Source organism: Candidatus Epulonipiscium sp., assembly GCA_012519205.1.
Lineage (GTDB): Bacteria > Bacillota > Clostridia > Lachnospirales > Defluviitaleaceae > JAAYQR01.
In genome coordinates this window covers 1-115343 of record JAAYQR010000011.1, presented here as the reverse complement: position 1 = coordinate 115343, position 115343 = coordinate 1, and the positions used below count along the sequence as shown (strand labels likewise).

Sequence of the window (115343 nt, the reverse complement as noted above, 5' to 3'; positions counted from 1 at the left end):
TCAACCAAGTTTTTGCTCGGAAAATACAGTAGCAGTACACATCAGAAAAATTCGTGAAAAAATAGAAATTAATTCGAAAGAACCAAGATATTTAAAGGTGGTGTGGGGGATTGGATATAAAATTGAAAAATAATTTTAAGAAAGCAGTCATGGCAATTACATTTATAATATTATTTTCTTATAGTTTTGGGATATTACAAACAAATTTTAATTGGCTTCCATATAGGTTGAAAGGTAGTTACTTTAAAACGGAAGAATTTACATCAGAAGTTGAACGATTTCTTAATTTGTTTTCTGAAATCTACTTAGATAAGAATGAAAGCATAAAAATAGAATCAGATGATATAATGGAGCTGAAAAATCACTATGATAATATAGTGGATAATAAAATATCCAAGATTGAAGTTGAATATGAAAGTAAAATAGCAGAAGCCAGTAATAATAATGCCTTTGACTATGCACAAGAATTACTAAGAGAACGAAATGAAAAGATGGAAGAAATAAGAAAAAAATATGAAAAACCAGAAGAAGAGTTAGAGAAAGAATTAATAAATACAAAAACAGCCGAACTAGAAAAGAATCTAGAAAATACCAAGTCTAGATTTTGGCATATGCAAAACTATATTAAATATTATATAGAGGAAGGCAATGGAAAGGTTTATTCTAATGTTCCTGAGAATGTTCTTTATGCTGATATAAGAGCTAATAGTCTATATATGCGGGAGTTTCCTTGTTATACAAAAGCTAACGATAATATGATTAGTATCAATAGATTTTTCATTACTAGGAATTTAAAAGGATTTATAGCCATACCCAAGGATGAACACAGTTTAATAGCAGAAAATGCCTATGATTATAAAAATAGTACAATTAGATTTCTGGTATATTTACTACTTTCCTTAAGTATTCTAGTATTTTCTTTAATACTAGGATTTAAAAAGAGAAAGGACATATTAGAAGTTGTAGAACCCTTAAGAAAATATTATAATTCCCTCCCTATTGATATTAGGCTTCTAGGACTAATCATGGTACTATTTTTTAGTAACACCATAACCATACGATTTTATTTAACTACTATATATAAGGATATTATAATGCTTATAATATATTCCTTATTTTTAGGAATGGTTTTTTTGCAGATATATTTCTTATTACCTATGTTTAAATCCACAGAAATACTAAAATCTCTATGGAAAGAAAGTATTCTTTGGAGAATAAAGGGGAAATTAGAAAACAGTCTTCTATTTAAAAGCGTAGTATTTAAACTTTTATTTATTATGGGAAGCATATTTGCGCTGGGAATGGGAGCTATTGTAGTACTAAAGAGGTTTGAATTTATCATTTTATACTTTCCAGTAGCCCTAATTTTAGGAGGAGGAATTTTATATTATGTCTTTAGCAAATTAGGATATTTTAATATTATTTTAAAATCCACCGAGGAAGTCTTAAATGGAAACCTTAATAATCAAATAGAATTAAAAGGAAAGGGACCTTTAAGAAAACTTGCAGTAAATATAAATAAAATGCAAGAGGGAGTAGATAATTCAAAGAAATCCCAAATTAAAAGTGAAAGACTGAAGACGGAGCTTATTTCTAATGTAAGCCATGATCTTAGAACCCCCCTTACCTCTATCATGAATTATACAGAACTACTAAAAAGTAAAGATATAACAGAAGAAGATAGGAAAAAATATATAGGAATAATAGATAAAAAGTCAAAAAGGTTAAAGGTGCTTATTGATGATCTATTTGAAGTTTCTAAAATGGCTACAGGAAATATAGAGTTATTTAGAGAAAAGATAGATATCGTCCAGCTTACCAAACAAGCCTTAGGAGAACATGATGAAAAAATCAAAAAGTCTTCCTTAGATTTTAGGGTTACCTCTTTAAGTCCCCATGTTTATGCATGGGTTGATGGCCGTAAGATGTGGAGAGTATTTGATAATATTATAAGTAATATTTTAAAATATTCTTTAGATAATACTAGGGTTTATATAAATAGCACCGAGACTGATAAAGATATAACTATTACCTTTAAAAACATTTCAAATTACGAACTAGAAGAAAACATAGAAGAACTCTTTGAAAGATTTAAAAGGGGAGATACCTCAAGAAATACAGAAGGTTCAGGGCTTGGTCTTGCCATAGCAAAATCCATAGTAGATTGCCATGGAGGAGAACTCAATATAGAGTTAGACGGAGATTTATTTAAAACTATAATAAAGTTAAACAAGTAGATGCGTACCAATGGATTTGTAATTATCTGATTTATGTATTAGAATAAGGTCGGGGTGATATTATAGGAACAAATAGATTGAAGGCTTTGATAAATAAGTCGTCAACACAATACGATAATAGAGCAAAATTGATAGTAAACGATAAAATAGGAGAAACCTTAAAAAAGTCTAAATAGATATTTACTAAAACATATTCTATGTTATAATAAATGTATACAATATACCATGTTGCAAATTGTAGGTTTGTGTTATGCACAAGCCTATTTAAGAGAACTGATTTATAATAAGTACATAATTTGGTTTCATAGGGGTTCTCTATATTGTATTTAAACAAATACTAAAATCTACTTATTATTACAAGGGGGTAAAAAGATGTCAAAAGTTATGAAAACGATGGATGGAAATACGGCTGCAGCTCATGTTTCATATGCATTCACTGAAGTTGCCGGAATCTATCCAATTACACCATCATCACCTATGGCTGAGCATGTTGATGAATGGGCTGCTAATGGGAGGAAAAATATTTTCGGACAAGAAGTAAATGTGGTTGAATTACAATCAGAAGCAGGGGCTGCGGGTACCTTTCACGGATCCTTAGCAGCAGGGGCATTAACAACAACATTTACAGCTTCCCAAGGGTTACTTCTTATGATTCCTAACATGTACAAGGTAGCAGGGGAACTTTTACCTGGAGTTATTCATGTAAGTGCCCGTGCTGTAGCTAGCCATGCCCTATCCATCTTTGGGGATCACTCAGACGTTATGGCATGCCGTCAAACAGGATTTGCACTTCTTGCATCTACTAATGTGCAGGAAGTAATCGATTTAGCTTCTGTAGCTCATCTTAGTGCCATTAAGTCAAGAGTTCCTTTTCTTCATTTCTTTGATGGATTTAGAACATCCCATGAAATCCAGAAGGTTGAAGTAATTGATTATGAAGAATACAAAAGACTCATTGATATGGATGCTGTAAAAGCATTTAGAAAAAATGCTCTGAATCCAGAACATCCTGTTCTAAGAGGAACAGCACAAAATCCAGATATCTTCTTCCAAGCTAGGGAAGCATCTAATCCTTTTTATGATAGACTTCCGGCAATCGTAGAAGATTACATGAAAGAAATTAATAAAATTACAGGACGAAATTATGGGTTGTTTAACTATTACGGAGCATCAGATGCAGATAGAGTAATTATTGCTATGGGCTCAGTGGTAGATACAATAGAAGAAACAGTGGATTATTTAAATAGTAAAGGGGAAAAAGTAGGTCTTCTTAAAGTACGTTTGTATAGGCCATTCTCCATAGAACATTTCTTAAAAGAAATTCCAAGCTCAGTTAAAAAGATAGCTGTATTAGATAGAACTAAAGAACCAGGAGCAACCGGAGATCCACTTTACCTTGATGTATGTTCTGCATTTATAGATAAAGCAGATCGCCCTGTTATTGTGGGGGGGCGCTATGGATTAGGTTCAAAAGATACAACCCCAGCACAAATTGTAGCGGTATACGAAAACCTTAATGCAGATGCTCCAAAAAATCAATTTACAATCGGTATTGTTGATGATGTTACCTTTAAATCCCTACCATTAGGAGAGGAATTAGACGTATCAGGTTCAAGCACAATCAGCTGTAAATTTTGGGGACTTGGTTCCGATGGAACAGTAGGAGCTAATAAAAACTCCATTAAAATTATCGGAGACCATACGGATATGTATGCTCAAGCATATTTTGATTATGACTCTAAGAAATCTGGTGGGGTGACGATTTCCCATCTTCGTTTTGGTAAAGAGCCAATCAGATCTACATATTTAATAAATAAGGCAAACTTTGTTGCATGTCATAACCCATCTTATTTAGATAGATATGACATGGTGTCCGATCTAAAAGAAGGGGGAACCTTTTTACTTAACTGCGGTTGGAATGCGGAAGAATTAGAAGAAAAACTTCCAGCACAGATGAAAAAAATTATTGCAGATAGAAAAATTAATTTTTATACTATAGATGGGGTAAGTATTGCAAAGGAAATCGGACTTGGAAACCGTATCAATACAGTATTACAGTCTGCATTCTTTAAATTAGCTAATATTATTCCTATAGAAGATGCTGTTAAGTATATGAAACAAGCTATCGTAGATTCCTACGGCAGAAAAGGCGAAAAGATTGTTAATATGAACTATGCTGCTGTAGATAGAGGGGTAGATGGATTTATGAAAGTAGAAGTTCCTGCTCACTGGACTAATGCCAATGCATTTGAAGAAGTAGCAGCAACGATGGAACTACCAGAATTTGTTACAACAATCCAAGACCCTGTAAATAGACAACAAGGAAACAAACTTCCTGTTAGTGCATTTGTTGGCAGAGAAGATGGTACATTCCCACAAGGTACTTCTAAATTCGAAAAAAGAGGAATCGCTGTGGAGGTTCCAGAGTGGCAAATTGATAACTGTATCCAATGTAATCAATGTTCATATGTATGTCCTCATGCTGCAATCCGTCCGTTTTTGGTAAGTGAAGAAGAGGCAAAGAATACACCAGAAGGATTTGAAACAAAGAAAGCCATCGGTAAAGGTTTAGAAAACTATACCTATAAAATACAAGTATCTGCTCTAGATTGTACTGGATGTGGAAGTTGTGCTGAGGTTTGTCCTTCCAAACAAAAGGCATTGGTTATGAAACCAATTGAAACACAGACAAAAGAAATCGAAAACTGGGAATATGCAATGACCTTAAGCAAAAAGGAAAATCCTCTAAATACTGCAACAGTAAAAGGAAGCCAATTTGAACAGCCATTACTCGAATTCTCGGGGGCTTGTGCAGGATGCGGAGAAACCCCATATGCTAAATTAATTACTCAGCTATTCGGAGATAGGATGTATATTGCCAATGCTACAGGATGTTCCTCTATTTGGGCAGGCAGTGCTCCATCTACTCCATATACAACCAATGAAAACGGATATGGACCAGCTTGGGCAAACTCCTTATTCGAAGATAATGCAGAGTACGGATTTGGTATGTATACAGCTGTAAAACAAATACGAAGCAGATTAAAAGATATAGCAGAAGAAGCAGTATCATTAGATATTTCTGAAGATATTAAGGCTACTCTTAAGGATTGGGTAGAAAATGTTAATAATGCAGCAGGTTCTAAGAAAGCTACATTAACATTATTACCTATGTTAGAAGCTTATAACGGCAGTGGAAGAGCTAAAGAAATATTCGAAGAAATCCTAGAAAAGAGAGAATTCTTAGTTAAGAAATCTCAGTGGATTCTAGGAGGAGATGGATGGGCATATGATATCGGATTTGGTGGTTTAGACCATGTATTGGCTTCTGGAGAAGATATAAATGTTCTTGTATTTGATACAGAGGTTTATTCTAATACAGGGGGACAGGCTTCTAAGTCTACACCAACAGGTTCCGTTGCAAAATTTGCAGCTTCTGGTAAACCAATCAAGAAAAAAGATCTTGGAAGAATGATGATGTCCTATGGGTATGTATATGTAGCACAGGTAGCTATGGGTGCAAATCAAAATCAGCTCATTAAAGCTTTAATTGAAGCAGAAAGTTATCCTGGACCATCCCTAGTTATTGCTTATTCACCATGTATTAATCATGGTATTAGAATAGGAATGGGATGCACACAAGAACAAACTAAAAAAGCTGTAGAAGCAGGATACTGGCACCTATATAGATATAATCCACTTCTAAAAGAAGATGGAAAGAATCCATTTACTTTAGATTCTAAGGCACCAAAGGAAGACTATAAAGAATTTATTATGGGAGAAGTAAGGTATTCATCACTTACTAGAACATTCCCAGAAATAGCAGAAAAGCTATTTGAACAAGCAGAAAAAGATGCTAAAGAAAGACTTGAAGCTTATCAAAGCTTAGCAAATATGGAATAAAAATAAAAGCTTCTGTGGATATCCGCAGAAGCTTTTATTTAATAATTTAGGAAATTATTTTAGGGTAATAAAATTATTATCCTTTAAACTTTTCATGTATACTAATAGTCTTTCTAAAACTGGATTAACCCTTTCACCGAATTTGTCCTCTAGGTTTTGAGAAATATCATAAATGGTTTTAATTCCATCGCATTGCTGCCATATAAATGAACCAAATTCCTCCAACTCTACATTGGTCCTTAGGGGTATTTTAAAAAGTTTATGCATGAGCCTATCAAAGGGGGTGCTCCTATTTATAGTTAGGATCACCCTGCCTTTTTTAATTTTCCAGAGTATCCTCTTGTTTTTTGTAGGTATCATAGTTAATATATTTTTATTTTTTTTCATTTCTATATGTTTTCTTTTGTTTTTTTAATAAATACATAGTATATCAAGGATAATGTTACCAATGCAAATATTATCAAGGCTCCTATCTGTCCTAAGGGGAAAGTCTCAAATGCAAAATCTATGTTGGCTGCAGCAAACCCTGCTAGAATTATTCCCATTAATCCTTCCCCTGCAATTAGACCTGAACTAAACAGGATACCATTTTCTGTTTTAGCCTTATTATCCTTTTCATCTTTAACAAACATATCTAGGGCACCCTTTATAAGTCCTCCTGCCATTATAGGAGTTGATAAATGAATCGGTAGGTATATTCCTATAGCAACGGGTAGGGAAGATATGCCCAAAACCTCAAATACTATAGAAGAGGATACACCAATAAATACAAGATTCCAAGGTAGATTACCCTCCATAATACCTTCTATAACAAGCTTCATAAGAGTTGCTTGGGGTGCTCCTAATCCTTTTGAACCAAAAGTATAGGCATTATTTAGTAAAATCATGATGAAGCCTATGGCTACAGCAGATGCCACGACCCCAATAATTTCACCCAATTGCTGTTTCCAAGGGGTAGCACCGATGAGATAGCCGGTTTTTAAATCTTGGGAAGCATCTCCTGCTATGGCAGCTGCTGTACAGATTACTGCACCAACGCAAAGGGTTGCAATCATTCCCGGTTTTCCGGTAGCACCAGTTGCCTTCATTATTATCGTAGTAAATAGTAGGGTTGCTATGGTCATACCTGAAACAGGATTTGATGAACTGCCAAGAAGCCCTACAATTCTTGAGGAAACGGTTACAAATAAGAAACCAAAAATAGCAATCAAGATAGCTCCCATTATACCCACGGGGATAATGGGTAGTATACCCATAAGAACAATTAAAGCAATCACAGTAATGGTAACGAATTTTCCTTTTAAATCTGTATCAGTTCTTTCAGTAAAGGCATCACCCCTAGAGCCATAACCTTTAATAGCATCCTTAAAGGATGATACCATAACCGGGAGAGATTTTATCATGCTGATAACCCCACCGGTAGCAACAGCACCAGCACCTATATATCGGATATAATCAGACCATATTCCCCAGTAGCCTATATCTTTAATTAAATCAACTGAGGGAGCCACTGCCGAGGTTAGGTTATTCCCGATAAAGGAAATCATTGGAATGAATCCAAGCCATGCTAAAATGGCTCCAGCAAGCATGTAGGCTGAAATCTTAGGACCAATTATAAACCCAACTCCAAGAAGAGCAGGGAGAACATCCATACCGATAGCGGCACCTTTAAAGCCCCTTATTTTAGTTTCGATTTCTGTTGGAAAGAGTTTTAACCCATCTCCTAGAAATTTATAAATAAGTCCTAACCCACCGCCGCTAAATATTAAACCTGCACTGCTTCCGCCTTCTTCCCCAGCAATAAGAACCTCGGCACAGGCAGTTCCCTCGGGATAAGGTAATTTGCCGTGTTCTTGCACAATTAAGTATCTTCTTATAGGTATCATGAACAACACTCCAAGAACACCACCGACTAAAGTGATAAGGGTCATAGTTAATGCGCTTGGGGTTTCACCCCAAAGAAATAGGGCAGGTAGAGTGAAAATTGCTCCTGCAGCTAAAGATTCTCCAGCTGATGCTATGGTTTGTACCATATTATTTTCCAAGATAGATTTTCTTTTTAAAATAACCCTAACAATAGCCATAGAAATAACTGCAGCTGGTATTGATGCCGAAACAGTCATACCCACCTTTAAGCCTAAATAAGCATTTGCAGCCCCAAATATAACAGATAATAGAATGCCTAATATTACTGATAGAACAGTAAATTCCGGTATTATAGTATTAGATGGGATATATGGCGTATATTTTTCCCCCTCCTTAAGCCCATAGGCCCCCGAAGACAATCCTTTTTGTGGCATAAGTAAACAACCTCCTTTAAGTAATTTTCTTCCACTATTATTAATTCGACAAATTATTAGCATATCCTTTTAAATAGTATATTTTTTTAACAAAATTTTTACACCAACTTTTATATTATGTATTTAGGATAACCATAAAAACAAAAAGCATTAAATTAATAATAAACATGTAGAAAAGAGAACCTTATGATAAGGGCCAGAAAGTCCTATTTGCTTGTAAAAGTTTAAAATTTAGTATAAAGAAAGAATGTAGGGGGCTACATTCTTTCTTAGTGTGGGGGAAAATCCAACATTTATATAAATTTAGAAGTATCTTTTTAGAAGTCCGGCAAATACTTGACCATGTCTAGCCTCGTCTTTACACATTTCATGGACCGTATCATGGATAGCATCATAATTAAGTTGTTTTGCCTTTGTTGCAATATCTTTCTTTCCTTGGCATGCGCCATATTCCGCATCGACTCTCATTTGTAGGTTTTTCTTTGTATCGGCTGCAACCACTTCACCTAAAAGTTCAGCAAATTTAGCGGCATGTTCAGCTTCTTCCCAAGCAATTCTCTTATAGGCTTCGGCAACTTCTGGGTATCCCTCCCTATCAGCTTGACGGGCCATAGCTAAGTACATTCCTACTTCAGTACATTCCCCTAGATAGTTTTGTCTTAAACCTTCTAAGATTTCTGTATCCACATCCTTGGCAATGCCTATTCTATGTTCATCAGCCCAAGCAAGTTCCTTAGAAGACTGCTCCATAAATTTTTCCTTAGGGGCTTTACATTGCGGACAAGATTCTGGTGCCTCTTCTCCTTCATAAATATAACCACAGATTGTGCATATAAATTTTTTCATTTCATACCTCCATATGTAATAATTATTATTTAGTAATAAATGTTATTAAATAAGATATTACCATAATTTTTTAATTTGTCAATAGGATTTTGAAAAAAATAAAAGACTGGATTTAGAATATATTCTAAATCCAGTCTTTTTATCCTATCGCATTGTGGCTAAGGTAATGCCCATGACCATAAGAAGAATAAAAATAAGAAGGTACACGCCCATTATTATTGCTGCAAGAAGCAGTTGAGCTCTAAAGAAATTCCTTTTATTAATATTTGTACCGGAGCCAAATGCCCAAACAAACATTAAGACAAAATTAGCAAATGGAATAAGTAAAAGAGCTAGGGTGCCAAGCCATTGTTTTACAGTCATAGGTTCAGTCAAATCATTTTGATAAGGTATTGGTTGATGTTGTTGTTCCATAAAATAATTTCCCCCTTTGAAGTTTTAATAAATACATCTATATTAAATACTATGAGTGAATAAAAGTCAATTATATTTGGTTTTAAAGGTATTCTGAAAGATTATATCATGTTATTTATTAGAAGAATCAATAAAAGTTAAATTTCTAGGAGTAAATTTATTCATGGACCTTAGCACTAGAAACTTTTAAAATACCTCTTTGAACTGCGTCTTTTGAATTTTTCCAAGGTTCATCTTTGAAACGATAATCAAATTTTTGAATAAACCAATGGAGATCCTCCTCAATTTTTTTCAAGTTTTCAAGTTGGATGGGAATTATGGTTTTTGCAAAAAGAGAACATTGCTCTTTATTTAATAAGGAGTTAGACTTATCAAGTAACAAAGAGAAATGATTTAAACAAAATCCTTTTCCTTTTGAAACTAAGGAAACAAAATCCTTATCCTTTTTCCATAGGTAAAAGAAAGTGTCCACATAACGGTCGAAAGTATTTTCGATTTTATTACAAATATAGCAATCGGAATAAATTTTGTTTAGATAAGAGGAAATTGGATTAATATTTTCATTATAGGTATCTTTTTTTGACGCTTTAATAATACTAGTGAGAATAGAAGGGACTTTGGGAGTTAAAACACTGTTAGAGGATGCAATTTTAGAAAGCCTTTCATTTAATTCCTCTAGGTGGGTATGGAGCATCAAGGCAAGGCCTAGGCGGTTTTTCTCATAAAACATCTTTTCATAGTGGGTAGGGCAAAAGCCCATTTTATTTGTGTCCATGCGAATATCGTCTTCCATGTAAGAGGCCCCTAACATAAAATCAATGCCTTCTTTTTCTAATTTTGCATGAAGGCTACAAAAGGGGCATTCTGTATCTTCTTTAAAGGCATCAATAAGGGGTATAGTGTAGATTTGCTCTTTCATATTTACCACTCCATTAATTATCTTATTTATATCGAGTTAGATATATGCTTTGTTTTTTAATATACCATGAATTCTTTTTGAAAGGAAGATGAATGTGCAATATAAAGAAATTGAAGGTAGGGTAGTATTAGAACCTATAAACAGTTTTGATATTGAACAAATCCTAGAATGTGGACAATGCTTTAGGTTCCATAAGATTCATAATTATACCTATACAATCGTTGCAAAGGGGCGAATCTTAACTATAACTCAAAGTAAAGAGGGCATTATTTATTATCCGACTTCAGCTAAAGAATTTGAGAAATTGTGGATTCCATACTTTGATTTGAATAAGGACTATGATATAATAAAGCAATATTTGGCAAAGAAGGATATTCACCTACATAATGCAATTGAATTTGCCCCGGGGATTCGTATTTTAAATCAGGACCCTTGGGAGTGCCTTATATCCTTTATTATTTCGCAAAACAAACAGATACCTCATATTAAGCAGGTAGTCGAAAATATAAGCAAGATGTTTGGAAAATATATTGACACCATAGATGGAAACGATTATTATGCTTTTCCAACTGTAGAGGAATTATCGGTTGCTTCAGAAGAAGATATAAGACAGTGTAAGGCAGGATTTCGCGCTCCTTACATCATTGATGCATGTAAAAAAGTAAGGACAAAAGAGGTGAATTTAGAAAATCTTATGACCTCATCCTATGATAAAGCCAAGGAGGAACTACTTAAAATCAAAGGGGTGGGCCCTAAAATAGCAGATTGTGTACTTTTGTTTAGCCTTGGTAAAAAAGAAGCTTTTCCCGTAGATGTTTGGGTCAAGAGAGTGATGGAACATTTTTACTTTAATAAAGGCTCAAGTATGAAAGAAATCCAAAACTTTGCAAAAGAATATTTTGGAGATTTGGCAGGTATATCGCAGCAGTATTTATTTTACTATGCAAGACAGTTAAGGATTGGCAAGTAGGAGGTTTTTTAATGTTCGGAACTATTGTAAATACCTTAGCAATCATTGGTGGAGCGACCTTAGGTATATTTATAAAAAATGGTTTAAAAGAAGAATATAAGGATATTGTACTTCATGGGATAGCCTTATCAGTATTATTTATAGGGATAACGGGGGCAGTTGGAAGGATGCTAGAGCCTGGAAGCCATCCTATTTTATTTATAATAAGCCTTATTATCGGAGGACTTTTAGGACAGTGGTGGGATATTGAGGGAAGGCTTGAAAGCCTGGGTAACCTCATTCAGGATAAAATGAAAAAAGGGAATAAACAGGGAAATATCTCGGAAGGGTTTGTATCGGCTAGTTTACTTTTTTGTGTTGGGACCATGGCAATTATGGGTTCTTTAGAAAGCGGGCTTCAGGGAGTACATAAGACTTTATTTGCAAAATCCATATTAGACGGGGTCACTTCTATTATATTATCCTCCACTTTAGGCATTGGGGTAGCTCTTTCGGGAATTTCAGTATTAGTATATCAAGGTATAATAACAATTCTTGCCCAATGGGTTGAGCCTTATATGACTGCAGATATGATTCGAGAGTTATCTATTGTAGGAGGAATTTTGATTTTCGCCATTGGCTTAAATATGATGAAGATTAAAAAGATTAAAGTAGGGAATCTACTACCGGCAATTTTTATTCCTGTTATTTACTATTTGCCCTTCATTCAGGGGATTTTTCAGAAAATAAGATTATTAGTGGAGTTAGTTTTTTAAGGCCTTTAGAAAATATTAGCAATTAGGAGAAAAACAGAGTATAATCCTCATAACTCATGGTAACAATACCTAAAGGAGTATTATAGACAAAAGTTATCCTTGCATTACCTAAGGTATTTTATTAATATTATTTTTGTAGTTAGCACTCAACTTAAGTGAGTGCTAGTAAGATGAAAAATGATTTGAACTACATAATTAAAAGGAGGTTTATTTATGAACTTAAGACCATTAGGTGACAGAGTAGTTGTTAAACAATTAGAAGCTGAGGAAAAGACCAAATCAGGTATTGTTCTTCCTAATCAGGCTAAAGAAAAACCACAGGAAGCAGAAGTAGTAGCAGTAGGCCCCGGTGGACAGGTTGACGGAAAAGAAATAAAAATGGAAGTCAAAGTTGGAGACAAGGTTATTTACTCTAAATATGCTGGAACAGAAGTGAAAATCCAAGAAAAAGAATATATTATTTTAAAACAAAGTGATATTTTAGCGGTAGTAGAATAAAAGAATTTATAAACCGAAAACTTAAAGGAGGAAACAAACATGGCAAAAGAAATCAAATTTGGTGCTGAAGCTATAGCGGCATTAGAAGCTGGTGTAGATAAATTAGCCAATACAGTAAAAATTACCCTAGGACCAAAGGGGCGTAACGTAGTTTTAGATAAGAAATACGGTACACCTCTAATCACTAATGATGGTGTTACCATTGCAAAAGAAATTGAACTAGAGGATCAATTCGAAAACATGGGGGCACAACTGGTAAAAGAAGTTGCAACCAAGACTAATGATGTGGCGGGAGATGGAACAACAACAGCTACATTACTTGCCCAGGCAATGATCAAGGAAGGTATTAAAAATGTAGCTGCAGGAGCAAACCCGATTATTGTAAGAAAAGGTATGCAAAAAGCAACTGAAAAAGCTGTAGAAGTAATAAAAGGCATGAGCCAAGTGATTAATGGAAAACAGCATATTGCAAGGGTTGCTGCTATTTCTGCAGGGGATGATGAAATCGGTAATCTTATTGCAGATGCTATGGAAAAGGTATCTAATGATGGGGTAATTACCGTAGAAGAATCCAAAACGATGAATACTGAACTTGAAGTTGTAGAAGGAATGCAATTTGATAGAGGATATTTATCCCCTTATATGGCAACAGATATGGATAAAATGGAAGCAGTTCTTGATGAACCATATATCTTGATTACAGATAAGAAAATTTCAAGTATCCAGGACATTCTCCCACTTCTTGAACAAATTGTGCAACAAGGGGCAAGACTTCTTATTATTGCAGAAGAAGTAGAAGGAGAAGCTCTAGCTACCCTAGTGGTTAATAAACTAAGAGGAACATTTAACTGTGTGGCAGTGAAGGCACCAGGATTTGGAGATAGAAGAAAAGAAATGCTTCAAGATATTGCTATATTAACAGGCGGTCAGGTGATTTCTGAAGAACTTGGTTTGGATTTAAAAGAAACCACTATCGATATGTTAGGTAGGGCAGCTACAATAAAGGTTCAAAAGGAAAATACTATCATTATTGATGGCTCAGGAAATAAAGAAGACATCAATGCAAGGGTAAAACAAATTAAAAATCAAATCGAAGAAACAACTTCTGATTTTGATAAGGAAAAATTGCAAGAAAGATTGGCTAAATTAGTAGGTGGTGTAGCTGTAATCCAAGTAGGAGCTGCAACAGAAACCGAAATGAAAGAAAAGAAACTTCGTATAGAAGATGCCCTAGCAGCAACAAGAGCTGCTGTGGAAGAAGGAATCGTTGCGGGAGGCGGAGCATCTTATATCCATGCAACCAAAGAAATTTCCTCCTTATTAGATGAAACATCAGGAGATGAAAAAACAGGGGTAAAAATCGTGCTTAAAGCTTTAGAAGCACCCCTTCGTCAAATTGTAACCAATGCAGGACTAGAAGGTTCTATAATAGTAAATAAAGTATTTGAATCTGGTAAAAATACAGGATTTAATGCTCTTACAGAAGCATACGTAAATATGATAGATGAAGGAATTCTTGATCCAACTAAGGTAACAAGGAGTGCTCTTCAAAATGCAACTTCTATAGCTTCAACATTATTAACAACAGAGTCAGTTGTAGTTGATATTCCTGAACCTGAACCAGCTATGCCAGCAGGGGCGCCGGGAATGGGAATGATGTAAAAACAGCTTGCCGAAAGGCAGGCTGTTTTCTTGATATTTGAAAATTTATATGATAGGATATAAAAAAGAAATAGGTAGCTAAAAATAAAGGAGGACGAATATGGGAGATATATTTAAGGAACACCTAGTTAACAGAAAACGTACTGTTAAAGATAATATAATAACTACATTAATTATTATTGCTGCACTGATATTAATTATTTTAATAGCACCTTTTTTAGGCACGTTTTTTGTATTTGGAGCTGCGGCTATTATTTATGGGGCATATTGGATTATTCAGCGACAGGATATTGAGTTTGAATATATACTTACCAATGCAGATTTAGATATTGATAAGATTATAAACAAAAGCAAAAGAAAAAAGGCATTGACTGTTTCTGTCAGGGATTTTGAAGTAATGGCCCATGTAGAAGATAATAATCATACCCATGAGTTCGATGGTTTTGAAAAAACTTTAGATTATAGCAGCGGTGAAGCAGGAGAAAATACCTATGCTGCCCTATTTAATTACAATAATCAAAAAGTAAAAATGATATTTGAACCAAATGAAGCAATATTAAAAGGCATCTTTTATTATATTCCGAGGAAACTGTACATTAAAAAATAATAAAAGAACGAACAGCATTCGTTTAAAATTAATAGTTGGTATATTTAATTCACAAGTGCAAATCATAAAGATAAAATCTAAAAGGTGGTTGACAATCCTATCATATTTTGATAAACTGTAGCGAAAAATCAAGGAGAGGTTGAGAAATGCACAAGATTATTAAACAAGGAATTACATTCGATGATGTATTATTAATACCCGCTTATTCACAGGTTTTACCCAAGGATATAGACCTAGCAACACAACTTACAAAGACTATTAAGTTAAGTATTCCTGTAATGAGTGCCGGCATGGATACCGTTACAGAAGCTAGGATGGCAATAGCCATGGCTCGCCAAGGTGGCATAGGTATTATACACAAAAACATGTCTATTGATGCCCAGGCAGATGAAGTTGATAAAGTTAAACGTTCTGAACATGGAGTAATTACCGATCCATTTTATTTGTCCCCTGATAGATATGTATATGAAGCTAATGAACTTATGGCAAAATACCGCATATCGGGGGTTCCGATTACTGAGGGTACAAAGTTAGTGGGTATTCTTACCAATAGGGATTTGCGTTTTGAAACCAATCATAATCGCAAAATTAGTGAAGTGATGACCAAAGAAGACCTAATTACGGCACCGGAAGGCACAACCTTAGAAGAGGCGAAAGAAATACTAGCAAAGTACAGGATAGAAAAGCTTCCTATTGTTGATAAGCAAGGAAATCTAAAAGGCCTTATTACCATAAAGGATATCGAAAAAACAATCCTATATCCTAATTCTGCAAAAGATGAAAATGGAAGATTACTAGTAGGGGCAGCAGTAGGAGTGACAGCAGATGTCCTCGATAGAGTAGAAAAATTAGTCAATGCGAAAGTTGATGTGATTGTAATAGATACAGCCCATGGGCATTCCCAAGGAGTTCTTGATACGGTTAAAAAGGTAAAATCAGCTTATCCTGATCTTCAGATTGTAGCGGGAAATGTGGCTACAGGTGATGCGACTAAGGCTCTTATTGAGGCAGGGGCAGATGCAATAAAGGTAGGAATTGGACCTGGTTCAATCTGCACAACCAGAGTAGTTGCTGGTGTTGGGGTTCCCCAAATTACATCTATCTATGACTGTGCCGAAGTGGCAAAGCCATATGGAGTACCAGTTATAGCTGATGGAGGAATAAAATTCTCCGGTGACATCGTAAAGGCAATTGCAGCGGGAGCTAGTGTAGTCATGATGGGAGGCTTATTTGCAGGTTGCGAAGAAAGCCCAGGAGATACAGAACTTTACCAAGGAAGAAAATATAAAGTGTATAGGGGTATGGGCTCCTTAGCTGCTATGGAAAAGGGTAGCAAGGACAGGTATTTCCAACAAGATGCGAAAAAATTGGTGCCAGAAGGGGTAGAAGGACGTTTAGCCTATAAGGGACCTGTTGAAGACACTATATTCCAGCTTATGGGTGGATTAAGGGCAGGTATGGGATACTGTGGGGCAGGAACAATTAAAGGTTTAATAGAAAATGGCCAATTTGTGCAAATAACAGGAGCAGGTTTAAGAGAAAGCCATCCTCATGATATACAAATAACAAAAGAAGCCCCTAATTACAGCGTGGAATACTAGTAAAATAATCCGGATTGACGATTGGTCTTTCCGGATTTAAATCTTGTCTGAAAATCTCAAATGGCCAATGTCCATTTAAAATATAAATCTAGGAGGAAAATTATGAGCCACGAGTTAGTCATCATTTTAGACTTTGGCGGCCAATATAATCAACTTATTGCCCGTAGAATCAGAGAAGCAAATGTATATTGTGAAGTACTTCCCTATGACACTCCTATGGATGAACTAAGAAAGAAAAATCCTAAAGGAATAATATTTACAGGGGGCCCTAATGTTGTTTATGAAAAAGAAGCTCCAATGATAGAGGAAAAGATATTTGAGCTTGGGATACCCATACTTGGAATTTGTTATGGATTCCAACTGATGGGACATCTTTTAGGAGGCAAGATATCCAAAGCAGAACAAAGGGAATATGGTAAAACAGATTTAAATATTTCCATGGATAGCCCCCTGTTTAAAGGAATAGAAGAACAAACTGTATGTTGGATGAGCCATACATATCATATAAGTGAACTCCCCAAAGGGTTTGAAATAATAGCCCATACTGCATCATGTCCCGTAGCTGCTATAGCAGATAATAATAGAAAACTGTACGGTGTTCAATTCCACCCTGAAGCAAATCACACGACTAAAGGAACAGATATAATTAGAAACTTTTTATTTGGTATATGCGGATGCAGGGGTGACTGGAAGATGAATGATTTTGCAAAAGAATCCATAGCGAAACTAAAAGAAAAAATAGGAGACAAAAAAGTACTCTGTGCCCTATCGGGTGGTGTTGATTCCTCGGTTGCAGCAGTGCTTATTCATAAAGCTATAGGAAAACAATTAACCTGTATTTTCGTAGATCATGGCCTACTTAGAAAAAATGAGGGGGAAGAAGTAGAAACTGTATTTAGGCAGCAATTCGATATGAATCTTATCCGCGTAAATGCCCAAGATAGGTTCCTAGATAAATTAAAGGGGGTAACAGACCCCGAAACAAAAAGAAAAATAATTGGAGAAGAATTTATTAGGGTATTTGAAGCTGAAGCTAAGAAAATAGGTGCAGTAGACTTTTTAGTTCAAGGAACAATATATCCAGATGTTATAGAAAGCGGTACTAAAGATGCAGCAGTAATAAAAAGCCATCATAATGTAGGAGGTCTTCCTGATTATGTTGATTTCAAAGAAATTATCGAACCTTTAAGAGAACTTTTTAAAGATGAGGTAAGAAACTTAGGGCGGGCTTTAGACATTCCGGAATTTTTAGTAGCAAGGCAACCCTTCCCGGGTCCGGGACTTGCCATCCGTATTATAGGTGATATAACCAGGGAAAAAATATCACTTCTACAAGAGGTAGATTATATATACCGTGATGAAATAGCTAAAGCCGGTCTAGATAAAGAAATCGGACAATATTTCGCAGTGCTAACAAATATCCGCTCCGTGGGTGTAATGGGGGATGAGAGAACATATAGTTATACTATAGCCTTAAGAGCAGTAGAAACCACAGACTTCATGACCGCAGACTGGTCTAGGATACCTCATGAAGTACTAGCCAAAATATCTAATAGAATTGTAAATGAAGTAGATCAGGTAAATAGGATAGTTTATGATATAACAAGTAAACCCCCAGCGACTATTGAGTGGGAGTGAATAGTAACGAAAATGTTACTGCCGTCAAACCCTTATAAATAGCATTTGTAGAAGATTAGTTCATTAAAAAATACAATAGTGATGCTATTTTGAAGCTATTTTACTAGAAATGATGAGAAAATGTGAGTAGTAGATTTTATGCTTATTTTTTATAAAGTTAAATAATAGAAAAAAAGAAAGCACTTAGAGCTAGATTGATTATCTAAACTCTAGGTGCTTTTTTATTTACTAAAATAGACATGAAAGTGAGCTACTAAAAGCATTTGTTTTTATCTTATGTCACATAAAATAAATGATGCGCAACTAAACCAAATAATATATTTGCTTTATAAATCTTAAGGTAATACCGGAAGCTGTCAAGCAAGTTGTCGTATAAAGTTTATGAAGGCAGTGCAAGGTTGCATGCTACCATGCTTGCCCTCCATGCCAATAGTTCATTTCATCAAATCTATGTTATCCATGAGCCACTAGTACTTGGCTATGTTCATCTTCATTTGCAGGGTTTAATGCTACTGTTTCAGAAAGAGAGCAGTCCCTAATCTGTCCACTCCAGCGCTCGGGATGTACTATTTTTGCCTGATTATATACTTCTATATGCTTTTGCATAATCTCTTCGCCATTCCCGTTGTGCCAATCATTTGGAGTCATGTAATTAATTCCACTATGGTAATGAACATAATTATACCAATGAACGAATTCCTTCACCCATTCTCTAGCATGCTTTAATGATTCAAATCCGCTTTCGGGGTATGTGGGAATATACTTCAATGTCTTAAACAATGCCTCTGAATAGGGATTATCATTGCTCACCCGGGGTCTTGAAAAGGAACTTTGAACCCCCAGCCTTTCCAAGGTTGCTAGGAATGTTGCCCCCTTCATCGGTGCACCATTATCAGAATGGAGTACAATCGGTCTTCCACAAATACGTTCAGATAGTAATGCTTTTCTTACAAGAACTTCTGAATGTGCACTATTTTCTTCTTCCCATACTTCAAAACCTACAATTTTCCTGCTGAAAATATCCACAATCATATATAGCTTATAGTACAGTCCTTTCACATCACGGTGTAACCACGTAATATCCCATGTCCATATTTCATTTGGTTTTACAGCAATATGCGTAGAAAGTGGTCTAGGTGCACCAGGTTTAGCTTTCCCACGATGAGTAAGCATTTTTTGTTCACGTAACACTCTGTAGAAACTGGATTCTGATGCAATATATTTATCTTCATCAGCTAATTTGGGAACAATTTGTGTAGGTGGTAAGCTAGCATATTCTTTGGAGTTTACTATTTCCAAGATTTCTTCTTTTTCCTCTGTGAATAACTTATTTTTTGGTTCTGGTCTGGTAGCGTGTGCTCTTTGATCTTCGTTGATGTGATCCCCTTGTGTCCACCGTTGATATGTCCTGCTGGTAATACCAAGTATTTTACATGCTGGTTCTAGCCTTGCTCCCTGCGCTCTTGCTCCATCAATAAGTTCAACCGCTGCCTTGCAATCTGGGAGGCTAATTAATCTTCCTCGTTTTCCCCCCAGATCACTTGAGCCTTTTTTTGAGCACTAATAAAGCCGCTGTTTCAGCAAGTGCTTTTTCCTTATGTGTGAGTTCTTTAGCGAGCTGCTTTGAACGATTTTTTTCTTCCACTAATTCGCTTTCTCTATTTGAGTATATTAACCTTCTATTCTATAATATATATAGGTTTATATTATAATAAATCTGACTTAAAACAATTAAGTAAATTAGCAATTAAATGGGGGAGTTATGTCAATGTTTAGGAAATATAATCCAAAAGAAAAGGAATCTATTTATAAATATGCACAAAAATTGAAAGGTAAAACATTTAAAGATGTTTGTGATGAAGACAAATATTTTTTAACAGAGGTTATAAAAGAGGTTACAGAGGAAGAATATAGGACATCTTATGAAAACAAAAGTCGTAAAGGTGGTTTAGGAGAAATAATAGAGGAAAGATATTTTCACTACAAAGCAGATAATATATCTGAGGCAGATTTTCCAGAAGCTGAGGTAGAATTAAAAGTAACACCTTATAAAATCAATAAAAATGAATCTATCTCTGCAAAAGAAAGATTAATAATTTCAATGATAAATTACATGGCTATTATAGATATGGATTTTTATAATAGTAATGCTTGGGAAAAAATAAAAAATATACTGTTATTATACTATCTGTGGGAACCGCATATAGAGGATAGGTTGGATTATATGATAAACTATATCTATATGCTTAGCCCGAAAGGAGAAGACTTACGAATTATAGAAAGTGATTTTTATAAAATTAAACAAAAGGTAGTAGATGGTAAAGCTCATGAGTTATCAGAAAGCGATACCTTGTATTTGGGTGCTGCAACTAAATCATCAAGTTCTAAAGATAGAACCCCTCAACCCAATTCAGAAATACTAGCTAAGCCTAGGGCATTTTCTTTAAAAGCATCTTATATGACATATGTGCTACGAAATTATATTTTAGGAGATAGTGAAAAAGAAGATAGAATATTAAAAGATGATGAGAAAGTAGAGTTTGAAGCCTTTGTCTTAGATAAAATTAATAAGTATAGAAACAAAAAAGATATAGATTTATTCGAAAAATTTTTTGGTGATAAAAATATAAAAAGTAAAGATAGGTATAGTCGTTTAGCATTGGAAATATTGGGAGTTAAAACAAAAAATGCTGAGGAATTTGAGAAAGCAAATATAAAAGTTAAAGCAGTCAGATTAGAATCCAATAAAAAAATTAGAGAATCGATGTCATTTCCAACTTTTAAAATTATGGATCTTATAAACCAAAGTTGGGAAGAATCAGACGTTTATAACTATTTTTTAGAAACAAAAATTTTATTTGTAATTTATAAGAAGAAAGAAAATAATTATTATTTAACTGGTGCAAAATTTTGGAATATGGCTGTAAGTGATATAGAAGGGACATTACAGGAAGAGTGGGAGAGAGCTGTAAAAATTTTTAAAGATGGCATTAAATTTACAATAGAAAAAGGCAAACCGATAAGAAATAATTTACCTAAGAAATCAAATACAAAGATATTGCATGTAAGACCTCATGCACAAAAAGGAGCACATTTGGTAGATGGTATAAAATATGGTAATGGAGAAATAAGTAGGGATACGGATATATTGCCAGATGGTAATAGGATGACAAAACAGTGCTTTTGGTTAAATAATGATTATGTACTTAAACAAATTGAAAACAAATTAAAATAGAGTTTGATCTTTTATACAAAATAAGTTACAATAGAAGTATCAAACGGAGGGATAATAATGGGATTGAAAGTTGTTGAACTTTTTGCTGGTGTAGGTGGATTTCGAGTAGGTTTAAATCATATAAAAGAGTTTAATAAAGAAACAGGACTTGCTATAGAAAATGGAGAATGGGATTTTGTTTGGGCAAATCAATGGGAGCCATCTACTAAGACGCAGCCTGCTTATGACTGCTATACAAAAAGATTTGGACATAAAAATCATAGCAATATAGATATAAATAAGGTTCATAAAAAGGAAATACCAGAACATACACTTTTGGTAGGGGGATTTCCTTGTCAGGACTATTCTGTAGCAAGGAGCTTATCAAATGAGATGGGTATTCAAGGGAAAAAAGGAGTACTATGGTGGGATATAGTTGATGTATTATATGAGAAAAGATCACCTTTTGTTTTGCTTGAAAATGTAGATAGATTACTTCAGTCTCCTGCAAATCAAAGAGGCAGAGATTTTGCAGTGATGTTGAAAACTTTAGATGATCTCGGATATATGACTCAATGGAGAATGATAAATGCTGGGGAATATGGAATGCCCCAAAGGAGACGAAGGGTTTTCATATTTGCATCATTAAAAGTTACAAAGTATTCAAAAGCAATAATTTCGAGAAAAAATAGGGAAAAATATCTTATAGAGGATGGTTTCTTTAATGATATTTTTCCCATAAAAACTACTGATGTAAAGCCAGAATATAAGTCAATAAAAGAATTTAAAGATTCAGTAGATATATCAAAAAATTATAAGGATGGGAAGTTTTTGACGACAGGGATGTGTATTAATGGAGAGATAATAAATTTTAATCAAATTGAACAAATTTCAGAAAAGCTTTATACTTTGGGAGATATAGTTAAAGAAGCTAGAAAATATCAGGATACAAACTTGGAGTACTATGTAATAGAAGGTAAAGAATTAGAAAAATGGAGTTATTTGAAAGGCTCAAAAAGGATTAAAAGAATAAGTAAATCTGGGCATGAATATGTATTTTCTGAAGGAAATATGTCCTTCCCAGATCCTTTAGACCTGCCCAGTAGAACGATGTTAACAAGTGAAAGTACTGTAAATAGATCATCACATATAATTTATGATGAGATTTTAGGGGAAAATAGAAAAATCACAGAAATAGAGGCAGAATTATTACAGATGTTTCCTGCTAATTGGACAAATACGGGTATGACGAGGAGACAAAGATATTTTATGATGGGTAATGCCTTGGTGACTGGAATTATAAGTAAGTTGGAGGGGAAGCTGAAGAAAATAATAATCGAAGAAGATGGTATTTAAATAAGAACTAAAATAGAAATTTTCTGTTTTAACATACAAAAGAATTTGACTAATTTTACCTTTGTTCTAGTCAAGCAAAATTGTAACACCTATGTATAAAATTTATGATTTCAAATATGATGGGAGGACAGTAATTGCGATTTCGGTGAAATCTAATGGAAGAACATATGCAACTACAGATGGAAGATGCCTGAAGAGATTAGGAAGAAATTCTAAACCATTTTATCCGGATGAAATGAGCAATAAGTATTCCTATATACATAATCCTGATTTTTCTGGACAAATTGTGGATAAGAGTACAGAAACTGATATCAACAAGCTGGAAATATATAAGTTAAAAGAGAAAATAAAACTTAGGGACTCAAAATCAACGTTACCCGAATTGGATGATATGGCATTTCTTCGTGATCTTGGACTTATAAAATCAGATGGGGAAAAGGAGAAACTTACAATTGCAGGATTATTTTTTGTTGGAAAAGAAGATGCGATCAAGCAATTATTGCCGCAAGCAGAAGTGATTTATCTTCATTATTCACCCGATAATCTTGAAGAATACGATGCAAGGTTGGATCTGAAACAGCCTATTATTAGTGTTATTGATAGATTGACTGTAAAGTTGTAATCGAAAATCCAGGAGGATTCTTGGGTGGGATTACGGAGAAAAATATAATTACACACCCGTCTATACCAAGAAATAAGCTAATTGCAGAAACATTACAACGATTAAAGTATGTTCAGAGAACAGGACAAGGTGTTGATATTATTTTTAAGGAAATGGTCTCAATGGGAAAACCATACCCTAAGTATCGTTCTTATAATGATGCTGTCTCTTTGACAATATATAGCTCTATTGATAATATTGACTTTGTAAAATTTGTCATTAAAGAACAAGAAATGCAGCAATATACTTTTTCTTTAGCAGAGCTTATGATTTTACAATACTTAACAGATGATAAAACAATCTTGTTATCAGAAGCATCAGATATAACGCAGACACTAGTAGATGATGTAAGAAAAAGTTGCAATAATTTAATAAGACTTGGTCTTCTTGAGGTGGTTGGTAAAGAATATATGCTTACAGCAAAGATGTATGAGGCTATTAAGTCAGATGTTGAATATACAAGAGACAGGACAGTTCACTATATTAAAGCTAAAAATATGGTTCTAGAGTATTTAGAAAAAAATGAGGCAATTACTAATTCAACAATCAGGGAACTTTGTGGCTTTACGAAGCAACAGGCACGGACTGTAATTGATAAAATGCGTAAAGAAGAAATTATCACTATTACAGGACAAGGTAGGATACGATATTCAATTGGTAACAATTACTAGGCCCTCAGCATATGGAGAATATGAGCCATATGAATTTGTAGAAAGCTATGAAGACTTTGAAGAAATGGTTAAAATGATCTAAATCAAAGTAATTACAGCATCACTATTGAAGCTGTTTTGATGCTAAAGAATGTGAAAAATAGAAAAATTGGATATAAAACATGATAAAATAGAATATGAAAAGGAATTTCATTAGATGGGTTGTTCTTTTTTGGGCACGATTATACTCCCTTCTTAATAAACCGTTTTATTATTTTAACAGTCTACCCAGAAGGGAGTATATCATAAATCAGATGCTTATTTTCTAATTATAATTTTATATTATGTTAGCGAATCCCTTGATTATTCTGTGCTATCTTTTCTGTTGCCCGATCTAAAACTATAGCTAATAAGACTATTCCTAATCCACCTTCAATACCCATACCAATATCTACGGTTTGCATTGCTGTAAGGACACTTCTTCCTAATCCACCAGCCCCTATCATTGCCGCTATTACTGACATAGATAGAGCCATCATAATACATTGGTTAATACCTGTCATAATAGTTTTGAGTGCTAGAGGTAGTTGAATACCAAAAAGTATTTGGAATTTAGTAGCCCCAAAAGCTTTTGAAGCTTCGATTTTATCTTCCGGTACTTCCCTAATACCTAAATTAGTTAGTCTAATAGCCGGTGGCATAGAGAATATCAAAATAGCTACGAGAGCTGATACTTTACCTAGGCTAAAAAACATAACTGCGGGAATAAGATATACAAAGCTTGGTAAGGTCTGCATAAAATCAAGTATAGGTCTTATGATTTTTTCTATTGTATTATCAAGGGCTGCTGCAATACCTATAGGTATGCCCATTAGTAGGGAGATAACAGTTCCTATCATTACTAATGATAATGTCCCCATGGCATCTTTCCATAATCCTAGGCCTAGGATAACTGAAAGTAGTATCATAAGAATTACACTTAGTTTTTTATCCTTTAATAAAAACCATATCAAAATACCAATAATTAATATTAGGACAATGGGGTTTATAGCAATTAAGTTTTTTTCAAACCCTTTTATAAACCATTCCAATCTCTTACTAATTGCTCTTGTTATAGGGGTAATTTTTTCTATATTTTTGTCAAGAAATGTATTTATTATATCTGCCAAGGGTATAATGGGTAATTTATTCACTCTTTACACCTCCTGTAATAGCTTCGAATATATAGCTTCTTATTACAATTCCTAAAAGTTTATTTTTGGAAGATACTATAGCAATTGGTTCATTGGAATTAGCAAGAGGTGCTAATAAAGATTCTAGGGATCTATGTTTTCTTACTTTAGTAAAATTAAAGTCTAGGTATTTCGTTATATTAGTATCTTTATTTTTGATAGCTCTTTCTAGTTCCTTACGCCTTATAAGTCCTTTTAAGTTATTATCCTTATCAACTACAAAAATAGAATCTATCTTTTTTTCGATAATTTTATCCATAATATCCTGAGGGTTATCTGTAATATTTGCTAGGGCAGTGGGTTCTCTCATTATTTGCTCGGCAGTAAATACTTTGTTTTTGTCTACATTTTCTGTGAATTTACTTACATATTCATCAGCAGGATTTATGAGTATATCTTGGGCTGTTCCAACTTGGATCACTTGCCCATCTTTCATTAATGCTATTCTATCACCGATTTTTATAGCTTCATCCAAGTCATGGGTAATAAATATAATTGTTTTTTTCATAATTTTTTGTAGGTCTACTAATTCATCTTGCATATCAGCACGGATTAGAGGGTCTAACGCACTAAAAGCTTCATCCATAATCAAAATGTCAGGATCATTGGCTAGGGCTCTAGCAAGGCCCACTCTTTGCTGCATACCACCACTTAATTCTTCGGGATATTTCATTTCCCAACCTTTTAGACCAACTTGGTCGATGGCCGCGCCTGCCTGTTCATATCTTTTAGATTTTTCGACTCCCTGAATTTTTAATCCATAAGCCACGTTATCTAATATATTCAAGTGTGGAAATAACCCAAAATTTTGGAATACCATACCCATTTTTTTACGCCTTGTTTCCCTTAATTGTGTACTATTCATTTTAGTAATATCTTTGCCATCTATTAAGACTTTTCCTGAAGTTGGTCTTATTAATCTATTAATACATCTTGCAAGAGTTGATTTACCACTTCCGGATAGCCCCATTATAACGAATACTTCCCCTGGCATAATGTCAAGGGAAATATTATTAAGAGCAATGACCTGTTTTGTTTCTTCTAAAATAGTTTCTTTATCTTTTCCATTTTTGAGATCTTCTAAAGCTTTTGTAGTCCTTTTTCCAAATATCTTGTATACTTTTTGAATGCTTACTTTTGGGTTGTTCATATTATTTAGATGCCACCCCTTGTTCTAATATTTCATCAAGAAATCCCCTATTATTTGCTAACCACTCAGCAGATAATTCTTCTAAGGAGTTTTCACCTTGTTCTAGTTTAAATAATATGTCTTCTATATCATCTATACTAATTTTGAAATTTTGTATAAGTTCATATGCCTCTGGTGATTTTTCTTTTAGTTCTGGGTTCATAACGGAACGAACATCATCAAAATCCCAAATATCCATATCATCTTCTAATACCTTAAGGTCATATTCAGAAAACATAATATGGGGTCTCCAACCCAAAAATGCTATAGGTTCTTCTGCTCTAACAGCATTATCTACTTCTGCTAGCATAGCAGGGGTACTTCCTTCTAATAATTCGATATTATCCATTCCATAAGCATCTATTGTTTCTGAAGCTGTTAACATGATACCAGCGCTAGGTTCGATACCAACTATTTTATTATCAAATATTTCTGCATTATCCTTAAGTTCTTGGATGGAGTTAATATCCACATAGGTAGGAACAACTATTCCCATGGTAACTTGTTCATATATCGTGTTACCGACTTCTAGTCTATCGCCGTATTTATCGATATAGTTACCGTGTAAAATTGGTAACCATCCATCTGGATAGATATCTATATCGCCTTGGGACATTCCTAGATACATAAAACCTACATCACCTTCAACTCTTTCTGTTTCATAACCTAACTCTCCTAAGGATAATTCAAGTATTTCAGTTATAAGGTCTATATGTGGGTAGGGTGTAACACCTAGATTAATTACACTTTTATTTTCAGTTGCACCTAATGTATTTTCGGTATTTGCACATCCTACAACCCCCATAAGCAATGATATAGATACCATTATCCCTAAAAATTTTTTTAACTTCATACCCCTTTTTCCTCCTGATTTTCTTTTTTTACTGGATTAAAACAAAAAGCACCCTAACTCTAGTATTATCGCTAATACGTAGAGTTAGAGTGCTTAAGTTTCGCCTTTATGGCTCACATTAAACCATTTGCATAGTCTAATTCATGACCACCTTATTTATAAGTTGATCCTGAATAAACCCCAGTTCTACCTAATTAAAGTTTTTCCAAAACAATTTCGGTTTTATGATTTAGCTTGAATTAACACCTACAAGTCCTATGGATGAATTATATTAAGACTTACATGCCCAACCTCACTAAATACTTACTCATGATTTGTACTTCACAATTTAATTGTAGCTTGCAATATATCATAAAAAAATTTAGTTGTCAATATGAATTTTAAGCTTTTTAATATTCAAAGAACATCATAAATCAATAATATATTTATGAATTTGATATTAAGGACGGCAAGAAGATAATACTAATAAAGGGCTATTTTTATGGAGGTTAGTTTAGAGAATATTGTATGTTAAAAGATATAGTTGATTTTGGTAATATGGAGGATTATGATATATATTATATAGTCAAAGAGATAAATCCTACTGGAATATCAAAGCATATAATCTTATTAACACTTATAAGAAATTCAGAATACATGAGTGAATATATATTTATAATTATTGAAACCATATATATATAAACTTTTTACATAATTATAGGAGGTATTGTAATGATAAATGAAAAGTTAGCTACAATGATTGACCATACAATGTTAAGGCCAGATACTAGGGAAGAGGACATTAAGAAATTATGTAAGGAGGCTATTGAATATGGATTTGCTACAGTTTGTGTAAATCCTTGTTACGTTCCCATGGCAAAGCATTTACTTCAAGATAGTGACATAGGCATAACCACAGTAATAGGATTTCCCTTAGGGGCTATGATTACTGGTATGAAGGCATTGGAAGCTAAGGATGCTGTAGAAAATGGGGCTACAGATGTAGATATGGTAATAAATATAGGGGCCCTAAAGGATAAGAAATATGACTTTGTAAGAGATGATATTAAGGCTGTAGTTCATGCTGTTAAGGATAGAGCCATAGTAAAAGTTATTATAGAAACCTCTCTTTTAACCGATGGGGAAAAGCAAAAGGCTTGTCTATTAGCCAAAGAAGCAGGAGCGGATTTTGTAAAAACTTCCACGGGTTTTTTAGGGGGAGGCGCTATAAGAGATGATATAGTATTAATGAGAAAGACCGTAGGGGATACCATGGGGGTTAAGGCCTCAGGAGGAATAAAGACTAAAGAAGATGCCGAAGCCCTAATAAGGGCAGGGGCAAACCGAATAGGTGCCTCCGCATCTGTAGATATTGCAAAAGGTAAATCTCAGGGTGCTATCATTAATGCCGAACATTAATAAAGGCATTCAGTAAAAAGTTCGAGAAACCATTGACAAGAAATGCTTAAATTTGATACAATAATTTTGTAATAAATATAAACTATATTCACATATGGAAGTCTAGAGAAAAGTCCAAGACAACCTGTGAATTTTTTAGTTTATGGAGTTTGACTATTTGCTTTTTCAATTTAAATTGTTTAAGGGAGGATATTTAAAATGGCACAATCAAAAGCAAAAAAGGGGCCTCAAAGCAATGGTTTATTAGAAAAGGTATTCAAGTTAAGTCAGCACAACACAGATGTAAAAACGGAAGTTCTTGCTGGGATTACAACATTTATGACCATGGCATATATCTTAGTGGTTAACCCTGATATTTTAAGCACAACAGGAATGGAAAAGGGAGCTGTTTTAACAGCAACAGCCCTAGGAGCAGCCCTAGGTACCCTTATGATGGCGTTACTTGCAAACTATCCGTTTGCCCTGGCACCGGGGATGGGACTTAATGCTTTCTTTGCCTTTAGTGTTGCCTCGGTTTATGGTTGGGAAATGGCACTAACAGCAATACTTATCGAAGGGATTGTATTCATTCTTTTGAGCCTTGTTAATGTTCGTGAAGCCATTTTTGATGCTATTCCTCAAAATATGAAATATGCAGTAAGTGTTGGGATAGGATTATTTATTACCTTTATAGGTTTTCAAAATGCAGGTATTATCGTATCAGAACAGGCAACTCTTGTTACCTTGGGAAATGTTAAAAGCATTACTGTGGTATTGGCTTTAGTTGGGCTTATTTTAACTGCCACATTAGTAATCAAAAAAGTAAAAGGGGCTCTGCTTTGGGGAATACTTGGCACTTATGTTCTTGGATTGGTTTGCCAACTTACAGGATTGTATGTTGTAAACCCTGAAATTGGTATGTTTAGTTTGATTCCTGAAGGAATTATATCTGCACCGCCAAGTGTAGCACCGACCTTTGCTAAGTTTTCTTTTTCTAAAGTGATTACATTGGATTTTATAGTTGTTATTTTTTCTTTTCTGTTTGTAGATATATTTGATACCATTGGAACTTTAATAGGGGTATCTAGTAAAGCAGGATTTTTGGACAAAGATGGAAAGCTGCCGAAAGTAAAAGAAGCCCTTCTTGCAGATGCTATTGGTACAGTAGGAGGAGCTATCCTTGGTACTTCCACTGTTACAACTTATGTAGAAAGTGCTTCTGGGGTTGCTGATGGCGGTAGGACCGGATTAACTTCCCTAACCACCGCGGTATTATTTGCAGTTGCTTTAATCTTTACACCAATTATAATGGTCATTCCTTCCTTTGCAACAGCACCGGTACTGATTATTGTAGGGCTGTTTATGATGGAATCTGTAACTAAAATTAATTTTACAGATTACACAGAGGGACTTCCAGCATTTTTAACAATCATCATGATGCCTTTAGCTTATAGTATTTCTGAAGGTTTAGTTTTTGGAGTAATATCTTATGTACTTCTTAAACTTATCACTGGTAAGGGTAAAAATGTTCATATGGTAATGTACATTATAGCAGCTTTGTTTATTTTAAAATATATTTTCTAAGCAAAACGAATAATCCTTGTATGACTGGCGGATAGTGGGATAACCCACGGGAAATACAGGGAAAACTCGCCGACCGCCTGGGCAAACAGACTATATTAAGCCTGTTTGTTCAGGCGGTTTTTTTATATTAAAAGGAGGCGAAAAGATGGAAGTAAATCAATGGAGAAGTTTTAGAAAAGGAGTATGGGAAAAAGAAATCAATGTGCGGGATTTCATACAAAAAAATTATACACCCTATGAAGGTAATGATGGTTTTCTAGAGGGGGCTACAGATAGAACAAGGGAGCTTTTAAAAAAATATAACGATTTATGTAGATTGGAATCTGAGTGGGGTGGAGTGTTAGATATCGATACTTCTACAGTATCGTCCCTACTTACATATGCTCCAGGATATCTTGAAAAAGAAAAAGAAATAATAGTAGGATTTCAAACTAACAGACCTTTAAGAAGAGGGGTAAATCCCTTTGGGGGTATCCGTATGACGAGACAGGCCTGTGAAGCTTATGGGTATAAATTAGATAGGAATATAGAGGAACATTTTGCTTATAGAACTACTCATAATGATGGAGTATTTAGGGTTTATAGTGATGAAATGCGTAAAGTAAGAAGGCATGGAATTATAACAGGTCTTCCCGATGCCTATGGTAGGGGAAGAATTATAGGGGATTATAGGAGAATTCCCCTGTATGGCGTAGATTTTTTAATAGAGGAAAAGAAAAAGGACAAGAAAAATATTGCCAAAAAGGCGATGACTGATGAGAATATTAGACTTTCCGAAGAGATATATCGTCAAATTGATTTTTTAGACAAATTAAAGAAGATGGCACTACTTTATGAGGTGGATATATCAAAACCCGCCCATAACTCAAAAGAAGCAGTGCAATGGCTATATTTTGGATATCTGGGGGCCATAAAGGAACAAAATGGAGCCGCTATGTCTCTAGGGCGGGTAAGTACATTCCTAGACATATATTTCGAAAGGGATTTAAAAGAAGGTACTTTTACAGAAATAGAAATACAAGAAATAATAGATGATTTTATTTTAAAACTTAGGATGGCAAGAGTACTTAGAACCCCAGAGTATAACGAATTATTTGCAGGTGATCCTCTTTGGATTACAGAATCCCTTGGGGGTATGGGAGAAGACGGAAGGACATTAGTAACCAAATCCTCTTATAGATTCCTTAATACTTTATATACCTTAGGTCCTGCTCCGGAACCTAATCTAACTGTGCTTTGGGCTAACGGGCTGCCTTTAGAATTTAAAAAATATTGTGCCAAAGTTTCTGTTGAAACAGATTCCATACAATATGAAAATGATGATATAATGCGAACAAGCTATGGGGATGACTACGGGATTGCCTGCTGTGTATCTGCCATGAAAATAGGAAAACAAATGCAGTTTTTTGGGGCTAGATGCAATCTTCCTAAGGTACTTTTAATGAGTCTTAATGGGGGAAAAGATGAAATAAGTAAGGAGCAGGTAGGCCCATATATGGAACCTATCTTAGGAGATACATTAGAGTATGAAGAAGTAGTGAAAAGATTTTCATATTATAGCCACTGGCTTTGCAACCTTTATGTTAATACTATGAATGTCATTCATTATATGCATGATAAATACGCTTATGAAAAGTTGCAGATGGCACTTCATGATACCGAGGTAGGAAGATTTATGGCTTTTGGAGTAGCCGGTCTATCGGTAGTAGCAGATTCTTTAAGTGCTATAAAACATGCCAAAGTCCATCCTATTCGAGATGAAAAAGGAATGATAATCGATTTTACGATGGAAGGGGATTTTCCTAAATATGGTAACGATGATGAAAGGGTAGACAATATTGCTAGGGATTTGGTTGTCGAATTTAATAATGAACTTTCTAAGGTTCCATCCTATAGAGGAGCAAAGCATACCCTATCTATATTAACAATAACTTCTAATGTGGTATATGGAAAGAAAACGGGAAATACCCCCGATGGAAGAAAAATGGGGGAACCCTTTGCTCCAGGGGCTAATCCTATGCATAATAGGGATAAAAAAGGAGCACTAGCCTCCCTTAACTCTGTAGCAAAACTTCCTTATGAGGCCTGTAAGGATGGTATATCCTGTACCCTTAGTATAGAACCAACTACTTTAGGGAAGGCAAAAGACGAACAAATCAACAATTTAGTAGGTATTCTAGAGGGCTATTTTATTCAAAATGCTCATCATCTTAATGTCAATGTAATCAATAGGGAAAAATTGATAGAAGCTATGGAGCACCCGGAAAAGCATCCCAATCTAACAATTAGGGTATCCGGTTATGCGGTTAATTTCCACAAATTAAGCAAAGAGCAGCAGCAAGAAGTAATTAGTAGGAGTTTCCATGGTAAATTATAAAATTAAGGAGGATATATAGTATGAAAAGAGCATTAATTAGTGTTTCAGACAAAACAGGAGTTATAGAATTTGCAAAAAAAATTAGTGAGCTAGGTTTTGAAATTGTATCTACCGGGGGAACAGCTAAAGCTATTTCCGATGCAGGAATTAAGGTTATCGGTATTTCTGAAATAACGGGGTTTCCAGAATGCCTAGATGGTAGGGTAAAGACCCTTCATCCTAATATTCATGCAGGCCTTCTTGCTATGAGAAGCAAGAAAGAACATGTAAGTCAATTAGAAGAATTAGATATAACCCCTATAGATATGGTAGTTGTGAATTTATACCCCTTTAAACAAACTATTTTAAAAGATGGTGTAACTTTAGAAGATGCCATTGAAAATATTGATATAGGTGGTCCTACAATGCTTCGTTCTGCTGCAAAGAATTATCAAGATGTAGCGGTTATAGTAGACCCTAAGGATTATGATAGGGTTTTAGATGAACTTAAAGAAAAAGGTGAGGTATCAAAAAATACTAAGTTCTATTTATCCTCTAAGGTGTTTGAACATACATCAAGCTATGATACCCTTATTGCGAACTACCTCAGAAAACAAAGGGAAGGTGAAGGCTTCCCAGATACTTTAAGCCTAACCTTTGAAAAGGTTCAGGATATGAGATATGGAGAAAATCCTCACCAAAAGGCAGCTTTTTATAAAGAAATAGGAAAAAACACAGGGTGTTTAAGTTCGGCTACTCAGCTTCACGGTAAAGAACTTTCTTTTAATAATATTAATGATACAAATGGGGCTCTAGAACTTCTTAAAGAATTCGAAGAACCTACGGTTGTTGCGTGTAAACATGCAAATCCCTGTGGTGTAGGCAGTGGTAATAATATTTATGATGCATATATGACAGCCTATACTTCGGACCCAGTTTCTATATTTGGGGGCATAGTAGTGGCAAATCGTGAAATCGATGAAAAAACAGCTATAGAAATGAATAAGATTTTTATAGAGATTATTGTTGCCCCAAAATATAGTAGTGAAGCTTTAGAAGTATTGACTAAAAAGAAAAATCTTAGAATCCTAAGACTTGATGATATTACAGTTAAACAGCCAAAAGGCTCCTATGATTTAAAGAAAGTAGCAGGTGGATTATTAATACAAGATATAGATAATGTACTTCTTCCAGAAGAAGAGCCAAAGATAGTAACCAAGAAAAAACCGACAGAAAAAGAGATGGAAGACTTACTTTTTGCTTGGAAAATAGTAAAATATGCAAAATCCAATGGTATAGCCATAGCTAAAGATAAACAGTCCCTAGGGGTAGGACCTGGACAGGTCAATAGAATCTGGGCTTGTAAGCAGGCAATAGACCATTGCATAGAGCAATTAGGAGCAGATAAATTAAAAGGGGCAAGTCTTGCCTCTGATGCTTTCTTTCCATTTCCAGATTGTGTTGAAGAAGCAGCAAAAATAGGAATAACAGCAATAATCCAGCCGGGAGGTTCCCTAAGGGACCAAGAATCCATAGATGCCTGTGATAAATATGGAATAGCCATGGTATTCACAGGAATGAGACATTTTAGACATTAGTATATAAACCGTCAAATTCAATGTTATAAAGCACTGAATTTGGCGGTTTTTCATTTTTTACAAATCTATACTGAATAAATCTTTTTAGATATGCCAATATAATATTAAGTACTAGAAACAGTACTTTTATTTTTGATGGAATTAATTACTAGTAGAAAAACACAATTAGAATAAGAATTAAGTTGTTTTTTATAAATAAATGAATTAATATAGCTCTAATAATAATTATGAATAAAAACTAAATACTACAAAAGACTTATTCTGATATAGTTATAAAGTGAAGACCATTTTAAAGGGGGAACTTACTTATATGAAAGAATTAATAGAATACGATATTCTGCAACAAATAGAAGTTTATAAAAGAATCTTTGATATTGTACGAATTATTAATCCAACTAAAAAGAAGGTTATTAAATACAAGGAAATGAAGGTGCCAGATAATGTTAACTGTTATCCCTATTGCCTAGATAACAGGGAGTGCAAGGATTGCATACTTAAGAGGGCACTGGAAAGTCAAGAAAACTTAGTTAAGATACAGCATAATGGAGAAAGGGTTTTTTTAATATTCATTGTACCTATAGAAAGTGATAATGAAATAATAGCCCTAGAATTAATAAAAGATATTACCGAAGGCATAGTCCTTGAAACATTTAATATGGGGCAAAGCCGTGAGCATGAACTTCGTAACATGATACAAGATATAAATGCCCTCATAATGAAGGACCCCCTAACCAACATTTATAACAGGAGATATATTGATGAGATGTTACCTAGGGAAATTGAAAGATGTTCAAGTAGAATACCTCTATCTATTGCTATAATGGATATAGATTATTTTAAAAAGGTAAATGATACCTATGGTCACGGTGCAGGGGATATTGTTATTAAAAAAGTGGCAAGGATGCTATTACAATCTATTAGATATGAGGGAGATTGGGTAGGCAGATATGGAGGAGAAGAATTTTTAATTTGTTTACCAAATACTAATAATAAAAAAGCGTATAGGGTTTTAGAAAGAATAAGAAAAACTATTGAGAAGTCAAAAATAATTATTGATAATAAGAAGGTAAGCATAACGGCATCCTTTGGATTATGTACAATTAAAAATAACGATTTAACAGCAACTGATGTTCTTAAATGCGTAGATGATAAATTATACCAAGCGAAAAGTAAGGGTCGAAATAAAGTTGTTATATAAAATATTAGGGAAGAATTTTGATTGAGCTTATAATATAAAGAAATACAAGAAACATGGGGAACAAAATTTAAAGACTTAAAAGCGGATTAAATAGTGACATAGGTATTACACATGAATGATTTGCAATAAAAAATGAATATGATACAATAAAAATAATATTTTAAATATAAGACCCTATAAGATTACAAGGAGATGGACTTAATGAAATTTGTTTTAGATACCCATTGTCATACAGTAGCCAGTGGTCATGCTTATAGTACGGTACAGGAAATGGCTAAAGAAGCAGCGGAAAAGAACTTCGAACTTATAGCTATTACAGATCATTCAGATAAAATGCCTGGAGGTGCCCATTTATTTCATTTTCACAATATGGCAGTCCTTCCCAAGAAGATATATGGGGTGGAGATTTTAAAGGGAGCAGAGGTAAATATTATTGATTATGAAGGTAGCGTAGATTTAGATGAAGACACACTAAGATACCTTGATATTGTTATAGCAAGTTTTCATCCACCTTGTATTAATCCTGGGAATATCCGTGAGAACACTAATGCTTTACTTAAAGTTATGGAAAATCCTAATATCGATATCATAGGACATCCAGGGGATCCACGGTATCCCATTGATATAAAAGCAGTAGTAGAAGCTTCAAAGGAGTACAATACTCTTCTTGAAATCAATAATAGTTCCTTAAGGCCCGGAAGCTTTAGGGCTGGGGGGGCTAGGATTGTTAAAGATATAATGATAGAATGCCTGAAAAAAGATGTACCTTTTATTATTGGTAGCGATGCCCATATATCTTTTGATGTAGGAAATTTTAAATATGCCAAAGAACTTATAGATGAATTAGGTGTTTCAAAGGATTTAGTTATTAATACTTCTGTAGAATTATTAAAAGGGTTTTTAAAGTGATGTACGTTTACTAGTTCTTTATATAGCTTGACTTTAGATGCTTTCATACTGTAAAATATTAAAGAGGAGTAAGTATGAAAGGAGTAATTTAATGGTTAGCAAGATTAAAGATGAGTTAACGGACCATCTTTTTGAGGTAATATTAATGCTTAGGAACATAGATGAATGTTATTCCTTTTTCGAAGATATATGTACAATCAATGAAATAAAGTCTTTAGCCCAAAGGCTGGAAGTAGCGAAGATGTTAAGAAAACACAAAACTTATTCGGAAATTACAGAAAAAACAGGGGCATCTACAGCAACTATCAGTAGGGTTAACCGCTCCCTAACTTATGGTTCAGATGGATACAACATGATTCTTGATAGATTAGAAGAAAGAAATCAGTAATAAATCCTTTCCATGTAAATGGAAAGGATTTTGTTTGAATAAGAAAAGGAGAGTATATATGAATTTGATTGAAGGATTAAATCACAAACAAAAAGAAGCAGTATTACAAACAAAGGGGCCTTTATTGATACTAGCAGGGGCGGGTTCGGGAAAAACAAGAGTTTTAACCCATAGAATAGCTTACCTAATTCAGGAGGAAGATGTTTTACCATGGAAAATTCTTGCTATCACATTTACTAATAAGGCAGCTAAGGAAATGAGGGAAAGGGTCGATACCCTAGTAGGACAAGGCTCCGATGAGATATGGGTTAGTACCTTTCACTCTGCTTGCGTAAGGATTTTAAGACGGGATATTGAAAAAATAGGTTATAACCGTTATTTTACTATTTATGATACTGCAGACCAAAAAACCCTCATAAGAGAATGTTTAAAAGAATTGAACTATAATGAAAAAAACTTCCCAGTAGGTAGTATCCTAGGAGAAATAAGTTCCCAAAAAAATGAACTGATAACAGCCAAGGAATATGACAAACAATCTAGAGGGGACTATAGAAGAGAAAAAATATCTCATATTTACAAGCTTTATCAAAAGAAATTAGAAAGTAATAATGCCTTGGACTTTGATGATATTATTTTTAAGACTGTGGAACTATTTACTTATCATCCTGATGTTTTGGATTATTACCAAAATAGATTTGAATATATCATGGTGGATGAATACCAAGATACTAATACAGCGCAATATAAACTGGTTAAGTCCTTAGCTTCCAAGCACGGAAATCTATGTGTTGTAGGGGATGATGACCAAAGTATCTACGGCTGGAGAGGGGCCAATATAAGAAATATATTGGACTTTGAAAAGGATTTTAAAGATGCCAAAGTTATTAAATTGGAACAAAATTATCGCTCTACAAAAATTATCCTCGATGCAGCCAATGCTGTTATAAAGAATAATTATGGAAGGAAACAAAAGGCACTTTGGACAGAAAATGAACAGGGCAATCCTATAGAGATTAGGCAAACTGATAATGAACATAAGGAAGCAGATTTTGTTGCATCAGAAATCGTTAAGCAAATTGAAGAGGAAGCAAGAGAGTATAATGATTTTGCTATTTTATACCGAACTAATGCCCAATCCCGTGTACTAGAAGAACATCTTATTAAGCACAGCATTCCTTACAGGTTATTGGGGGGAATAAGATTCTATGAAAGAAAAGAAATAAAGGATATTTTAGGGTATCTAAGAAGTATCCAGAATACTGATGATGACTTATCACTAAAAAGAATTATTAATGTACCAAAAAGAGGTATAGGAGATACAACTATAGGTAAGGTCGAAGATTATGTACTAGCAAATGATATTAACTTCTTTAATGTGATAAGGGATAGGGAGTTAGTTTCTCAATTTGGACGAGCAGCCACAAAATTAAAAAGTTTTGCGGATTTAATGGGTGGTTTTCAGGTGCAGGCACAAATTGGCACCGTTATGGAACTTATAGAAACCATTCTAGATAGGACTGGGTATTTGAAGGAATTAGAAAATGAAAATACTGAGGAATCTAATGAAAGAATACAAAATATTAAAGAATTAATATCCAAAGCTGCAGATTATGATGAAAATGCAGAAGAACCAAGCTTAGGAGGATTTTTAGAGGAAGTTTCTCTAGTTGCCGATATAGACAACTATAATGAGGAAAATAATGCAGTAGTGCTTATGACACTTCATAGTGCTAAAGGTCTTGAATTCCCTTATGTTTTTATTACGGGACTCGAGGAAGGGGTATTCCCAAGTTATATGAGTATAGTATCAGAAAAAGAAGATGCAGTAGAAGAAGAAAGAAGGCTGTGCTATGTAGGGATAACTAGGGCGAAGGAAAAGCTTTATTTATGCCATGCCAAATCTAGAATGCTTAGGGGGCTTACCCAGTATAATCGTTTATCCAGGTTTGTGGGGGAACTACCTAAGGAACTTATAAAAATGGGTAATAGTCCCAAAAGGTCTGCAGATCCTCTAGCAGGTATAAGGGCTAGGAATAAGGTTCTAGAAAATTACAAACCTTATGGTGGTGCATCCTTAAATGAAACATCTGCGGCCCCTAAAAAGATTTCCCTGGATTATGAATGCGGAGATATAGTAAAACATATAAAATTTGGTGTAGGTACTGTAGAAGATATTACCTATGCAGGGGCAGATTATGAAGTAACCGTTACATTCCCCAAATTTGGTCAGAAGAAGCTAATGGCAGGGCTGGCTAAATTAAAGGCAGTAAAATAGGCGGGGTTTAATAGTAAATAGAAGGAAAAGAGAGAAATTATAAGGAAAACTGAGATATATAAGTATAATATCAAGCTATAACAAAATATGGCCCACTAAAACACATGGAAAAATTGTAATAAAAAGTAAAATGTGATATAATACGTTCATAAATCATTTGTGGTAATAAATGAAGTTCTAATCCATAGATATAATCTTAGAATGGGAAAGTGGGATGTCATGAAAAACGAAAATAGTTCAGAAATTGTAAAGCTTATAGAGGTTACTAAAAGATTCATAGATTTTGCTGGTAACCTGTTAGAATCGGGGAGGATTACCAAAGAGCAGTATAAAAATATGACCCAAAACAAACTTCGTTTTATTAATGACATGGAAAGGAAGTCCATAAGCAAATAAAATACAGACAGATGTCTGTATTTTTTTTATATATTGTTGTATTATAAATCATAGGGATAGACTTCTATGAAGTCATCCAAAGTCTTCTAATATAACTCTGAGTTTTCACTGTCATACTGGGTATAGCAAGAATGATATTGGAAGAGAGTGAAAAACAAGGTGTGTTTAGTTTATTGGAGGTAAGTCATGGAAAAAATGAAAGAATTGATTCGAATTTTAAATGAGGCTTCCAGAGCTTATTATCAAGAAGATAAAGAAATAATGTCTAACCAAGAATATGATAGATTATATGATGAATTAGAAAATCTTGAAAAAGAGACTGGCATAATCCTAGCAGACAGTCCAACGCAAAAAATAGGTTATACTTTACTTAGTACTCTACCTAAGGTACGGCATACACAAAGGATGCTTTCCCTAGATAAGACAAAGGAAATTTCAAAACTTAAAAGTTTTTTAGACAACCAAAGAGGAATCATTTCATGGAAATTGGATGGCCTTACCATTGTATTGACCTACAGGGATGGGAGGCTATTTCAAGCTGTTACTAGGGGGAATGGTGAAATAGGAGAAGACATAACCAATAATGCAAAGGTATTTAAAAATATACCTCTAATTATACCTTTTCAGGGGGAATTGATTATAAGAGGGGAAGCGGTTATTAAGTATTCGGATTTTAGAAAAATAAATGAGGTACTCCCACCGGAAGAGCAGTATAAAAATCCAAGGAATCTATGTAGTGGTAGCGTAAGACAATTAAACAATAAGATAACGGCAAAAAGGAATGTGTATTTTTTTGCTTTTAGCTTGGTTGCAGCAGACCATCAGAATTTTAAAGATTCTAAGCTCAAGCAATTAGATTGGCTTAAAAATATAGGTTTTGATGTGGTAGAACATCAAGAAGTGTTTAGGGGGAATATAGAAAAAGCAGTATACCAATTTGAAGAAAAAATTGGAGATAATGATTTCGGATCCGATGGATTAGTATTAACTTACGACAGTTTGGCCTATTCGGAATCCCTAGGGGCTACAGCGAAATTCCCAAGGCATTCCATAGCATTCAAATGGGCGGATGAAATGAAAGAAACTAAACTTTTATACATTCAGTGGAATACTTCAAGGACCGGTCTTATAAATCCCATAGCCATATTTGAAAGTGTAGAACTAGAAGGAACCACTGTAAATCGTGCCAGCGTGCATAATCTAAGCATACTAGAGGAGCTCAAATTAGGCATAGGAGATATAATAAAAGTTTACAAGGCAAATATGATTATACCCCAAGTGGCAGAAAACTTAACTAAAAGTAATAATATAGAAATTCCTGAAAAATGCCCAGTATGTAAAGGGGAAACAGAAGTTAGAAAGATTAGGGAGGGAAAAGCTCTATATTGCACTAATCCCAACTGTCATGCTCAAAGGATAAAAATATTAACCCATTATGTATCTAGGGATGCTATGAATATAGAAGGTTTTTCGGAAGCCACCATTGAAAAATTTGTACAAAGAGGGTTTTTAGAGGATTTTAAAGATATTTATGATTTGAATTCATATGAAAAAGAAATAAAGAATATGGAGGGTTTCGGAGAAAGGTCTTATCAAAATCTTATTCATTCGATTGAAAAATCTAAGGATGTTGAACTCCCCAATTTTATATATGCCCTAGGTTTAAATCAGGTGGGTCTTAGCAATGCAAAATTACTTTGTAAGCATTTTAATTATGACTTGGAGAAGATAATGAAAGCCGATGTAGATGAACTTAAAAATATAGCAGGCTTTGGGGAAATAATCACCCACTCCATATATAGCTACTTTAATCAAGATGAAAATAAAAAAAGAATAAAAGTACTAAATGAAATTTTAAGAATAAAAGGAGCGAAAAGCAAACAAGAAAAACAAATTTTAGAAGGATTGACATTTGTTATCACTGGGGAGGTAGCATTTCATAAAAATAGGAAAGAATTAAAAGAAAAAGTAGAATCTTTAGGAGGAAAGGTAACATCAGCAGTAACGGGGAAAACAAATTACTTAATTAATAATGATATCGATTCTACCTCATCAAAAAATAAAAAGGCAAAAGAATTAGGGGTTCCAATTATTAAAGAAGAGGAATTTTTAAAAATGATTTAAGTAAAAGGGATGCACATAGATATTTTGTGCATCTTATTTTTTTGAGAAGGAATAGTATTGCACATCAGGGTTGTCTTTTTTCCTTTGAGAAGCCTCATAATATGGACAATCCATAGAAAAATTTTCATCAATATCTTGAGATACATTGGAGCCCGTATTTAGTGTGCATTTTCCATAAGTTTGATGACGACAGTCATAAGTGCAGTTAATATCTAGCACAAAAAAGCACCTCCTAGGAATAGTTTGTTCTAAAACAGCATTAATATTACAAAAACATTTCAAATTCCGTATTTGCTTTAATAAAGTGCTAAATTCTGATATAATTTTTATGTAAATCAACATGATACTAGACATAATTAAGGTAAAGTGGCGGAGGGGAAAAATGAAAAAAATAAAACCAATGGCATACATATTAGGGGTAATACTTATCTTTAATTTATTATTTGTAAATATGGTTTATGCTGGAGAAACCAATGAAATGATTCTTGAATATGACGGACAAACCCATATTTATAAAGAAAGACCTATTCAATTAGTAGTACGGGGTAAGGATATACAAGGAGAAATGCCCCCTATCGTTTTTAATGGAAATACTCTAGTACCTATCCGTGAGGTATTCGAAGCAATGGAAGCCGTTGTAGAATGGAAGCCTGAAACTAAAGAGGTCTATGCAGGAATGAACGACACCCTAGTTATTTTAAAAACAAATAGCAATATAGCTTGGGTTAACGGCGAGGACAAAAATATTCCCATGGCACCTAAGATTATAAATAATAAGGTTATGATTCCTATTCGATTTGTTGCAGAAACAATCGGATTTAATGTTGAATGGATGAAAAGTGAGCGTATAGTCAAGATTGACTTGCCCGAGGGTGAAAATAATAATAATGAATTAGAAAAACCTATAGAAGATAAGGAAACAAACAACGAAACAGATAAGGATGCACCTATCCCGGATATACCGGTAGAATCTGATTTTAACCGGGATATTCCTAAGTTGCCTACAAAATTGGCAACAAATCCGATTATAGTGGAGTCTAAACCAGATAGTTCTAAAGAGCAAACACCACCATCTATTGAGAGGGTGCAAAATCCAACAACAGATATTATAGGGATACAATCCTTAGATACCACTGGGGGGAGCCAATTTAAGGTATCCGCAAGTTCCCCAATTACTTTCCTAGAACATATGGCTTTAGAAGGTAATAAAATAGTAATAGATATTGACAATGCAAATATGAAGCTATCACAAACAAATATAACAGTGGAAAATAGCAATACAGTGAAATCCATACGTTCAAGTCAATTCAGTTCAAACCCCAAGGTAGTTAGGGTTGTATTTGACCTAAAAAATCAAGGAGATTATAATATTAGAATGGCATCCGATAGAAGGAGCTTTATTTTAGAAATGAAAAAGGCCAACCTCAATAGGGTTGAATTAAGTCAAAACAGTAGAGGAGATGTTCTTACCTTATACGGCAGTACAAACCCTAATGTAAAGGTACTTAGATTAACCAATCCAAATCGTTTGGTAATTGATATTCCCTATATAGAAACTAATCTAGAAGATATTGAAGAATTGGTGAGGGGGCAATATGTAAAGGGTATTAGAACTGCACGGTTTGATGGTAATACATATAGAATCGTTCTGGATGTTGATAACCAGCCTGAATATGAAGTAGTATCATCAGGTAAGGGCAAAACTTCTGTACAAATAATACCCCCAACCTATAAAAATATTCAGTATATAAACCAGGATAAAACTCAGGTTATGATTAAAAAGCCATCAAAGGATTTTGATATAAAGACAATTAAACATGATGATGACTATATGAATAGGATTTACAAAATTATTTTGCCAGAGGATTATTATTTAACTTATGGTGAAGGTGTTTTTCATCTTGGAGATGGTAAACTAGATTCTATACAAATAGGCAGAAACAGTAATAATAAAACTGAATTTAAGTTTATACAAAAAAGTGTTTTTGCTTATGATGTTTTAGATGAGGGAGAATATATCATTATTTCCATTCTTAAACCGACAGAAAAGTATAGCAAAATTATGGTTTTGGATGCAGGTCATGGGGGGAAGGATCCTGGTGCCTTGGGCAATGGGTTAGTTGAAAAAGAACTTAATTTGGATATAACCCTAAAACTAAATGCCCTTCTTGCAAGCAGACCGGATATTAAGGTATATAATACAAGGACAAGCGATACCTATCCATCCCTTGAAGATAGAAGTAAACTAGCAAATGAAATAGGTGCGGATATATTTGTAAGTGTGCATAATAATTCCTTTACTAGTGAACATAAAGGAACAGAAACCCTATATTTTCCAACCCATTTAGATACAACTGCACAGTTTTCAGGAAAAAAAATGGCACAGATTTTCCAAAATGTACTTGTACAACAATTAGGAACGAAGGATAGGGGACTTAAGGAACGTCCGGGACTTTATGTGCTTAGAACAACAAAAATGCCAGCGGTGATAATTGAGGTTGCATTTTTAAGCAATAAGGATGATGCTAATCTCCTTAGATCAGATTCATTTAGACAAAATGCCGCGAAAGCAATCTTCGAAGGAATATTAACCATTTTCGAAAGGTATCCTACTAATAGATAAAAGTTAAATATAAAAATTTTAGGGGTGATTGCAATCACCCCTAAAATTTGTCACGAAAACTGTAAAAGATTTTATAATATATTCTTTAATTAAGGCAAATTATAGTATAGAATAGTATAATGTAGAAACCACACTAACGAAATACCTTGTCCTAACCCCCCTTGTGGTATAAAATGGTAAAATATAAAGGAGGGGTAAAATGGCTGAACCAACATATTTTTTTATTTTGTTATTTATGGGATTTATGTTCGTATCCCCAGCATTTTCAATTCAAAAAGAACAGGTATCTATTCATCAAATTAACGTAACTAAGAAGCAAGCAGAGGAATTATTTGAAGATCTTTTAGGTAATAATTTTAATGTAGAGGAAAGTATTATCCCTAAGGAAGTAAAGATAATGGATATTCGTGTTGAAAATAGTAGCCTGTATCTAAATATTTCAAAGGATATTAAAAATTATGGGGGAACCTTGACTGAGCAGTGGATTGTATACCAAATTTTAGATACCGGTTTTGCTATTTCAGGAGTGGAAAATATTACAGTACTTATAGAAGGGCAAGAAGATTACCTTCCTGAGGGAACGATAATAAAATCTTATAGCAAGGAAGAATGGCTAGAAGAAAGGATGAAAGATGAATGGAGAGAATTGATAAAAGAAAGTATGACCAAATAAGAACAGTAAAAATAACCCGTAATTATATTAAATATCCCGAGGGCTCCGTACTTATTGAAATGGGGGATACTAAGATTATATGTAATGCCAGTGTAGAAGAGAGGGTTCCCCTATTTAAGAAGAGTAGTGGCGAAGGCTGGATAACAGCAGAATATTCCATGCTTCCAAGATCTACCGGAGTAAGAAATCAACGGGATATTAATAAATTAAGAATGAATAATCGTTCTGTAGAAATTCAAAGACTGATTGGACGGGCCTTAAGGTCAGTTATTGACTTTACTATATTAGGGGAAAGGACCATCACTTTAGACTGTGATGTAATCCAAGCAGATGGGGGGACAAGAACAGCGTCTATTACTGGAAGCTTTGTTGCCTTAGCCGATGCATGTAATTTGCTTTTGAAAAAAGAAGTCATAAAAGAGATGCCGATTAGAAATTTTGTTTCTGCTATCAGTGTTGGAGTAGTAGAAGAAATTCCTCTATTGGATTTATGTTATGAAGAAGACAGTAGGGCAGAAGTGGACATGAATTTAGTAATGACCGAAAAAGGTGAGTATATAGAAGTCCAGGGGACAGGTGAAAGATCTCCATTTTCCCATGAAGTCTTTAATAAGCTTCTTGACTTAGGGAAAAAAGGTACGAGTGAATTAATAGAGAAGCAAAAAGAGGCCTTAGGAGAAATTGCAGATATTATTGGAGGAAATTTTTGATGGAACAAATCGTGTTTGCAACAAAGAACAAAGGAAAAATTATAGAAATCAATGAGATAATGAAGGATCTCAACATAGAAATCATATCAATGGAAGCAGCGGGGATAAATATTAATATCATAGAGGATGGAACTACCTTTGAAGAAAATGCAATAATCAAAGTAAAAGAGATTATGAAGCACAGCAAAGGTATTGTTATGGCAGATGATTCTGGAATTGAGATAGATTATCTTAATGGTGAACCTGGGATTTCATCGGCACGTTTTATGGGGGAAGATACACCTTATAATATAAAAAACAATAAAATTTTAGATATGCTTAAAGGAGTACCAGATGAAAAGAGAACTGCCCGATTTGTATGCGTAATAGCTGCAGGGTTTTCTGATGGAAGGATTATTACTACTAAGGGAGTGATAGAAGGAAGGATTGGAAATGAAATAAGAGGGGCAAATGGCTTTGGATATGACCCCATATTTTATGTTCCAAAATACAATATGACAACAGCTCAAATTCCCCCAGAACTTAAAAATAAAATAAGTCATAGGGCAAAGGCATTAGAAAACATGAAAGATTTATTAAAGGGTAGGTTGGAGGATACAACCAAATGAAACTCTTAATTTTAAGTGACAGTCATGGCTCCCTCTACTACCCTAGAATGGTCATACAAAAACTAAAGGATAGAATAGATGTTATTATACACCTAGGCGATCATGAAAAAGATGCTATTAAATTAATGAAAGAATTTCCTAGTTTGCTTTTACATTATGTAGGTGGTAATTGTGATTTTGGCAGTATTCATAAAGAAAAAATAATACCTATAGCAAATAAGAAGATTTTAATGACCCATGGCCATAGGCAAGATGTAAAATGGGGTTATGATAGAATAGGTTATTATGGTGAAGAAAAAGAGGTAGACATAGTATTATTCGGTCATACCCATATGCCTCTGATAGAAAATTATGGTGAGATGCTTCTCTTTAATCCGGGAAGCATTAGTCAGCCTAGAGGTATTATATATCCTACCTTTGGAATAATAGAGATAGAAGAGGAAGGAAAAGTTGAACCTGCTATAATGGCCATTAAAAAAGACAATGAATTAAGTCGACTATGGATGGTATAAAGAAAGAATGATAAAAAAGGGACAAATACATTTTAAAAAAAGTATTGACTAATTTCTATCAATCATATATAATAATCGTTGTCGGCAAAACGGGGTGTGGCTCAGCTTGGCTAGAGCGCTTGATTTGGGATCAAGAGGTCGCAGGTTCGAATCCTGTCACCCCGACCATTTGCGGGTGTAGTTCAATGGTAGAACACCAGCCTTCCAAGCTGGGTACGTGGGTTCGATTCCCATCACCCGCTTTATATGTGCCTGTAGCTCAGTAGGATAGAGCAATGGCCTTCTAAGCCATGTGTCCGGGGTTCGAATCCCTGCAGGCACGTATATAAAATGATTAAGAGATATGGTGGGTATAGCTTAGCTGGTTAAAGCGCCAGATTGTGGCTCTGGAGACCGTGGGTTCGAATCCCACTATTCACCCTTATTGATGGGTAGTCGCCAAGCGGTAAGGCACAGGACTTTGACTCCTGCATGCGAAGGTTCGAATCCTTCCTACCCAGCCAACTGTGGGCTACTAGCTCAGCCGGTAGAGCACTGGACTTTTAATCCAGGTGTCCCGGGTTCGAGTCCCGGGTAGCTCATAGCTTATAATTTGAATATGCGGATGTGGCGGAATTGGCAGACGCACTAGACTTAGGATCTAGCGCCTTTGGCGTGGGGGTTCGACTCCCTTCATCCGCACTATAATAAGAAAAGCTTTATGGCCCATGCCATAAAGCTTTTCTTATTATCTTCTTGGAATACCGTAAACAGCAATATTATTATTTTTATATCTGCTATCATGGGTTACATCCTCACCAAACCACTCTGGAGGAATAAAATACTCAGAGGCTTTTTCAGAATCAAACTCCACTTCAACTGTAAGAAGATTGTTTAAATCCTTATGGTATATATCAAGTTCTGCTATTAAGTTATTTTCTAAAGGAATATAATATCTAGTTTTATTTATAGTAGCAGAGTCCACCTTTGCCCAAAGATTCTCAAATTGCTCTTTAGTTAAGCGAAACTCCATTTCTTCCCTTTTCAAATGTCCTTTACCTTTGATTGTAAGGAAGTATTCATCATCGCTTTTTCTTAATCTAATTGTTGGATCAATAGAAATATACCCTTGAATAATTTCTTTTTTTTCATATAGATGAAGGTTAGCGGGTATGTTCTTTACTAAATATTTTTTTTCGATTTCCATAGAATAACTCCTCCCCATTGTTGAAATATATGAATTAGCCTTTTCTAGTATTATATTGCATAATTGATATTTTTAAAAGTAAATTAAAGTATTTTTATATTGATATTCTTTTATTTGGTATATCAGAAGCTTGAGTGTATGTCAAATATTAAGATAAATGAAGTTAGTAAAATAGAAGGTTATTTTAGAATATTAACACATTAAAGGTAATCCAGTAAAACATGTGATAAGTAATTACCAAAAGGTTAAAAATAATAGGATAAATGAGCTATAAAGACAATAAATGAAGTAAATCCTGCATTATATCCATAATTATGATAAAGGTTCACCTTCAAAAAAAATACCGCATGAATAATTAAATTGCAAAAAAATAGGTTTGGTGATATAATAATTTTTGTTTTTAACTATTCACTAAACTAAACTATAAGAAGGGGGATTCCTAATGAGACTAAAAAAATTATGGGCTATGAGCCTAGCAATAGTTATGGTTCTTAGTATTGCCCTAACTGGTTGTGGCAAAGAAGAAGAACAAACAGTTGGACAGGCTGGGGAACAAGTAAAGGAAGAAAATAAGGATACAAAATTTGAAGGCGAAAAAGTTTTAGATTATTATCTATCTTCTGAACCTCAAACCTTAGATCCACAACAAATGTGGGGACAACCAGATATTCAGGTTGAGAACATGTTTATGGAAGGTTTAATGAGATTTGGTAAGGATGACGGTAGTTTAGAACCAGGGATTGCTAAGGGATATACCTATGACGAAGCAAGCAATACCTATGCATTTGAACTGAGAGACGACGCAAAATGGGCTGATGGAAGTTTAGTTACAGCTGAAGATTTATTCTTCGGGTGGAGATTGGCCATGGATACAACAGGAGCATATAGTTTCTTGATTTCAGATTATATTGAGGGGGCAGCTGATTATGCAGCCTACACAAAGACCACATTCTTAACAGAAAAAGACCCGGATTTTGCAAATCTTAATGAGGATGAGCAGGGTGCCCGTATGGAAAAAATGACAGATGAGGAAAAAGCAGAATTTGAAGCTAAACAAGATGAGCTTTGGGGAAATGTAAAAGCGGTTAAAGACGGTAATAATATCAAAATTACGGTTGCAGTTCCTGCACCATATTTCCCTAATTTAACAGCATTTGCTGTCTATGCTCCGGTTAAAGAAGATTTTTATAAAGAGCAAAGTGCCGCTAATAAATATGGTATAGAAGCAGAAGGACTCCTTGCTAATGGCCCTTGGAAAGTTGCAGAATGGGCACATAAAGACAACTTTAAATTAGTTAAGAATGAACATTATTGGAATAAGGATAACATCAATATTGATGTTGTTAATATGAAAATGGTTAATGACGTAGAAACTAGAACCAATTTATTAAAAACTGGAGCACTAGACGGCTCTGCAATTCAAGCTAAAGACGTGCCGGATTTTGAAGATATGGCTACATTGAATGAATTAAACCTACAGGCAATGATTAATCGTCCTGACTATGGTGTGTTCTACATTGAGTTTAATCATTTCGATAATCCTATTACTCAGAATAAAAATATCCGTAGAGCATTGATGTATGCTATGGATAGAACATCTTTTGTTGAAAAAATCAACTTAGGGGATAGGCCGGCATTGGCAATTATTCCAGAAATTTTTCCAGGTCTTGAAAAGACATTCCGTGAAGAAAATGGAATAGAATTATTCCAAGATAATAATAAAGAAAAAGCTAAAGAATCCTTAGCAGCAGGACTTAAGGAATTAGGCATGAGTGAACTTCCTACAATGGATTTATTAATTGGAGATGGAGATATTGACCAAAAGGTTGGTGAAAAATTTCAAGCCGACTGGAAAGAAGTAGGCATTAATGTAAATCTAGTTCCACTTCCATGGTCAGAAAGATTAACACGACTACAAAAAGGAGAATTTGGAATGTCTGCTTCTGGATGGGGTCCGGATTATCCTGATGCAATGACTTTCTTAGATCTATTTGAATCTATTAATCCAAATAATAGTGGAAAATACAATAATCCTGAATATGACAAACTAATTCAAGCAGCTAAAAATGAAATTGACCCTACAAAACGTATGCAATATATGTATGATGCAGAAAAAACACTTATAGACGATGCAGTTGTAGCACCTCAATACTTTAGAAATGTACATTTTACATTTAAAAATTATGTATCAGGGGCTGTAATAAGAGGGGTTGGGGCAACCACTGACTTTTACTGGGCAGATATTGATATGGCTGCAAAAAATGCAGAAAAACAAAAATAAATTTATGTAATTTAAGATAATAAGAGAAAGGTATATGTATATAGAGAACCAACTTTAGGACTAAATTTAATCACTATACTTAAAGTTGGTTCTCTTAAATAGATTTCCAACATTGTAGGGTTAAATCAATTAGGCTTTTGGTTGGTAATCTATATATCATATACCTTTCTTAATATAAAAAATAAAGATAGGAGGTTATTGACTTGCTAAGATATATTATAAAACGTCTTTTGATGGCGGTGCTTACTCTTTGGGTTATTTCAACCCTTACTTTTATCTTAATGCATGCCCTACCTAATGATCCATTTACGGATCCAAAGTTGAAACCGGAAGTTAAACAAGCTTTAAGGGTAAAATATGGATTAGATAAGCCCCGTTCTGAACAATATCTCATATATATGAAGAATCTTATTAAGGGAGATTTAGGAACATCTATTAAATATCCTGGACGTTCTGTAACGGATATGATTAAACAAAGTTTTCCCAAATCGTTCTCATTAGGTTGGAGAGCCTTGGTTATTGCTGTAATATTCGGAGTAATTTTAGGCATAATTGCAGCTCTTAATCACCAAAGGACATGGGACTATCTATCGATTTTTATTGCAATCATCGGAGTATCCATACCTTCTATTATTTTAGGACCTATTTTAGCTTATGTTTTTGGGGTTAAACTAGGCTGGTTCCCTGTAACAGTAGATAAAACCCAGTGGTCTTTGATACTTCCCTCAATTACCCTTGCCTTAAGTTCTTTGGCTACAATTTCTAGGCTAATGAGAACAACTACATTGGAAGTTCTTGGGCAAGATTATATTAGTACGGCTAAATCTAAGGGGTTAGCAAGATTTCAAATTGTATGGAAACATGTATTAAGGAATGCCATTATGCCTATAATTACAGTCTTAGGTCCTTTGTTTGCAGCATTAATTACAGGGTCAATTGTTGTTGAAAAAATCTTTGCTGTTGCTGGATTAGGGGAGTATTTTGTTTCGACGATTACTGAACAAGACTATCCTATGATTATGGGTATTACTATCTTTTATGCTACGCTTATTATTACTTCCATGCTAGCAGTAGATATTATCTATGGATTAATAGATCCTAGACTTAAAATTTCAGGGGAGGGAGGGAAATAGATGATTAATACGCAGTTGGATAAGGACGATTTTAGACACATAGGCAAAAATCTAAAGGCCGCAGGGGAAATAAAAAGACCAAGTTTATCTTATTGGAAAGATGCCTATAGGAGATTAAAGAAAAATAAAATAGCAATAACTTCTTTTTTGATTTTAATTTTTTTAATTCTTATGTCTTTAGTAGGACCCATAATAACAAAGTCTTTATATGGCCACACCTACGAAAAACAAAATTTGGCCGAGCAAAATCAGACTCCTATTATGAGCAATGCTAGGAGTATTTCCCTCCTGTCAAATGAAGTTTTTAAATATGAAAAATACATTCCTAATTATCGAAAAAGCAAGGTTATTCTAAGAAAGGTTCAACTACAATCTGCGGGGCAAGTAGGATTTAAGATAGGCAACCAGGCCGAAGAATCTTGGCAAGGAGATAAAAAGGAATACCAAATAGTAGTTGATATAGTTGATACTGATACATGGGGTAGTATCGTAGACAAGTTAAATAAAGAATCAGAAGAAATTTTAGCTAAAGATTCGGATTTTAGAGGAATTACCTTTGAAAAGAAAGGTTCAAACTTAATCATAGAAACCAAAGGAGTAAAATGGTTTAATTCTAAACATTGGTTTGGTACAGATGAATTTGGCAGAGATTTATTTACCCGTCTATGGGAAGGCGGAAGAATTTCTTTCTTTATTGCATTCATTTCAGTATTTATAACATCTATTTTTGGAATAGTTTATGGAGGAATTTCCGGATATATCGGTGGTAGGGTCGATGATATTTTAATGCGTATCGTTGAAATATTGATGACAGTACCTGACATGCTTTATACAATATTATTATTAACAGTGATGAACCCGGGTATTAAACCCATAAGTATTGTACTGATTGTAACAGGATGGATGGGAACAGCCCGTATTGTTCGGGGTGAAGTTATGAGACTTAAACATTCAGAATATGTTGTTGCATCTAAAACTTTAGGTGCCGACTCAAAAAGAATTATTTTGAAACATCTCATTCCCAATGCCATGGGTCCTATTATTGTTGATATGACTATGATGATTCCTAAAATGATTTTTGCAGAAGCGTTCTTAAGTTTTATTGGATTAGGTGTTCCGGTTCCTTTTGCTTCTTGGGGCGTACTGGCAAATCAAGGGGCAAAGATATTTAGACAATTCCCTCATCAGCTTATTATTCCGGCTATAGCTATTAGCTTAACGATGCTTGCATTTAACTTATTAGGCGATGGTCTAAGGGATGCCCTAGACCCAAGACTTAGAAAATAGGAGGTGAGTCAATGAAAAAAATACTAGAGGTTAAAAACTTAGAGGTATCTTTTGATACCTACGCCGGGGAAGTTCAGGCAGTAAGAGATGTATCCTTTGACCTTTATGAGGGTGAAACATTAGCTATTGTAGGAGAATCGGGCTCTGGTAAATCTGTTACGGCAAAGTCATTGATGAGACTCAATCCGGAGCCCCCTGCAAGGTATAAAGGCGGACAAATATTATTTAATGGTGAAGATATATTAAAGAAAAGGGATAAAGAAATGCAAGGAATAAGGGGAAGTCGAATAGGTATGATTTTCCAAGATCCGATGACCTCCTTAAATCCGACGATGACTGTGGGAAAACAGATTATGGAAGGATTAAAAAAACACCAAAATATACGAGGGGACGAGGCAAAGAATAAGGCATTGAATATGCTTCGTATGGTTCAGATTCCCAATCCTGAAAATAGATTTAACGAGTACCCCCATCAATTCTCAGGAGGGATGAGACAAAGGGCAATGATAGCTATTTCCTTAGTATGTAATCCACAGATACTGATAGCCGATGAACCGACAACGGCATTAGATGTAACCATTCAGGCACAGATTTTAGACCTAATGGGGGATTTGCAGAAAAAAATTAAAACTTCAATCATATTAATCACCCATGATCTAGGAGTTGTGGCCCACTCAGCTCAAAGAATTATTGTAATGTACGGTGGTAAGGTAGTAGAGAGTGGACCAACGGACGAAATTTTCTATAACTCTAGGCATCCCTACACCTGGGGTTTATTGAAATCTGTCCCTAGATTAGACATAAAAAAAGAAAACAAAAAATTAGATTCTATAGAAGGGACGCCACCGGATTTATTTGCTCCTCCCAAAGGTTGTCCCTTTGCAGATAGATGTGAACATGCTATGGATATTTGTAGAAGGCAAATGCCCCCACAATTTAAGATAGGGGAAAACCACCATTCGGCATGTTGGCTTAACCATGAGTTAGCACCTAAAGTAGATAATCCTGTAACCAAGGATAAAGGGGGTGCAAACTAGTCATGGAAAGCAAAAATAAAGAAGTCCTACTCAAAGTTAGGAATCTTAAAAAATACTTTGAAATTGATAAAAAGGTATATTTAAAAGCTGTGGATGATGTCTCTTTTGATATATATAAAGGAGAAACCCTCGGATTAGTAGGAGAATCAGGGTGTGGTAAATCAACAACCGGTCGTACCATACTTAATATTTATAATCCTACTTCAGGAAGTGTGGAGTTTAACGGAGCAAATATATATGACCTTAAGGGAAAGGATAGAAAAGAATTCAGGAGACGATCCCAAATGATTTTCCAAGATCCATACGCATCTTTAAATCCTAGAATGTTAGTGTCTAATATTATAGGCGAAGGAATAGATGTTCATAGACTCTTAAAAGGAAATGAAAGAACAAGAAGAATTCATGAACTCCTAGAGCTTGTGGGATTAAATAGGGAACATGCGAATCGTTTTCCCCACGAATTTAGTGGGGGGCAAAGGCAAAGAATCGGTATTGCAAGAGCTTTGGCGGTAAATCCTGATTTTATAGTTTGTGATGAGCCTATATCTGCTCTTGACGTATCCATACAAGCGCAGGTTGTTAATTTATTAGAAGAACTCCAGAAAAAAATAGGACTTACCTATCTTTTTATTGCCCATGACCTTTCGATGGTAAGGCATATATCGGATAGGGTGGCTGTGATGTATTTAGGCTCTATAGTGGAGTTGGCAGATAGTGACGAATTATACGAAAATCCCCTTCATCCCTATACTAAGGCTTTGCTTTCCGCTATACCGATACCGGATCCAAAGGTACAAAGAAACAGGGAAAGAATTGCTATTCAAGGAGATGTGCCAAGTCCCATTAATCCTCCAAAGGGCTGTAAGTTTGTAGATAGATGTCCTAGAGCGACGGAAAGATGCAGGACCCAAAGACCTGCTCTCGTAGAAGTAAAACCGGGACATTTTGTAGCCTGTCATCACTGGGAGAATAATGAAAAACAAAATTAATAAGAAAGTGCTATAAAGTTATATTTGAAATAACATTATAGCACTTTTTTAGATTATAAAATAAAATCTATTTTATTTATTGCCAAATCTGAATAGGTATGTATTCAAATAATGTCTTAATATTTTCAGAGGTAATTTGCTTTATGTTGGATTTTTCCAGGGCAAATTCAATTTTCTCGGGATTAAGTTGATATATATAGGAAATATCTTCTTTCGTATAGACTGTTTTTGTTCCTCTCTGTAGTTGACGCTTTAAAAGACCACATATGTAGCTGCCCCCTTGAACCATAATCATAAAAAAAGAGGCAGGGGTTATTTTGTCTATATTGTTATTTGACATAATGCTAATAACCTCTTTTTCACTAATGTTTAGTAACTGGGAAGTTGTGATTATATTTAGTTTTTCAGGGGAAGTTTTAAGAAATAAATCGATTTGCTGAAGTTTCTTTTCAATGTTACTTTGATAAATACTTAGAAATGAATGTTCGTAGAATTGATGAGCGTAGGATGAAGCCATATGAAATTTCCTCCTTGTATATAAAAACAATTATTGTGGTATCATTATATCAAAATTCGCCTTGTTTTTCATATGCAATACTTGGAACTACAAAAACTTGAAAATGGTTCTAAATTCCAACAGAAAAAGATAATATATTTTTCAAAAAGAGACATAATACTACCATGGAGGTGAAAAAAATGGCTAATAACAACACAAATAGAAAAGCAGTTCCAGAAGCAAGAGCAGCTTTAGACCAATTTAAATTTGAAGTTGCTAATGAACTTGGAGTACCTTTGAAACAAGGTTATAATGGAGATTTAACATCCGCTCAAGCTGGTTATGTTGGTGGATACATGGTTAAAAAAATGATTGAAGCTCAAGAAAGACAAATGGCTGGAAGCACAAATCAATTACAATAATACAATAATACAATAATAAAAAAGATGGCATCTTATATGTCATCTTTTTTATTATTGTATTATTTCTGTTTTTGTGCAATGAGCACCTTGTTATTTTTAGGGAATATGATAATATAAAATCTTAGATTGATTATGAGATGAGGGTTAATATGATTGTAGGAACATGCAAAGTCTATTTCCGTGCCCCCTGGGTGAATTCCTTAAAAGAAAAAAGAGCGATTTTAAAGAGTATCATTAGTAAGGTCAAGCACAGGTTTAACGTATCCGTTGCCGAAATAGAAATGCAGGATTCACATCAAAATGGAGTGATTGGTTTTGCTTGCGTAACCGGTAGTATGATTCATGCAAATCAAATAGTACAAAATGTTATCGATTACATTGAAAACAATATTGAGGCGGAAATTTATGATATTCAAATAGAAATAATATGAGTACCTTGACGATACTTTTTTAATTAGATATAATGGCTTGGAAACTGAGATAAAAATGGGAAAAACTTATTATATAAGTAGAATTATACCCCGGTATATGGTATAATACCTAGATGTGTATATATGAATTTAGAAGTACTATGTTTGCCTTACATATGGTGTGCATAGATTATAATATTGTTCAAGGAGGATAAATGTAATGGGTTCACAATTAGAGAAATTAGAAAATAACCAAGTTAAGTTAACAATTGAAGTGCCTGTAGAGAGATTTGAAGAAGGTATGAAATACGCTTATAGTAAAAATAAAAATCATATTACTATTCCAGGATTCCGTAAGGGGAAGGCCCCTAGAACTCTTATAGAGAAAACATACGGAGCAGGTATTTTTTACGAAGATGCTGTTAACTTTGTAATTCCCGATGCATATGAAGATGCTATAAAAGAACATAACTTAGAAGTTGTATCAAAACCAGAATTTGATGTAGAAAAGATTGAAAAAGATGAAGAATTAATAATTACTGCAATTGTGACGACTAAACCAGAGGTAACATTAGGTCAGTACAAGGAAGTAGAAGTATCCAAAACCGATATAGAAGTGAAAGAAGAGGAAATTGAAGAAGAGTTAAAACAAATTCAAGATAAAAATGCCCGTATTATTACTAGAACAGATAGGGCTGTAGAAGATGGAGATGAAGTTGTTATTGATTTTGAAGGCTTTATAGACAATGAGGCTTTCGAGGGAGGGAAGGGTACAGATTATTCCTTAAAGATAGGTTCCCATAGTTTTATTGATAATTTTGAAGAACAACTAATTGGCAGTAACCCTGGGGATGACCTAGATGTTAATGTAGTTTTTCCAGAGGACTACCAACAAAAATCATTAGCTGGCAAACCAGCTTTATTTAAGGTAGAAATAAAAGAAATTAAAGAAAAAGAGCTCCCAGCTTTAGATGATGAATTTGCCAAAGATGTTTCGGAGTTTGAAAGTCTAGATGAATATAAACAAGATATTAAGGCAAAACTGTTAGAACAGAAAGAAAAAGCTGCCCAATCAGAGAAAGAAAAAGCTGTGCTTGAAAAGATTATTGAAAATGCTACTATGGATGTGCCTGAAGTTATGGTCAATAATCAGGTTGAACAAATGGCAGAGGATTTTAGCATGAGAATGAAATATCAAGGGCTTCCTTTAGAACAATACCTCCAGTTTACAGGACAGACCATGGAGACTTTCAAAGCAAACTTCCGTTCTGATGCAGAATTCCAAGTTAAGGCAAGACTAGTGCTTGAAGAAATTGTTAAAGAAGAAACTATAGAAGTTAGTGATGAAGAATTAGAAGATGAATTTAAGAAAATGGCTGAACAATATCAAATGGAATTAGATAAATTAAAGAGTACAGTGGGAGATGCAGAAAAGGAAACAGTAAGAGAAGATATCAAAATAAGGAAAGCCGTTGATTTAGTAGTTAATAATGCAAAAGAAATATAAAAGAAAATCAAGAGAGTCAATTATTAAAGTGTAAGGAGGAATATCTATGAGTTTAGTACCAGTAGTAGTGGAGCAGACTAATAGAGGCGAAAGATCCTATGATATCTTTTCTAGACTTCTTAAAGATAGAATAATTTTTTTAGGAGAAGAAGTAAACGATATTACCGCTAACCTAGTTGTAGCGCAACTTTTATTTTTAGAAGCAGAAGATCCCGATAAGGATATACATCTATACATCAATAGCCCTGGGGGTTCGATTACAGCGGGAATGGCAATTTACGATACCATGCATTACATTAAACCTGATGTATCAACTATTTGTATAGGAATGGCTGCTAGCATGGGAGCTTTTCTTCTAAGTGGGGGGGCAAAAGGAAAAAGATTTGCAGTTCCTAATGCTGAAGTAATGATCCATCAACCTCTAGGGGGTACAAGGGGTCAGGCTACGGATATTCAGATCCATGCTGAGCATATCATTAAAATCAAAAAACGAATGAATGAAATGCTAAGTGAAAATACAGGGCAACCTTTGGACAAAATTGAAAGAGATGTGGAAAGGGATTATTTCATGTTGGCTTCTGAAGCTAAAGAGTATGGTATAATCGATGAAGTTATTGCAGCAAGAAAGTAAATAAATAAGAGGTGAGTCAATGGCTGGCAGATATGAAGAAAAAAAACAGCTTAAATGTTCATTCTGTGGAAAAACCCAAGAACAAGTAAGAAGATTGATTGCTGGGCCTGGAGTTTATATATGCGATGAATGTATAGATTTATGCTCTGAAATTATCGATGAAGAATTCGATGAAATTCCAGTGAGTAGCGAAGTTTCTGATATTCCCAAGCCAAGAGAAATAAAAGCTACATTGGATGAATACGTAATTGGCCAAGAAAAAGCAAAAAAGTCTCTTGCAGTGGCAGTATACAATCATTATAAAAGGATATTTTCAGATAATAGATATGATGATGTGGAACTTCAAAAAAGTAATATATTAATGCTTGGGCCCACGGGATCAGGGAAAACATTGCTTGCACAGACTTTGGCAAGGATGTTGAATGTTCCCTTTGCTATAGCAGATGCCACTTCCTTGACTGAAGCAGGATATGTAGGAGAAGATGTAGAAAATATTTTACTTAAACTTATTCAAGCAGCAGACTATGATATAGAAAGAGCAGAACAGGGCATCATATATATCGATGAAATTGATAAGATTGCAAGAAAATCCGATAATCCATCCATCACTCGGGATGTAAGTGGTGAGGGGGTTCAACAGGCCCTCCTTAAAATCTTAGAAGGAACTGTAGCCTCTGTTCCGCCCCAAGGGGGAAGGAAGCATCCCCATCAGGAATTTATTCAAATTGACACCACTAATATACTATTTATTTGTGGCGGGGCTTTCGATGGAATTGATAAGATTATCGAAAAAAGAGTTGGTAAAAAAGGTATAGGCTTTGGGGCTGAGGTAAAGGGAAAAAAGGATAAAGATATTGGTGCAATACTAGACACCCTCTTGCCACAGGATTTGCTTAAATTTGGCCTCATTCCAGAATTTATTGGCCGTGTTCCTGTCGTTGTATCATTAAATAGTTTAGATGAGGATGCTCTTATAAAGATTTTAACTGAACCTAAGAATGCACTTATTAAACAATACATCAAATTGTTTGAAATGGATGATGTTATTATTGAATTTGAGCAGGAAGCCCTTGAGTTAATAGCTAAAAAGGCTATTGAACGAGAAACAGGAGCTAGGGGACTTCGAGCAATCCTTGAAGAAATGATGATAGAGGTAATGTATGAGGTACCCACCACTAAGAATGTAGAAAAATGTATTATTACAAAAAATACAGTTGAGACTAAAGAAATGCCTGAGCTTGTTATTAATGAAAATAAGCAACCTATTAAAAAGGCAAGGAAGAAAAAAACTAAAAGAGGCGAAACAGCCTAAATAAATAATAAAAGAATGCATCGTAAGATGCATTCTTTTATTATGTCCGAATTTAGTTTATTGTAATAAAAACCTTATGATTGTGCATACTAAAGGTAAATTAGCATCAGAGTGAGATAGGAGGATATTAAGTGGGCAATATTTTAATCATTATCCAATTTGTATTTACAGTTACTATAGGGATTTATTTTTTTACACTTCTTAAAACTCAGCAAACCACCAAAATTTCTATAGGAAAAGAGTCAAAAAAGGAACTAGAGAAGCTAAAAAAATTAAGGTCAATCCATCTATCAGAACCATTATCAGAAAAGACCCGTCCTATTTCTTTTAAAGAGATAATTGGACAAGATGAGGGTCTAAGGGCCCTTAAAGCTGCTTTGTGTGGCCCAAATCCACAGCATGTAATAATCTACGGTCCCCCAGGAATTGGGAAAACCGCTGCTGCTAGGGTTGCATTAGAAGAAGCCAAGAAGATGGCTATATCACCTTTTAAGGAAGATGCACATTTTATCGAAATGGATGCAACCACCCTCAGGTTTGACGAAAGAGGGATTGCAGATCCTTTAATTGGTTCAGTTCACGACCCGATTTATCAAGGGGCGGGGGCTTATGGAAGTGCAGGAATACCTCAGCCAAAACCAGGAGCAGTAACCAAAGCTCATGGTGGAGTGCTTTTTTTAGATGAGATAGGTGAACTTCACCCCATACAAATGAATAAGCTCTTAAAAGTCCTAGAAGATAGAAAGGTTTTTTTAGAAAGTGCCTATTATTCTTCAGAGAATTCTAATATCCCTAATCATATTCATGATGTTTTCCAAAATGGTCTTCCGGCAGATTTTCGCTTAATTGGGGCTACTACAAGAACACCGGATGAAATACCCCCCGCTATTCGCTCAAGATGTACAGAGATATTTTTTGAGGCCCTCACTAAAGACGATGTAGCCAAGATTGTTGAAAATGCAGCTAAAAAAGGAGCATTGACATTAGATAATGGAGTGGCTGACTTAGTCACCCATTATGCAAGCAATGGGAGAGACGCGGTAAATATTCTCCAAACTGCGGGATGTATAGCTACTATTGAAAATAGAAAAGAAGTTACAATTAAAGATATAGAATGGGTAATTGAGTTTGGGCAGTATAGTAGGAGATTAGACAAAAAGATTTCCTCAGAAAAAACTATCGGCTGTGTTAATGGTCTTGCTGTTTATGGTATTAGGATGGGGGCATTGCTTGAAATTGAGGTAATAGCAGAGATAGCAGAAGAAAAGTCTAAAGGTACTTTAACAGTAACAGGAATCATTGAAGAAGAACTAAATAAAGGTAATAGCAAAATGAAAAGGAGGAGTACTGCAAAAGGCTCAATTGAAAATGTTCTAACAGCAATGAAAAATATATTAAATATTCAATATAAAGATTACGATATCCATATTAATTTTCCAGGAGGGATGCCTGTAGATGGTCCCTCAGCGGGGATTGCAATATTTGTTTCGGTATATTCGGCAATACTTAAAAAGCCAATATCCAACAAAATAGCTATGACAGGGGAGATATCCATAAGAGGAAACATTCATCCTGTAGGAGGAGTGCATGCCAAAATTAATGCGGCTAAGGCTGCAGGAATCGAAAAAGTATTTATTCCGGCAGATAATTGGCAAGAAACTTTTGGCGATTATAATGTAAAAGTGATACCTGTTAAAACCATAAATCAAGTCTTAAAAGAAGTGTTTGAGGAAGTGATAGAAGAAACTATTTCAAAGACCAATGCCACATCCGAGGTACTAACGGCTCAAGGGATATAGGACTTTGATGATACAACCATTACTATTTTCATAGTAATAATATATTAGTAGTTTTAAAAGGACCTTATGATTACATAAGGCCCTTCTTGCATCTTAGGATAAACCTCTGTGGATATCAGATGCAATAGAATCAATTACTAAAGTGCAGAGTATGTAAATAAATATTGATTTAAGTATTTTTTGAATATACCTTGAGAATATTGATTTAGATATGGTATAATTCTTAACATACAAGCAATGAAAATACTGTCATTGGTTTTTAAATAGGAACGAGTAATAGAATGGAGGTTGTAGAGTGATTATTAAGCAGGCACAAGTTAAGGACTTAGCCGAAATTCTTTTATTACAAAAGCAAGCTTATTTAAGTGAAGCCGAAATTTATAGAGATTACCAGATGTTACCACTAATTGAGACTTTAGATGAAATAGAAAAGGAATTTTCAACATGTTTTTTTTTAAAAGCTATTATTAATGGAGTTATTATCGGTTCGGTAAGAGCTTATCGAGAAGGAGAAACTTGTCATATCGGGAGGCTTGTGGTACATCCTAAGTTTCAAAATCAAAGGACAGGGACTCAGCTTATTAATAAAATCGAAGCAATCTTTGAAGATTGCAGCAGATTTGAAATCTTTACGGGGCATAAAAGTCAAAGAAATATAAGTTTATATAAAAAACTAGGTTATAATCAATATAAAGAAAAAGAAATTTCCCCAAGCCTTCGACATATTTATATGGAAAAGATAAAAAAAGATAAGATAATAAATAACATTATTTAAAGGAGAGTCGTAAACACTAAACGTCTCTTTTTTATTTAATAAAATCTAAAATCAAATTATCTGGGGAAACTACCGATTGAAAGGGTAAATTTTATTCAAAGAAAAAGCTAGGAAATAATTTGAATTTGACAAGTTTCAACTAAATAAGCATAATTACATATAGACATAATTTATGAGGTGAAAGACATGGCAAAAAAAGATAAAAAACACATATTACAGTTGCCTTTGGTTGCTTTAAGAGGGCTTACTGTATTTCCAAATATGATTTTACATTTTGATGTAGCCCGTAAAAAATCCATCAAAGCTTTAGAAGAAGCTATGATTAGTGATAAACCCATATTCCTAGTAGCACAAAAAGAAATAGCTATAGAAGAACCTGAAATTGGTGATTTATATACTGTAGGAACTATTGCTTCAATCAAACAGATTTTAAAACTTCCTACCAATACCATCCGTGTTTTAGTTGAGGGAGATAAAAGGGGGAAAATAATTTCCTTTGAACAAGAAAGTCCTTACTTTATAGTAAACGTAGAAAAACAACTTTATAAAGAAGAAAACGATGATCTTAAAACCCATGCACTTATCAGGGCGGGGGCAGAAATTTTTGAGGAATATGCAGGGGCAAATAATAGGATTTCTGCCGAGACCACTAGGAATATTATATCTATGGATAAACCAGGGGCTATGGCAGATGCCATTGCTTCCAATATACAGTTAAAATTAGAAGATAAGCAAAGAATTCTAGGCACTTTTGATGAAGAACAAAGACTGGTTGTACTTATTGAAATATTAAAATCCGAAGTGGAAGTCCTTAAAGTTCAAAAAGAAATATTAGAAAAGGTAAAGAAGAATATAGATAAGTCCCAAAGAGAATATTATCTTAGGGAACAACTTAAAATTATTCAAAAAGAATTAGGGGATAAGGAGGGAATACAAGGGGAAGTTAATCAATATAAAGAAAGGCTGGATAAAATAGAACCCCCATTAGAGGTTAGGAAAAGCCTGGAAAAGGAGTTTCAAAGGATGTTAAAGGTCCCATCTTCTTCACCAGAAAGTGTTGTAATTAGAAACTATATAGAATGGATATTGAATATTCCATGGACTAAACTAACCAAAGAATCCCATAGCTTAAGAAAAGCAGAGAAGGTTTTAGATGAAGATCATTATGGTTTAGGGAAGGTAAAGGAAAGAATACTAGAATTCCTATCCATAAGAGAAATAGCCCCTAAACTTAATAGCCCAATAATATGTCTAGTAGGACCGCCAGGGGTTGGGAAAACATCTATAGCCAACTCCATAGCAAAGGCACTTAATCGTAAATATATAAGGATATCCTTAGGAGGTGTTAGGGACGAGGCGGAAATAAGAGGCCATAGAAGAACCTATGTGGGCTCTATGCCTGGAAGGATTATTCAAGGACTTAAACAGGCAAAAACAAAAAACCCACTTATGCTTTTAGATGAAATTGATAAGATGAGCACAGATTTTAGGGGAGACCCTTCAGCAGCACTGTTAGAAGTTTTAGACGCAGAACAAAACACTGCCTTTATAGATCATTATATAGAACTGCCGGTGGATTTATCAGATGTTATATTTATAGCTACGGCAAACACCTTAGATACTATTCCAAGGCCCCTTTTAGATAGGATGGAAATAATCAGTATACCCAGCTACACAGAGGAAGAGAAATTCCATATAGCCTATAATCATTTAATTAAGAAACAACTACAAAAACATGGAATGACTAAATCACAACTTCAGATTAGTAAAAAGGCTCTAAAAGACATCATCACTTATTATACAAAAGAGGCAGGGGTACGTAAACTAGAAAGAGTCATAGGGGAACTGTGCAGGAAGGCAGCCAAAATAATAATAAAAGAAGATAAAAAGTTAATTCGGGTTACAGAATCCAATCTAGAAAAATACCTAGGAGTAAAAAAATACAGATTAAATAGGATAACTGGAGAAGCAGAAATCGGCATTGCAAGGGGACTTGCATGGACTCCTGTTGGGGGAGATACCCTTTTAGTTGAAGTTAACATCATGGGTGGAAGTGGAAAATTCGAATTGACAGGACAGCTTGGAGATGTAATGAAAGAATCTGCTAAGGCAGCAATAAGTTATATCCGATCTAAAGCAGAAGATTTAGGGATAAATCGAGATTTTTATAAGGATAAGGATATTCATATTCATATACCTGAGGGAGCTGTTCCAAAGGATGGACCTTCAGCAGGTATTACCATGGCAACGGCTATGATTTCTACCCTTACCGATATCCCGATAAGAAACGATGTGGGTATGACGGGGGAAATAACTCTAAGAGGAAGGGTATTGCCTATTGGAGGGTTAAAAGAAAAGGTATTAGCCGCAAAGGCAGCAGGGATTAAAAAGGTACTCCTTCCTTTAGAAAATGAGAATGAGCTTAATGAAATTCCTAATTCGGCGAAGGAAGATATGGAATTTGTCCTAGTAAAATCTATGGAAGAAGTTTTACATCACGCCCTTATTAATTCTACCAAATCAGAAAACAAGGATTCCGTAAATGTTTCCGGAGACCTTCTAGATATAAAAAAGTCGATAAAATAGTATAATCACACTAAGGAGAAATTTATTATGTTAGTGAACAATGTGGAATTAGAATTTGTATGTGGAAGCGAGAGTCAAATTCCTGATACTGATTTAAATGAAATTGCATTTGCTGGAAAATCTAATGTAGGAAAATCATCTTTAATCAATTCATTGATTAATCGAAAGGCCCTAGCTAGAACCAGTGCCCAACCGGGGAAGACCCAAACCATTAACTTCTATAATGTTGAAGAAAAATTATATTTTGTAGATCTTCCAGGCTATGGTTTTGCTAAGGTTTCCAAAACAGAAAGGGAACGATGGGGAAAGTTTATAGAGAGCTATTTAATCAATAGGGAACAATTAAAGCAAGTGGTTCTGCTCATTGATATAAGACATGAACCAGGGCAAAATGATAAAATGATGTATGATTGGCTTTGTCATTATCAAAACAATGTATTAGTAATAGCCACTAAAATGGATAAAATTAAAAGAAGCCAACTTCAAAAACAACTTGCAATTATTAAAAAAGGTCTTAACATGGACCCTAACCATAAACTCATTCCCTTTTCTGCCCAGACGAAACAAGGAACAGAGGAAATATGGAATGTTTTTGATAAATGGGTGGTAGATTAAATATAAAATTTATCAGAGATAATAAACTTTTGTTATAGTAAAACGTATATATTGATGAAGAAAAGTTATGGATAAAAGGTTATACTTTGGGAAGTCATTGAAAGAAGGAGGGAGTATGATGCAAAGAAAACTGCATTTATCTAGCAGAGATAAAAAGATAGCAGGAGTTTGCGGAGGAATAGCGGAGTATTTTGATTTTGACCCTACATTAATTAGAATACTATGGGCCCTGCTTAGTGTTATGAGTACAGGTTTTCCGGGAGTTTTACTTTATATAATCTGTTGGGCGGTAATGCCAATGGATGATGAATATCGAGATTTAAGGTAGAATCGAAGAAGTCCGAAGTATCGGACTTTTTTTTGTAAAAACTATTGAATACTTGTCATAATAAGGGTAAAATAGAGGTATTGATAAATATTTTAGTAAAGGGGTAGGAATATGAGGAAAACAAAATCAATTTTGGGCCTTCCAATCATAAGCATTTCCAGTGCAGAAAATGTTGGTAAGGTGAACAACCTAATTGTAAACGGAAAGAATGGTTCTATTGATTATGTATTAGTGGAAACGGGTGAAAAGACAATAAGCTCCTTAGTTATTTCAACTAAAGACATTATTGGTGTGGGAGAATATGCTGCAACTATTCCAAATGAACAGGTAATGATAGATATAAGCAATGTGCCAGAGGCAATAGAATTATTACAAAAAAATGTCCAGATTAAAAATACAGATATATTGACCCAAAAAGGGAATTTAATTGGACAAAGCGGAGATTTTTATGTTGATGAAGATTTTAATATTGCGGGGTTAGAATTTATACAAAAGCAGAACGATGATTTAGGAATTAAGATTGTACCTAGGGGAGATGTAATCACCTTTGGTAAAGACTTAATTATTCTTGAAGAAAACTTTGCTAATAATCTGCTTGAATCAGAAAAGGAATTAACAACGGATGAACCATCAAATTTTTTCAGCAATCCGATGAAGAAGGCATTGTAGGATATAATAAGGATTCTGCAGAAACTATAGATTATACTTTAGAAGATCAGCAGGAAGAAGTTATAACAATGTCTTTTGAGGAAAATGAAAAAGAAACGGAGAAAGTAGAAGAAGCAGAAGAAGCAGAAGAAGCAGAAGAAGTAGAAGAAGTAGAAGAAGTAGAAGAAGCAGAAGAAGTAGAAGAAGTAGAAGAAGTAGAAGAAGTAGAAGAAGTAGAAGAAATAGAATGTCCTTCGATCTTACAATTTGAAGACCCCATAGAACCATCAGAAATTGCTGCAGCTTTAGAAATGTCAGAAGAAGTATTAATGGGCAATAATAAAGGACTAAACAATCAAGAATTCTTTTTTATAGATATTGATGAGGGAATAATGGAGGAAGAAGCAACTATTAATTCCAAGGAAGATATTCTCGATTTTGAAGACAAAGGTTTTGAAATTAGCTTTGATGGGGAAAATGATAGGGAAGGGCCACTAGAAATTTATTTCGACTCTGGACCAAATAAAAAAGCAAATGATGAACTATCTTTTAAATTAAAAAAAGGCAATAAGGGATTAAACCAAGATTATAGCAATACCATAAAAAATAGCGATCAGGATTTGATTGATAGAGTATTAAAAGACTTCCAGAATGCTCAAGCAGGATTTTCCCAAGAAGAGCCAGAAGAAGATAAGAAAAATGAAGCATTCGAACAAAAGCAAATGGAGTTTTTGACTGGTAAAATTGTTCTAAAAGATATTGTGGGTAATGGGGGAATACTAATAGCCAAGACGGGAAGTCTGATTAATGCGGATATGATTAAAGCTGCCAAGGAACAAGGGAAGTTAATTGAACTTATTATGAATTGTAAGTAAATAGACTGATTAAAAGGAGTGCATTTTTTGCACTCCTTTTTTGTAACATAAATTTAATTTTGTGTTAAAATGGTTCTGATGGAATATTATATATTTAGACGTTTAAGATTTTTACTTATGCGCAGAATCCTAAGGATAGGTTTTTTATCGCTGATTCTAGGTTTTTAGTTGTTAAGGGGGGAATTCCATGAAACTAATACAAGAGTGGACAACTGATTATTTTAGCTTAGATGACGAAAGATTAATAAGTGAGATAGAGAGATTAAAAAAAGATGTAGAAGATACAAAAAGGCTAGTTGATGAATTAGAAGATAAAGGTAAAACAGTGGAGTATACCAATATAAAATTAGCAAGGCTTGCCTTGGCGTTTGCTCGTGAAAAATACGAACTGCTCCTAAAAGAAGCTAAAAAAAGAGAAATTTTTAATTAAGAGCAGTTAATTAGAAGGCGTGTTGACCAGACTTGATAGAATAGAGCCAAACAAATGTTGGGCATTTGTTTTCCAATTAGCACATATTAGCCTTGCTTGTTCCTTTGACGCAACATTAACTTCCAAATTAATAAGGGTGGTATCATTTTCCTTTACCTTGCAGTGTACAATATACTCATTGTGTTTTTCAGGAGTGTACTCAGCAATAATCTCCAGCTCCTTTTTTAGGTGCTGGCGATTTTTTTGTACATAACGATCAATTTCTAATTTTATATTACCAGGAATACGAGTGTTAAAATATTCTAAGGCATTAAGGCCCTTATTGGCAATGGTGTAACGGGTAGTATGATTTTGATATTCCTTTATAATTAAATTTGATTCTGATAGTTCTGTTAGGTACTGTTGAAGAGAAAAATAATCGGTGTAGGTCTTATCCATAATAAACTGAGTAATCTGTGCATGGGATAAAGGCATTTTTATTTTAGATATAAGATATAGCAGTATCAATTTGTTTATAGCTAATTCACTAGTTGATTGAAACACCAGCACCCCTCCTATGGTTTTATTTCATTGTATACCAAAAAGCTTCTTCTTACAAGAACCTATAGTATTATGGTAAACCTATAAATTAAAAACGTCAATGCATAATTATGATTATAATTTTGCATAAATAAATATGATTATACTAAGAATACTATATGGATAGAAAGGAGCATTTTTATGGATATTTCTATTGTTATTCCTGCATATAACGAAGAAGGAAGAATAGGAGGGGTACTAGCTCCACTAATGGATTTAGACCTTATTAAAGAGATTATAGTAATTAATGATGGTTCGGTGGACGAAACCTCTAGAGAAGCGAGAAGATATCCTGTTACTGTTATAGATTTTCAAAAGAATTATGGGAAAGCAGCAGCCATGAAAAGAGGCATAATAGAAAGTACGGGAGAATGGATACTATTTTTAGATGCAGATTTATGTGGATTAAAAAAAGAACATATTGTTACAATGATTGAATATACACTAAAGAAAGATGTAGATATGGTATTGGGTCTTTTTACTAAAGGTAGGCTTATTACCGATATTTCTCACAAAATTGCCCCTTTTTTATCGGGGCAAAGATTGGTGAAACGGATTGTTTTAGAACAAATACCTATATGGGAGGATAACAGGTATGGGGTGGAGCTTGTAATAACTGAGCATATTAATAAAATAAAGGGTAAGGTTAAAAAAGTATATATGCCCCATGTGTACCATGTGCCTAAAGAAGTAAAAAGAGGGTGGATAAAGGGTAAAATCGAAAAGCATATAATGTATAGAAACATATTATTTACTTTTTTTGAATTATATTTATTACCAAGATGGATCAGAAGGCTTTATAGATATAGTTCATAAATATTCAATTATTATAAGAAAAATTATCCTCTCTACTTTGCCTTATACTCTCGCATATTTGGATTAAACCATCCCATTCATCATCAGAAGAGGTCAGCCTAATGGCATTTACAAAATCCAATCGCATTCTATCTGTATATTCTTGTTTTAACCATTGGATTTCATCATCAGATTCAGCTTTACTCACTTGTAATAAAAATTCCTTTGCCTTATCGCCTGTTGCAAAGGGAATAAAAGGTTGTACCACATCTAAAGCAGCTTGTAGGGCCTCATACTGCCTCTGAAAAGGATTACCATCAAATTCTGCAATATAAGTATAAAGTGATTCAAGATTTAAGAAAGTAACATTATTTAATTCAGAGTAATCAAAATCATTTATCAGGCATTTTAAATTATTAAGCTCATATATAAGTTGTTCACTAGTTAAAACTTCTGTCATATTATCCCTTCTTTCTAGTAGCTAAAATATCGTGCTTTATATTACTATTTGCAGACGAATAAAAAATACACAATTAAAATTTACTGTTTTTAGATTAAAAATCAATAGATGTCTATAATAACCAAAACATTTTGATATATTCCAGTTCAATCTAAGGAATTCTATTGATTTTTAAAATACATTAGAATATAATATAAAATGTCAATGGATAAAACAAACAATCAGGAGGGAAAACATGGAACAAGAGTTAGGTGGGGGATTGAAAGCATTACTTATTATTGCATCACTATTATTCCCAATAGTGGGGATTATAGTAGGAATCATATGGATGACTGATAAAAACGGTTCTGAAGAAAAAAGAAGATTTGGAAAGACCTTACTAATCATAGGAATAGCTGTTCCAGTTGTAATTTGTATTTGTTACATATCAGTATTTGTTATTGCGGGATTAGCTAGTTTCTAAGAAAACAACCCATTATAAATTTTTATAATGGGTTGTTTTTTGTGATATAATAATAATAAATTATCACTTAGGAGGAAAAATAATGATTAAAATGTTGCTAGAAGACTTCATTGAAGAAATAAAGGCTGAAATAGTCGGTTATGAAGAATTAGGTGAGGAAAAGGCTTTACAATGGGAAAAAGACTTCTTATCTCTGTCAAAAAAGAGTAGAAAATTAGAGCAAAATATAGAAGAAAAAGATGGTAAAAAGTACTATATCCTAAAGGATGAATCTGAATTATTTAAAATAGCAGATATGTATCTAGCTGCGGTAGATAGCGGTGAGGAAAAGGATTACTGGGAAAATTGGCGTTAATTAGGTTTATTTAAGGCTTCTTTTATTCCTTCGAGAAGAAACTTAGCAGTTTCGGGTGATTCCTTAGGAGAACCTACATCAAGCATTTGTTTTTTAGTGATTTCTTTATTTAAGTAAGCCATTGTAGGCTCCATAAGGGGATACATCATAGCCATATCTTCATCAAAGTTAATTAGCTCAACTGATGTGATTTTATCTTTTTCAATTGTAACTGAAATATCGAAGTTGGCATATTCTAATTCTATTGGAACGGTATAGATTCCGGCTTCATAGAGGGCAGAGGATTGCCTTTTTTGAGGAATAAACTTAAAGATAAGAATGAGTAGGAGTATTAATCCTACAATAGCAAATAAAGATGTATAAATTACCTCTTTTAGCCTGAGAACAATTATTTTCGTGGAAGACATATAAAGCCTCCTTACATATAAAGTATTTACAATTTATATATATGAAGGAAGACTCAAAATATGTCTTTATCTATGAAACCAATTTGTTAAATTGTAATTCCGCGCCTTTTAAATCATTAAAAAAAAGATAAATATTTTTCTGCCAAGGATATAAAGCCTTCTTAAAAATTATATAATTTTTTTCTGCCTGTTTTTCTAGGAGATATAGAAAAGTTTGTGATTTCGTGTCTGATTTGATTTTAATATACTTAGTCATTTATGAGCTCCTTTCTTTTTAATTCCTTGAAGATTTTACCATATATTTACAGTAAGTTCAATAGAAAGGTATGTCGAAAAAAGAAGAGTCGATTTTATATCGACTCATAAGTATTAAATTCATATATTTACTAATTTCACATTTCAGTGGGCAATATCCTTTCTATGGTAGCTTTTATAATCCCATCTACTTTATTAAAATCCATATTAGAAATATAATAATTTTCCACCTTATCATGGGCTTCTTTAGCCTTTTGGATAAAAACCACACTTTTTTGTACTAAATCTTCAAAGAGTTTTTTATCCTTATCAATTTCAGCTTGAATATATCTAAGTTTTTCCTCATTTAAGTAGGAAGTAAAATCGGTTATATTGGTTGGGATTATCTTAGCTCTATGATAACTGTTAACAACCGTAACTGCACTATCAAGGGAAGGAATTATGATATCTTCCACTTTATCTACATCAATAGGGGAGTGGTAACATTCTACGTCTAAACCCCTCATAACGGCTTCTTTATAGATCTTTTCCATCATGTTCTTGGAAGATGCCCCGGGGGAATCCTTAATGACATATACATTTTTACTACCCCCGATTATTGTGTGAAGGTATTCTATTAGTCCATTAGGGGTTATGGCAGTACCAAATAAATGCCTATCTCTGCCGATATCTTCAGTAACAGGGTAGTTTTCAAATAAGGATTTTATAAGTTCTTCAACCTTGAGATTAGCCTTAGCATTATTAAAGGCTAAACTTTCGGTATCACGCCAGGATTCATATATTACAAATGCGGCCTCAAGATAAGAATATGCTTTTTTAAATAATCTGCTTACTTCTTTATTTGCCTTTAATATATTATCTTTATTTTTTCTAATTCCCTCCTCATCCCAAAAGTCCCCTAAGTTAAGGATTTCGTCTACGGCACCGGGGGTTAAGGGGTCTACCATATGGGGGGCAGTCCCATCTAAAAAAGCTATCTTAATATCGGGGATAACGATTCCGTCTAAGGAATTACTGTCGGAGGAGCAGTGATGGTGTTCAAGGTGATAGCCAAGGTTAAGAAAACTATCACTTATTTTTTTCATAAAAAATGATTTCCCTACTCCCGGACCACCTTTGATTACAATAATCCTATTAGCTTCTTCTTGGAATAAGATATTGTCATAGAAGGATACAAATCCCCTAGTTGTATTTCCGCCAGGGAAAACATGTTTAATTTTTCCTTTTTGATTCATAGCCTTTCCTCCCAAATAAACATATAATGGTATATTATATGAAATCTATAAGGGCAATATGAAGTTGAAAAATCCTAGAGTCCATGGAACTCTAGGATTTAATTATCCAATCTTTAAATTAAGTCTTAATCTGTCGGCGATAAGAGCTATGAACTCACTATTGGTAGGTTTCCCTTTATTGTTATTTATAGTATAGCTAAATAATTTATGCATGGTATCGATACTACCACGATTACAGGCTACTTCTATGGCATGACGAATAGCCCTTTCAACTCGGCTTGAGGTTGTATTAAACCTTTTAGCTATAGAGGGATATAATTCCTTTGTAATACTATTTAGTATATCCATATTATTAACTGCCATAGTAATGGCGTGGCGTAGATAGTGATATCCTCTTATATTTGCGGGAACACCTATTTCCCTAAGAATATATGTAACTTCAGCTTCTAATTGATGGGAGGAAGGTACTTGGAATCTATTGTCAAGGTCAATAGTATGGGAACAATTTATATCTACTTTGGGTACTGGAACAAGATCTGTAAGTTGCCTAATTCTTAGCATAAGAGTTTCCATATCAAAAGGTTTAGCAATATAGTATTCTGCCCCCAATCGCATAGCTTTTTGTGTGACTTTATCTTGATTGACTGCCGATAGCATAATGCATACGGGTGATTTTTTTATGGCGGAAGAATGAAGCTTTTCTAGCACCCCCAATCCATCTAATCGAGGCATAATCGTATCCAATATTACAACATCAGGTACTTTTTCCATTATCATATCATAAGCTTCTACTCCGTCCTTAGCAACCCCAATAACCTCCATGTCATTTTGTTTTTCGAAGTAGTCCTCGAGAATCTCACAAAATTCCTTATTATCGTCTGCAAGTAATACACTAATACGGTTTTTCACAATAAAATCCCCCTTATTTTTTGTTATTTTGAGTTTTTTAATACAATATCTGCTATAAAAACATATCATAAATAAGAATCAGTACAGTAATGAATTATACCATAAATGTAAAAAAATTCAAATAGATATTAAAAACTTACACATAAATATAAGTGAATTTGTCATTTTGCATATATATTGCTAGGTTTTGGGTGTTATAATTATGCACAATTTATATTAAGTGGATAACAAGTTATATATACTGAATGTGCTAATATTTTAATATTTGATACATTGTTTAGTAAATATATAGTATTAAATTACAACATTTTCTGATATAATATAATATATAATTAATTCGGAAAATAGACAACAAGTGTTTATCATGAAATCTTTAGTACTAATCTTAATTCCTAATTTATGCCTAGGCGGCGGAATGGAGGTTAATATGAATAATGGACAAGAAGTATTAGAAAAAGTTATTAACAATATTGAAAAGGTTATTGTTGGTAAGAAAAATGCAATAGAATTAACCTTAGTAGCATTAATGTGTAATGGGCATGTCCTAATTGAAGATGTTCCGGGGGTGGGAAAAACTAGCCTTGTATCATCTATTGCAAAAAGCCTTAATGCCTCTTTTAAGAGAATCCAATTTACCCCCGATGTGCTTCCATCAGATATCACAGGATTTTCAATTTATAATCAAAAAACAGGGGAATTCGAATTTAGGCCTGGGGCTATAATGAGTCATATTATTTTAGCTGATGAAATTAATCGTACTTCCCCAAAGACTCAGGCAAGTCTCTTAGAGGTCATGGAGGAAAACCAAGTAACTGTCGATGGAACAACCTATCCCCTTCCTAAACCATTCATGGTATTAGCAACCCAAAATCCAGTAGAATATTTGGGTACATATCCCTTACCCGAAGCTGAGCTAGATAGATTTTTTATGAAGTTTGATATAGGTTATCCTACAGCTGGGGAAGAAGTAGAAATATTAATTAACTTTCAACATAAAAATCCTTTAAAAAGTTTGGAGGATGTAGCAAGTCATGAGGAAATTTCAAAAATACAGGAAGCAGTAAAACAAGTTTATGTAGATTCCGCACTAGTTAATTATATAGTTAATATTGTTAGCGAAACAAGAAGACATCCTGATGTCACTTTAGGGGCAAGCCCTAGGGGGTCCCTATCTTTATTTAGGGCTGCCCAGGCATGGGCTTTTTATAAAGGAAGAGATTATGTAATACCTGATGATATTATTAAGATGGCAGTCCCAGTATTATCCCATAGAGTCACTATAAAACAAGAAGCGAAGCTTAGAAACATATCTTCTAGGGAAATTATTGAATTTATTATTCATAAAAAAGTAAAAGTCCCCGTAATCAATTAGTATTTGCCATGGGGGAGGAAAGAAGGTTAGTATGATAAGAACTAAGCCTATTTATTTACTTATTTTCCCTATGATAATAACTTTTATATATTTTTTTCCTGGGAAAATACCCTCAATGTTTTTTTATACTGTGTTATTTTTAGTGCTAGTATCTTTTGCTTATGGGGCATTGCTTTATTACTGTTTTAAATATACGCAAACAGTTGATAAAAAAAGTATCATGAAAGGGGAACAAATCAATTTTAAATTTAGCATTCATAATGAATGGCTTCTCTTATATCCTTGCATAAAGATAGGATTTTATGGTGAGGATTATACTTTTAATAGACAGGCCAAAAAAATAACTTTTACATTGGGTCCTTTTAGCCATAAAGAAGTGAATTGCCAGTGGGAATGTAAGTATAGAGGAGATTATCCAATTGGAATAGAGTATATTGAAATAAAAGACATCCTAGGGATATTTTCTTTTTACTATTATATAAGGGAGCCAAGGGAAATAAAGGTGTATCCCCGAATAAATTTTCTTACCCAATTTCCTATGAACACATCATACATACATGAGTCAGATACCATCATAAAAAGTGATGTAGAGGATATGAGTAGCATATCAGATATAAGGGGATATGCTTATGGGGATACACTTAGGAAAGTTCATTGGAAATTAACAGCTAAGAAAAATGAATGGATGGTAAAAAACTATGATAATACCGCCCAACTCTTTGTAGTTATGTTTATAGATTTAAAGAAAAACTCATATTATGCAGAACAAAATTTAATTTTAGAAGATCAAGTGGTTGAATGCATTGTTACCATTGTCTATTACTGTCTTAGGAACTGGATTCCCGTAGAATTGGTTTATTACAATGAAGGGATACGGATGCTAAAGGGAAGGAATTCGCTAGACTTTAAAACCTTTTATGATTTTATGAGGGGGGTTAAATTTAACCAAGACATTAGTTTGACAGATATGATGAGTATGTATTTAAGAAAAGATATCCCGAAAACTAATATAATATTGTTTACATCCAATCTAGAATATAAGCTATACGAACAGATTTATGAGGCTAGATTTGTAGGCTATGATATTATATTGATTTATATCTCCCCTAAGGAAATAAGGAAAAAGGGGAATGAAGAAGAAAAAAGCATCTTAAAAGGATTAAGGGAAATAGGGGTTGTTGTTTATGAGGTGCAGATTAGTGATGATATAAAACAAATTTTGGGGTGTTAGCCTATGGTGCAAAAAAAGATAAGTGAAATTCTAATTAATTTTTTGTTAATAGCCATCATGAGCTTTTCTATTGTCTATATGGTAGTAGCTGATATGGGTTTTTCTCCCATTGCCATCTCTTTAATTAAAATAATAATCATAGTTTATCTTGTTTGTTCCATAATTTGCATAAATAAAAAAAGTTTTTATCTTAGCTTGTTGGTTTTGTTATTATCACTAGTAGCGGGCATGTTTTATATTTACAAGGGACAAAAAATAGAAATAATAATAGAAGGAACCCGGAGATTTTTTATATGGCTAAATGATTACAAAGATGGTTTTGTACCTGTAAATTGGACTTACGCCAAGGTAATAACAATCATTATATGTATTGCCATAACTTTTTTAATATACATATTCACTAAAAAGAACTGGAATTATCTATGGATTGCATCTATTGGCAGTGGGTATTTCTTATTTCTATGGTATAGAGATTATATGAAATCTCAATGGACCTTATATTTATTTTTATTTTCTTGTTTGTTATATTATTTTAAGCATAGCTTTTATAAATTTAATAAATATATTGATGAAAATGATCCAATGTATTTTTTAAAGTTTATGTCTTGGGGGTGGATTTTAAGTATTGTAATTTTTTCTATTTCATTTTACTATTCTAATAATCATATTGTGAATATGGAATGGGTAGATAGAATAATAGGAAAAATAGCAGCTAAAACAGTTTATTACTATGCAGAAGATTATTTTTCCGTTGCCTCTGCGGGGCTAGGGGAAGATGACGGCTATTTAGGGGGAGATATAAATCTCAGTGATTTATTGGTTTTGAAGGTTACAGCCCCAGAAAAGACATATCTTACGGCAGCAGTAAAAGAGATATACACGGGGCATAGTTGGATTAATTTAGATAATGAAGCAACCACAGGAAGAAGCTGGGAAAGGATTTATTTCGATAGTTTTGAAACAAAAGAAGGAATTTATGAACTTGTTGGCGGTGATTATGATATATATAAGTATTTTGACAATCAGAAGATAACAATAAAGTACAATAACATCATTACGAAGAGTTTATTTATGCCGCAAAGAGCATATAAACTGGGTTTTAATTCTATCAGGCATCCAAAGATAATGACGGATAAGGGAGGAGTTCTTTCATTAAATGAGGCTGAGACCAAAGGATTTAGTTATTCTGTAGATTTGTATAAATCCAAACAAAAAGACGAAGATTTTATAAAATTAATGAGAAAAAGTAAAAAAAATCTATATAAAGATAACTATAGGGAAATTATTAAAAGTAGAGAAGGAGATAAAAACAGAAAGGAAATTCTTCGTAGACTTATAGATAGGGCGGAAGAAGTCAACGAACGATATCTTTTTTTACCTGACACTCTACCCAAAAGGGTGAAAGATACTGCTAAAGAAATTACAAAAGGAGAAAAAAATAATTATGACAAGGTAAAGGCGATTGAAAAATACTTTGCGAAAGGCTATGTGTATACTCTTACCCCGGGGGAAAACCCTGAAGGATGGGATTTCGTTGATTATTTTTTATTTGAATCAAGGAGGGGTTATTGTACCTATTATGCCACGGCAATGACTGTGCTAGTTAGGGCTTTAGGTATTCCTGCTAGGTATGTAGAAGGATATATTGTATCCGAGGATAATGAAAAAGAAGGAGATACATACTTGATTACGAACAAACAGGCCCATGCATGGACAGAAGTATATTTTGAAGGAATCGGATGGATAATTTTTGAACCCACCCCTTCACTCCAAATGGAATACAGTTTGCCTATTAACGATGCTCTTTATGATTTGTATTATCCGAAGGAGTATATTGAATATCTAATGGGTCAGCATAGTAATACAGATATTGAAATTGATGATTTTAAAAAAGAAGAAAATGAAAAAAGAAATTATATTAACTTTTATGGCTTCATTGGAATAGGTATTTCCTTTATAATTTTATTTAATAGGATTAAATATTATTGGAAAAGACTGAGTATCCTTAGGATGAACGGAAAAAGAACTGCTATCATGATATATGATGAATACCTTAAAATAGGAAAACTCTTAAAATATCCGATGAAGGATACGGAAACCCCACTTCAATATTCAGACCGAATGGATAAGATATTTGGGGATAAAACGATTACCCAATTATTTATTAAGGCTAGATATAGTCAGTATGATTTAAATGAAGAAGAAAAGAAAATAATGCATTTGTTTTACAGAAAATTGTTAAAGGATATAAAAGAAAGGAAGGGAAAACTTAAGTTCTTTATATTCAGATACTTATTGGGAAAAATATAAAATAGATATAAGAAACTATGGATTTTTGTCATTATTCCCCTTATAATAGTCTTTAATAACTATTTAAGGGGGATTTTTGTGAGAAGGGTAACCCGACAGGGAATCGTAGTATTTTTCATTTTTATTGTACTTGGTTTTTACTTTCCTACAAAAACACAGGCATTATTGGATATGCCTAAATGGATAAGGGTAGGTCTAGAATATAAATACAAGAATGCAAATAGCATTAATATAAAAAACCAAGAAATCTTATTGGGATATGATATAAAAGAGGAATTCATTCCTGTAACTATCCTTAAATCTGACAGGGGATTTTCGATGGTTCCTACACAAGATTATTTCATATCAATTAATCAGGAATTTAATACATATGAGGAGGCTGTCTTATTAGCGGAAGGATTAAGAGGCCATGGATTAGAAGCCTTTCCCGTGGGGTTATCCTATTCTACTTGGTATGTGTACATAGGGGGTTTTAGCTCTTATAAGGAGGCAGAAGCCATAAAACATATAGTTAATATGGAGAGTGTTATAAAGGAACCAGATTCAACTCGTATGCTTATGAAAAATAATAATGAGATTATAGCAGTTTTTGAAAGCAGGGATACTTATCCACAAATTTCAGGGGTGGGCTCCAAGTATTCAGAGGAAATAGTAGAGTTAGGAGATAGAAAATATCGTGGTAGAGTAGAATTTAGAAGGGATAATGGCAGCGGTATTACAGCAGTTAATGTGATTTTACTAGAGGAATATCTTTATGGTGTGGTGCCTTCAGAGATGCCGCCCTCCTGGAATATGGAAGCATTAAAGGCACAGGCGGTGGTTGCTAGAAACTATGCTATACTTAATATGAAGAAACATCAAAATAGTGGGTATATGTGCGATGGAGAACACTGCCAAGTGTACAAAGGATATGATAATGAAAATCCAAACACCAATAGGGCTGTAGATGAAACATATAAGGAACTGCTATATTATGATAATGAAATAGTAGAAGCATTTTACTTTGCAAGAAGCGGAGGGTATACGGAGGACTCAGAGAATGTTTGGGTAGCTCCCCTTCCTTATTTAAGAGCAGTTATGGACCCCTATGAAGACGAATCCTATACTTGGACTAGGGCTTTTGATAAAGAACAAGTGGGGGAACTTTTACGAAATAATGGAAAAGACATAGGAAGTGTAATGGATATCCAAATCAATAGTTATACCCCGGGAGGAAGGGTAGAGGAATTAACCATAATAGGAACAGGAGGAAGTGAAAGGCTTACAAAGGAGAGTACAAGAACATTTTTTAAGACCAATGGAATCAGCTTAGAAAGCAGAATGTTTGAAATAATAAAAGAGGGAGCAAGCACAAGTGAAACCCCTTCTCTATCAATAATTGGGGAAAACCAGATAGCAATCCAGAATATAAATTTTGATGGAATATATACAATCAGCGCCGATGGTGGAATAGAAAAAATGTCCCTAACCAATTCTTCCATAAAGGTTCAGGGTAAAGATGGAACAAAGGATATTTCTTTTATATCCTTACCAATCAGGGTAGATGGAGATTTTGTCTTTAGGGGAAAAGGTCAAGGACATGGAGTTGGGATGAGTCAATGGGGAGCAAAAGGCATGGCAGATAATGGATATAACTATAGGCAAATCTTATCCCATTATTTTACCGGAACATCGGTAAGATAGTTAAATCTTAAACTTTTTCGAAAGTTATGTTAAGGTGCCGTTAAAATAGGCACCTTTTTTGTTGAAAGAAAAGAAATTTTTCTTTATAATTAGGGGAAAATACTATGGAAATTTATAATTTATCAAGAACGGAGAACTGCTATGAATTTGCGTGACTTTTATTTTGATTTGCCGGGGGGGCTAATTGCCCAGGATCCATTAGATGATAGAAGTGCCTCAAGGCTTCTAGTATTAGACAAAAATACGGGAAAAATGGAACATGGGCATTTTAAGGATGTTTTATTGTATTTGGAGGAAGGAGATTGCCTTGTAATCAATAATACAAAGGTTATTCCGGCAAGACTTATAGGAACTAGGGAAAATACCGGGGCTAAGGTTGAGATACTTCTTCTTACAAGAAAAGAAAATGATAGATGGGAGGCTTTAGTAAAACCGGGGAAAAAGGCCCGTCCCGGAGATGTAATTGTATTTGGTAATGGAGAACTTAAGGCCGAAATTGAAAAGGTTACAGAAGACGGCAAAAGAATCATCCATCTAATTTATGAGGGAATCTTTGAGGAGGTCCTAGATAAATTGGGAGAGATGCCTCTGCCACCTTACATTACCCATCAGCTTGAGGACAAAGAAAGATATCAGACCGTTTATGCAAAGTATGAGGGCTCTGCCGCAGCTCCTACTGCAGGTCTTCATTTTACAAGTGAGTTATTAGAAAAAATAAAAAATAAAGGGGTAATGATTGCCCATGTAACCCTTCATGTGGGACTGGGTACCTTTAGACCTGTTAAGGTTGAAAATGTCTTGGAGCATAAAATGCACTCGGAATTTTTTTGGGTGGATAAAGAAGAAGCCGATAAAATAAACCAATGCAAAAAGAATGGAGGAAGGGTTATAGCCGTAGGAACTACTAGCTGCAGAACCCTGGAATCCTGCGCCGATGAAAAAGGAGTAGTATGTGCAAAAAATGGATGGACAGATATTTTTATTTATCCAGGGTATAGGTTTAAAGTGGTTGATGAATTAATTACTAATTTTCATCTCCCCGAATCCACCCTTATTATGTTGGTATCTGCCCTAGTGAATAGGGATATTATACTTAATGCCTATAAAACAGCTGTAGATAGGAAATATAGATTTTTTAGTTTCGGGGATGCCATGTTTATTACAGACTTAGAACAAAGAAGTTTATAAAGATATGTAAAAAAAGATTATAAAAATCCGTAGAGTCTACGGATTTTTATAATAGGGCTTTTTTAATTAAATCCATCCTAGAAAAAATTCTTTGAAACAGATAATCTACTAGGGTAAGAGCGGCCATTGCTTCTACCACAATCACAGCTCTAGGTACTATTATCGGGTCGTGACGACCTTCTACTTGCAGGTCCATATTTTGACCACTTTTATTGACAGTTTGCTGAACCCTATGGATTGAGGAAGTTGGTTTAAGAGCAGCCCTAAATATAATAGGAAAACTATCACTAATACCCCCTACAATACCTCCAGCATTATTAGTTAACTTTGTAAGATTTCCATTTTCATCATATCTCAAGAAATCATTGTTTTCCCAACCACTGGACTCAGCCGCACTAAAGCCACTACCAAATTCTATACCTTTTATTGCTCCAATAGAAAGTATTGCCTTACCAAACATTGCATCTAGTTTTTCAAATACAGGCTCTCCTATGCCACTGGGAACACCAGTTACGATGCATTCTATTATCCCACCTGCCGAGTCTTCTTTTTCCTTTTGTTCATAAAGATAATCAGCAGCCTTTTTAGCTGCATCTTTATCAGGCATAGCCAAAAAGTTATTAAATATTTCTTCTTTATCAAACTTTGATTGATCGATGGATACAGGACCAATGGATAGGGTGTAGGTGGTAAAATCCACTCCAAACTCACTAAGTATTTTTTTGGCAACAGCCCCTGCGGCAACCCTTGCAGTAGTTTCACGACCGGAAGAACGCCCTCCACCACGGTAATCTCTGAACCCATACTTTTCATCATAGGTAAAATCAGCATGCCCCGGGCGATAGCATTTAGCTATTTCCGAGTAATCGTAGGATCTTTGATTTGTATTATGTACAATCAAGGAAATCGGAGTCCCCGTGGTTTTTCCTTCAAATACCCCTGATAGGATTTCTACTTTATCATTTTCCTTACGGGGAGTAGAAAAGGGGGATTGTCCGGGTTTTCTTCTATCTAAATCTTTTTGAATATCATTTTCTGAAAGTTCTATCCCAGCAGGGCAACCATCAATAACAACCCCTAGGGCCTTACCATGGGATTCGCCCCATGTGGAAATTTGAAAGTGTTTCCCAAATATGGAACCTGCCATAAAATCTCTCCTCTCCAAAGTAATTTTTAAAATTGTACCATATAGCCTATATCCTTTGCAACTAAATACGCTTTTACCCTTGAAAAAAACCGGTTTTAACTGTACACTGTATAAGTACAAATTTAAAGACAAAAGGAAGAAATGCTATATGTATAAATTATTCAAAACTGAAGGAAGAGCTAAAAGAGGAGAATTTCATACTCCCCACGGTATCATACAGACCCCTGTTTTTATGAATGTAGCCACAGTGGCAGCCATAAAGGGAGCCCTTTCCACTAAGGACTTAAAGGATATAGGATGTCAAGTTGCTCTTTCTAATACATATCACCTTCATCTTCGCCCAGGAGATACTATCATTAAAAAGTTAGGTGGACTGCATAATTTTATGGTATGGGATAGACCTATCCTCACAGATTCTGGGGGATTCCAGGTTTTCTCCCTTACCTCCCTTAGAAAAATTCAAGAAGAGGGGGTTTATTTTTCTTCCCATATTGATGGAAGGAAAATTTTTATGGGTCCCGAAGAAAGCATGCAGATTCAATCAAATATAGGTTCAACAATCGCTATGGCTTTTGACGAATGCCCTCCTTACCCCGCTAATAGAGAGTATATGGAGGCTTCAGTTGCCAGAACAACAAGGTGGCTTAAAAGGTGTAAAATAGAACTTAGCCGTTTAAATAAGCTAGAAGGCACCATCAATAAACAGCAAATGCTTTTTGGCATAAACCAAGGAGGAACCTATGAGGATATCCGTATTGAACACGCCAAGGCGATCTCTGATATGGACTTGGATGGCTATGCTGTAGGGGGCTTAGCTGTGGGCGAAAGTCATTCTGAAATGTATCGTATTCTGGAAGAGGTAGTACCATATCTCCCACAAAACAAACCCACATATCTAATGGGTGTTGGTACCCCAGAGAATATATTAGAATCAGTAGAGCGGGGAATAGACTTTTTTGACTGTGTACTTCCTGCAAGAAATGGCCGCCATGGTCATGTTTATACCAATAAGGGGAAACTTAATCTCTTTAATGCAAAACACGAACTAGAAGAAGGACCCATCGATGAGGAATGTGGATGTCCTACTTGTACAACTTATTCTAGGGCTTATATACGGCACCTTCTTAAGGCTAAGGAAATGCTTGGAATGCGGCTTTGTGTTCTTCATAACTTATACTTCTTTAATACAATGATGGAAGAGGTAAGGGATGCCTTAGATAACGGAAGATATGCCGATTACAAAAAACAAAAATTAAATGACTTTAATCAAAAGGAGGAGAAATGATATGAATCAAATTATTTTATTGGCAGAAGCAGCTTCTAGTCAGGAAGCGCCGGCAGGAGGGTTGTTTGGAGGAGTCTTTGGTATGGTTATTTATTTAGGGGTGTTATTTGGAATTATGTGGCTTCTTATTATACGCCCTCAAAGAAAAAGAGAAAAAGAAATCCAAAGCATGCAGTATAGTGCAAAAATAGGGGATTCTATAATGACTACCGGGGGGCTTTATGGCAAAATTGTAGATATTGTAAATGATGTATGCATTGTTGAATTTGGTTTAAACAAAGGCATTAGAATTCCAATCGAAAGAAGTTATATAGCTACTATAAAAGAACCTGATATGACGATTAAAAAAGAAGAAATAATTGAGGATAAAAAAGAAGATGCTAAGTAATAAAAGAGGCGGGTATAAACCTGCCTCTTTTATTTGTTTTTAATATATTTTTTAATTTCATCCAATATTTCATAGGGAATTTTGAGATTTCCCCTTCCTACTCCCAAATCAAGATTTTTTTTATTACTTCCGTGAAAATCACTCCCGCCTGTTATCAATAGGTTAAATTTATGAGCTAGAGAGCGAATTTTATTTTCTTGCTCCTTGGAAAAGAGGGAATAAATCCCCTCAATCCCATCTAAACCTTCTTGGGATAGGAGTCTAATCAAATATTCCAATTCATCATTAGACAGGTTATATAACGTAGGATGTGCTAAAACAGCTACCCCCTTAGCCTTATGGATGAGCTCTATACATTTTTTAGGGGAGTAAACTTCTCTTTTGACATAGCCTGGTTTACCAGGGGTTAGATATAATTTAAAAGCCTCATCGAGGGTTCTTGCATAACCTTTTTCATATATTATTTTCCCGAAATGGGCCCTTGTAATTAAATCTTTTCCAGATATCATATCTAAATCTTTCTGTGTAATATTCATCCCCATATTTTTTAGTTTATCTAGTATCTTTTTATTTCGTTCTTTTCTACCATTTTGAATAAACTTGAGTTTATTAATAAAATAGGGGTCTGTATAATCAATAAAAAGGCCTAATATATGGATTTCGCGGTCTTTGTATTCAGCTGCTAGCTCTATACCGGGAATAACTTCAATATTTTGTTCTTTACCTGTTTTAACGGCCTCTTCTATGCCGTCTATCATATCATGATCCGTTAGGGCAAAGGCTAAAAGATTTTTCTCTTTAGCATAAAAAACCAATTCCGAAGGGGACAGGGTCCCATCTGATAGGCTAGAATGGACATGAAGGTCAATATAACCCACTTAAATAACCACCTTTCAAAAAACAATCCTTTCTCTTATATATTATCATAAATGATAATTAATAATCGTACAATAGTACAAAGGCAATTACAAGTAAATAAGAGGGGTGCTTTAAGATGATGGAAATGAGTAAAAGGTCTACACAAACAACCAAAAAGGAAAGTGAATGGCGAGTTATTGGAATTTTGAAAGCAATTGTAGTGGCCTATGCAATTACTGCTATTCTTTTTATCGGGCTGGCACTGCTTTTAACTTATACATCTATGCCAGAAAGCAGTATCCGTGTTATCGTAATTATTACTACAATTATTTCAACCCTAGTGGCTGGATATGATACAGCTAAGGGGGCAAAATCTAGAGGGTGGTTTTGGGGTATGTGTGCAGGTATTGCATATGGATTAGTTTTGGTTTTGATAAATGGTATCATTATTAAAGACCTAGCTCTTACAGGAAATACCTTAACTCTTTTTATAATGGCAGGGGGGGAGGAGCCTTAGGGGGAATGGTAGGAATCAATGTTAAAAAGTAATCAGCACTCTTTTCAAAATTGGTAAGTTATGCTATAATTATGGGAGTTTAAATTAAGGAGGCTTAGCTATGAAGCATGTAAAAACATTGAATACGGCTACATTAAAGAAAAGTATGGCAAAAGGCGGTTGTGGAGAATGTCAAACATCTTGTCAATCTGCTTGTAAAACATCTTGTACCGTTGCAAATCAATCCTGTGAAAACAAATAGTCGCTGGCAGTGGCATTATGTCACTGCTTTTTAAATGCAAATTATAAAACAAATAGATACATAACACAATTATTATACAAGGTTTAAGATGAGTGTTTAATCACTTTTGAGCTTTTTTATTAATCTTTTATGACTGTATAATTTGTAATTATGTATGAAAATTGGAGTGAATAAAATGATTCATAAATTTTCTATGGATGGGGTTAATATTGTTCTAGATATATACAGTGGGGCCGTCCATGTGGTGGATAATATAATTTACGATTTAATTGATATATATAAAGGACATGAAAAAGAAGAACTTAAGAAGCTGTTAGGTAAAAAGTATGGGTTAAATCAAATTGATGAGGCTATAAAAGAAATAGAAACATTAGAAAAAGAAGGACTATTATATACGGAGGATGTGTATGTAGATTATTTGAATCAATTTCAAAAAAGGGACCCTATAGTAAAAGCTCTTTGCCTCCATATTGCCCACGACTGTAATTTAAGGTGCAAGTATTGCTTTGCAGGGGAAGGGGAATATAGAGGACAACGGTCTTTAATGAGTGCTGAAGTAGGGAAGAAGGCCATTGATTATTTAGTTCACGCCTCAAAAAATCGCCGTAACCTAGAAGTGGATTTTTTCGGGGGAGAACCCCTTATGAATTTTGATGTCGTAAGAGAAATTGTAGAATATGGTAGAGGTATAGAAAAGGAACATAATAAAAACTTTCGTTTTACCATTACAACCAATGGGGTTCTACTGGATAATGATATACAATCATATATAAACGAAAATATGCATAATGTGGTGTTAAGCATTGATGGAAGAAAAGAAGTCCATGATAGAATGAGATATACCATAAACCATAAGGGAAGTTATGACATAATACTTCCTAAGTTTAAAAAAGTTGCAGAAAGTAGAAATCAAGATAATTATTATGTAAGGGGTACCTTTACAAGGGAAAATTTAGATTTTGCAAAAGATGTTCTTCATCTAGCTGATTTGGGATTCAAACAGGTATCTGTAGAACCCGTGGTGGCATCTAGTGAAATGTCCTATGCCCTAAGGGAGGAAGATCTTCCTATCCTATATGAACAATATGAAGAATTAGCTAGAGAAATGGTAAATCGTGAAAAGAAAGGGCAAGCTTTTAACTTTTTTCACTTTATGATTGATTTATCTCAGGGCCCTTGTGTAGCAAAAAGATTAGCGGGTTGTGGCTCGGGTTCTGAATACCTAGCTGTTACACCGGAGGGAGATTTATATCCTTGCCATCAGTTCGTAGGCATGGATGAATTTAAAATGGGGACGGTTTTTGAAGGAATAGAAAACTTTAAAATGCAAAAGAAATTCCAATCCTGCAATGTCTATGCAAAGGAAGAGTGTAAAAATTGCTGGGCAAAGTTTTATTGCAGCGGAGGCTGTGCAGCCAATGCATATCAATTTCATGGAGATATACATATACCTTATAAAATCGGGTGTGAACTGGAAAAAAAGAGAGTTGAATGTGCCCTATACATCAAGGCAAAATTAGCGCAATAATTTTAGCAGCCAATGGCCATTTATGTCATTCTGAACGCAGCAAAGAGTCTAAGGTATGATATCCTCCTCTTACGTTCAGGATGACATGAACTGTTGCAATATCCTAGGGAATCCATGGAAACAGAATATATTAATGCAAAAATATTGACGTTTCCTAGTATAAAGCATATAATTAACTTTGTGTATTTTGTATGAAGGGAGATAAAAAAGATGAAAATTAAGAGCGGATTTATTTTATTTTTGGTTGTCGTTCTTATTGGATTAACATCAGCGACAGCATATTTTGGGATTGGCGAAGACAATATTTTAGGTGTACAAAATATTAGACAGGGGCTTGACCTAAAGGGTGGAGTAAATATTGTATACGAAGCCGATAAGGACAACCCTACCCAAGAAGAAATGAATGCGGCAATAGCAATGATTCAAGGAAGATTAGACCGTGGTAATTATACAGAAGCGCAGGTAGCCCAAGAAGGGGGAAAAAGACTTCGTGTAGATATACCTGGGGTTGAAGATGCGGAAGAAGCTATAAAAGATATTGGAGCAACAGCGCAACTAATGTTTTTAAGCCCAGAGGGAGAAGTTATCCTAACCGGTAAAGAGGTAAAAGATGCAAGAAAAGGAATCATTAATGATAAAGGTATTACAAAGGCAGTAGTTGCCCTCGAATTTAATTCGAAAGGTAAGGAAGCCTTTGCAGAAGCTACTGGAAAATACCTTAATCAAGTCATTATGATTGCTCTTGATGAAAATATTATCAGTGCTCCAAAGGTAAGTTCCGTTATCACTGAAGGTTCCGCTATGATAGAAGGAGTAGGTACCATAGAAGAAGCAGAAGAATTGGCTGCAAGGATAAAAGCAGGAGCTCTTCCCTTTAAGCTAGAGGTATTACAAAGTGAAAATATAGGAGCGACACTAGGAGCAACGGCTCTAGATAGCAGTGTCAAAGCCGGCATCATAGGAATCATTCTTGTTTTATTATTTATGTTAATTGTATACAGGATTCCCGGACTAGCTGCAGATTTAGCATTGATTTTTTACTGTGCAGTGGTAATAATTATCCTAAGCCTATTACAATCAACCTTAACCCTTCCGGGTATTGCGGGGATTATTCTTTCTGTTGGTATGGCAGTAGATGCCAATGTTATAATATTCTCCAGAATCCAAGAAGAATTAAGGGCAGAGAAAACCTTAAGGGCAGCGGTTGACTCAGGTTTTAGCAAGGCATTTACTGCAATTTTGGATGGTAATATAACAACCCTTATAGCAGCATTTGTTCTGTATTGGATTGGAACAGGGCTAATTAAAAGTTTCGCACAAACGTTAGGAATAGGAATTCTTGTGTCCATGTTTACATCATTAGTTGTAACAAGGATTATCCTAAAACAATTTATTGAACTGGGAAGAAAAAATCCAAAATTATATGGTGCGAAATAAGGAGGCCTAAGAAATGGATATAATAAAAAGTAGAAATAGATGGTTTATATTATCAGCAGTGATTATTATAGCTGGGTTATTGGCAATGCCAATCAATGCATTAAGAGGTGTTGGAATCTTAAACTTTGATGTGGAATTTATTGGTGGAACAGTGATGGAAATAAATATTGGGCAAACTTTTGATATTAATAAGGATATCAAGCCTATTGTTGTTGAAATTACCGGAGAAGATAATCCACAGATTACTAAATTAGGTGCTCAGGGGGTTGCTATTAAAACAAAGTCTATAGATGCAAATACAAGAAAAGAGTTATACAATGCTCTAAAGAATAAGTTTAATTTGCATGAAAAAGATGATTTGTTAAATGTATCCGACGTATCTCCGACTATTAGTTCCGAAATGCAGGTAAGGGCTATGCAGGCCTTGCTTTTAGCTTCTATATTAATGCTTATTTATATTACTTTTAGATTTAAGGATTGGAAATTCGGTCTTGCAGCGGTAATACCATTAATACATGATGTTTTAATTGTCTTTACCGTATACTCTATAGGAAGGGTTCCAGTTAATAATTCCTTTATTGCAGCTATTTTAACCATTGTAGGATATTCCATTAATGATACGATTGTAATATTTGATAGAATCCGTGAAAATAGGAAGGTTATAAAAAGAGGGGATTTAGAAGGATTAGTTAATAAGAGTATTAGCCAAAGTATTGTTCGTTCAATCAATACATCGGTAACAACATCAATTACTGTAATTGTGTTATATTTCCTAGGGGTGTCTTCCATAAAAGAATTTGCCCTTCCTCTTATAATAGGAATTGTTGCAGGAACATATTCTTCTATATTTATAGCAAGTCCACTATGGTATGTATTTAGTAAAAAACCAGTTAAAAAGCAAGCATAAAAAAACCTTCGGTCTAGACCGAAGGTTTTTTAACGATTATTTCTTTTGTTCAAGGCAGCCTGTCTTTCATTTGAACTTTTTAAGAATTCTTTCAACATATCCTCTAGACAATCTTTATCGGAGGAAGGCGGATTAGATTCAACGGGTTTTCTTGCTGGTCTAGAATCCGAATTTGGCATAGCATCTTTCATAGAAAGAGATATTTTTCCACTCTCCGTATCTATAGACACAATTTTAACCTTTACCTTATCCCCAAGGGATACTGCTTCATTAATATCCTTTAGGAAACCGTGGGTAACCTGGGAGATATGGACAAGGCCCTGAGTTGAATCATCTAAAGTTATAAAGGCTCCGAAGGGTTTGATACTGTTTACAGTACCTTCTACAATTTGACCAACCTGATATTTTTCTGACATATCAACACTCCTATATTATATTGCTATACCATTATAGCATATACTCCGTGGTTTTGGTACAACAAAATCTAATAGACTTTCTTTTAGTACTTCGTTATAATAAAAATTATAATCATGGAGGGATAAAATGATTAAACCGAAAAAGTTATGGATACATAAACCTGATTTTAAAGGAAAAATCCATGTAGCAGATAATCTTCCGGTATCACAGTTGATAGCTAAAATTTTGATGAATAGGGGAATTAAGAATCCCCATGATATGATTTCTTTTTTGAATCCAGATTATTCCGGGCTACACGATTCTTTTTTATTAAAAGATATGGAAATGGCTGTAAAAAGGATTTTAAATGCGATAGAAACAAATCAAAGGATAACCATCTATGGAGATTACGATGTAGATGGAATCACCAGTACATCGATTCTTTTTTTATTCCTAAAAGAAAATAATGGCAATGTAGATTACTATATACCTGATCGTATTGAAGAAGGATATGGACTTAATATAGAGGCGCTTAAGAAAATAAGGAATACAGGGACGGACTTGGTTATTACGGTTGATACGGGAATTGCCGCAGCCAATGAAGTAGAGTTTGCAAAAAAAATAGGACTAGATATTATTATCACTGACCACCATGAATGTCAGGAGAAAATTCCAGAAGCCTATGCAGTTATTGACCCAAAGCAAAGCAAATGCAATTATCCTTTTAAATCCTTAGCTGGGGTAGGAGTAGCTTTTAAATTAATACAAGCCTTAGCAACAGCTCTTAGGATTGAAGAAAGCATATGGAAGTACATGGAGATTGTTGCCTTAGGAACTGTAGCCGATGTAGTACCTTTAATCGATGAAAATCGTATATTTGTAAAAAAAGGATTTGAAAATATACCTAATACATGGAATGTTGGGCTTAGGGCTCTTCTAAAGATAGCTGGGTATAAAACTGGAGTTATAACCACAGGACTTATAGGTTTTGGGGTAGCCCCAAGACTTAATGCCGCAGGGAGAATGGGAGATGCAAAAAGGGGGATAGAGCTTTTTATAACGGAAAATGAAGAAAGGGCAATAGCTATTGCAGAGGAGTTAAATGAGGAAAATAAGAATAGGCAACTAATGGAGCAAGGTATTATAGAAGAGGCAATAGAACTTATTGAAAGGGACTTGGATATGGATAAGACTAGGGTGATAGTCATTGCCTCAAAAAACTGGCACCATGGGGTAATAGGCATATCAGCCTCTAGGATTATGGAAAAATACTACAGACCTACTATCTTAATGTGTATAGAAGATGGTGTTGCAAAAGGTTCTGCTAGAAGTATAGAAGGATTTAATATATTTGAGGCCTTAAGTGAAAGCAGTAAGTTTCTAACAAAATTTGGTGGTCATGAGATGGCATCGGGACTATCTATGGAAGAAGAAAATATAGATAACTTTAGAATTTTTATTAATCAATATGCAAACGATAAAATGGATAAAAAGACCTTAACACCTAAATTATACTTGGATGAGATTATAAATATATCTGATATTGATTTGGGTGTTATTTCGGAGCTAGAAAAGATGGAACCCTTTGGAGCGGGCAATCCACAGCCCTTATTTTCTTTTGAAAGCACTATTTACAATACACGGCCTGTGGGAAAAGAAAATAAACATTTAAAGATAACTTTTGGGGATTCGAATAAACATATAGATGCCATAGGTTTTGGATTTGGAAATTATATAGATAGGCTATCTAGTGGACAAAGAATATCTACAGCAGTTTCCCTCGAAAAAAACGAATGGAACAATACTATAAAACCCCAATTATATATTAGAGATTTAAAAAGCCCAAAGGAAGAGGAAATAGCCTTTAAGAACTATATCTCATTGTATAATTCTATAAAGAATCTAGATGGAGGAAACCCCGAAGACACATTTAACAAAACCTCTAAAATTTGCTATACTATAAAAGAAAACATTCCAATAAGAGCGGATTTTGCAGCTTTATATAGATATCTAAGGCTCTTAGAGAGTTTGAATCTTAACGCAGTCTATCTAGATACCCTTATAAGGGAATGCGGTAAGACGATAAATACTAATGCATTTAAGATACTCATATGTATGGACATCTTTATGGAGTTGGATTTGCTGCAGTATAGATTTAAGGATGATAGGATTATTTTTAAAAACCTTTCCAATGAAAAGGTACATTTAGAAGAATCAAAAATATTACAGGAAATTATCAAGCTAAGTAATATACCTAAAGGGTAGAGGGGGAAGTAAGATGGATTTAAAATTTTTAGTTAGAGATGTACTCGATTTTCCAAAGGAAGGGATTTTATTTAAAGATATCACGACTGTTTTACAAGACTCTGCGGGACTAAAAGATTCCATTGACCAGATGGGGGACAGGCTTAAGGGGGTTGATTTTGATTTAATTATCGGCCCAGAGTCAAGGGGATTTATTTTCGGGGTACCCTTAGCATATAATATGGATAAGGGGTTCATCCCTATTCGCAAAAAAGGTAAATTACCTTATAAAACCATAGGAAAAGAATATGCCTTAGAATATGGCACTGCAACCATAGAAATGCATATTGATGCTATTAAGCCTGGACAAAAGGTAGTTATAGTAGATGACTTATTAGCAACTGGGGGAACCTCTAGGGCTATTATTGATTTAATCGAAGGCGTTGGAGGAGAAATAGTAAAACTTGTATACCTAATAGAATTAGAATCCCTAAAGGGCCGTCAAATCTTAGAGGGTTATAATGTGGAATCAATAATAAAATATTAAAATTAAAACACTTTCTGCTTATTAAGTAGAAAGTGTTTTTGCAATAATAATCAAGTGGAAAATAGTATGGAACAACTAAAAGAAATTTCTAAGGAACTTCAAAAAAGTATAGAGATTTTTACAGGATAATAACTTATTTATTTAAGTACTTTTAAGGGTGTACTCTTTTGCAATTCTGTTTTAAAGAACAGGATTAACAAGAAAAATCACACCCTTTTTGTGATATTCTTGCATTTGTAATTGATAATGATTATAATAAAGTAAAAAGTTTTAGATTATGAATGGGGGAGCATTATGCCCGATCAAGCTATTTATCAAAAGTTAATATCTACAGTTAAGTCTTATCACCCCTCAGATGATTTTTCTATGGTTGAGCGGGCTTATTTGTTTGCTAAAGAAGCACACAAAAATCAATATCGTAAATCAGGGGAACCATATATCATCCATCCTTTAGAAGTGGCAGTTATCCTAGCTGAACTAGAGTTAGACATAGAATCCATAACTGCGGGTATCCTTCATGATATTATAGAAGATACGGAATATACCTTCGAAGAGATAACAAAACTTTTTAGTGAAGAAATTGCAAGATTAGTAGAAGGGGTAACTAAGTTAGGAAAGATAAATTTTACTACTAATAATAAGGAACTGCAAAAGGAAGAAATCCAGGCAGAAAACTATAGAAAAATGTTTCTTGCAATGGCTCAGGACATTAGGGTTATATTAATAAAGCTCGCTGATAGACTTCATAATATGAGGACTCTTCGCTTTATGACCCCAGAAAAACAAAAGGAAAAGGCCAATGAAACCCTTCATATCTATGCCCCCCTAGCCCATAGGCTGGGAATTTCTAAAGTAAAAGTCGAATTAGATGATTTGGCCCTTAGGTATATGGAACCGGATGCTTACTACGATTTAGTAGAAAAAATAGCAAGACGTAGAATAGAACGAATAGAATATGTAGAAAGAATTATTGAAGAGGTAAAAAAGAAGCTAAATGAAGTAGGGATAAAGGCATCAGTTGAAGGAAGACCTAAGCACTTTTTTAGTATTTATAAAAAAATGGTAGGCCAAAATAAGACCTTAGACCAGATTTTTGACTTGTTCGCAATCCGTGCTATTGTTGAATCTGTAAAGGATTGTTATGGGGTTTTAGGAACAGTTCATGAGATGTACAAGCCTATACCCGGTAGGTTTAAGGATTATATAGCCATGCCTAAGCCTAATATGTACCAATCCCTCCATACCAGTCTTATAGGACCGGAGGGTGAACCTTTCGAAGTACAGATTAGAACATTGGAAATGCACCGTATAGCAGAATATGGTATAGCAGCCCATTGGAAATACAAAGAAGGTAAAAAGGGAATAAAAAATCAAGATAAACCCCAAGATAAAACCGAAGAAAAATTAGCTTGGCTTAGGCAAATTTTAGAGTGGCAAAGGGAAATGTCCGATAACAAAGAATTCATGGATGCCCTTAGGATGGACTTAGATGTATTTAATGATCAAGTTTATGCCTTTACACCTAAGGGAGATGTAATGAGCCTTCCCCTAGGTTCTACACCAATAGACTTTGCTTATTCCATTCATAGTGCTGTAGGAAATAAAATGGTGGGAGCAAAGATAAATGGAAAAATAGTTACATTCGATTATCAAGTTAAAAATGGAGATAGAATAGAAATCATAACCTCTCAAAATTCTAGAGGTCCCAGTAGAGATTGGTTAAAACTTGTAAAAAGCTCTCAAGCAAGGAACAAGATTAATCAATGGTTTAAGAAGCAATTCAAGGATGAAAACATTGTCCGAGGCAAAGATATGCTTGAAAAAGATGCAAAGAAAAAGGGACTTAATTTAAATGATTTATTGAAGCCTGAATGGATAGCACCCGTACTAAGAAAATATGGCTTTCAAGATTGGGATGCTGTCTGTGCGGCAGTAGGTCATGGAGGAATTAAAGAGGGTCAAATTATCCATAGAATAAATGAGGAATATCAAAAAGAACAAAGAAAGAATATAACTGAAGAAAATATTTTAGTACCTCAAGAAGATAATAAAAAAACATACAAAAAATCAAAGAGCGGCATAATAGTAAGAGGTGTAGGGGATGTTGCCGTTCGGTTTTCTAAATGCTGTAATCCCGTGCCCGGGGATGAGATAATTGGTTTTGTAACAAGAGGAAGAGGGGTCTCTATCCATAGGACAGACTGTATTAATATGATTAACCTAGATGATGAAGAAAGAAACCGCTTAATAGATGCCGAGTGGTATGCGTCGGAACAGGATACTAAAAACAGGACTTATCAAACCGAAGTTAAAATTATCGGGGAAGATAGGATGGGGATGATAATAGATATTTCTAAAATCCTTACAGAAGAAAAAATACCCGTTAAAGCTTTAAATGCAAGAACAAATAAAGAACATGAGGCAGTCTTTAATATAACTATGGAAATAAGAGGGGTACAGCAACTTGAGATTGTTACCAAAAAAATCAGAAACATCCCTGGAGTAAATGATATTATTAGGGTAACTACCTAATCCTTTTAAAGAGTGATAAAATCTTCTAGTAAGGAGAAAAAATATGATTATAAAAATGATACCCGTAGGAATGATGGGGGTTAACTGCTATATTGTGGGAGATAAACTTACAAAAAAAGGAGCAGTAATAGACCCTGGAGCAGAAGGCAGTAAAATAATAGAAGAAATAAAAAAGGAAGATATAAATGTAGAATATATCCTCTTAACCCATGGGCATTTTGACCATATAGGAGCAGTAAAGAAGGTGAAGGAATTTACTAAAGCTAAAGTGATTATTCATGAGGAAGGGAAAGCTTATTTAAATAACCCAGACCTTAATCTTTCAGGAGTAATTGCCCATAAGGGCTTTACTGAAGAGGCCGATGAAACCGTAATTAACGGAGAAAAGATAAATATTGGGAACCTAGAATTTGAAATAATCCATACACCGGGTCATACTTTAGATGGGTTAAATTATTACGAAAAAAACAATAGGGTTTTATTTTCGGGAGATAATTTATTTAGAGAATCTATTGGAAGAACTGATTTTCCCAAAGGGGATATGCACTCTTTGATTACCACCATTAAAGAAAGACTTTTTAATCTGCCTGAAGATGTAGTCGTTTATCCGGGACATGGAGAAATGACTACTATCGGATATGAAAAATCATACAATCCATATACTAGTGGAAGTGGATGGGATGAATAGTAATGATTAGATTTGAATTAATAGGTCATAATTATGGATATGAAATAGAGCATATAATAAAATCTTATGAACCCCATATAAAGGATGTCCGTATCAGAAGTATTTTAAAAGATAACATATGTAGAGCTGAGATTTATCGTAGTAATAAACTACTGACCTTTAAGGAATACAAAATTTCAACCAATAGAAAAGAGCAAAAACAGTACTTAATCCGTGTACTTTATCACACCCTTCGGGATTTCACTAAACAAGAAATGCCCTGGGGTATTTTAATAGGTATAAGGCCAACAAAGATTATTCATGAAATGTTAAAACAAAAAATGCCCTGGGAAGATATTGAGAATCGGTTGTTAGAGTTTTATAACATTAGAGAAGATAAAGTTGATCTTATGATAGAAGTAGCAAAAAAAGAAAAAGGAATTTTGGAAAAAAACAAAGAAGGAGAAATAAGTATATATATAGGTATTCCTTTTTGTCCCTCTAAATGTCTTTATTGTTCCTTTACCTCCTATGCCATTGAAAATAGAACAAATCAAGTTGAAGGGTACATTGATACCTTGGAAAAAGAAATAATTTTTGGAGGAAAATACAGTAGGCAAAAGCCTGTAAGAAGTATTTATATCGGTGGGGGAACTCCGACATCGCTAAATGAGGTGCAATTTGAAAGGCTCTTAAGAATGGTTAATAATAATTTTGATATTAAAAATATCGAGGAATTCACGGTAGAGGCCGGAAGACCAGACACGATTACTAAAAAAAAGTTAGAACTACTAAAGGAGTACAATGTAAATCGAATTTCAATTAATCCTCAAACGATGCATAATGCTACATTAAAGCGAATTGGTAGAAACCATACTACCGATGATATAATAGAAACATTTCATTTAGCAAGAAAAATGGGACATAATAATATTAATATGGATCTTATTATAGGTCTTCCTGGTGAAAAAATTGGCGAGGTATCCACAACTATTGAAGAAATTAAAAAATTAAATCCCGACAGCATTACAGTTCATACGATGGCTATCAAAAGGGCATCTAGGTTAAGAGAAACCCTAGACTCTTATAATCTTACAGCTGCCGAGGAAATAGAAAAAATGATAGCCGTAACGAGTAAGGGGGTCAGAGATATGAATATGAGCCCTTATTACCTCTATAGACAAAAAAACATGCTGGGGAACTTTGAAAATGTAGGTTATTCAAGAATGGGGAAAGAGTCAGTTTATAATGTAGAAATCATGGAAGAAAAGCAAACTATTCTTGCACTAGGGGCAGGAGCGATAACAAAGGTAGTAAATAATAAAACAAACAAAATAGAACGGATACCTAATGTTAAGAATGTAGAAGAATATATAAACAGGGTAGAGGAAATGATTATTAGGAAGAAAGCTGGATTTAAAAACCTTGACAATAAATTTTATAATGAATAAAATATTAATAATCATAAATAGAATAATTATAAAACGTTAAGAGGAAAAGTAGAATATTTATTTCTTTTACAGAAAAAAAGACCTAGGCTGAGAGTCTTTAAAAGAAGGTATATTTGAAAGACATCCTTAAGTGACAATCTGAACTATAGTAGGATTGAACGGCTCGTTCCCGTTATAAAACGAAAAAGAGGAATTATCATTCAAACAGGGTGGCACCGCGGAAAAGCTTCCGTCCCTGACAACTATTGTCATGGACGGAAGCTTTTTATTGCAAACAATGCAGTATAGCTAAATTTATAAGGCAAAAGGAGGAAGGATATGTTAACAAAGGCTCCCAGAGGAACCAAAGACTTTTTCGGCGATGAAATAAAGGCATGGCAGGAAGCAGAAAACAATATTAGAAATTTATGCAGTGATTTCGGATATCAAGAAATCAGAACCCCTATATTTGAACATACAGAGCTTTTCCAAAGGGGTGTAGGAGAAACAACGGATATAGTACAAAAAGAAATGTACAGTTTTCAGGATAAAAAGGGTCGCAACATTACCCTAAAGCCTGAAGGAACAGCAGGGGCGGTAAGGTCATACCTAGAGCAGAAGATGTATGCGAATGCCCAACCTACAAGACTGTATTATATTACCCCAGCTTTTAGGTACGAAAAACCCCAAGCGGGACGAATGAGACAGTTCCACCAATTCGGGATTGAAATGTTGGGAGCAGAATCTCCGACCGCTGATGTCGAGGTTATTACTGTTGCTGCAGAACTCTTAGCCCGTATGGGTATATCTAAAGTAAAACTCCATATAAACAGTTTAGGAGGCCCAAGTTGTCGTAAGAACTATAATGAAAAATTAAGGACATATCTTGGGGAAAATCTAAATACCCTTTGTAGTACCTGCCAAGAAAGATTTGAAAAAAACCCCCTAAGGGTTCTAGATTGCAAAAATGAAACCTGTAAACAAATAGTATCTAAAGCTCCAACAGTATTAGAGACTTTAGGAGAAGAATGCAGAGGCCATTTTGAAACGGTTAAAAGCCTACTTCATGAAATAGGTATCGAATATACCGTAGATCCTGGTATTGTAAGAGGGCTAGACTATTATACAAGAACGGTATTTGAGTTTATTTCTACAGATATAGGGGCGCAAGGGACAATCTGTGGGGGAGGGAGATACAACAATCTAGTAGAAGAACTAGGAGGCTCTCCCACCCCGGCAGTTGGATTTGCTGTGGGACTTGAAAGACTTATGATGGTTATTGAAGCTGAAAACGGAAAAAAGGATTACCTACAGAAAAAAGATATATTTATAGGTTCCATAGGTGATGTGGCTAAACTTAAAGCCCACAGCTTAGTGTATAAACTTCGAAAAGAGGGAATCTCAGCTGAAGCAGATCATTTTAATAAAAGTGTTAAGGCCCAAATGAAATATGCGGATAAAATAGGAGCAAAATACTCTATGATTCTTGGGGATGATGAGATAAATACGGGGAAAGCAGTTATTAAAAACATGCAAACAAAAGAACAAATAGAAGTAGAGATTTCGAATATAGTAAGCATTCTTGTATCATTGCTATGAAAACAATAGCGGTTGTGTTATAGAGATGTGAATATTTTAAGTAGGAGCGATTTTCACGCTAACCTGTAATATTGAATTGATTAGGAGGATATGTATGGGAGAATCAATGGTAGGTCTAAAGAGAACCCACTACTGTACCCAAGTAAAAGAAAATTTTATTGGCGAAGAAGTAGTAGTAATGGGGTGGGTACAAAAAAGAAGAAATTTAGGCAGTTTAATATTTATAGATTTAAGAGATAGAAGTGGAATTTTACAAGTTGTTTTTGATGAAAACGATATAAACGAAGAGGGCTTTAGAAAGGCAGAAACCCTAAGAAGTGAATTTGTAATAGGAGTAAGGGGGAAGGTTCGTAAAAGGGAGAGCATTAATCCTAATATAGAAACGGGATATGTAGAAATTATAGCAACAGAACTTCTTATACTTTCCGAAGCAGAAACTCCACCCTTTGCCATAGAAGAAAATAGCTCAGTAAAAGAGGATCTTCGTCTTAGATATCGGTATCTGGACCTTAGGAGACCCGATTTACAAAAAAATCTTATGCTTAGGCATAGGGTCGCACAATCTGTAAGGACTTTTTTAGACAATGAAGGTTTTCTAGAAATAGAAACCCCTATGCTTGCTAGGAGCACTCCGGAAGGAGCAAGGGATTACTTAGTACCAAGCCGTATTCATCAAGGAGATTTCTACGCCCTTCCACAATCTCCACAAACTTTTAAGCAACTTTTAATGGTGTCAGGTTTTGATAGGTATTTCCAAATTGTAAAATGTTTTAGGGATGAGGACTTAAGAGCTGATAGACAGCCTGAGTTTACACAAATTGATATGGAATTATCCTTTGTGCAAGTGGAGGATGTTATAGATATTAATGAAAGACTTCTCAAAAAGGTATTTAAGGATGCTATAGGGATAGACATTCCATTGCCCATTCCAAGGTTGACTTATCAAAAAGCTATGGATAGATTTGGTAGTGATAAACCTGATATCCGTTTTGGTATTGAGCTTACGGATATTTCTGAAGTGGTTAAAGATAGCGGTTTTAAAGTATTTGAAGGAGCAATCCAAAATGGCGGGAGCGTGAGGGGAATAAATGCCAAGGGTTGTGGAAACTTCCCAAGAAAGCAGGTAGATTCCTTAGTTGAGGTAGGGAAAACCTATGGAGCAAAGGGAATAGCATGGATTTCCCTTGGAGAAGATGGAAACCTTAAGTCAAGTTTTACAAAATTTCTGTCAGAAGATACTACCAAGGCTATTTTAGAGATTATGGATGCAGAAAATGGAGATCTCTTATTGTTTTGTGCAGATAAAAATTCAGTTGTATATGATGCCTTGGGAAATCTTCGTTTAGAAGTAGCAAAACGCTTGGAACTTACGGAAAAAGGTGATTTTAACTTTGTATGGATAACTGAGTTCCCACTTCTTGAGTGGGATGAAGAAGAAAAAAGATTTGTGGCTAAGCATCATCCATTTACAATGCCAATGGATGAAGATATTAAACTTTTAGATACAGACCCAGGCAAGGTACGGGCAAAGGCCTATGATATCTGCCTTAACGGGGTGGAATTAGGTGGAGGAAGTATCCGCATCAATCAAACAGATATTCAGGAGAAGATGTTTTCTGTCCTAGGATTTACTAAAGAGGCGGCTTATAAGAACTTCGGATTCTTACTTAATGCATTCAAATACGGAGTACCACCTCATGGAGGATTAGCCTACGGCCTTGATAGAATGGTTATGCTTATGGCTGAGGAAGACAGTATCAGAGATGTAATAGCCTTCCCTAAGGTAAAGGATGCCTCTTGTCCAATGACAGAAGCGCCGGGAAAGGTTTCCGAGAAACAATTGGATGAATTGGGATTAAAGGTTGATTTGAAATAAAAATGATTCTCTCATAGAGAGAATCATTTTTATATTTTTTTATATGAAGCAGACTTTTTCATTGGAATGAAGTATATATAGATAAAGGATTACACGACAACAAAAAAGTGTGGCAATATAGGAGGAGTAAAGTATGAGTAATAAAAAGAATAGGACATTAATCGGAATTATTATAGTGGTGATAGGGTTGTTTTCTTTAGTAAATCAGTGGATTCGTCTGCCATTTATTAATGCAAATAACTTATTGCTATTATTTGTGGCCACGGCATTGATTTTGCTCTATTACACAAAAAAAGAAACTTGGGCATTGGTAGTAGGAACAATCACTGGTTTTTTTGGCATCTTAGGGGTCTTTCCTAACATTCACATTAATACAGCTACATTTATAGCACCTTCAGTCTTTATTATGCCGGGAATCATTTTTATGGTCTTGTATTTTTCAAAAAGGAATATAGGGCTTTTGGTTCCTGCTTCGATTTTGATTTGGTTTGGCATATTTGTCTTTTTAATAATAAGTGGAATAGCGCGTGGAATGATGGTTCCTGCAGTATTTTTTGGAAGTATGGGGGCATCATTTGTATCAATGTATATTTTAGGATATCCTAAAATAGGAAAATGGCCTCTTATTCCTGGAGGAATATTGCTCTTATTTGGTTTTATGTTTTTTGCCGGTGTTTCTGCAGGTTTTATTGTAAGATTTATGCCAAAATTAATCCCCGTTATCTTAATATTTATCGGTCTTTTCATAGTGGTAAAAGGTAGAAAATCTCAATAAGTCTATAATTGACAAAGAAACATTGAAATAGTAGAATAAAATTAGGGGCGGACATTGTTCGCCCATAATTTTTTTAATGAGTAAGGAGACAAGATATGCTACATCCATTTTCAAGAACCGAGCTTCTTTTAGGACAGGGAGCAATGGAAAAATTGTATAAGAGTAAGGTTGCCGTATTTGGTGTAGGGGGAGTAGGAAGTTACGTAGTAGAAGGTTTAGCCCGTTCGGGTATTGGTAAATTTATTCTAGTAGACAACGATACGGTTTGTATTACTAATATCAACCGTCAACTCCATGCCACTACTAAAACCGTGGGTCAACCTAAGGTAGAAGTAATGAAAAATCGTATATTAGAAATAAATCCTAAAGTAGAAGTAATAACTCATCAAACCTTTTTTCTCCCGGAAACTTCTGATAAGATTATCGATGAAGATTGTGATTATATAGTAGATGCCATCGATACAGTAACCGGGAAAATAGAATTGGTACTTCAGGCAAAAAAAAGAAATATACCGATTATAAGTTGTTTGGGAGCAGGAAATAAGCTAGACCCCACAAGATTTGAAGTGGATGATATATATAATACCTCTATCTGTCCCTTGGCAAAGATAATGCGAAAAGAATTAAGAGGCAGGGGAATCGATACTTTAAAGGTGGTATATTCAAAGGAATCTCCTATCATGCCGAAAGAAGACGATGAATTAGCCCTTAGGGATTCACATCAAAATCCTATAAGTAAAAGGCGAATTCCAGGAAGTGTTTCTTTTGTCCCGTCTGTTGCGGGGTTGATTATTGCCGGTGAAGTCCTTAAAGATTTGATTTCTAATAGATAGTAAAGGCGGTATGGTATGAAAGAATTAGAAAAAGGAGAAATCGGAAAAGTAATTGATGTACGGGAAAAGTTCATTAGTGTAAGCATGATAAGAAATGAGGCTTGCCAAAAATGTGGTGCCTGCACCCATGGATATAAAGCCGAGGAAATGATATTAGAGGCTGATAATTTGTGTAGTGCAAAGATAGGGGATTGGGTAGAAATTGATTTGGAGTATTCGGACTTTCTTAAGGCTACATTTATTATGTATGGAATACCTTTGATGTCATTGTTTATTGGCTTTTTCCTAGGGTATTATGGTTCCATATATTTGGGTTACGAAAACATACAAGAACCCGCAGGGATAGTCAGTGGTTTTATATTTATGGCTATTTCTTATCTATGGATTCGTTTAAGAGAAAAAAGATGGCAAAGCCAAAATTATCGTCCGGCAGCAGTGAAAATTGTAAAAAAATAATATGAAAAGTAAGCAAACCTCCTTTTTTTTCATATAATGAAGAAAGGAGGTTGTATTTATGAGAAAAAGATCGGTATATTACTATTTAAGAGGATATAATTGTACCCAATGCATTATAAAGGCTGCAGAAGAACGTTATAATTTGGACATCCCTAAGGAGTGTTATGATTTATGCAAAGGTTTAAATGTTGGATTAGGCATTGGCGGCACTTGTAACCTTATTTCTGCCGCTACCATGGTTTTTGGATTGCTCTTTGATGAAAGAACTGTAAGGAGGTTGAGGATTCGCTTTATTGACACATTTCAAAGTAATTATAAGGCAGTTAATTGCAGCCAGCTAAGAAAACTAAGAGATTGTCAAAATAACTGCAGTTATATAATAGGTGAGGCGGCATACCTAATAGAAAAACTTATTGAAAATGAAGAAAAGGCTCTTAATTAGTATGTTCTTCTTCGAAATTGAACAATCTTTTTAAAAGTGATGTCTTATTTCGCTTGGTTTCATTGTTTTCATCGGTTGTAATAATAAGCGGGGCTTTTCTAAGCTCTAGTTCTTGTTTTAATATATTTATACCCTTTTTTTGGGCAACAATTTTTTCTTCTAATACTTTTATATCATCATCTCTTTCTTTAAGTTTTTTCTCTAAGCTTTTGGTTCTTTCCTTTAAGGCTAAAAGCTCATTTTTTTGACCTTCTTCAGATTTGCGAAATTCATATGTAGTTTGCGAAAAATCTTGATTTTTTACTTTAAGAGTATACTTTAACTGGGCTATTTGGCTATCTTTTTCCCTTAATTGTTTTTTACATAGATAAACCTCTTCGTAAACTTGGCTAAGATGAAATTTTATTTCATTTAGATAAGTATCAACCTTTTCAGTAACGGGAACAAAGGTTTCTTCAAATTGCATCGAATTTCCTCTTAAGGCTGGGAAAATATCAGGAATAATGAGGAATTTTATCTGGTCTTGTGAATAAATATATATTTCATTTGCACACAGGTGTTTTTTTTCATTATGAAAATTACTTTGATAGTGGGTTTTAATAGGTATTTCTTGAGAATCACTAAGGTGAATAGAAGGGCTCGAAAAGCTATTACCAAAATCCGTTGAATAACTGCTATATAGTTTTCCATCCCATACCCAAGCAGCCCATAAATGATTATCCATCATAAATAAGGAGCAGGAAGAGATATTTGGCTTTTCAAATAACCTTTGGGGTTCTTTCCATTCCAACCCATGCTGAGGTCTATAAAATAAAGTAGAATAATGTTTTTCCTGTTTTATATAAAGGCTATGGATAGTATTGTTATTTAATAATATTGAGTTATCAGTATAGGAAATACTACTAATAGCAAAGGAATAAAATTCGCTCCAACTCCCAGTTTCTATAGGTTGCTTTTTATATCCTAATTGGCAATTATTTTGACCTTTTTGATAAAAAAGAAATATATTGTCGACAGAATCCTTATATACCGAGAAAGGTCGATTTTCGAGGGGTTTAATGTAGTCTATAAGGGAAGGTGCATTCCATTGGGCGTTTTTAATGGATACCTGCTGTACTAAGGCATGGCGGGAGGGATTATTGGGGTCTTTTAGATTATAAAACAAAGAAAGATTATCTCCTTGAATAATAGCATCAAAATGAAGGGAATCTAAAAAGCCGGTTTTACTATATAAAAGTATCTGAGATACCCATTTATCTGGAGAATGCTGATATAAAAGGATATTTCCTGAAGTATCTTGACAAAACAAGTAAATCATATCTTTATTATCTAGATATACCGAAAAATTTTTGGTTCCTTCCTTGAAAATTATTTGTTTTTTAGACCAACTATCGTAGGTATAAGTCATACAACATATGCCATCGATAAAATCATGGAAAAAAGCCCAAAGGATACCCTTATTTTGTTTTACAACATAGTAATTTACTCTTTCTTTAATCATTTTGTATCTTCCTTCCTAGGTAGCGGGGCCTGTTCGAACTATTTTTATTTAGGGCGAACAGAGTTCGCCCGCTTCCCCAAATATACTTTGATATTTAATTATATTCTGTTTACTGGAATAATAGTACAACCTATTCTTTGACAGTTATATTTTTTTATCAAGCTTAGTATCTTCATCTTTTGTAGGCATAGGGGACATTTCTTCTTCATCTATTATTTCAGTTGTATCCACTTCTTTTTTTAGCTCGATGGACTTTTCTAGCTGTTTGGCTCTTTTCTTATAGAATTCTATCTCACTTTTGGACTGATTGTATAAATTCCTCCATTTCTTTCCTTCATCCTGTATTTTTGTAGCAAGGTCTGCCAGTTCATTATATTTATCTGTAATTTCTAATTGAATCTGATTTAGATATTCCAATTGTTCTTTAAGGGTTGCGTTTTCTTCCTCCAATTTTGTTTTTGAAACTGAAATCTTTAATTGATTTTTAATATTATTAAGGTATAGTTTAAGTTCCGTATTAGGAGATATATTAGAATGAATTCCATCCATATCCATACTATTTAAAACAGCAAACTTAGGAATGGGACTGCTTATACCATAAAGCTGATTGCAAATAAGGGATGATTCTAGTCCATGGCAGATGCTAAGGGAATGCAGTGATATATCAGAGTCCTGCATGGAGGTATGAATAGGTGCCGAAAAGCTAACACCTCCGTCTACTGATAAGATAGCCTTGCATATATTATTTTCAATCCAGTTTATCCATAGCGAATCTCGGTATACTAAAAAAACAGGTTGAAAGGGGTAACCACAGGAATATAACAGCTCCGATTTAGACCATTCTCTGTTCATATACTTATATAGTAACTGATACTGACCATATTGTTCTTGGATATAGATTAAGTGATATAGACCTTTTGCATCAACAGTTAATTTACAATAAGTAATAGGAAATGCTGAAGTAACGGGAGTAAAAAGATGTTCCCATTGTCCTTTGTTATTGCCTAGGGAATTAACGTTGATACTAAAATCCTGCTCATCCTTATTAATCATGGTCAGGATGAGGGTCTTTTTATGTTTGATTAAATCATAATTAAGATTACGGCTATAAAGAGTTCCTAGGGTTTGGGGAGTGGAAAGCGGTTCCTTTATTACATGATGAATAAGTTCAGGAGTTTGCTCAGAAGGATGATCCGCGTAATAAAATAAATGAATCTGATTATTTAGAGCTAAGGCTGATAGGTTGCTTATTTTAAATTCATTATTGGAATCATCTAAAACAATATCCTTTAGTATCTTGTCAGAGGATTGTCTAAGATGTAGAATCTGATTTCTATTATTTTTGGCTATAACATGAAAGTCATCATTTTCGTCAAAAAGCGCGGTATATTCATAGGAACCATTTGATAGTAAAAGATTTGGCCGGGATACTTTTTCCTCCATGAAAGTTTGATAATATAAGCCATTTCTTGGGCTATAATCGACTACCACTAAACCTTGATTTGAAAGTTTCAAAAAACAAGACATAAGTGACCTCCTAAAAATTCCTTATCAAGTAATATATATTCTAAAGAAGTCTATTTATGATATAAGAAGAAAAAATATAATGTTAATAGTAACCAAATCGACAATTTTCACATAGTATATTATTGAAATTAAATTTAATTAGGAGGGAAAGTTTATGGCATGTTGTGGTAAAAATCAAACAAAAGGTAAAATATTGCAAAGACCTACAGCAGGGGAATGCCCGGTATGTAAGCCGATAGATATTAATCCGGCAGAAGATGCTTGTGTATGCCACCACTCGGAGAACCTAGACTATTAACTGTTGCAGCGCCGGTTGTATTTGACGAATGTGGAATTAATATTTGTAGAGTTGTTGACAACCTAGAAGACTTATTCCCCGATGTAAACTTTGAAGGTGTATCAGGTATCGAACTTCGGGTTATCGATATTGATTTCAACTTTGATGAAGAAGATGGCTCTAGCGTAACACCATTAGCAAGAAGACCAAATTGTGCAAGGGTTTTCTTGACAGAAATAGATGTTACCTTTGAAGCTAAGCTAATAGGAAATAACTGTCAGATAATTGATAATCAATGCTTTACCATACAATATCTACCCGGTGATGACCAAGATCCTTATTTCGATGATGATACTAACCCAATCTCTGTTGCTGTTGACATGTATACCCCTTATGGAGTTTCCTATGGGCAAAATGGAGACTGTGTACCAGTGGTTAATTTCTTAGGATTCATGGAAAATGGAGATGATGGCAATAATGCACTTCGTCAAGGTCTTGTTGCTCAGGCGCTAGGTAAAGTGGTTAATCTTGATATTGATTCTCTAACTGCAGCCATAGGGCTTACTATTTATCTTAAGGCTATCTATTATGTACAATATAAAATACCTCATAAGGGCCTATGTGTTCCACCGAAATGTATTCCTGTTGAAGTTGAAGCAGAAAATGCTTGCCTTGACTTTGTTGAAGGAAATCTTCTTGAACAAAGCATTCAACCTCTTGAAGTTTGCTGCAAACCTCAATCTTTTAAACCTGGCTTTAAAGGGGTAGATGATCCAACCCCATCAGAAGATTGTGCGAAGAAAAGATGCTAAATAAGAAAAGGAACGGGTTATACCGTTCCTTTTAGTGATTGACTACCGATACTGCCTTTACATAGCATTTTTGATAATATGCCTGCGATAGGTTATCAATTTTTACTCCCTTTGATGTAGTGGCATGGATGAAGCGATTATTGCCTATATACAGACCAACATGGGAAATCTTACCGCTATTTTTGCCAGAAGTATCAAAGAAAATCAAATCTGCAGGACTTAAATCTCCTTTCTCGATGGATTTTCCATCTTTTATTTGATCGTGGGAATTTCGATGTAAAGAGATATCAAAGTTATCCATAATGGCCTGAGTAAAGCCAGAACAATCCACACCATCTCTTAGACTTTGTCCCCCATAGCGATAGGGGGTACCTATAAATTGTTTTGCATAACTTACAATTTCTCTTCTTAGTAGATCTTCACTAGTGGGAGAGATTGTCTCAGGCAATAGTTCAAGTTTGTATCCTTCTATGTACATTGAATAGATCCATGCATTTTCATTTCTATGTCTTATTTGATACCATTTGCCGCATTTTCCCGTGATTATTAGAATATCATGGTAATTAACTCTTCCTAAGATATTAGAATATGTATCGGGATATTGTCTGATATTAATTCCATCTTGGGTTACCATTCCCCAGGTAAATCGCATATAGGAATTAGGGTCATGGGGTTTTGCATGTAACAGGGGGTAATTTAGAAATAATACCATCAAAAGGGCAAGAAGACCATTTGTCTTTAATCGACTTAGCTTTTTCATAATATCCTCCTATAATAAGTTAGCAAAAATACCACTTATTTCTTTATTATGAATAGATTCTTTCAAAAGTATTCCAATATGCATAAAAAAGTTTAAAATTAATGCATGAATCTTCTCATAAATCATATTTTTATTGAAAAGTGTTGATAATGATTGATTATGCAATTAAATAAATGATATTATAAGAGTGTAAATTGTAGATTGAATATTTATTTCACTTAGTGTATAAATATAAATAAGAATTTTGTTACCAAGGAGGACGGGTATGCATATTATATTTTTAGTGTTGTATATAATGACAATTATAGGAATAGGCATAATGAGTCGAAAAAAGGTAAAAGGGATTGATGGTTTTTTTCTGGGTAATAGGAATGTTCCCCCATGGATGAGTGCATTTTCATACGGGACAGCCTATTTTTCAGCAGTTATATTCATAGGATATGCGGGAAAGATAGGATGGAGTTCGGGTATCTCAACCTTATGGATTGTGGTTGGAAATACCGTAGTAGGAAGCTTTTTAGCGTGGCAAATATTAGGTAGAAAAACAAGAGAAATGACCCAGCGGCTTAATGTGTCTACAATGCCCCAGTTTATTGAAGTACGCTACCAAAGCAAGGCTTTAAAAATAGTGACTGCTGCCATTGTCTTTATATTTCTAGTTCCTTATTCTGCTTCTGTTTATAAAGGATTAAGTTATTTGTTCGAAGAATTATTTGGAATGTCAACAGTTACAGCTATTCTTATTATGAGCATTTTAACAGCTATATATTTGTTTCTTGGAGGATTTGTGGCAGCTACGATTGCCGATTTTATTCAAGGAATTATTATGATAATTGGTGTTATATTAATGTTATTTTTCATAATTAACAATCCGACAGTTGGGGGAGTTGCTAATGCTTTTGAAAAATTAAGAAGTATTGATTCTAATCTTATGAATCCTATTAATCCCCCGGGAGGAATAGGAACAATACTGTCCCTAGTTATTCTTACCAGTTTAGGTAGTTGGGGACTTCCACAGATGGTACATAAGTTTTATACTATAAAGGACGAAAAATCCATTGTATCGGCAAAATGGGTTTCCACGGGATTTGCTCTACTTGTTGCCTTTGGGGCATATTTTACAGGGGTCTTGAGTAGATTATTCTTCCCCAATGTTATGCCTATGGTAGATGGGGTTGCAAATCCAGATATGATTATTCCGCAAGTATTTGCTAATACCCTACCGAATTTTGTATCTGCTATTATATTGATTTTGATTTTATCGGCTTCTATGTCTACCTTAGCCTCTTTGGTTCTAGCATCCAGCTCTGCGGTAGCTTTGGATTTAATAGAGGGAGCCTTATTTCCTAAGATTAATAAAAACAAGTTAATGATTATTATGAAATTCTTATGCGTTCTTTTTGTAGTACTTTCTTTTATTATAGCCATTACACCAAATCATGTCTTATCTTTAGCTGCTCTTTCTTGGGGAGTTGTATCGGGGTGTTTGCTTGCTCCGTACTTATTAGGATTGTATTGGGAAAAGGTAACGAAAACAGGAGTTTGGGCAGGAATTATAACAGCTATTGTGTTGGTAGTTGGAGGGGCGCTTATAACTAATATGGATCCTAGTCTTACTCCGCTACTCAGCTGCTTAGGGATTATAGTTCCCTTGGTGATAGTTCCCGTCGTAAGTCTTGTAACGAAAAAATATGAAGAAAGCCATTTAAATCTTATTTTTAATAAGAATAAAATAAATCTCTTGAAAAAAGAAAGGATGGCAACAGATGATTTGGTCTAGGGAAGAAACGCTAGGAAGAGAGAAGATGGAAGAAATCCAGATAAAAAGACTTAAAAATACCATAAAAAGAGTATATGATAAGGTTCCTTTTTATAGACAAAGGCTGGATGAAATAGGAATTACCCCTGAAGATATTCATTCTTTAGAAGAGCTTAAAAAAATACCTTTTACGGAGAAAGAAGATTTAAGGGAACATTATCCTTTTGGATTGTTTGCCGTACCAAAAAAAGAATTGGTAAGAGTCCATGGTTCTTCGGGTACGACGGGAAAGCCCACTGTTGTAGGCTATACAAGAAATGATTTGAATATGTGGACAGAACTTACGGCCCGAATGGCAGCTACTGCAGGGGCAACCGATGAAGATGTAGCACAAATTGCCTTTGGATATGGATTGTTTACTGGGGCTTTTGGGCTTCATTATGGACTTGAAAAAATAGGAGCCATGGTTGTACCTATGTCTTCCGGAAATACCGAAAAACAGATTATGCTTATGAAAGATTTTGAAACAACACTTCTTGTCAGTACCCCATCCTATGCACTTCATATAGCAGAAGTAGCTGAGCAAATGGGAATTGACCCAGTTACTGATTTGAAAATAGGATTGGGCCTATTTGGTGGAGAAGGTCATACGGAAGAAATGAGAAGACAATTAGAAAAAAAATGGGGAATGATAGCTACAGAAAATTATGGAATGAGTGAGCTAATAGGCCCTGGGGTTTCGGGAGAATGTCAATACAAATGCGGAATGCATATTGCAGAAGACCATTTCATTGCCGAAATAATAGATCCTGTTACTGAGGAAGTATTACCCTTAGGAAAGAAAGGGGAACTGGTTATAACCACAATTACAAAAGAAGCCCTTCCCCTTCTTAGATATAGGACAAAGGATATTACATATCTGATTGAAGAAAAATGTGAATGCGGAAGAACCCTTATTAGGATGGCAAAGGTTCAAGGTAGAAGTGATGACATGTTAATCATAAGAGGAGTAAATATTTTTCCGTCGCAAATAGAAAGCGTTTTGGTGGGTATGGAAGAAATAGGTCCTCATTATGAAATAATTGTAAAGAAAAAAGGATATATGGATACCTTAGAGTTAAATGTTGAGCTAATTGATGGACGACTTTTAGAAAGATACAGCAAATTACAGGCACTTAAAGATAAAATCAGCCATAACCTTAGGACGGTCTTAGGAATTGATGCCAAAATAAATCTTGTAGAACCAAAAACCCTAAAAAGATTCGAGGGTAAAGCAAAGAGAGTTATAGACCTGCGTTAGATGCACTTTGTTTCATTCGAAATGACATGTCTTGGCTTATATGATATGTGAGCCTATATTCTCACTAGTGTAATACTATAAAAAGCGACAACTTTACGGAGGGATTATATGAAAAAACTAATATTAGGAAATGAGGCCATAGCCAGGGGGGCCTATGAAGCCGGGGTAAAAGTAGCAACAGCATATCCGGGAACCCCTAGTACTGAAATAACCGAATTTATTGCCAAATACGATGAAATTTATGCAGAATGGTCTCCCAATGAAAAGGTGGCAATGGAAGTAGCCATAGGGGCCTCCATGGGGGGAGCCAGGGCCATGGTTTCCATGAAGCACGTAGGAGTAAATGTGGCTGCAGACCCCCTATTTACTGTAGCTTATACGGGGGTAAATGGGGGATTAGTAGTTTTAGTAGCTGATGATCCGGGAATGCATAGTTCCCAAAATGAGCAAGATAGCCGCCATTATGCAAGAGCTGCCCATATTCCGATGCTTGAGCCTTCTAATAGTCAGGAAGCAAAGGACTATGTCAAGCTAGCATTTGAACTTAGTGAACAATATGATACACCTATTTTTGTTCGTATGACAACCCGCATTTCCCATGCGCAAAGCATTGTGGAATTTGGTGAAAGACAAAACATAGAATTAAAGCCATATGAAAAAAACATACAAAAGAATGTTATGATGCCGGGAATGGCAATAAAAAGACATGTAGTAGTTGAAAATAGAATGAATAAGATGGCTGCAGATGCTAATGAATTTGATATTAATAAAGTGGAATGGGCTGACAAAAAAATTGGGGTTATTACCAGTGGTATAGCTTATCAGTATACAAAAGAAGCTCTACCAGAAGCTTCGGTACTAAAACTGGGGCTGGTACATCCCTTACCCAAAAAGTTAATTAAAGATTTTGCTAAGGAAGTAGAAACCCTTTATATTGTAGAGGAATTAGAACCAATCATAGAAGATCAAGTAAAAAGCTGGGGAATATCTATCATAGGAAAAGAAGTGTTCTCAGTTCAGGGAGAATTGTCCCCAAGAAAAATACAAAAAGCAGTTTTAAACACAGAAAAAAATATCAAAGCCCCAGAAAAACTTCCGGGACGTCCACCTGTACTATGTCCAGGATGCCCCCACAGAGGAATGTATTATGTTCTAAAAAAACTAAAACTTAATGCTACAGGAGATATTGGCTGTTATACCTTGGGGGCCCTTCCACCACTAGAAGGAATTGATACCTGTGTTTGTATGGGGGCTAGTATAGGTATGGCCCATGGGATGGAAAAAGCAAGAGGAAGAGAATTCTCTAAGAATTGGGTTGGAATTATTGGAGATTCCACATTTATTCATTCAGGAATCACAGGATTGATTGATATAGTATATAACAAGGGAATGTCCACAGTTATCATTTTAGATAACTCAACCACAGGAATGACAGGGCACCAAGATAATCCAGCGACGGGAAGAACTATCAAAGGGGAAGCAGCGCCTATTCTAAACTTAGTAGAATTATCTAGAGCTGTAGGAATCAAAAATGTAAGGGTAGTGGATCCATTTGACTTAAAAGAAGTAGAAACCGTATTAAAAGAAGAAACAAATAGAGATGAACCATCTGTTATAATTGCTAGTAGGCCCTGTGCATTATTAATCAAAACAAGGGAACCAGCATATAAGATTAACGATAATTGTATACAATGTGGATTATGTTTAAGATTAGGTTGCCCTGCAATTGAAAAACAGGATGGTAAGATTGTTATAAACGATGCTCTTTGTAATGGATGTGGGCTTTGTACAAGAGTTTGTAAAACTGCTGCAATCGTAAAGGAAGGTGAGTAGAATGAACACAAGAAATATACTAATCGTGGGGGTTGGGGGACAAGGTACCCTTTTGACCAGCAGAATAATAGGGGATGTAGCAATAAACAAAGGCTATGATGTTAAAATGTCTGAAGTCCATGGAATGGCCCAAAGAGGAGGCAGTGTTGTCACCCATGTGAAATATGGAAATGAGGTATATTCACCTTTAGTTGAAGAAGGCTGTGCTGATATACTCTTAGCTTTTGAAAAATTAGAGGCTCTACGGTGGATTCATTATCTAAAAGAAGATGGGATTGCCATAGTAAATGAGCAGGAAATAAACCCCATGCCAGTTATTACGGGAGCAGCAAAATACCCTGATAATACCATAGAAAGAATAAAAGAGGCTTGTAAAGACACCTATGTTGTTGATGCCCTTAAGATAGCAAAAGAATTAGGCAATATGAGGGTATTAAATACGGTGCTTCTTGGAATGCTAGCAAAGCACCTAGGACTTCCAGAAGAAGAATGGAATGCAGCAATCGAAAGAACTGTGCCCCCTAAAACCATAGAAATAAATAAAAAGGCATTTTTAACTGGCTACCAATTATAAAGAATGGAGGGCTTTCTATGTTAATGAAACAAATCTCTGTATTTGTTCAAAACCAAAAAGGCAGGCTGGCGAAGATTACTAGAATACTTACAGAAAATGGAGTAAATATAAGTGGAACATGTCTAGCTGACACTACTGAATTTGGAATACTTAGGATGGTAGTGGATAAACCGAACAAAGCCCTAGAAGTAATAAAAGAAGCCGGATTTACAGTCAATACTACGGAAATATTTGCAGTAGCTGTACCCCATACCCCCGGCGGATTAAATGAAGTATTAAACTTTTTAGATGAAGAAGACATAGGAATAGAATATCTATATTCCTTTACCCACAAAACCATCCACGAGGCATTGATTTTATTTTGTGTGGATGATCCAAAGAAGGCAATAGAAGTATTGCAGGAAAAAGGAATCAAAGTACTAAATCAAGAAGAAGTTTTTTCCTAGTTAAGCTAAAGTAGGGCGGGTTTTTATACCCGCCCATTATTTTTTTGATATTGATGGAAACGATGAAGTAAATATAATAGCAATAGCAATAACTCCAGCCACCTGTAATGTCTGTGCCCCATAAAATGCCGCATCCTCGAAATTTTGAGAAAGCATAGAATAAACTGTTCTATACATCCCTGCTCCAGGGACAAGGGGAATGATTCCTGATATTAAAAAGATAGTAACGGGAACTTTTCTTACCTTAGAAAAAAATTTAGATAATATACTTATTGTAAGAGAGCTAATGAAGCTAGATAATACTACAGAACTGCTAAATCCTAAAAAACTAAGATATATAACCCATCCTATAGCTCCGATGACCCCACAGTATAAAAGTTCTTTTTTCGAGATATTAAATAATATTCCAAAGAAAAAGGTGGCAAAGAATGTGCTTATAGTTTGGACAATCATATAACACCTCCTTGTAATACAAACCATATTTTAAGAGCTACCCCAACCCCTACTGCTATGGATACGGCAATAAAGAAAGCTTCTACACCTCTAGAAACGCCAGATAGCAAATCTCCCTCAATAGTATCCCGTATAGCATTAGTAATGGCTACTCCGGGAACGAGGGGCATGATAGAGCCTATAATAATTTGATCTAAATTTACCTGAAAGATAAATAAGGTTGATATAAGAGCTAATACTCCGATTAGGCATCCGCCTATTAAATCAACTAAGAATCTAGAGGCCTTTGCCTTGTTAAAATATAACTGCATAATTCCTAAACAAATCCCTATGGCAAATGAAACAAGAAAATCTATTAGAGTTCCTCCAAATACAAGAGTAAAAAATGAAGAAGCAAGCCCGGTTGCTCCGATAATAATATGGGATGGGTAGGGAGGGGTTTTATCTATTACATTTAGTTCATTTATTGCATGGGTAAGGGAAATTTTCCCTTCTACAAATTTTCTAGATAAATCATTTACTAAAGTTACTTTATCAAGGCGGATAGAGCGGTATTTGATTCTTTTAACGAGGGTTGTCATTTCTATAGATTTGTCGTCAATGGTAGCAAAGATACCTGTAGGGGTTACAAATGCTTCTATAACATCTAAATTATAAACAGAAAGAATCCTATGAATAGTATCTTCTACCCGGTAAGTCTCCGCACCACTTCTTAACATAATTTCCCCTGCCTGCATGGCAAATCTTAGCAACATTTTATGTTTCATAGCAGTACTCCTTTTTACTGAGCATTAATAATAAACTTTTTGATTATAGCAATGTCGTAAGTAATGCTTAGATGGTTTTTAAAATGCTTATAAATAATCTATATAGTATATACGGTTGGTACTGATATCAATCAATAATATTATACATTAACAATATAAAATTATAAATACTGGGGGGATACTTATTTGCTTGTCATTCTAAGGGCGGTGAAGAATCCTAGAAGATAAAAGTTCAAATTGACGAATAATTAAATATTATATATAGTACTATATATAATTGGCTCTGTTAACTTAGTATGAAAGAAATGAGATCTGAAAGGCCTCTGGTAGGTTTAAAAAAGGAAAAAAACCTACAAATGGAAACGACTATGTGTAAGATAACACGAAAAAAAGATACGTGCAAG

General features: G+C 34.5%; 105 protein-coding genes, 7 tRNA genes, 1 pseudogene and 1 other annotated feature (1 of these 114 running past the window's edge). Of the genes and pseudogenes, 86 read left to right on the top strand and 27 right to left on the bottom strand.

Annotation, left to right across the window (positions count from 1 at the left end):
• The 3 genes from GX308_03680 to nifJ all read left to right on the top strand — a co-directional run.
• Window positions 1–133, top strand: the final stretch of a protein-coding gene (locus GX308_03680) for a response regulator transcription factor (GenBank protein NLK21187.1). Its footprint begins 560 nt before the window's first position; the window shows 133 of its 693 coding nt (coding positions 561–693); the start codon falls outside the window, past its left edge; the stop codon is at window positions 131–133.
• Window positions 111–2237 carry a sensor histidine kinase gene (locus GX308_03675; protein NLK21186.1) on the top strand — a complete coding sequence of 709 codons (2127 nt, stop codon included), beginning with the start codon at window positions 111–113 and terminating at the stop codon, window positions 2235–2237. The genes GX308_03680 and GX308_03675 overlap by 23 nt, the downstream gene beginning before the upstream one ends.
• 372 nt (window positions 2238–2609) lie before the next feature.
• Window positions 2610–6140: a pyruvate:ferredoxin (flavodoxin) oxidoreductase gene (gene nifJ / locus GX308_03670; GenBank protein NLK21185.1), complete on the top strand. Its 3531-nt coding sequence runs from the start codon at window positions 2610–2612 to the stop codon at window positions 6138–6140.
• A gap of 54 nt (window positions 6141–6194) precedes the next feature.
• On the opposite strand, the gene GX308_03665 is transcribed toward nifJ, so the two are convergent.
• The 6 genes from GX308_03665 to GX308_03640 all read right to left on the bottom strand — a co-directional run bounded on the left by GX308_03665 (window position 6195) and on the right by GX308_03640 (window position 10619).
• Window positions 6195–6527 (bottom strand): PqqD family protein, encoded by a 333-nt coding sequence (locus GX308_03665; GenBank protein ID NLK21184.1) that lies wholly within the window; start codon window positions 6525–6527, stop codon window positions 6195–6197.
• A gap of 2 nt (window positions 6528–6529) precedes the next feature.
• Window positions 6530–8440 carry an oligopeptide transporter, OPT family gene (locus GX308_03660; protein ID NLK21183.1) on the bottom strand — a complete coding sequence of 637 codons (1911 nt, stop codon included), beginning with the start codon at window positions 8438–8440 and terminating at the stop codon, window positions 6530–6532.
• Between the two features lie 303 nt (window positions 8441–8743).
• Window positions 8744–9286 (bottom strand): NADH peroxidase, encoded by a 543-nt coding sequence (locus GX308_03655; protein ID NLK21182.1) that lies wholly within the window; start codon window positions 9284–9286, stop codon window positions 8744–8746.
• 144 nt (window positions 9287–9430) lie between these two features.
• A complete protein-coding gene (locus tag GX308_03650) occupies window positions 9431–9649 on the bottom strand; it encodes a hypothetical protein (protein ID NLK21181.1) in 219 nt (72 codons plus the stop codon).
• An 8-nt stretch (window positions 9650–9657) separates the two neighbouring features.
• Window positions 9658–9792 carry a hypothetical protein gene (locus tag GX308_03645; protein ID NLK21180.1) on the bottom strand — a complete coding sequence of 45 codons (135 nt, stop codon included), beginning with the start codon at window positions 9790–9792 and terminating at the stop codon, window positions 9658–9660.
• A 65-nt stretch (window positions 9793–9857) separates the two neighbouring features.
• Window positions 9858–10619: a hypothetical protein gene (locus tag GX308_03640; protein NLK21179.1), complete on the bottom strand. Its 762-nt coding sequence runs from the start codon at window positions 10617–10619 to the stop codon at window positions 9858–9860.
• Between the two features lie 88 nt (window positions 10620–10707).
• Between GX308_03640 and GX308_03635 the strand changes: the two genes are divergently transcribed.
• From GX308_03635 to guaA, 7 genes are all read left to right on the top strand, one after another.
• Window positions 10708–11589 (top strand): hypothetical protein, encoded by an 882-nt coding sequence (locus tag GX308_03635; protein NLK21178.1) that lies wholly within the window; start codon window positions 10708–10710, stop codon window positions 11587–11589.
• Between the two features lie 11 nt (window positions 11590–11600).
• A complete protein-coding gene (locus tag GX308_03630; GenBank protein NLK21177.1) occupies window positions 11601–12344 on the top strand; it encodes a DUF554 domain-containing protein in 744 nt (247 codons plus the stop codon).
• Between the two features lie 213 nt (window positions 12345–12557).
• Window positions 12558–12842: a co-chaperone GroES gene (locus tag GX308_03625; protein NLK21176.1), complete on the top strand. Its 285-nt coding sequence runs from the start codon at window positions 12558–12560 to the stop codon at window positions 12840–12842.
• A 39-nt stretch (window positions 12843–12881) separates the two neighbouring features.
• Complete coding sequence (gene groL / locus GX308_03620; GenBank protein ID NLK21175.1) at window positions 12882–14504, top strand: chaperonin GroEL; 1623 nt, start codon at window positions 12882–12884, stop codon at window positions 14502–14504.
• A gap of 100 nt (window positions 14505–14604) precedes the next feature.
• A complete protein-coding gene (locus GX308_03615) occupies window positions 14605–15111 on the top strand; it encodes a hypothetical protein (GenBank protein ID NLK21174.1) in 507 nt (168 codons plus the stop codon).
• 146 nt (window positions 15112–15257) lie between these two features.
• Window positions 15258–16712, top strand: coding sequence for an IMP dehydrogenase (gene guaB / locus GX308_03610; protein NLK21173.1), 1455 nt, complete (start codon window positions 15258–15260; stop codon window positions 16710–16712).
• A 102-nt stretch (window positions 16713–16814) separates the two neighbouring features.
• Entirely contained in the window at window positions 16815–18350 is a 1536-nt protein-coding gene (gene guaA / locus GX308_03605; GenBank protein NLK21172.1) for a glutamine-hydrolyzing GMP synthase, read from the top strand.
• 453 nt (window positions 18351–18803) lie between these two features.
• On the opposite strand, the gene GX308_03600 is transcribed toward guaA, so the two are convergent.
• The gene (locus tag GX308_03600) at window positions 18804–19886 is read right to left on the bottom strand and encodes an IS3 family transposase (GenBank protein NLK21171.1); all 1083 of its coding nucleotides are present in this window, start codon (window positions 19884–19886) and stop codon (window positions 18804–18806) included.
• 232 nt (window positions 19887–20118) lie between these two features.
• On the opposite strand from GX308_03600, the gene GX308_03595 reads away from it, so the two are divergent.
• From GX308_03595 to GX308_03585, 3 genes and pseudogenes are all read left to right on the top strand, one after another.
• Window positions 20119–21585: a restriction endonuclease gene (locus GX308_03595; protein ID NLK21170.1), complete on the top strand. Its 1467-nt coding sequence runs from the start codon at window positions 20119–20121 to the stop codon at window positions 21583–21585.
• Window positions 21586–21642: 57 nt separating this feature from the next.
• Window positions 21643–22920 (top strand): DNA (cytosine-5-)-methyltransferase, encoded by a 1278-nt coding sequence (gene dcm, locus GX308_03590; GenBank protein ID NLK21169.1) that lies wholly within the window; start codon window positions 21643–21645, stop codon window positions 22918–22920.
• A gap of 91 nt (window positions 22921–23011) precedes the next feature.
• Window positions 23012–24252 (top strand): annotated as a pseudogene (locus GX308_03585) (hypothetical protein).
• A 326-nt stretch (window positions 24253–24578) separates the two neighbouring features.
• Here the strand turns inward: GX308_03585 and GX308_03580 are convergent.
• Genes GX308_03580 through GX308_03570 form a run of 3 tightly spaced genes read right to left on the bottom strand, consistent with a single transcriptional unit; the run spans window position 24579 to window position 27505 of the window.
• Entirely contained in the window at window positions 24579–25424 is an 846-nt protein-coding gene (locus tag GX308_03580) for an ABC transporter permease subunit (protein NLK21168.1), read from the bottom strand.
• Window positions 25417–26613 carry a glycine betaine/L-proline ABC transporter ATP-binding protein gene (locus tag GX308_03575; GenBank protein ID NLK21167.1) on the bottom strand — a complete coding sequence of 399 codons (1197 nt, stop codon included), beginning with the start codon at window positions 26611–26613 and terminating at the stop codon, window positions 25417–25419. Before GX308_03575 ends, GX308_03580 begins: the two co-directional genes overlap by 8 nt.
• A gap of 1 nt (window position 26614) precedes the next feature.
• Complete coding sequence (locus GX308_03570; GenBank protein ID NLK21166.1) at window positions 26615–27505, bottom strand: glycine betaine ABC transporter substrate-binding protein; 891 nt, start codon at window positions 27503–27505, stop codon at window positions 26615–26617.
• 711 nt (window positions 27506–28216) lie between these two features.
• On the opposite strand from GX308_03570, the gene deoC reads away from it, so the two are divergent.
• The 10 genes from deoC to ligA all read left to right on the top strand — a co-directional run bounded on the left by deoC (window position 28217) and on the right by ligA (window position 41710).
• On the top strand, window positions 28217–28903 hold the full coding sequence (gene deoC, locus GX308_03565) for a deoxyribose-phosphate aldolase (protein ID NLK21165.1): 687 nt from the start codon (window positions 28217–28219) through the stop codon (window positions 28901–28903).
• A 198-nt stretch (window positions 28904–29101) separates the two neighbouring features.
• Entirely contained in the window at window positions 29102–30466 is a 1365-nt protein-coding gene (locus tag GX308_03560) for an NCS2 family permease (protein NLK21164.1), read from the top strand.
• Between the two features lie 145 nt (window positions 30467–30611).
• The gene (pflB, locus tag GX308_03555; GenBank protein ID NLK21163.1) at window positions 30612–32843 is read left to right on the top strand and encodes a formate C-acetyltransferase; all 2232 of its coding nucleotides are present in this window, start codon (window positions 30612–30614) and stop codon (window positions 32841–32843) included.
• A 20-nt stretch (window positions 32844–32863) separates the two neighbouring features.
• Complete coding sequence (gene purH, locus GX308_03550; GenBank protein ID NLK21162.1) at window positions 32864–34420, top strand: bifunctional phosphoribosylaminoimidazolecarboxamide formyltransferase/IMP cyclohydrolase; 1557 nt, start codon at window positions 32864–32866, stop codon at window positions 34418–34420.
• A 310-nt stretch (window positions 34421–34730) separates the two neighbouring features.
• Window positions 34731–35618, top strand: coding sequence for a GGDEF domain-containing protein (locus GX308_03545; GenBank protein ID NLK21161.1), 888 nt, complete (start codon window positions 34731–34733; stop codon window positions 35616–35618).
• Window positions 35619–35819: 201 nt separating this feature from the next.
• Window positions 35820–36527 carry a phosphatase gene (locus tag GX308_03540; protein NLK21160.1) on the top strand — a complete coding sequence of 236 codons (708 nt, stop codon included), beginning with the start codon at window positions 35820–35822 and terminating at the stop codon, window positions 36525–36527.
• A gap of 91 nt (window positions 36528–36618) precedes the next feature.
• Window positions 36619–36915: a hypothetical protein gene (locus GX308_03535; protein NLK21159.1), complete on the top strand. Its 297-nt coding sequence runs from the start codon at window positions 36619–36621 to the stop codon at window positions 36913–36915.
• Between the two features lie 58 nt (window positions 36916–36973).
• Entirely contained in the window at window positions 36974–39190 is a 2217-nt protein-coding gene (pcrA, locus tag GX308_03530; GenBank protein ID NLK21158.1) for a DNA helicase PcrA, read from the top strand.
• A gap of 219 nt (window positions 39191–39409) precedes the next feature.
• Window positions 39410–39586 carry a hypothetical protein gene (locus GX308_03525; protein NLK21157.1) on the top strand — a complete coding sequence of 59 codons (177 nt, stop codon included), beginning with the start codon at window positions 39410–39412 and terminating at the stop codon, window positions 39584–39586.
• A 186-nt stretch (window positions 39587–39772) separates the two neighbouring features.
• Complete coding sequence (ligA, locus tag GX308_03520) at window positions 39773–41710, top strand: NAD-dependent DNA ligase LigA (GenBank protein NLK21156.1); 1938 nt, start codon at window positions 39773–39775, stop codon at window positions 41708–41710.
• A gap of 33 nt (window positions 41711–41743) precedes the next feature.
• Here the strand turns inward: ligA and GX308_03515 are convergent, their stop codons facing one another.
• Entirely contained in the window at window positions 41744–41929 is a 186-nt protein-coding gene (locus GX308_03515) for a hypothetical protein (GenBank protein ID NLK21155.1), read from the bottom strand.
• 163 nt (window positions 41930–42092) lie between these two features.
• Between GX308_03515 and GX308_03510 the strand changes: the two genes are divergently transcribed.
• From GX308_03510 to GX308_03455, 12 genes are all read left to right on the top strand, one after another.
• Window positions 42093–44333 (top strand): AMIN domain-containing protein, encoded by a 2241-nt coding sequence (locus GX308_03510; protein NLK21154.1) that lies wholly within the window; start codon window positions 42093–42095, stop codon window positions 44331–44333.
• Window positions 44334–44532: 199 nt separating this feature from the next.
• A complete protein-coding gene (locus GX308_03505) occupies window positions 44533–45006 on the top strand; it encodes a GerMN domain-containing protein (protein ID NLK21153.1) in 474 nt (157 codons plus the stop codon).
• Window positions 44970–45716: a ribonuclease PH gene (gene rph, locus GX308_03500; GenBank protein NLK21152.1), complete on the top strand. Its 747-nt coding sequence runs from the start codon at window positions 44970–44972 to the stop codon at window positions 45714–45716. The genes GX308_03505 and rph overlap by 37 nt, the downstream gene beginning before the upstream one ends.
• Entirely contained in the window at window positions 45716–46324 is a 609-nt protein-coding gene (gene rdgB, locus GX308_03495) for an RdgB/HAM1 family non-canonical purine NTP pyrophosphatase (GenBank protein NLK21151.1), read from the top strand. Before rph ends, rdgB begins: the two co-directional genes overlap by 1 nt.
• Window positions 46321–46836, top strand: a complete 516-nt coding sequence (locus tag GX308_03490; protein NLK21150.1) for a metallophosphoesterase — start codon at window positions 46321–46323, stop codon at window positions 46834–46836. Before rdgB ends, GX308_03490 begins: the two co-directional genes overlap by 4 nt.
• 90 nt (window positions 46837–46926) lie before the next feature.
• Window positions 46927–47004: transfer RNA gene (locus GX308_03485), tRNA-Pro, on the top strand.
• 3 nt (window positions 47005–47007) lie between these two features.
• Window positions 47008–47078: transfer RNA gene (locus tag GX308_03480), tRNA-Gly, on the top strand.
• 6 nt (window positions 47079–47084) lie between these two features.
• A tRNA-Arg gene (locus tag GX308_03475) sits at window positions 47085–47158 on the top strand.
• A 24-nt stretch (window positions 47159–47182) separates the two neighbouring features.
• Window positions 47183–47256: transfer RNA gene (locus GX308_03470), tRNA-His, on the top strand.
• Between the two features lie 8 nt (window positions 47257–47264).
• Window positions 47265–47339, top strand: a tRNA-Gln gene (locus GX308_03465).
• 5 nt (window positions 47340–47344) lie between these two features.
• Window positions 47345–47417, top strand: a tRNA-Lys gene (locus GX308_03460).
• 19 nt (window positions 47418–47436) lie between these two features.
• A tRNA-Leu gene (locus GX308_03455) sits at window positions 47437–47517 on the top strand.
• A 46-nt stretch (window positions 47518–47563) separates the two neighbouring features.
• Here the strand turns inward: GX308_03455 and GX308_03450 are convergent.
• Window positions 47564–48040 (bottom strand): CYTH domain-containing protein, encoded by a 477-nt coding sequence (locus tag GX308_03450; protein NLK21149.1) that lies wholly within the window; start codon window positions 48038–48040, stop codon window positions 47564–47566.
• Between the two features lie 424 nt (window positions 48041–48464).
• Between GX308_03450 and GX308_03445 the strand changes: the two genes are divergently transcribed.
• The 5 genes from GX308_03445 to GX308_03425 all read left to right on the top strand — a co-directional run bounded on the left by GX308_03445 (window position 48465) and on the right by GX308_03425 (window position 54749).
• Window positions 48465–50303: a peptide ABC transporter substrate-binding protein gene (locus tag GX308_03445; protein NLK21148.1), complete on the top strand. Its 1839-nt coding sequence runs from the start codon at window positions 48465–48467 to the stop codon at window positions 50301–50303.
• Window positions 50304–50506: 203 nt separating this feature from the next.
• Complete coding sequence (locus GX308_03440; protein ID NLK21147.1) at window positions 50507–51436, top strand: ABC transporter permease; 930 nt, start codon at window positions 50507–50509, stop codon at window positions 51434–51436.
• Window positions 51437–52723: an ABC transporter permease gene (locus GX308_03435; protein ID NLK21146.1), complete on the top strand. Its 1287-nt coding sequence runs from the start codon at window positions 51437–51439 to the stop codon at window positions 52721–52723.
• A gap of 11 nt (window positions 52724–52734) precedes the next feature.
• On the top strand, window positions 52735–53760 hold the full coding sequence (locus GX308_03430) for an ABC transporter ATP-binding protein (GenBank protein ID NLK21145.1): 1026 nt from the start codon (window positions 52735–52737) through the stop codon (window positions 53758–53760).
• A gap of 2 nt (window positions 53761–53762) precedes the next feature.
• Window positions 53763–54749, top strand: coding sequence for a dipeptide ABC transporter ATP-binding protein (locus GX308_03425; GenBank protein ID NLK21144.1), 987 nt, complete (start codon window positions 53763–53765; stop codon window positions 54747–54749).
• Between the two features lie 76 nt (window positions 54750–54825).
• On the opposite strand, the gene GX308_03420 is transcribed toward GX308_03425, so the two are convergent.
• Window positions 54826–55266 (bottom strand): hypothetical protein, encoded by a 441-nt coding sequence (locus tag GX308_03420; protein NLK21143.1) that lies wholly within the window; start codon window positions 55264–55266, stop codon window positions 54826–54828.
• 179 nt (window positions 55267–55445) lie between these two features.
• On the opposite strand from GX308_03420, the gene GX308_03415 reads away from it, so the two are divergent.
• From GX308_03415 to GX308_03355, 13 genes are all read left to right on the top strand, one after another.
• On the top strand, window positions 55446–55667 hold the full coding sequence (locus tag GX308_03415; protein ID NLK21142.1) for an alpha/beta-type small acid-soluble spore protein: 222 nt from the start codon (window positions 55446–55448) through the stop codon (window positions 55665–55667).
• Between the two features lie 149 nt (window positions 55668–55816).
• Window positions 55817–56098: a DUF503 domain-containing protein gene (locus tag GX308_03410; protein ID NLK21141.1), complete on the top strand. Its 282-nt coding sequence runs from the start codon at window positions 55817–55819 to the stop codon at window positions 56096–56098.
• Between the two features lie 199 nt (window positions 56099–56297).
• On the top strand, window positions 56298–57584 hold the full coding sequence (locus GX308_03405; protein ID NLK21140.1) for a trigger factor: 1287 nt from the start codon (window positions 56298–56300) through the stop codon (window positions 57582–57584).
• A gap of 46 nt (window positions 57585–57630) precedes the next feature.
• Window positions 57631–58215 carry an ATP-dependent Clp endopeptidase proteolytic subunit ClpP gene (clpP, locus tag GX308_03400; protein NLK21139.1) on the top strand — a complete coding sequence of 195 codons (585 nt, stop codon included), beginning with the start codon at window positions 57631–57633 and terminating at the stop codon, window positions 58213–58215.
• A gap of 19 nt (window positions 58216–58234) precedes the next feature.
• Window positions 58235–59527: an ATP-dependent Clp protease ATP-binding subunit ClpX gene (gene clpX, locus GX308_03395; GenBank protein NLK21138.1), complete on the top strand. Its 1293-nt coding sequence runs from the start codon at window positions 58235–58237 to the stop codon at window positions 59525–59527.
• 131 nt (window positions 59528–59658) lie between these two features.
• Entirely contained in the window at window positions 59659–61326 is a 1668-nt protein-coding gene (lonB, locus tag GX308_03390; GenBank protein NLK21137.1) for an ATP-dependent protease LonB, read from the top strand.
• 295 nt (window positions 61327–61621) lie between these two features.
• Entirely contained in the window at window positions 61622–62101 is a 480-nt protein-coding gene (locus GX308_03385) for a GNAT family N-acetyltransferase (GenBank protein NLK21136.1), read from the top strand.
• 186 nt (window positions 62102–62287) lie between these two features.
• On the top strand, window positions 62288–64687 hold the full coding sequence (lon, locus tag GX308_03380; GenBank protein ID NLK21135.1) for an endopeptidase La: 2400 nt from the start codon (window positions 62288–62290) through the stop codon (window positions 64685–64687).
• Window positions 64688–64714: 27 nt separating this feature from the next.
• Entirely contained in the window at window positions 64715–65302 is a 588-nt protein-coding gene (locus tag GX308_03375; protein NLK21134.1) for a YihA family ribosome biogenesis GTP-binding protein, read from the top strand.
• A 118-nt stretch (window positions 65303–65420) separates the two neighbouring features.
• Window positions 65421–65630: a PspC domain-containing protein gene (locus GX308_03370; protein NLK21133.1), complete on the top strand. Its 210-nt coding sequence runs from the start codon at window positions 65421–65423 to the stop codon at window positions 65628–65630.
• Between the two features lie 111 nt (window positions 65631–65741).
• Window positions 65742–66299: a hypothetical protein gene (locus GX308_03365; protein ID NLK21132.1), complete on the top strand. Its 558-nt coding sequence runs from the start codon at window positions 65742–65744 to the stop codon at window positions 66297–66299.
• Between the two features lie 68 nt (window positions 66300–66367).
• Window positions 66368–67153 carry a hypothetical protein gene (locus GX308_03360; GenBank protein NLK21131.1) on the top strand — a complete coding sequence of 262 codons (786 nt, stop codon included), beginning with the start codon at window positions 66368–66370 and terminating at the stop codon, window positions 67151–67153.
• 187 nt (window positions 67154–67340) lie between these two features.
• Window positions 67341–67583, top strand: coding sequence for a DUF2508 family protein (locus tag GX308_03355; GenBank protein NLK21130.1), 243 nt, complete (start codon window positions 67341–67343; stop codon window positions 67581–67583).
• A 6-nt stretch (window positions 67584–67589) separates the two neighbouring features.
• Here the strand turns inward: GX308_03355 and GX308_03350 are convergent, their stop codons facing one another.
• Window positions 67590–68126 carry a DUF4364 family protein gene (locus tag GX308_03350; protein NLK21129.1) on the bottom strand — a complete coding sequence of 179 codons (537 nt, stop codon included), beginning with the start codon at window positions 68124–68126 and terminating at the stop codon, window positions 67590–67592.
• 177 nt (window positions 68127–68303) lie between these two features.
• Here GX308_03350 and GX308_03345 point away from each other — a divergent pair, with 177 nt between their 5' ends.
• Window positions 68304–68978 (top strand): glycosyltransferase family 2 protein, encoded by a 675-nt coding sequence (locus GX308_03345; protein ID NLK21128.1) that lies wholly within the window; start codon window positions 68304–68306, stop codon window positions 68976–68978.
• A 4-nt stretch (window positions 68979–68982) separates the two neighbouring features.
• Here the strand turns inward: GX308_03345 and GX308_03340 are convergent, their stop codons facing one another.
• Entirely contained in the window at window positions 68983–69417 is a 435-nt protein-coding gene (locus GX308_03340; GenBank protein ID NLK21127.1) for a hypothetical protein, read from the bottom strand.
• A 235-nt stretch (window positions 69418–69652) separates the two neighbouring features.
• Here GX308_03340 and GX308_03335 point away from each other — a divergent pair, with 235 nt between their 5' ends.
• Both GX308_03335 and GX308_03330 read left to right on the top strand, forming a co-directional pair.
• Window positions 69653–69880 carry a hypothetical protein gene (locus tag GX308_03335; GenBank protein ID NLK21126.1) on the top strand — a complete coding sequence of 76 codons (228 nt, stop codon included), beginning with the start codon at window positions 69653–69655 and terminating at the stop codon, window positions 69878–69880.
• A gap of 82 nt (window positions 69881–69962) precedes the next feature.
• Window positions 69963–70235, top strand: coding sequence for a hypothetical protein (locus GX308_03330; protein ID NLK21125.1), 273 nt, complete (start codon window positions 69963–69965; stop codon window positions 70233–70235).
• On the opposite strand, the gene GX308_03325 is transcribed toward GX308_03330, so the two are convergent.
• The 4 genes from GX308_03325 to spo0A all read right to left on the bottom strand — a co-directional run bounded on the left by GX308_03325 (window position 70232) and on the right by spo0A (window position 73044).
• Window positions 70232–70642 (bottom strand): hypothetical protein, encoded by a 411-nt coding sequence (locus tag GX308_03325; GenBank protein ID NLK21124.1) that lies wholly within the window; start codon window positions 70640–70642, stop codon window positions 70232–70234. The two genes, GX308_03330 and GX308_03325, sit on opposite strands and share 4 nt — an antisense overlap.
• 70 nt (window positions 70643–70712) lie before the next feature.
• Window positions 70713–70898 carry a hypothetical protein gene (locus GX308_03320; GenBank protein NLK21123.1) on the bottom strand — a complete coding sequence of 62 codons (186 nt, stop codon included), beginning with the start codon at window positions 70896–70898 and terminating at the stop codon, window positions 70713–70715.
• 136 nt (window positions 70899–71034) lie between these two features.
• The gene (locus GX308_03315; GenBank protein NLK21122.1) at window positions 71035–72132 is read right to left on the bottom strand and encodes an ATPase; all 1098 of its coding nucleotides are present in this window, start codon (window positions 72130–72132) and stop codon (window positions 71035–71037) included.
• Window positions 72133–72234: 102 nt separating this feature from the next.
• Complete coding sequence (gene spo0A, locus GX308_03310) at window positions 72235–73044, bottom strand: sporulation transcription factor Spo0A (protein NLK21121.1); 810 nt, start codon at window positions 73042–73044, stop codon at window positions 72235–72237.
• A gap of 424 nt (window positions 73045–73468) precedes the next feature.
• Between spo0A and GX308_03305 the strand changes: the two genes are divergently transcribed.
• The 5 genes from GX308_03305 (at window position 73469) to queA (ending at window position 80825) form a co-directional block, all read left to right on the top strand.
• Window positions 73469–74413 carry a MoxR family ATPase gene (locus GX308_03305; protein ID NLK21120.1) on the top strand — a complete coding sequence of 315 codons (945 nt, stop codon included), beginning with the start codon at window positions 73469–73471 and terminating at the stop codon, window positions 74411–74413.
• Window positions 74414–74444: 31 nt separating this feature from the next.
• Window positions 74445–75644, top strand: coding sequence for a DUF58 domain-containing protein (locus tag GX308_03300; GenBank protein ID NLK21119.1), 1200 nt, complete (start codon window positions 74445–74447; stop codon window positions 75642–75644).
• A gap of 3 nt (window positions 75645–75647) precedes the next feature.
• Complete coding sequence (locus tag GX308_03295) at window positions 75648–77954, top strand: transglutaminase domain-containing protein (protein NLK21118.1); 2307 nt, start codon at window positions 75648–75650, stop codon at window positions 77952–77954.
• Window positions 77955–78032: 78 nt separating this feature from the next.
• Window positions 78033–79637 (top strand): SpoIID/LytB domain-containing protein, encoded by a 1605-nt coding sequence (locus GX308_03290; protein ID NLK21117.1) that lies wholly within the window; start codon window positions 78033–78035, stop codon window positions 79635–79637.
• A 141-nt stretch (window positions 79638–79778) separates the two neighbouring features.
• The gene (gene queA, locus GX308_03285) at window positions 79779–80825 is read left to right on the top strand and encodes a tRNA preQ1(34) S-adenosylmethionine ribosyltransferase-isomerase QueA (protein NLK21116.1); all 1047 of its coding nucleotides are present in this window, start codon (window positions 79779–79781) and stop codon (window positions 80823–80825) included.
• Window positions 80826–80871: 46 nt separating this feature from the next.
• Here the strand turns inward: queA and aroC are convergent, their stop codons facing one another.
• Complete coding sequence (gene aroC / locus GX308_03280; GenBank protein ID NLK21115.1) at window positions 80872–81972, bottom strand: chorismate synthase; 1101 nt, start codon at window positions 81970–81972, stop codon at window positions 80872–80874.
• A 148-nt stretch (window positions 81973–82120) separates the two neighbouring features.
• Between aroC and tgt the strand changes: the two genes are divergently transcribed.
• Window positions 82121–83257, top strand: a complete 1137-nt coding sequence (tgt, locus tag GX308_03275; GenBank protein ID NLK21114.1) for a tRNA guanosine(34) transglycosylase Tgt — start codon at window positions 82121–82123, stop codon at window positions 83255–83257.
• A 1-nt stretch (window position 83258) separates the two neighbouring features.
• Window positions 83259–83645: a preprotein translocase subunit YajC gene (yajC, locus tag GX308_03270; protein NLK21113.1), complete on the top strand. Its 387-nt coding sequence runs from the start codon at window positions 83259–83261 to the stop codon at window positions 83643–83645.
• 29 nt (window positions 83646–83674) lie between these two features.
• Here yajC and GX308_03265 read toward each other — a convergent pair whose 3' ends face one another.
• The gene (locus tag GX308_03265; protein NLK21112.1) at window positions 83675–84523 is read right to left on the bottom strand and encodes a PHP domain-containing protein; all 849 of its coding nucleotides are present in this window, start codon (window positions 84521–84523) and stop codon (window positions 83675–83677) included.
• 116 nt (window positions 84524–84639) lie between these two features.
• Here GX308_03265 and GX308_03260 point away from each other — a divergent pair, with 116 nt between their 5' ends.
• The 5 genes from GX308_03260 (at window position 84640) to secF (ending at window position 89133) form a co-directional block, all read left to right on the top strand.
• Window positions 84640–85020, top strand: a complete 381-nt coding sequence (locus GX308_03260) for a TIGR04086 family membrane protein (protein NLK21111.1) — start codon at window positions 84640–84642, stop codon at window positions 85018–85020.
• 100 nt (window positions 85021–85120) lie between these two features.
• A complete protein-coding gene (gene scfA / locus GX308_03255) occupies window positions 85121–85261 on the top strand; it encodes a six-cysteine peptide SCIFF (protein NLK21110.1) in 141 nt (46 codons plus the stop codon).
• 175 nt (window positions 85262–85436) lie between these two features.
• Complete coding sequence (scfB, locus tag GX308_03250) at window positions 85437–86789, top strand: thioether cross-link-forming SCIFF peptide maturase (GenBank protein ID NLK21109.1); 1353 nt, start codon at window positions 85437–85439, stop codon at window positions 86787–86789.
• A gap of 210 nt (window positions 86790–86999) precedes the next feature.
• Window positions 87000–88226 carry a protein translocase subunit SecD gene (gene secD / locus GX308_03245; protein NLK21108.1) on the top strand — a complete coding sequence of 409 codons (1227 nt, stop codon included), beginning with the start codon at window positions 87000–87002 and terminating at the stop codon, window positions 88224–88226.
• A 13-nt stretch (window positions 88227–88239) separates the two neighbouring features.
• Window positions 88240–89133, top strand: coding sequence for a protein translocase subunit SecF (gene secF / locus GX308_03240; GenBank protein NLK21107.1), 894 nt, complete (start codon window positions 88240–88242; stop codon window positions 89131–89133).
• 29 nt (window positions 89134–89162) lie between these two features.
• On the opposite strand, the gene GX308_03235 is transcribed toward secF, so the two are convergent.
• Complete coding sequence (locus GX308_03235) at window positions 89163–89549, bottom strand: S1 RNA-binding domain-containing protein (protein ID NLK21106.1); 387 nt, start codon at window positions 89547–89549, stop codon at window positions 89163–89165.
• Window positions 89550–89676: 127 nt separating this feature from the next.
• On the opposite strand from GX308_03235, the gene recJ reads away from it, so the two are divergent.
• The 11 genes from recJ (at window position 89677) to GX308_03180 (ending at window position 102930) form a co-directional block, all read left to right on the top strand.
• The gene (gene recJ, locus GX308_03230) at window positions 89677–91794 is read left to right on the top strand and encodes a single-stranded-DNA-specific exonuclease RecJ (protein ID NLK21105.1); all 2118 of its coding nucleotides are present in this window, start codon (window positions 89677–89679) and stop codon (window positions 91792–91794) included.
• Between the two features lie 13 nt (window positions 91795–91807).
• Window positions 91808–92320, top strand: a complete 513-nt coding sequence (locus GX308_03225) for an adenine phosphoribosyltransferase (GenBank protein ID NLK21104.1) — start codon at window positions 91808–91810, stop codon at window positions 92318–92320.
• 294 nt (window positions 92321–92614) lie between these two features.
• Window positions 92615–94852, top strand: coding sequence for a bifunctional (p)ppGpp synthetase/guanosine-3',5'-bis(diphosphate) 3'-pyrophosphohydrolase (locus GX308_03220; protein NLK21103.1), 2238 nt, complete (start codon window positions 92615–92617; stop codon window positions 94850–94852).
• Window positions 94853–94895: 43 nt separating this feature from the next.
• On the top strand, window positions 94896–95540 hold the full coding sequence (locus tag GX308_03215) for an MBL fold metallo-hydrolase (GenBank protein NLK21102.1): 645 nt from the start codon (window positions 94896–94898) through the stop codon (window positions 95538–95540).
• Between the two features lie 2 nt (window positions 95541–95542).
• Window positions 95543–96970, top strand: a complete 1428-nt coding sequence (hemZ, locus tag GX308_03210; protein ID NLK21101.1) for a coproporphyrinogen dehydrogenase HemZ — start codon at window positions 95543–95545, stop codon at window positions 96968–96970.
• A gap of 27 nt (window positions 96971–96997) precedes the next feature.
• Window positions 96998–97210, top strand: a binding site (T-box leader).
• A 78-nt stretch (window positions 97211–97288) separates the two neighbouring features.
• The gene (locus tag GX308_03205) at window positions 97289–98548 is read left to right on the top strand and encodes a histidine--tRNA ligase (GenBank protein ID NLK21100.1); all 1260 of its coding nucleotides are present in this window, start codon (window positions 97289–97291) and stop codon (window positions 98546–98548) included.
• Between the two features lie 94 nt (window positions 98549–98642).
• On the top strand, window positions 98643–100424 hold the full coding sequence (gene aspS / locus GX308_03200; GenBank protein NLK21099.1) for an aspartate--tRNA ligase: 1782 nt from the start codon (window positions 98643–98645) through the stop codon (window positions 100422–100424).
• A gap of 133 nt (window positions 100425–100557) precedes the next feature.
• Window positions 100558–101199 carry a hypothetical protein gene (locus GX308_03195; GenBank protein NLK21098.1) on the top strand — a complete coding sequence of 214 codons (642 nt, stop codon included), beginning with the start codon at window positions 100558–100560 and terminating at the stop codon, window positions 101197–101199.
• Between the two features lie 95 nt (window positions 101200–101294).
• Window positions 101295–102032: a tRNA threonylcarbamoyladenosine dehydratase gene (locus tag GX308_03190; GenBank protein ID NLK21097.1), complete on the top strand. Its 738-nt coding sequence runs from the start codon at window positions 101295–101297 to the stop codon at window positions 102030–102032.
• 15 nt (window positions 102033–102047) lie between these two features.
• Window positions 102048–102488 (top strand): SoxR reducing system RseC family protein, encoded by a 441-nt coding sequence (locus tag GX308_03185; protein NLK21096.1) that lies wholly within the window; start codon window positions 102048–102050, stop codon window positions 102486–102488.
• A gap of 58 nt (window positions 102489–102546) precedes the next feature.
• Complete coding sequence (locus tag GX308_03180) at window positions 102547–102930, top strand: hypothetical protein (GenBank protein NLK21095.1); 384 nt, start codon at window positions 102547–102549, stop codon at window positions 102928–102930.
• Here GX308_03180 and GX308_03175 read toward each other — a convergent pair.
• Complete coding sequence (locus GX308_03175) at window positions 102923–104431, bottom strand: hypothetical protein (protein ID NLK21094.1); 1509 nt, start codon at window positions 104429–104431, stop codon at window positions 102923–102925. The two genes, GX308_03180 and GX308_03175, sit on opposite strands and share 8 nt — an antisense overlap.
• A gap of 144 nt (window positions 104432–104575) precedes the next feature.
• Window positions 104576–105958: a hypothetical protein gene (locus GX308_03170; GenBank protein ID NLK21093.1), complete on the bottom strand. Its 1383-nt coding sequence runs from the start codon at window positions 105956–105958 to the stop codon at window positions 104576–104578.
• 154 nt (window positions 105959–106112) lie between these two features.
• Between GX308_03170 and GX308_03165 the strand changes: the two genes are divergently transcribed.
• Window positions 106113–106256, top strand: coding sequence for a hypothetical protein (locus GX308_03165; protein NLK21092.1), 144 nt, complete (start codon window positions 106113–106115; stop codon window positions 106254–106256).
• On the top strand, window positions 106226–107047 hold the full coding sequence (locus GX308_03160; GenBank protein NLK21091.1) for a hypothetical protein: 822 nt from the start codon (window positions 106226–106228) through the stop codon (window positions 107045–107047). Before GX308_03165 ends, GX308_03160 begins: the two co-directional genes overlap by 31 nt.
• 31 nt (window positions 107048–107078) lie before the next feature.
• On the opposite strand, the gene GX308_03155 is transcribed toward GX308_03160, so the two are convergent.
• Complete coding sequence (locus tag GX308_03155; GenBank protein ID NLK21090.1) at window positions 107079–107807, bottom strand: C40 family peptidase; 729 nt, start codon at window positions 107805–107807, stop codon at window positions 107079–107081.
• A gap of 265 nt (window positions 107808–108072) precedes the next feature.
• On the opposite strand from GX308_03155, the gene GX308_03150 reads away from it, so the two are divergent.
• From GX308_03150 to GX308_03130, 5 genes are all read left to right on the top strand, one after another.
• A complete protein-coding gene (locus GX308_03150; GenBank protein ID NLK21089.1) occupies window positions 108073–109587 on the top strand; it encodes a sodium/solute symporter in 1515 nt (504 codons plus the stop codon).
• Entirely contained in the window at window positions 109574–110866 is a 1293-nt protein-coding gene (locus GX308_03145; GenBank protein ID NLK21088.1) for a phenylacetate--CoA ligase, read from the top strand. Before GX308_03150 ends, GX308_03145 begins: the two co-directional genes overlap by 14 nt.
• A 108-nt stretch (window positions 110867–110974) precedes the next feature.
• Window positions 110975–112699, top strand: a complete 1725-nt coding sequence (gene iorA / locus GX308_03140) for an indolepyruvate ferredoxin oxidoreductase subunit alpha (protein ID NLK21087.1) — start codon at window positions 110975–110977, stop codon at window positions 112697–112699.
• A 1-nt stretch (window position 112700) separates the two neighbouring features.
• Complete coding sequence (locus GX308_03135; GenBank protein NLK21086.1) at window positions 112701–113273, top strand: indolepyruvate oxidoreductase subunit beta; 573 nt, start codon at window positions 112701–112703, stop codon at window positions 113271–113273.
• A gap of 17 nt (window positions 113274–113290) precedes the next feature.
• Entirely contained in the window at window positions 113291–113719 is a 429-nt protein-coding gene (locus GX308_03130) for an ACT domain-containing protein (GenBank protein NLK21085.1), read from the top strand.
• A 36-nt stretch (window positions 113720–113755) separates the two neighbouring features.
• Here GX308_03130 and GX308_03125 read toward each other — a convergent pair whose 3' ends face one another.
• Together GX308_03125 and GX308_03120 are read right to left on the bottom strand one after the other, a co-directional pair.
• Window positions 113756–114172: a threonine/serine exporter gene (locus tag GX308_03125; GenBank protein NLK21084.1), complete on the bottom strand. Its 417-nt coding sequence runs from the start codon at window positions 114170–114172 to the stop codon at window positions 113756–113758.
• A complete protein-coding gene (locus GX308_03120; protein ID NLK21083.1) occupies window positions 114169–114939 on the bottom strand; it encodes a threonine/serine exporter family protein in 771 nt (256 codons plus the stop codon). The genes GX308_03125 and GX308_03120 overlap by 4 nt, the downstream gene beginning before the upstream one ends.
• Window positions 114940–115343 lie beyond the last annotated feature (404 nt).

Coding starts and splice junctions, on each gene's coding strand:
- nifJ (NLK21185.1), top strand. CDS start 2,610: ATGTCAAAAGTTATGAAAACGATGGATGGAAATACGGCTGCAGCTCAT.
- GX308_03665 (NLK21184.1), bottom strand. CDS start 6,527: ATGAAAAAAAATAAAAATATATTAACTATGATACCTACAAAAAACAAG.
- GX308_03660 (NLK21183.1), bottom strand. CDS start 8,440: ATGCCACAAAAAGGATTGTCTTCGGGGGCCTATGGGCTTAAGGAGGGG.
- GX308_03655 (NLK21182.1), bottom strand. CDS start 9,286: ATGAAAAAATTTATATGCACAATCTGTGGTTATATTTATGAAGGAGAA.
- GX308_03650 (NLK21181.1), bottom strand. CDS start 9,649: ATGACTGTAAAACAATGGCTTGGCACCCTAGCTCTTTTACTTATTCCA.
- GX308_03640 (NLK21179.1), bottom strand. CDS start 10,619: ATGAAAGAGCAAATCTACACTATACCCCTTATTGATGCCTTTAAAGAA.
- GX308_03635 (NLK21178.1), top strand. CDS start 10,708: ATGAATGTGCAATATAAAGAAATTGAAGGTAGGGTAGTATTAGAACCT.
- GX308_03630 (NLK21177.1), top strand. CDS start 11,601: ATGTTCGGAACTATTGTAAATACCTTAGCAATCATTGGTGGAGCGACC.
- GX308_03625 (NLK21176.1), top strand. CDS start 12,558: ATGAACTTAAGACCATTAGGTGACAGAGTAGTTGTTAAACAATTAGAA.
- groL (NLK21175.1), top strand. CDS start 12,882: ATGGCAAAAGAAATCAAATTTGGTGCTGAAGCTATAGCGGCATTAGAA.
- GX308_03615 (NLK21174.1), top strand. CDS start 14,605: ATGGGAGATATATTTAAGGAACACCTAGTTAACAGAAAACGTACTGTT.
- guaB (NLK21173.1), top strand. CDS start 15,258: ATGCACAAGATTATTAAACAAGGAATTACATTCGATGATGTATTATTA.
- guaA (NLK21172.1), top strand. CDS start 16,815: ATGAGCCACGAGTTAGTCATCATTTTAGACTTTGGCGGCCAATATAAT.
- GX308_03595 (NLK21170.1), top strand. CDS start 20,119: ATGTTTAGGAAATATAATCCAAAAGAAAAGGAATCTATTTATAAATAT.
- dcm (NLK21169.1), top strand. CDS start 21,643: ATGGGATTGAAAGTTGTTGAACTTTTTGCTGGTGTAGGTGGATTTCGA.
- GX308_03575 (NLK21167.1), bottom strand. CDS start 26,613: ATGAACAACCCAAAAGTAAGCATTCAAAAAGTATACAAGATATTTGGA.
- GX308_03570 (NLK21166.1), bottom strand. CDS start 27,505: ATGAAGTTAAAAAAATTTTTAGGGATAATGGTATCTATATCATTGCTT.
- deoC (NLK21165.1), top strand. CDS start 28,217: ATGATAAATGAAAAGTTAGCTACAATGATTGACCATACAATGTTAAGG.
- GX308_03560 (NLK21164.1), top strand. CDS start 29,102: ATGGCACAATCAAAAGCAAAAAAGGGGCCTCAAAGCAATGGTTTATTA.
- pflB (NLK21163.1), top strand. CDS start 30,612: ATGGAAGTAAATCAATGGAGAAGTTTTAGAAAAGGAGTATGGGAAAAA.
- purH (NLK21162.1), top strand. CDS start 32,864: ATGAAAAGAGCATTAATTAGTGTTTCAGACAAAACAGGAGTTATAGAA.
- GX308_03545 (NLK21161.1), top strand. CDS start 34,731: ATGAAAGAATTAATAGAATACGATATTCTGCAACAAATAGAAGTTTAT.
- GX308_03540 (NLK21160.1), top strand. CDS start 35,820: ATGAAATTTGTTTTAGATACCCATTGTCATACAGTAGCCAGTGGTCAT.
- GX308_03535 (NLK21159.1), top strand. CDS start 36,619: ATGGTTAGCAAGATTAAAGATGAGTTAACGGACCATCTTTTTGAGGTA.
- pcrA (NLK21158.1), top strand. CDS start 36,974: ATGAATTTGATTGAAGGATTAAATCACAAACAAAAAGAAGCAGTATTA.
- GX308_03525 (NLK21157.1), top strand. CDS start 39,410: ATGAAAAACGAAAATAGTTCAGAAATTGTAAAGCTTATAGAGGTTACT.
- ligA (NLK21156.1), top strand. CDS start 39,773: ATGGAAAAAATGAAAGAATTGATTCGAATTTTAAATGAGGCTTCCAGA.
- GX308_03510 (NLK21154.1), top strand. CDS start 42,093: ATGAAAAAAATAAAACCAATGGCATACATATTAGGGGTAATACTTATC.
- GX308_03505 (NLK21153.1), top strand. CDS start 44,533: ATGGCTGAACCAACATATTTTTTTATTTTGTTATTTATGGGATTTATG.
- rph (NLK21152.1), top strand. CDS start 44,970: ATGGAGAGAATTGATAAAAGAAAGTATGACCAAATAAGAACAGTAAAA.
- rdgB (NLK21151.1), top strand. CDS start 45,716: ATGGAACAAATCGTGTTTGCAACAAAGAACAAAGGAAAAATTATAGAA.
- GX308_03490 (NLK21150.1), top strand. CDS start 46,321: ATGAAACTCTTAATTTTAAGTGACAGTCATGGCTCCCTCTACTACCCT.
- GX308_03450 (NLK21149.1), bottom strand. CDS start 48,040: ATGGGGAGGAGTTATTCTATGGAAATCGAAAAAAAATATTTAGTAAAG.
- GX308_03445 (NLK21148.1), top strand. CDS start 48,465: ATGAGACTAAAAAAATTATGGGCTATGAGCCTAGCAATAGTTATGGTT.
- GX308_03435 (NLK21146.1), top strand. CDS start 51,437: ATGATTAATACGCAGTTGGATAAGGACGATTTTAGACACATAGGCAAA.
- GX308_03430 (NLK21145.1), top strand. CDS start 52,735: ATGAAAAAAATACTAGAGGTTAAAAACTTAGAGGTATCTTTTGATACC.
- GX308_03425 (NLK21144.1), top strand. CDS start 53,763: ATGGAAAGCAAAAATAAAGAAGTCCTACTCAAAGTTAGGAATCTTAAA.
- GX308_03420 (NLK21143.1), bottom strand. CDS start 55,266: ATGGCTTCATCCTACGCTCATCAATTCTACGAACATTCATTTCTAAGT.
- GX308_03415 (NLK21142.1), top strand. CDS start 55,446: ATGGCTAATAACAACACAAATAGAAAAGCAGTTCCAGAAGCAAGAGCA.
- GX308_03410 (NLK21141.1), top strand. CDS start 55,817: ATGATTGTAGGAACATGCAAAGTCTATTTCCGTGCCCCCTGGGTGAAT.
- GX308_03405 (NLK21140.1), top strand. CDS start 56,298: ATGGGTTCACAATTAGAGAAATTAGAAAATAACCAAGTTAAGTTAACA.
- clpP (NLK21139.1), top strand. CDS start 57,631: ATGAGTTTAGTACCAGTAGTAGTGGAGCAGACTAATAGAGGCGAAAGA.
- clpX (NLK21138.1), top strand. CDS start 58,235: ATGGCTGGCAGATATGAAGAAAAAAAACAGCTTAAATGTTCATTCTGT.
- lon (NLK21135.1), top strand. CDS start 62,288: ATGGCAAAAAAAGATAAAAAACACATATTACAGTTGCCTTTGGTTGCT.
- GX308_03375 (NLK21134.1), top strand. CDS start 64,715: ATGTTAGTGAACAATGTGGAATTAGAATTTGTATGTGGAAGCGAGAGT.
- GX308_03370 (NLK21133.1), top strand. CDS start 65,421: ATGCAAAGAAAACTGCATTTATCTAGCAGAGATAAAAAGATAGCAGGA.
- GX308_03365 (NLK21132.1), top strand. CDS start 65,742: ATGAGGAAAACAAAATCAATTTTGGGCCTTCCAATCATAAGCATTTCC.
- GX308_03360 (NLK21131.1), top strand. CDS start 66,368: ATGTCTTTTGAGGAAAATGAAAAAGAAACGGAGAAAGTAGAAGAAGCA.
- GX308_03355 (NLK21130.1), top strand. CDS start 67,341: ATGAAACTAATACAAGAGTGGACAACTGATTATTTTAGCTTAGATGAC.
- GX308_03345 (NLK21128.1), top strand. CDS start 68,304: ATGGATATTTCTATTGTTATTCCTGCATATAACGAAGAAGGAAGAATA.
- GX308_03340 (NLK21127.1), bottom strand. CDS start 69,417: ATGACAGAAGTTTTAACTAGTGAACAACTTATATATGAGCTTAATAAT.
- GX308_03335 (NLK21126.1), top strand. CDS start 69,653: ATGGAACAAGAGTTAGGTGGGGGATTGAAAGCATTACTTATTATTGCA.
- GX308_03330 (NLK21125.1), top strand. CDS start 69,963: ATGATTAAAATGTTGCTAGAAGACTTCATTGAAGAAATAAAGGCTGAA.
- GX308_03325 (NLK21124.1), bottom strand. CDS start 70,642: ATGTCTTCCACGAAAATAATTGTTCTCAGGCTAAAAGAGGTAATTTAT.
- GX308_03320 (NLK21123.1), bottom strand. CDS start 70,898: ATGACTAAGTATATTAAAATCAAATCAGACACGAAATCACAAACTTTT.
- GX308_03315 (NLK21122.1), bottom strand. CDS start 72,132: ATGAATCAAAAAGGAAAAATTAAACATGTTTTCCCTGGCGGAAATACA.
- GX308_03305 (NLK21120.1), top strand. CDS start 73,469: ATGAATAATGGACAAGAAGTATTAGAAAAAGTTATTAACAATATTGAA.
- GX308_03300 (NLK21119.1), top strand. CDS start 74,445: ATGATAAGAACTAAGCCTATTTATTTACTTATTTTCCCTATGATAATA.
- GX308_03295 (NLK21118.1), top strand. CDS start 75,648: ATGGTGCAAAAAAAGATAAGTGAAATTCTAATTAATTTTTTGTTAATA.
- queA (NLK21116.1), top strand. CDS start 79,779: ATGAATTTGCGTGACTTTTATTTTGATTTGCCGGGGGGGCTAATTGCC.
- aroC (NLK21115.1), bottom strand. CDS start 81,972: ATGGCAGGTTCCATATTTGGGAAACACTTTCAAATTTCCACATGGGGC.
- tgt (NLK21114.1), top strand. CDS start 82,121: ATGTATAAATTATTCAAAACTGAAGGAAGAGCTAAAAGAGGAGAATTT.
- yajC (NLK21113.1), top strand. CDS start 83,259: ATGAATCAAATTATTTTATTGGCAGAAGCAGCTTCTAGTCAGGAAGCG.
- GX308_03260 (NLK21111.1), top strand. CDS start 84,640: ATGATGGAAATGAGTAAAAGGTCTACACAAACAACCAAAAAGGAAAGT.
- scfA (NLK21110.1), top strand. CDS start 85,121: ATGAAGCATGTAAAAACATTGAATACGGCTACATTAAAGAAAAGTATG.
- scfB (NLK21109.1), top strand. CDS start 85,437: ATGATTCATAAATTTTCTATGGATGGGGTTAATATTGTTCTAGATATA.
- secD (NLK21108.1), top strand. CDS start 87,000: ATGAAAATTAAGAGCGGATTTATTTTATTTTTGGTTGTCGTTCTTATT.
- secF (NLK21107.1), top strand. CDS start 88,240: ATGGATATAATAAAAAGTAGAAATAGATGGTTTATATTATCAGCAGTG.
- GX308_03235 (NLK21106.1), bottom strand. CDS start 89,549: ATGTCAGAAAAATATCAGGTTGGTCAAATTGTAGAAGGTACTGTAAAC.
- recJ (NLK21105.1), top strand. CDS start 89,677: ATGATTAAACCGAAAAAGTTATGGATACATAAACCTGATTTTAAAGGA.
- GX308_03225 (NLK21104.1), top strand. CDS start 91,808: ATGGATTTAAAATTTTTAGTTAGAGATGTACTCGATTTTCCAAAGGAA.
- GX308_03220 (NLK21103.1), top strand. CDS start 92,615: ATGCCCGATCAAGCTATTTATCAAAAGTTAATATCTACAGTTAAGTCT.
- GX308_03215 (NLK21102.1), top strand. CDS start 94,896: ATGATTATAAAAATGATACCCGTAGGAATGATGGGGGTTAACTGCTAT.
- hemZ (NLK21101.1), top strand. CDS start 95,543: ATGATTAGATTTGAATTAATAGGTCATAATTATGGATATGAAATAGAG.
- GX308_03205 (NLK21100.1), top strand. CDS start 97,289: ATGTTAACAAAGGCTCCCAGAGGAACCAAAGACTTTTTCGGCGATGAA.
- aspS (NLK21099.1), top strand. CDS start 98,643: ATGGGAGAATCAATGGTAGGTCTAAAGAGAACCCACTACTGTACCCAA.
- GX308_03195 (NLK21098.1), top strand. CDS start 100,558: ATGAGTAATAAAAAGAATAGGACATTAATCGGAATTATTATAGTGGTG.
- GX308_03190 (NLK21097.1), top strand. CDS start 101,295: ATGCTACATCCATTTTCAAGAACCGAGCTTCTTTTAGGACAGGGAGCA.
- GX308_03185 (NLK21096.1), top strand. CDS start 102,048: ATGAAAGAATTAGAAAAAGGAGAAATCGGAAAAGTAATTGATGTACGG.
- GX308_03180 (NLK21095.1), top strand. CDS start 102,547: ATGAGAAAAAGATCGGTATATTACTATTTAAGAGGATATAATTGTACC.
- GX308_03175 (NLK21094.1), bottom strand. CDS start 104,431: ATGATTAAAGAAAGAGTAAATTACTATGTTGTAAAACAAAATAAGGGT.
- GX308_03170 (NLK21093.1), bottom strand. CDS start 105,958: ATGTCTTGTTTTTTGAAACTTTCAAATCAAGGTTTAGTGGTAGTCGAT.
- GX308_03165 (NLK21092.1), top strand. CDS start 106,113: ATGGCATGTTGTGGTAAAAATCAAACAAAAGGTAAAATATTGCAAAGA.
- GX308_03160 (NLK21091.1), top strand. CDS start 106,226: ATGCCACCACTCGGAGAACCTAGACTATTAACTGTTGCAGCGCCGGTT.
- GX308_03155 (NLK21090.1), bottom strand. CDS start 107,807: ATGAAAAAGCTAAGTCGATTAAAGACAAATGGTCTTCTTGCCCTTTTG.
- GX308_03150 (NLK21089.1), top strand. CDS start 108,073: ATGCATATTATATTTTTAGTGTTGTATATAATGACAATTATAGGAATA.
- GX308_03145 (NLK21088.1), top strand. CDS start 109,574: ATGATTTGGTCTAGGGAAGAAACGCTAGGAAGAGAGAAGATGGAAGAA.
- iorA (NLK21087.1), top strand. CDS start 110,975: ATGAAAAAACTAATATTAGGAAATGAGGCCATAGCCAGGGGGGCCTAT.
- GX308_03135 (NLK21086.1), top strand. CDS start 112,701: ATGAACACAAGAAATATACTAATCGTGGGGGTTGGGGGACAAGGTACC.
- GX308_03130 (NLK21085.1), top strand. CDS start 113,291: ATGTTAATGAAACAAATCTCTGTATTTGTTCAAAACCAAAAAGGCAGG.
- GX308_03125 (NLK21084.1), bottom strand. CDS start 114,172: ATGATTGTCCAAACTATAAGCACATTCTTTGCCACCTTTTTCTTTGGA.
- GX308_03120 (NLK21083.1), bottom strand. CDS start 114,939: ATGAAACATAAAATGTTGCTAAGATTTGCCATGCAGGCAGGGGAAATT.